This is a genomic window from Candidatus Pelagibacter sp. IMCC9063 (assembly GCF_000195085.1).
Taxonomy (GTDB): Bacteria; Pseudomonadota; Alphaproteobacteria; order Pelagibacterales; family Pelagibacteraceae; genus IMCC9063.
Window position 1 is genome coordinate 622723 of sequence record NC_015380.1, and the last position, 115343, is coordinate 738065.

The 115343-nt window shown below is 31.8% G+C and carries 116 protein-coding genes, 2 tRNA genes, 1 other RNA gene, 2 pseudogenes and 1 riboswitch (2 of these 122 only partly in view); of the genes and pseudogenes, 68 read left to right on the top strand and 53 right to left on the bottom strand.

Going from position 1 to position 115343, the window contains the following annotated elements; genetic code table 11:
* The 3 genes and pseudogenes from SAR11G3_RS07890 to SAR11G3_RS03300 form a co-directional block, all read right to left on the bottom strand.
* A pseudogene (locus tag SAR11G3_RS07890) lies at positions 1-130 on the bottom strand (site-specific DNA-methyltransferase); it reaches 955 nt to the left of the window's first position.
* A 74-nt stretch (positions 131-204) separates the two neighbouring features.
* Complete coding sequence (locus SAR11G3_RS03295) at positions 205-804, bottom strand: ribonuclease HII (RefSeq protein ID WP_013695346.1); 600 nt, start codon at positions 802-804, stop codon at positions 205-207.
* Positions 797-1480, bottom strand: a complete 684-nt coding sequence (locus tag SAR11G3_RS03300; RefSeq protein ID WP_013695347.1) for a uracil-DNA glycosylase — start codon at positions 1478-1480, stop codon at positions 797-799. The genes SAR11G3_RS03295 and SAR11G3_RS03300 overlap by 8 nt, the downstream gene beginning before the upstream one ends.
* 142 nt (positions 1481-1622) lie before the next feature.
* Between SAR11G3_RS03300 and SAR11G3_RS03305 the strand changes: the two genes are divergently transcribed.
* From SAR11G3_RS03305 to SAR11G3_RS07155, 4 genes are all read left to right on the top strand, one after another.
* Positions 1623-3188, top strand: coding sequence for a tetratricopeptide repeat protein (locus tag SAR11G3_RS03305; protein ID WP_013695348.1), 1566 nt, complete (start codon positions 1623-1625; stop codon positions 3186-3188).
* Positions 3175-4053, top strand: a complete 879-nt coding sequence (locus SAR11G3_RS03310; RefSeq protein WP_013695349.1) for a 4-(cytidine 5'-diphospho)-2-C-methyl-D-erythritol kinase — start codon at positions 3175-3177, stop codon at positions 4051-4053. The genes SAR11G3_RS03305 and SAR11G3_RS03310 overlap by 14 nt, the downstream gene beginning before the upstream one ends.
* 10 nt (positions 4054-4063) lie before the next feature.
* Positions 4064-4137 (top strand) — tRNA-Gln (locus tag SAR11G3_RS03315).
* A 6-nt stretch (positions 4138-4143) separates the two neighbouring features.
* Complete coding sequence (locus tag SAR11G3_RS07155) at positions 4144-4902, top strand: CCA tRNA nucleotidyltransferase (protein ID WP_013695350.1); 759 nt, start codon at positions 4144-4146, stop codon at positions 4900-4902.
* 27 nt (positions 4903-4929) lie between these two features.
* Here SAR11G3_RS07155 and greA read toward each other — a convergent pair whose 3' ends face one another.
* From greA to SAR11G3_RS03335, 3 genes are read right to left on the bottom strand one after another with little or no spacing between them, the layout of a single operon-like run.
* The gene (greA, locus tag SAR11G3_RS03325; RefSeq protein WP_013695351.1) at positions 4930-5406 is read right to left on the bottom strand and encodes a transcription elongation factor GreA; all 477 of its coding nucleotides are present in this window, start codon (positions 5404-5406) and stop codon (positions 4930-4932) included.
* A gap of 12 nt (positions 5407-5418) precedes the next feature.
* Entirely contained in the window at positions 5419-6258 is an 840-nt protein-coding gene (gene hemF / locus SAR11G3_RS03330) for an oxygen-dependent coproporphyrinogen oxidase (RefSeq protein ID WP_013695352.1), read from the bottom strand.
* A gap of 2 nt (positions 6259-6260) precedes the next feature.
* Entirely contained in the window at positions 6261-6707 is a 447-nt protein-coding gene (locus SAR11G3_RS03335; RefSeq protein ID WP_013695353.1) for a tRNA (cytidine(34)-2'-O)-methyltransferase, read from the bottom strand.
* Between the two features lie 81 nt (positions 6708-6788).
* Between SAR11G3_RS03335 and petA the strand changes: the two genes are divergently transcribed.
* From petA to SAR11G3_RS03350, 3 genes are read left to right on the top strand one after another with little or no spacing between them, the layout of a single operon-like run.
* On the top strand, positions 6789-7310 hold the full coding sequence (gene petA, locus SAR11G3_RS03340) for a ubiquinol-cytochrome c reductase iron-sulfur subunit (protein WP_013695354.1): 522 nt from the start codon (positions 6789-6791) through the stop codon (positions 7308-7310).
* Between the two features lie 10 nt (positions 7311-7320).
* A complete protein-coding gene (locus tag SAR11G3_RS03345; RefSeq protein WP_013695355.1) occupies positions 7321-8619 on the top strand; it encodes a cytochrome b in 1299 nt (432 codons plus the stop codon).
* 3 nt (positions 8620-8622) lie between these two features.
* A complete protein-coding gene (locus tag SAR11G3_RS03350) occupies positions 8623-9417 on the top strand; it encodes a cytochrome c1 (protein WP_013695356.1) in 795 nt (264 codons plus the stop codon).
* On the opposite strand, the gene ychF is transcribed toward SAR11G3_RS03350, so the two are convergent.
* From ychF to SAR11G3_RS03405, 11 genes are all read right to left on the bottom strand, one after another.
* On the bottom strand, positions 9394-10470 hold the full coding sequence (gene ychF, locus SAR11G3_RS03355; RefSeq protein WP_041862352.1) for a redox-regulated ATPase YchF: 1077 nt from the start codon (positions 10468-10470) through the stop codon (positions 9394-9396). The two genes, SAR11G3_RS03350 and ychF, sit on opposite strands and share 24 nt — an antisense overlap.
* Complete coding sequence (pth, locus tag SAR11G3_RS03360) at positions 10470-11027, bottom strand: aminoacyl-tRNA hydrolase (RefSeq protein WP_013695358.1); 558 nt, start codon at positions 11025-11027, stop codon at positions 10470-10472. Before pth ends, ychF begins: the two co-directional genes overlap by 1 nt.
* A 3-nt stretch (positions 11028-11030) precedes the next feature.
* Positions 11031-11744, bottom strand: coding sequence for a 50S ribosomal protein L25/general stress protein Ctc (locus SAR11G3_RS03365; protein ID WP_013695359.1), 714 nt, complete (start codon positions 11742-11744; stop codon positions 11031-11033).
* 69 nt (positions 11745-11813) lie between these two features.
* Positions 11814-12743, bottom strand: a complete 930-nt coding sequence (locus SAR11G3_RS03370) for a ribose-phosphate pyrophosphokinase (protein ID WP_013695360.1) — start codon at positions 12741-12743, stop codon at positions 11814-11816.
* A 33-nt stretch (positions 12744-12776) separates the two neighbouring features.
* Positions 12777-13082, bottom strand: coding sequence for a laccase domain-containing protein (locus SAR11G3_RS07680; protein WP_013695361.1), 306 nt, complete (start codon positions 13080-13082; stop codon positions 12777-12779).
* Positions 13083-13099: 17 nt separating this feature from the next.
* Complete coding sequence (locus tag SAR11G3_RS07685) at positions 13100-13546, bottom strand: laccase domain-containing protein (RefSeq protein ID WP_013695362.1); 447 nt, start codon at positions 13544-13546, stop codon at positions 13100-13102.
* Entirely contained in the window at positions 13536-14438 is a 903-nt protein-coding gene (locus tag SAR11G3_RS03385) for an SAM-dependent methyltransferase (RefSeq protein WP_013695363.1), read from the bottom strand. The genes SAR11G3_RS07685 and SAR11G3_RS03385 overlap by 11 nt, the downstream gene beginning before the upstream one ends.
* A 146-nt stretch (positions 14439-14584) precedes the next feature.
* Positions 14585-15373, bottom strand: coding sequence for a prolipoprotein diacylglyceryl transferase (lgt, locus tag SAR11G3_RS03390; RefSeq protein ID WP_013695364.1), 789 nt, complete (start codon positions 15371-15373; stop codon positions 14585-14587).
* Entirely contained in the window at positions 15373-16677 is a 1305-nt protein-coding gene (locus SAR11G3_RS03395) for a sensor histidine kinase (RefSeq protein WP_013695365.1), read from the bottom strand. Before SAR11G3_RS03395 ends, lgt begins: the two co-directional genes overlap by 1 nt.
* A 2-nt stretch (positions 16678-16679) precedes the next feature.
* On the bottom strand, positions 16680-17363 hold the full coding sequence (locus SAR11G3_RS03400) for a response regulator transcription factor (protein WP_013695366.1): 684 nt from the start codon (positions 17361-17363) through the stop codon (positions 16680-16682).
* Positions 17364-17801, bottom strand: a complete 438-nt coding sequence (locus SAR11G3_RS03405) for a MarR family winged helix-turn-helix transcriptional regulator (RefSeq protein WP_041862493.1) — start codon at positions 17799-17801, stop codon at positions 17364-17366.
* Positions 17802-17874: 73 nt separating this feature from the next.
* Between SAR11G3_RS03405 and SAR11G3_RS03410 the strand changes: the two genes are divergently transcribed.
* Complete coding sequence (locus tag SAR11G3_RS03410; protein WP_013695368.1) at positions 17875-18765, top strand: branched-chain amino acid aminotransferase; 891 nt, start codon at positions 17875-17877, stop codon at positions 18763-18765.
* On the opposite strand, the gene pgsA is transcribed toward SAR11G3_RS03410, so the two are convergent.
* Genes pgsA through uvrB form a run of 6 tightly spaced genes read right to left on the bottom strand, consistent with a single transcriptional unit; the run spans position 18762 to position 24482 of the window.
* A complete protein-coding gene (gene pgsA, locus SAR11G3_RS03415) occupies positions 18762-19322 on the bottom strand; it encodes a CDP-diacylglycerol--glycerol-3-phosphate 3-phosphatidyltransferase (protein ID WP_013695369.1) in 561 nt (186 codons plus the stop codon). The two genes, SAR11G3_RS03410 and pgsA, sit on opposite strands and share 4 nt — an antisense overlap.
* Complete coding sequence (locus tag SAR11G3_RS07510; RefSeq protein ID WP_013695370.1) at positions 19319-20098, bottom strand: helix-hairpin-helix domain-containing protein; 780 nt, start codon at positions 20096-20098, stop codon at positions 19319-19321. The genes pgsA and SAR11G3_RS07510 overlap by 4 nt, the downstream gene beginning before the upstream one ends.
* Before the next feature lie 44 nt (positions 20099-20142).
* Complete coding sequence (gene uvrC, locus SAR11G3_RS07515) at positions 20143-21168, bottom strand: excinuclease ABC subunit UvrC (protein WP_013695371.1); 1026 nt, start codon at positions 21166-21168, stop codon at positions 20143-20145.
* Positions 21168-21581 (bottom strand): dihydroneopterin aldolase, encoded by a 414-nt coding sequence (locus SAR11G3_RS03425; protein WP_013695372.1) that lies wholly within the window; start codon positions 21579-21581, stop codon positions 21168-21170. The genes uvrC and SAR11G3_RS03425 overlap by 1 nt, the downstream gene beginning before the upstream one ends.
* A 3-nt stretch (positions 21582-21584) precedes the next feature.
* Complete coding sequence (locus tag SAR11G3_RS03430) at positions 21585-22337, bottom strand: SDR family oxidoreductase (protein WP_013695373.1); 753 nt, start codon at positions 22335-22337, stop codon at positions 21585-21587.
* Positions 22338-24482 (bottom strand): excinuclease ABC subunit UvrB, encoded by a 2145-nt coding sequence (uvrB, locus tag SAR11G3_RS03435; RefSeq protein WP_013695374.1) that lies wholly within the window; start codon positions 24480-24482, stop codon positions 22338-22340.
* Positions 24483-24499: 17 nt separating this feature from the next.
* Here uvrB and SAR11G3_RS03440 point away from each other — a divergent pair, with 17 nt between their 5' ends.
* Positions 24500-25699, top strand: a complete 1200-nt coding sequence (locus SAR11G3_RS03440) for a pyridoxal phosphate-dependent aminotransferase (RefSeq protein WP_013695375.1) — start codon at positions 24500-24502, stop codon at positions 25697-25699.
* Here SAR11G3_RS03440 and trxB read toward each other — a convergent pair.
* Complete coding sequence (trxB, locus tag SAR11G3_RS03445; protein WP_013695376.1) at positions 25696-26646, bottom strand: thioredoxin-disulfide reductase; 951 nt, start codon at positions 26644-26646, stop codon at positions 25696-25698. The two genes, SAR11G3_RS03440 and trxB, sit on opposite strands and share 4 nt — an antisense overlap.
* Positions 26647-26693: 47 nt before the next feature.
* Here trxB and SAR11G3_RS03450 point away from each other — a divergent pair, with 47 nt between their 5' ends.
* Together SAR11G3_RS03450 and SAR11G3_RS03455 are read left to right on the top strand one after the other, a co-directional pair.
* The gene (locus tag SAR11G3_RS03450; RefSeq protein WP_013695377.1) at positions 26694-27662 is read left to right on the top strand and encodes a mitochondrial fission ELM1 family protein; all 969 of its coding nucleotides are present in this window, start codon (positions 26694-26696) and stop codon (positions 27660-27662) included.
* Positions 27659-28321, top strand: coding sequence for a hypothetical protein (locus tag SAR11G3_RS03455; protein WP_013695378.1), 663 nt, complete (start codon positions 27659-27661; stop codon positions 28319-28321). The genes SAR11G3_RS03450 and SAR11G3_RS03455 overlap by 4 nt, the downstream gene beginning before the upstream one ends.
* A gap of 2 nt (positions 28322-28323) precedes the next feature.
* Here the strand turns inward: SAR11G3_RS03455 and carB are convergent, their stop codons facing one another.
* Positions 28324-31539, bottom strand: a complete 3216-nt coding sequence (carB, locus tag SAR11G3_RS03460; RefSeq protein ID WP_013695379.1) for a carbamoyl-phosphate synthase large subunit — start codon at positions 31537-31539, stop codon at positions 28324-28326.
* Positions 31523-32716, bottom strand: coding sequence for a glutamine-hydrolyzing carbamoyl-phosphate synthase small subunit (gene carA / locus SAR11G3_RS03465; RefSeq protein ID WP_013695380.1), 1194 nt, complete (start codon positions 32714-32716; stop codon positions 31523-31525). The genes carB and carA overlap by 17 nt, the downstream gene beginning before the upstream one ends.
* Before the next feature lie 116 nt (positions 32717-32832).
* On the opposite strand from carA, the gene SAR11G3_RS03470 reads away from it, so the two are divergent.
* The 5 genes from SAR11G3_RS03470 (at position 32833) to SAR11G3_RS03490 (ending at position 37995) form a co-directional block, all read left to right on the top strand.
* Positions 32833-33294 (top strand): GatB/YqeY domain-containing protein, encoded by a 462-nt coding sequence (locus SAR11G3_RS03470; protein WP_013695381.1) that lies wholly within the window; start codon positions 32833-32835, stop codon positions 33292-33294.
* Entirely contained in the window at positions 33294-35051 is a 1758-nt protein-coding gene (gene dnaG / locus SAR11G3_RS03475) for a DNA primase (protein WP_013695382.1), read from the top strand. Before SAR11G3_RS03470 ends, dnaG begins: the two co-directional genes overlap by 1 nt.
* Positions 35052-35102: 51 nt before the next feature.
* On the top strand, positions 35103-36968 hold the full coding sequence (gene rpoD, locus SAR11G3_RS03480; protein ID WP_013695383.1) for an RNA polymerase sigma factor RpoD: 1866 nt from the start codon (positions 35103-35105) through the stop codon (positions 36966-36968).
* Between the two features lie 41 nt (positions 36969-37009).
* Positions 37010-37086: transfer RNA gene (locus SAR11G3_RS03485), tRNA-Ile, on the top strand.
* A gap of 6 nt (positions 37087-37092) precedes the next feature.
* The gene (locus SAR11G3_RS03490; RefSeq protein ID WP_013695384.1) at positions 37093-37995 is read left to right on the top strand and encodes a DMT family transporter; all 903 of its coding nucleotides are present in this window, start codon (positions 37093-37095) and stop codon (positions 37993-37995) included.
* On the opposite strand, the gene SAR11G3_RS03495 is transcribed toward SAR11G3_RS03490, so the two are convergent.
* Together SAR11G3_RS03495 and SAR11G3_RS03500 are read right to left on the bottom strand one after the other, a co-directional pair.
* Entirely contained in the window at positions 37992-38582 is a 591-nt protein-coding gene (locus tag SAR11G3_RS03495) for an MlaC/ttg2D family ABC transporter substrate-binding protein (RefSeq protein ID WP_013695385.1), read from the bottom strand. The two genes, SAR11G3_RS03490 and SAR11G3_RS03495, sit on opposite strands and share 4 nt — an antisense overlap.
* Before the next feature lie 18 nt (positions 38583-38600).
* A complete protein-coding gene (locus SAR11G3_RS03500; protein WP_013695386.1) occupies positions 38601-39335 on the bottom strand; it encodes an MlaA family lipoprotein in 735 nt (244 codons plus the stop codon).
* A gap of 63 nt (positions 39336-39398) precedes the next feature.
* Between SAR11G3_RS03500 and SAR11G3_RS03505 the strand changes: the two genes are divergently transcribed.
* The 23 genes from SAR11G3_RS03505 to ligA all read left to right on the top strand — a co-directional run bounded on the left by SAR11G3_RS03505 (position 39399) and on the right by ligA (position 61608).
* Entirely contained in the window at positions 39399-39872 is a 474-nt protein-coding gene (locus tag SAR11G3_RS03505) for an N-acetylmuramoyl-L-alanine amidase (protein WP_013695387.1), read from the top strand.
* A gap of 32 nt (positions 39873-39904) precedes the next feature.
* Positions 39905-40263, top strand: an RNA gene (rnpB, locus tag SAR11G3_RS07055) — RNase P RNA component class A.
* 130 nt (positions 40264-40393) lie between these two features.
* Positions 40394-40843: a division/cell wall cluster transcriptional repressor MraZ gene (mraZ, locus tag SAR11G3_RS03510; protein ID WP_013695388.1), complete on the top strand. Its 450-nt coding sequence runs from the start codon at positions 40394-40396 to the stop codon at positions 40841-40843.
* 17 nt (positions 40844-40860) lie between these two features.
* Positions 40861-42381: a cell division protein FtsZ gene (gene ftsZ, locus SAR11G3_RS03515; RefSeq protein WP_013695389.1), complete on the top strand. Its 1521-nt coding sequence runs from the start codon at positions 40861-40863 to the stop codon at positions 42379-42381.
* 49 nt (positions 42382-42430) lie between these two features.
* Positions 42431-43411 (top strand): 16S rRNA (cytosine(1402)-N(4))-methyltransferase RsmH, encoded by a 981-nt coding sequence (gene rsmH / locus SAR11G3_RS03520; protein ID WP_237697313.1) that lies wholly within the window; start codon positions 42431-42433, stop codon positions 43409-43411.
* Positions 43404-43673 (top strand): hypothetical protein, encoded by a 270-nt coding sequence (locus SAR11G3_RS03525; RefSeq protein ID WP_013695391.1) that lies wholly within the window; start codon positions 43404-43406, stop codon positions 43671-43673. The genes rsmH and SAR11G3_RS03525 overlap by 8 nt, the downstream gene beginning before the upstream one ends.
* Complete coding sequence (locus tag SAR11G3_RS03530; protein WP_013695392.1) at positions 43660-45342, top strand: peptidoglycan D,D-transpeptidase FtsI family protein; 1683 nt, start codon at positions 43660-43662, stop codon at positions 45340-45342. Before SAR11G3_RS03525 ends, SAR11G3_RS03530 begins: the two co-directional genes overlap by 14 nt.
* A complete protein-coding gene (locus SAR11G3_RS03535) occupies positions 45317-46711 on the top strand; it encodes a UDP-N-acetylmuramoyl-L-alanyl-D-glutamate--2,6-diaminopimelate ligase (protein WP_013695393.1) in 1395 nt (464 codons plus the stop codon). Before SAR11G3_RS03530 ends, SAR11G3_RS03535 begins: the two co-directional genes overlap by 26 nt.
* The gene (locus tag SAR11G3_RS06970) at positions 46712-47509 is read left to right on the top strand and encodes a Mur ligase family protein (protein ID WP_013695394.1); all 798 of its coding nucleotides are present in this window, start codon (positions 46712-46714) and stop codon (positions 47507-47509) included.
* 109 nt (positions 47510-47618) lie between these two features.
* Entirely contained in the window at positions 47619-48086 is a 468-nt protein-coding gene (locus SAR11G3_RS06975) for a glutamate ligase domain-containing protein (RefSeq protein WP_013695395.1), read from the top strand.
* A 4-nt stretch (positions 48087-48090) separates the two neighbouring features.
* The gene (mraY, locus tag SAR11G3_RS03545) at positions 48091-49179 is read left to right on the top strand and encodes a phospho-N-acetylmuramoyl-pentapeptide-transferase (RefSeq protein WP_013695396.1); all 1089 of its coding nucleotides are present in this window, start codon (positions 48091-48093) and stop codon (positions 49177-49179) included.
* Positions 49179-50465, top strand: a complete 1287-nt coding sequence (murD, locus tag SAR11G3_RS03550) for a UDP-N-acetylmuramoyl-L-alanine--D-glutamate ligase (RefSeq protein WP_013695397.1) — start codon at positions 49179-49181, stop codon at positions 50463-50465. The genes mraY and murD overlap by 1 nt, the downstream gene beginning before the upstream one ends.
* Positions 50458-51126, top strand: coding sequence for an FtsW/RodA/SpoVE family cell cycle protein (locus tag SAR11G3_RS07690; protein WP_013695398.1), 669 nt, complete (start codon positions 50458-50460; stop codon positions 51124-51126). The genes murD and SAR11G3_RS07690 overlap by 8 nt, the downstream gene beginning before the upstream one ends.
* A gap of 5 nt (positions 51127-51131) precedes the next feature.
* Positions 51132-51569, top strand: a complete 438-nt coding sequence (locus tag SAR11G3_RS07695; RefSeq protein ID WP_013695399.1) for an FtsW/RodA/SpoVE family cell cycle protein — start codon at positions 51132-51134, stop codon at positions 51567-51569.
* Complete coding sequence (locus SAR11G3_RS03560; protein ID WP_013695400.1) at positions 51566-52639, top strand: UDP-N-acetylglucosamine--N-acetylmuramyl-(pentapeptide) pyrophosphoryl-undecaprenol N-acetylglucosamine transferase; 1074 nt, start codon at positions 51566-51568, stop codon at positions 52637-52639. Before SAR11G3_RS07695 ends, SAR11G3_RS03560 begins: the two co-directional genes overlap by 4 nt.
* 2 nt (positions 52640-52641) lie before the next feature.
* A complete protein-coding gene (gene murC, locus SAR11G3_RS03565) occupies positions 52642-54045 on the top strand; it encodes a UDP-N-acetylmuramate--L-alanine ligase (protein WP_013695401.1) in 1404 nt (467 codons plus the stop codon).
* Positions 54032-54931 (top strand): UDP-N-acetylmuramate dehydrogenase, encoded by a 900-nt coding sequence (gene murB, locus SAR11G3_RS03570; protein ID WP_013695402.1) that lies wholly within the window; start codon positions 54032-54034, stop codon positions 54929-54931. The genes murC and murB overlap by 14 nt, the downstream gene beginning before the upstream one ends.
* The gene (locus SAR11G3_RS03575; protein WP_013695403.1) at positions 54928-55836 is read left to right on the top strand and encodes a D-alanine--D-alanine ligase; all 909 of its coding nucleotides are present in this window, start codon (positions 54928-54930) and stop codon (positions 55834-55836) included. The genes murB and SAR11G3_RS03575 overlap by 4 nt, the downstream gene beginning before the upstream one ends.
* A 127-nt stretch (positions 55837-55963) precedes the next feature.
* A complete protein-coding gene (locus tag SAR11G3_RS03580; protein ID WP_158304709.1) occupies positions 55964-56497 on the top strand; it encodes a cell division protein FtsQ/DivIB in 534 nt (177 codons plus the stop codon).
* The gene (ftsA, locus tag SAR11G3_RS03585; protein ID WP_013695405.1) at positions 56490-57707 is read left to right on the top strand and encodes a cell division protein FtsA; all 1218 of its coding nucleotides are present in this window, start codon (positions 56490-56492) and stop codon (positions 57705-57707) included. Before SAR11G3_RS03580 ends, ftsA begins: the two co-directional genes overlap by 8 nt.
* Before the next feature lie 69 nt (positions 57708-57776).
* Positions 57777-58700 carry a UDP-3-O-acyl-N-acetylglucosamine deacetylase gene (gene lpxC, locus SAR11G3_RS03590; protein WP_041862498.1) on the top strand — a complete coding sequence of 308 codons (924 nt, stop codon included), beginning with the start codon at positions 57777-57779 and terminating at the stop codon, positions 58698-58700.
* Between the two features lie 43 nt (positions 58701-58743).
* Entirely contained in the window at positions 58744-59583 is an 840-nt protein-coding gene (locus SAR11G3_RS03595; protein ID WP_013695407.1) for an outer membrane protein assembly factor BamD, read from the top strand.
* A 6-nt stretch (positions 59584-59589) separates the two neighbouring features.
* Positions 59590-61608, top strand: coding sequence for an NAD-dependent DNA ligase LigA (ligA, locus tag SAR11G3_RS03600; RefSeq protein ID WP_013695408.1), 2019 nt, complete (start codon positions 59590-59592; stop codon positions 61606-61608).
* Here the strand turns inward: ligA and SAR11G3_RS07165 are convergent.
* Genes SAR11G3_RS07165 through SAR11G3_RS03610 form a run of 4 tightly spaced genes read right to left on the bottom strand, consistent with a single transcriptional unit; the run spans position 61597 to position 65549 of the window.
* Positions 61597-61761 (bottom strand): M24 family metallopeptidase C-terminal domain-containing protein, encoded by a 165-nt coding sequence (locus SAR11G3_RS07165; RefSeq protein ID WP_013695409.1) that lies wholly within the window; start codon positions 61759-61761, stop codon positions 61597-61599. The two genes, ligA and SAR11G3_RS07165, sit on opposite strands and share 12 nt — an antisense overlap.
* Entirely contained in the window at positions 61758-63080 is a 1323-nt protein-coding gene (locus SAR11G3_RS06990) for a M24 family metallopeptidase (protein ID WP_315861713.1), read from the bottom strand. The genes SAR11G3_RS07165 and SAR11G3_RS06990 overlap by 4 nt, the downstream gene beginning before the upstream one ends.
* Before the next feature lie 50 nt (positions 63081-63130).
* A complete protein-coding gene (locus tag SAR11G3_RS06995) occupies positions 63131-63328 on the bottom strand; it encodes an aminopeptidase P family N-terminal domain-containing protein (protein WP_049775418.1) in 198 nt (65 codons plus the stop codon).
* Entirely contained in the window at positions 63321-65549 is a 2229-nt protein-coding gene (locus tag SAR11G3_RS03610; RefSeq protein WP_041862356.1) for an ATP-dependent helicase, read from the bottom strand. The genes SAR11G3_RS06995 and SAR11G3_RS03610 overlap by 8 nt, the downstream gene beginning before the upstream one ends.
* Before the next feature lie 43 nt (positions 65550-65592).
* Between SAR11G3_RS03610 and SAR11G3_RS03615 the strand changes: the two genes are divergently transcribed.
* On the top strand, positions 65593-66966 hold the full coding sequence (locus tag SAR11G3_RS03615; protein ID WP_013695414.1) for an AsmA family protein: 1374 nt from the start codon (positions 65593-65595) through the stop codon (positions 66964-66966).
* Here the strand turns inward: SAR11G3_RS03615 and fumC are convergent, their stop codons facing one another.
* Positions 66967-68355 (bottom strand): class II fumarate hydratase, encoded by a 1389-nt coding sequence (gene fumC, locus SAR11G3_RS03620; protein ID WP_013695415.1) that lies wholly within the window; start codon positions 68353-68355, stop codon positions 66967-66969.
* A 46-nt stretch (positions 68356-68401) separates the two neighbouring features.
* On the opposite strand from fumC, the gene SAR11G3_RS03625 reads away from it, so the two are divergent.
* On the top strand, positions 68402-69151 hold the full coding sequence (locus SAR11G3_RS03625) for an SDR family NAD(P)-dependent oxidoreductase (protein WP_013695416.1): 750 nt from the start codon (positions 68402-68404) through the stop codon (positions 69149-69151).
* On the opposite strand, the gene SAR11G3_RS07275 is transcribed toward SAR11G3_RS03625, so the two are convergent.
* The 7 genes and pseudogenes from SAR11G3_RS07275 to SAR11G3_RS03655 all read right to left on the bottom strand — a co-directional run bounded on the left by SAR11G3_RS07275 (position 69148) and on the right by SAR11G3_RS03655 (position 74924).
* Positions 69148-69288 carry a hypothetical protein gene (locus SAR11G3_RS07275; RefSeq protein ID WP_013695417.1) on the bottom strand — a complete coding sequence of 47 codons (141 nt, stop codon included), beginning with the start codon at positions 69286-69288 and terminating at the stop codon, positions 69148-69150. The genes SAR11G3_RS03625 and SAR11G3_RS07275 overlap by 4 nt on opposite strands.
* A 78-nt stretch (positions 69289-69366) precedes the next feature.
* Positions 69367-70539 (bottom strand): O-succinylhomoserine sulfhydrylase, encoded by a 1173-nt coding sequence (gene metZ, locus SAR11G3_RS03630; RefSeq protein ID WP_013695418.1) that lies wholly within the window; start codon positions 70537-70539, stop codon positions 69367-69369.
* Between the two features lie 37 nt (positions 70540-70576).
* Positions 70577-71665: a hypothetical protein gene (locus SAR11G3_RS03635; protein ID WP_013695419.1), complete on the bottom strand. Its 1089-nt coding sequence runs from the start codon at positions 71663-71665 to the stop codon at positions 70577-70579.
* A 61-nt stretch (positions 71666-71726) separates the two neighbouring features.
* Positions 71727-71791, bottom strand: a riboswitch (SAM riboswitch).
* A 145-nt stretch (positions 71792-71936) separates the two neighbouring features.
* On the bottom strand, positions 71937-72110 hold the full coding sequence (locus SAR11G3_RS03640; RefSeq protein WP_013695420.1) for a hypothetical protein: 174 nt from the start codon (positions 72108-72110) through the stop codon (positions 71937-71939).
* A pseudogene (locus SAR11G3_RS07895) lies at positions 72110-73272 on the bottom strand (YeeE/YedE family protein). Before SAR11G3_RS07895 ends, SAR11G3_RS03640 begins: the two are co-directional and overlap by 1 nt.
* 66 nt (positions 73273-73338) lie before the next feature.
* Positions 73339-74244 (bottom strand): sulfurtransferase, encoded by a 906-nt coding sequence (locus tag SAR11G3_RS03650; RefSeq protein ID WP_013695423.1) that lies wholly within the window; start codon positions 74242-74244, stop codon positions 73339-73341.
* Between the two features lie 11 nt (positions 74245-74255).
* Complete coding sequence (locus SAR11G3_RS03655) at positions 74256-74924, bottom strand: peroxiredoxin (RefSeq protein WP_013695424.1); 669 nt, start codon at positions 74922-74924, stop codon at positions 74256-74258.
* A gap of 184 nt (positions 74925-75108) precedes the next feature.
* On the opposite strand from SAR11G3_RS03655, the gene SAR11G3_RS03660 reads away from it, so the two are divergent.
* Both SAR11G3_RS03660 and SAR11G3_RS03665 read left to right on the top strand, forming a co-directional pair.
* Positions 75109-75585 (top strand): Lrp/AsnC family transcriptional regulator, encoded by a 477-nt coding sequence (locus SAR11G3_RS03660; protein ID WP_013695425.1) that lies wholly within the window; start codon positions 75109-75111, stop codon positions 75583-75585.
* Positions 75585-76193 carry a LysE family translocator gene (locus SAR11G3_RS03665; RefSeq protein WP_013695426.1) on the top strand — a complete coding sequence of 203 codons (609 nt, stop codon included), beginning with the start codon at positions 75585-75587 and terminating at the stop codon, positions 76191-76193. Before SAR11G3_RS03660 ends, SAR11G3_RS03665 begins: the two co-directional genes overlap by 1 nt.
* On the opposite strand, the gene SAR11G3_RS03670 is transcribed toward SAR11G3_RS03665, so the two are convergent.
* The gene (locus tag SAR11G3_RS03670; RefSeq protein ID WP_158304710.1) at positions 76190-76663 is read right to left on the bottom strand and encodes a MarR family winged helix-turn-helix transcriptional regulator; all 474 of its coding nucleotides are present in this window, start codon (positions 76661-76663) and stop codon (positions 76190-76192) included. The two genes, SAR11G3_RS03665 and SAR11G3_RS03670, sit on opposite strands and share 4 nt — an antisense overlap.
* Before the next feature lie 146 nt (positions 76664-76809).
* On the opposite strand from SAR11G3_RS03670, the gene SAR11G3_RS03675 reads away from it, so the two are divergent.
* From SAR11G3_RS03675 to glaH, 8 genes are read left to right on the top strand one after another with little or no spacing between them, the layout of a single operon-like run.
* Positions 76810-78045, top strand: a complete 1236-nt coding sequence (locus SAR11G3_RS03675; RefSeq protein WP_013695428.1) for an amino acid ABC transporter substrate-binding protein — start codon at positions 76810-76812, stop codon at positions 78043-78045.
* A 56-nt stretch (positions 78046-78101) separates the two neighbouring features.
* Positions 78102-78995, top strand: coding sequence for a branched-chain amino acid ABC transporter permease (locus tag SAR11G3_RS03680; RefSeq protein WP_013695429.1), 894 nt, complete (start codon positions 78102-78104; stop codon positions 78993-78995).
* Positions 78995-80062, top strand: coding sequence for a branched-chain amino acid ABC transporter permease (locus tag SAR11G3_RS03685; RefSeq protein WP_013695430.1), 1068 nt, complete (start codon positions 78995-78997; stop codon positions 80060-80062). Before SAR11G3_RS03680 ends, SAR11G3_RS03685 begins: the two co-directional genes overlap by 1 nt.
* Positions 80062-80802: an ABC transporter ATP-binding protein gene (locus SAR11G3_RS03690; RefSeq protein ID WP_013695431.1), complete on the top strand. Its 741-nt coding sequence runs from the start codon at positions 80062-80064 to the stop codon at positions 80800-80802. The genes SAR11G3_RS03685 and SAR11G3_RS03690 overlap by 1 nt, the downstream gene beginning before the upstream one ends.
* Positions 80802-81587 (top strand): ABC transporter ATP-binding protein, encoded by a 786-nt coding sequence (locus tag SAR11G3_RS03695; RefSeq protein WP_013695432.1) that lies wholly within the window; start codon positions 80802-80804, stop codon positions 81585-81587. Before SAR11G3_RS03690 ends, SAR11G3_RS03695 begins: the two co-directional genes overlap by 1 nt.
* Before the next feature lie 11 nt (positions 81588-81598).
* Complete coding sequence (locus tag SAR11G3_RS03700) at positions 81599-82303, top strand: AzlC family ABC transporter permease (protein ID WP_013695433.1); 705 nt, start codon at positions 81599-81601, stop codon at positions 82301-82303.
* A complete protein-coding gene (locus SAR11G3_RS03705) occupies positions 82293-82619 on the top strand; it encodes an AzlD domain-containing protein (protein ID WP_013695434.1) in 327 nt (108 codons plus the stop codon). The genes SAR11G3_RS03700 and SAR11G3_RS03705 overlap by 11 nt, the downstream gene beginning before the upstream one ends.
* Positions 82620-82621: 2 nt before the next feature.
* A complete protein-coding gene (gene glaH, locus SAR11G3_RS03710; protein WP_013695435.1) occupies positions 82622-83530 on the top strand; it encodes a glutarate dioxygenase GlaH in 909 nt (302 codons plus the stop codon).
* Between the two features lie 4 nt (positions 83531-83534).
* Here the strand turns inward: glaH and SAR11G3_RS03715 are convergent, their stop codons facing one another.
* From SAR11G3_RS03715 to SAR11G3_RS03725, 3 genes are all read right to left on the bottom strand, one after another.
* Complete coding sequence (locus tag SAR11G3_RS03715) at positions 83535-84593, bottom strand: AbrB family transcriptional regulator (RefSeq protein WP_013695436.1); 1059 nt, start codon at positions 84591-84593, stop codon at positions 83535-83537.
* Positions 84593-85384, bottom strand: a complete 792-nt coding sequence (locus SAR11G3_RS03720; protein WP_013695437.1) for an isocitrate lyase/PEP mutase family protein — start codon at positions 85382-85384, stop codon at positions 84593-84595. The genes SAR11G3_RS03715 and SAR11G3_RS03720 overlap by 1 nt, the downstream gene beginning before the upstream one ends.
* Before the next feature lie 109 nt (positions 85385-85493).
* On the bottom strand, positions 85494-86174 hold the full coding sequence (locus SAR11G3_RS03725; RefSeq protein WP_041862358.1) for an IclR family transcriptional regulator: 681 nt from the start codon (positions 86172-86174) through the stop codon (positions 85494-85496).
* A gap of 118 nt (positions 86175-86292) precedes the next feature.
* Between SAR11G3_RS03725 and SAR11G3_RS03730 the strand changes: the two genes are divergently transcribed.
* Both SAR11G3_RS03730 and SAR11G3_RS03735 read left to right on the top strand, forming a co-directional pair.
* Positions 86293-87717 carry an MmgE/PrpD family protein gene (locus tag SAR11G3_RS03730; protein WP_013695439.1) on the top strand — a complete coding sequence of 475 codons (1425 nt, stop codon included), beginning with the start codon at positions 86293-86295 and terminating at the stop codon, positions 87715-87717.
* An 8-nt stretch (positions 87718-87725) separates the two neighbouring features.
* Positions 87726-88673, top strand: coding sequence for a D-2-hydroxyacid dehydrogenase family protein (locus SAR11G3_RS03735; RefSeq protein ID WP_013695440.1), 948 nt, complete (start codon positions 87726-87728; stop codon positions 88671-88673).
* A gap of 37 nt (positions 88674-88710) precedes the next feature.
* Here the strand turns inward: SAR11G3_RS03735 and SAR11G3_RS03740 are convergent, their stop codons facing one another.
* The 4 genes from SAR11G3_RS03740 to msrB are packed head-to-tail and all read right to left on the bottom strand — an operon-like array spanning position 88711 to position 90851.
* Positions 88711-89934, bottom strand: a complete 1224-nt coding sequence (locus tag SAR11G3_RS03740) for an MmgE/PrpD family protein (RefSeq protein ID WP_237697280.1) — start codon at positions 89932-89934, stop codon at positions 88711-88713.
* On the bottom strand, positions 89921-90073 hold the full coding sequence (locus tag SAR11G3_RS07280; protein ID WP_013695442.1) for a hypothetical protein: 153 nt from the start codon (positions 90071-90073) through the stop codon (positions 89921-89923). Before SAR11G3_RS07280 ends, SAR11G3_RS03740 begins: the two co-directional genes overlap by 14 nt.
* 4 nt (positions 90074-90077) lie before the next feature.
* On the bottom strand, positions 90078-90464 hold the full coding sequence (locus tag SAR11G3_RS03745) for a PaaI family thioesterase (RefSeq protein WP_013695443.1): 387 nt from the start codon (positions 90462-90464) through the stop codon (positions 90078-90080).
* 3 nt (positions 90465-90467) lie between these two features.
* Entirely contained in the window at positions 90468-90851 is a 384-nt protein-coding gene (msrB, locus tag SAR11G3_RS03750) for a peptide-methionine (R)-S-oxide reductase MsrB (RefSeq protein WP_013695444.1), read from the bottom strand.
* 40 nt (positions 90852-90891) lie between these two features.
* Between msrB and SAR11G3_RS03755 the strand changes: the two genes are divergently transcribed.
* Together SAR11G3_RS03755 and tcuA are read left to right on the top strand one after the other, a co-directional pair.
* Positions 90892-91128: a hypothetical protein gene (locus tag SAR11G3_RS03755; RefSeq protein ID WP_013695445.1), complete on the top strand. Its 237-nt coding sequence runs from the start codon at positions 90892-90894 to the stop codon at positions 91126-91128.
* 93 nt (positions 91129-91221) lie between these two features.
* Entirely contained in the window at positions 91222-92691 is a 1470-nt protein-coding gene (gene tcuA / locus SAR11G3_RS03760) for an FAD-dependent tricarballylate dehydrogenase TcuA (protein ID WP_013695446.1), read from the top strand.
* Here the strand turns inward: tcuA and SAR11G3_RS03765 are convergent.
* Together SAR11G3_RS03765 and SAR11G3_RS03770 are read right to left on the bottom strand one after the other, a co-directional pair.
* A complete protein-coding gene (locus SAR11G3_RS03765) occupies positions 92688-93752 on the bottom strand; it encodes an Ldh family oxidoreductase (RefSeq protein ID WP_013695447.1) in 1065 nt (354 codons plus the stop codon). The genes tcuA and SAR11G3_RS03765 overlap by 4 nt on opposite strands.
* Positions 93730-94140 carry a cupin domain-containing protein gene (locus SAR11G3_RS03770; protein WP_013695448.1) on the bottom strand — a complete coding sequence of 137 codons (411 nt, stop codon included), beginning with the start codon at positions 94138-94140 and terminating at the stop codon, positions 93730-93732. Before SAR11G3_RS03770 ends, SAR11G3_RS03765 begins: the two co-directional genes overlap by 23 nt.
* Positions 94141-94183: 43 nt before the next feature.
* On the opposite strand from SAR11G3_RS03770, the gene SAR11G3_RS03775 reads away from it, so the two are divergent.
* From SAR11G3_RS03775 to SAR11G3_RS03820, 10 genes are all read left to right on the top strand, one after another.
* Positions 94184-95254, top strand: a complete 1071-nt coding sequence (locus SAR11G3_RS03775; protein ID WP_013695449.1) for an isocitrate/isopropylmalate dehydrogenase family protein — start codon at positions 94184-94186, stop codon at positions 95252-95254.
* Positions 95255-95267: 13 nt separating this feature from the next.
* Positions 95268-96296 carry a TauD/TfdA family dioxygenase gene (locus SAR11G3_RS03780; protein ID WP_013695450.1) on the top strand — a complete coding sequence of 343 codons (1029 nt, stop codon included), beginning with the start codon at positions 95268-95270 and terminating at the stop codon, positions 96294-96296.
* Positions 96297-96298: 2 nt separating this feature from the next.
* A complete protein-coding gene (locus SAR11G3_RS03785; protein ID WP_013695451.1) occupies positions 96299-97447 on the top strand; it encodes an alpha/beta hydrolase in 1149 nt (382 codons plus the stop codon).
* A 151-nt stretch (positions 97448-97598) separates the two neighbouring features.
* The gene (locus tag SAR11G3_RS03790) at positions 97599-98663 is read left to right on the top strand and encodes a Bug family tripartite tricarboxylate transporter substrate binding protein (RefSeq protein WP_013695452.1); all 1065 of its coding nucleotides are present in this window, start codon (positions 97599-97601) and stop codon (positions 98661-98663) included.
* Between the two features lie 79 nt (positions 98664-98742).
* Positions 98743-100746 (top strand): tripartite tricarboxylate transporter permease, encoded by a 2004-nt coding sequence (locus tag SAR11G3_RS03795; protein WP_013695453.1) that lies wholly within the window; start codon positions 98743-98745, stop codon positions 100744-100746.
* A gap of 18 nt (positions 100747-100764) precedes the next feature.
* The gene (locus tag SAR11G3_RS03800) at positions 100765-101850 is read left to right on the top strand and encodes a 4-oxalomesaconate tautomerase (RefSeq protein WP_013695454.1); all 1086 of its coding nucleotides are present in this window, start codon (positions 100765-100767) and stop codon (positions 101848-101850) included.
* Entirely contained in the window at positions 101850-102608 is a 759-nt protein-coding gene (locus SAR11G3_RS03805) for an SDR family NAD(P)-dependent oxidoreductase (protein WP_013695455.1), read from the top strand. Before SAR11G3_RS03800 ends, SAR11G3_RS03805 begins: the two co-directional genes overlap by 1 nt.
* Before the next feature lie 102 nt (positions 102609-102710).
* Positions 102711-105374 (top strand): aconitate hydratase AcnA, encoded by a 2664-nt coding sequence (acnA, locus tag SAR11G3_RS03810; RefSeq protein WP_013695456.1) that lies wholly within the window; start codon positions 102711-102713, stop codon positions 105372-105374.
* A 20-nt stretch (positions 105375-105394) separates the two neighbouring features.
* Complete coding sequence (gene acnA / locus SAR11G3_RS03815; RefSeq protein WP_013695457.1) at positions 105395-108016, top strand: aconitate hydratase AcnA; 2622 nt, start codon at positions 105395-105397, stop codon at positions 108014-108016.
* Between the two features lie 18 nt (positions 108017-108034).
* On the top strand, positions 108035-109168 hold the full coding sequence (locus SAR11G3_RS03820; RefSeq protein ID WP_013695458.1) for a 2-methylaconitate cis-trans isomerase PrpF family protein: 1134 nt from the start codon (positions 108035-108037) through the stop codon (positions 109166-109168).
* Between the two features lie 2 nt (positions 109169-109170).
* Here the strand turns inward: SAR11G3_RS03820 and SAR11G3_RS03825 are convergent, their stop codons facing one another.
* Genes SAR11G3_RS03825 through SAR11G3_RS03835 form a run of 3 tightly spaced genes read right to left on the bottom strand, consistent with a single transcriptional unit; the run spans position 109171 to position 112932 of the window.
* Positions 109171-110022, bottom strand: a complete 852-nt coding sequence (locus tag SAR11G3_RS03825; protein ID WP_013695459.1) for a TauD/TfdA dioxygenase family protein — start codon at positions 110020-110022, stop codon at positions 109171-109173.
* A gap of 49 nt (positions 110023-110071) precedes the next feature.
* Entirely contained in the window at positions 110072-111418 is a 1347-nt protein-coding gene (locus SAR11G3_RS03830; protein ID WP_013695460.1) for an MmgE/PrpD family protein, read from the bottom strand.
* Positions 111418-112932: an MmgE/PrpD family protein gene (locus SAR11G3_RS03835; RefSeq protein WP_013695461.1), complete on the bottom strand. Its 1515-nt coding sequence runs from the start codon at positions 112930-112932 to the stop codon at positions 111418-111420. The genes SAR11G3_RS03830 and SAR11G3_RS03835 overlap by 1 nt, the downstream gene beginning before the upstream one ends.
* Positions 112933-113098: 166 nt before the next feature.
* Between SAR11G3_RS03835 and SAR11G3_RS03840 the strand changes: the two genes are divergently transcribed.
* The 3 genes in view from SAR11G3_RS03840 to SAR11G3_RS03850 are tightly spaced (at most 21 nt apart) and all read left to right on the top strand, a layout consistent with a single transcriptional unit that may run on beyond the window.
* Positions 113099-114103 carry a tripartite tricarboxylate transporter substrate binding protein gene (locus SAR11G3_RS03840; RefSeq protein ID WP_013695462.1) on the top strand — a complete coding sequence of 335 codons (1005 nt, stop codon included), beginning with the start codon at positions 113099-113101 and terminating at the stop codon, positions 114101-114103.
* A 21-nt stretch (positions 114104-114124) separates the two neighbouring features.
* Complete coding sequence (locus SAR11G3_RS03845) at positions 114125-114652, top strand: tripartite tricarboxylate transporter TctB family protein (protein ID WP_013695463.1); 528 nt, start codon at positions 114125-114127, stop codon at positions 114650-114652.
* 20 nt (positions 114653-114672) lie between these two features.
* On the top strand, positions 114673-115343 hold the start of the coding sequence (locus tag SAR11G3_RS03850; protein ID WP_013695464.1) for a tripartite tricarboxylate transporter permease. The gene runs 805 nt beyond the window's last position; 671 of the gene's 1476 nt are visible here — the first part of the coding sequence; it begins with the start codon at positions 114673-114675; its stop codon lies beyond the right edge, outside the window.

The following is a 115343-nucleotide window of genomic DNA, read 5'->3' on the forward strand; positions in this document are numbered from 1 at the left end:
TATCTAACTGGAGATTGTACGGAGGGTCTGCAAAAACTAAATCAAAAGTTTCATCTGGAATTTTTTTGAGGATTTCAATAGAATTTCCTTGAAGAATCTTGTTTTTGTATGGATTTTTAGAGTTTTTCATATTCAACTATAAGTAGAATAGACTCCAAAGTCCAAATAAAGTCAATTTGCTAATGGGTACAATTAGTGTCTTTTTTATTTATTTAACAACATCTTGTGGACAGGTGCAAAATTTTTTCTATGAAGTGGTGTAAGACCAAATTTTTTCATGGCCCCCATGTGTTCTGAAGTTCCGTATCCTGAGTTTTTTTCCCATCCATACCCTTTGTATTTTTTTGCAAGAATGCACATATAGTTATCTCTGAGCACTTTTGCCAAAATTGATGCTGCTGCAATAGATGGAAATTGCTCATCTCCTTTTACAAATGTTAGAATTTTTTTATTTTTCTTATCAAAGCTATGAATACCATCTACCAATATAGTTGATTTCAATGTACCCAAACTAGTCACAGCTCTTTTCATTGCCGTTAAAGATGCTTGTAAAATGTTATATTTTTCAATTTCTTCAACACTAGAAAACCCTATCGCAAATTTTGAATGATTTATTATTTTAAAAAATACATTATTTCTTTTTTTCTTTGAAATTTTTTTTGAATCGTTAATTTCTTTTAAGCAAATATCTGGGTTAAGTATTACAGCTGCGGCAACCACAGGACCAGCCAATGGACCTCTCCCAACTTCATCTACTCCTATAATATTGTTAGAAATTTGAAGCTCTCTTTTAAAATTAAGCATTATTTAATTTTTTTTGAAGCTTCTGCAAATCTTCCCAGGATTTTTTCTTTTGACTTGGTTGTTTAAGTAAAAAAGTAGGATGAAACGAAGGAATGATGTTAATAGAATTATTTGCAGCAGAGTAAGAAAGCCACTGGCCACGATTTTTTGCAATAGAATACTCTTCTCCAAATAAAGTTTGTAGAGCGAATGAGCCAAGCAACAATATCGTTCCAGGGTTAATGGTAGAAATATGCTCATGTACAATTTTTCTCAAAAGAGAATTATATTTTTTTATATTTTTACCTTCTTCTTTTGTTAAGTAAAAAGGAATGATATTTGCTAAATATACTTGACTGGAATCAATAGAAATTGCACCTAACATTTTTGTAAGAAGTTCTCCAGAATCGTCAGAAAATAATTCATTATTATCTATATCTTTCTGGCTAGGCATGTCCCCCAAAACCATGATTTTAGATTTGTAATTTTTATTTGATAAAATAATTTTTTTATTAGTTCCAGTAACTTTATTAGAAAGCTTTTTATTTTTGAGTAGAAGGCTTTCAATTACCTCCTCTTTTGATAGGTTTTGATTGGTTGTATTTTTTTTATAAATTATACTGTCATACAGTCCTGTTGAGTGGTAATATTCTTTAACACTTTCGTTAGAGTAGTTTTTTGAATTTTTGGTAGACATGACTTATAGATTAAATAATTTATTCATATTTTTAATAATTTGTATTGTATTTAACCCTACTTCTCTTAATGCATCAATATATTCTGCTACAAGTGGGTATATAACGAATGATAAAATTTCGTCCTACTTAAAAGGATCGATAATGCTAAATAGTGACAAATTTAGCGAGGCTAATAAACACTTTTCTAAAGCTCAATCACTTTCTGCAGTGCATGCAGACTATAATTCACAATACATCTTTTCTCTGGTTGCTGATGGAAAAATAGACAGCGCCAATAAATTGATTGCTAGACTCGATCCTTCTCAAAAAGAAACTTTTTTATTTCAATTTATAGAAGGTGTTCATTTAATTAATAATAGAAATTATTTTCTCGCTAAAAAAAAATTTAAATCAATTAAAACAAATAATGTTTTATTTAAAGAGCTGAAGAACTATGTCCAGTTATGGCTTAATGTGTCACTATCCAATGAAACTGATCAAGAAAAAAAAATTAATAGTTTTGAGACATCATTTCCAAATATAAAGCTAATTCAAAGCTTACTTCTGTATGGGCATGTTCAAAACAATGACTTGTATTTAAAAGCAAGTAAAGAAATTCTAAGCAAAAACCAGTTAGGCCGTTATCATTTTTTTCATGTCATTTATCTTGTAGAAAAAAATAAAATTGATGAAGCTAAGCGAGTAATTGAAAATCAATTAAAAATTAATCCCAATAATTTATTAACCAAGCAGAGTTATATGGCCTTAACAGACAACAATTTGTCTTTTTTCAAAGGTTTTTATGAATCGGTAAATATTAACCATGGAATTTCTGAACTTTTGTATTTATTTTCAAATTTATTTCAACAGCAGGATCGAACAAACCTGTCTAAATTATTTTTTTCTTTATCTAATTATTTAAACCCATCTTTTATTTCAAACAAATTGTTAATTTTTGAAAATCAGCTTATTTCAAAGCAGAGCTTAGGCTTTGATGAAAAGCTTTCTCAAAGCATTTCTAATTTGGGTGGAGAATTTTATTGGTATGTAAATTTTAATAAATTATCCTTTGATAAGAACAATTTGACAGAAAAAAATGAGCCTGTACTTAAAAATTTAATAAAATACTTGTCTGAAAATAAGTACTTTCATTTTTCTAAGTTAATGAATATGGGAGACTACTACCGATCAATCAAGGATTATAACCAAGCCATTAGTTATTACGATCAAGCAGAAAAGTATGCAAGTCAAAAAGATTTGGATTGGAGGTTTTATTACTCAAGAGGTATTTGCAAGGAACGCTTGAAGCAATGGTCTCTTGCAGATAAGGATTTTATCTTAGCTTTAAAGCAGTCACCAAAAGAATATCGTGTAATGAATTATATGGCATACAGCTGGCTGGAAAGAGGTATTTATTATAACAAGGCGCTTCAACTATTAGAAGAAGCTGTTGATGTAAGTAAATGGGAGCATGGATATGTAATAGACTCTTTGGGTTGGGCTCATTATTTACTAAATAATTTTGAAAAAGCAGAGTCGTTATTGGAATTGGCTTATACGAAAGCCCCCAATGAAGCCGAAGTTTATGATCATTATGGAGATGTACTCTGGAAGAATAATAAAAAAATACAAGCAAAGTATGTCTGGAGCAATGCCCTTAAATTGCAGTCTCTTGAAAAAGACAGAAAGGTTAAAATAAAAGAAAAAATATTAAATGGCATTAATTAAAAAAACCACACTAAAATCTCCTGCTAAAATAAATCTTCATCTCAGAGTTCTTAAAAAAGTGCCAAATAAATACCATTTAATTGAAAGCCTTATTTCATTGATTGGTCTATATGACGAAATTACTATTAACGAAACCTTGGCTAAAAAAACAAAAATAACTTTTTTGGGAAAATTTTCTAAAACAATAACTTCACATGATAATTCAATAGTTACCGCCTTATCATCATTGCAAAATATTAATGAAAAAATAAGAAATAAAAATTTTATTATTAAGGTGAAAAAAAATATTCCCGTAGGATCTGGACTGGGCGGGGGGTCGTCCAATGCTGTTACTGTACTATTATTTCTGATAAAAAAATTTAATTTAAATGTTAAAAAAAAAAATTTATTAGAAATTCTAAATAAAATAGGATTCGATTCTAGTATATTTTTAAATAAATATCCTAAATTTATTTCACATTATGGTGAGAGAATAAATATTTTTAAACACAAATTTAGGTTGAACGTTTTATTGATCTATCCAAATAAACCTAATTTTACAAAAATTATTTATCAAAAAAATAAATCATTTAGCAAAACATTTAGTATTAAAAAAACTCAACAAACAATTAAAAAAAATATTCATGAATATTTTCATACTGCAAACAATGATCTTGTGCATACTGCCAAAAAAATTAATCCTAGAATAGGATATATAATTGAATATTTAAAAAAACAAAAAATATGTGATTTTGTGCAAATGACAGGTAGCGGGTCTTGTTGTTTTGCTATTTTCAAGAGTAAAAAAACCCTTTTAAAATGTGAAAAATTGGTTAAAACCCATTACAGAAGTTATTGGACAGCAAAGACGAAAACAATTACATAACTAGATATATTGGGGCTTAGCCAAGCGGTAAGGCAGCGGTTTTTGATACCGCCATCCCAGGTTCGATCCCTGGAGCCCCAGCCATTTTGTATGCTAAATATTATAAGCAACATTCCAGAAGCAGTTAAAATTTACAAACTCCTAAATCCATTGGGTAGCGAAGAAAATACTCCCACAAAGTTTGTCGGTGGATGTGTGCGCGATTTAATTTTAGGTCATAAAATAAAAGACATAGACTTAGCAACCAGTTTCCCACCTCAAAAAATTGTTAAGATATTAGAAAATGAAAACATTAAAATTAATATTAAAGCAATTAATTTTGGAGTTGTAACTGCCTATATTAATAATTATTTATTTGAAATTACGACTCTTAGAAAAGATTTCTTGCAGGATGGAAGATATGCTAAAATAGAATTTACCAAAGATTGGAAGCTGGATTCTCAACGAAGAGATTTCACAATAAATGCTATTTATTGTGAATTAAATACAAAAAGCAACGAAAGTTTCCAATTATTCGATCCACATAATGGGAAAGAAGATTTAATAAATGGTAAAATTAAATTTATAAAAAATGCCAAAACTAGTATTAATGAAGATTATGTCAGGGCCTTAAGATATTTGAGGTTTTTTTATTCCTACTCTAATTACGAACATGATCCTTATGTCTTGGAGCAGATTTTTGAAAATAAAAATAATATTAAAAATTTATCCCAAAATAGATTAAAAACTGAATTAAAAAAAATAATTATAATCAATCCAAAGTTAAAAATTGAAAAAAACTTACTGATTAAGGATTTTTTTTCATACATTTATCCAGACTTTAACAGCATTGCGAATTTAAATGGTTAAGAGTGGAATAAAAAATTCTCAAAATAATTAAATATATTTAACATCCAAAATTTCAAAGTTTTTCTCACCAGAAGGGGTTTCTATAACAACAAAATCTTCTTTATTTTTTCCTATAAAGCCACGACCAAGAGGAGACTTGTAATAGATTAGACCATTTTTTACATCGGCCTCATCTCTACCAACTATCTTGTAGGTATTTTTTTTATCACCATCTAAATCTTTGACTATGATTGTACTGGAAAAAATAACCTTATTATCATTTGGAATTTTTCTAATATCTATGACTTCAGCCATAGCAATCGAAGTTTCTAATTCTTGAATTCTTTTTTCATTTAAACCTTGCTCTTCTTTTGCAGCATGATACTCAGCATTTTCTTTTAAATCTCCGTGAGATCTTGCTTCTGAAATTGCCATAACTATTTTAGATCTAGTCGTGTGCTTTCTGTCATCAAGTTCAGACTTAATCTTTTCAAGTCCTTGTATGGTAATAGGTTCTTTTTCCATTGTATCTAATTATTACCACGAAGCTAGAGGCGGTAAAGACATAAATATAGCCTCAATGTTTCCACCCGTAGACAAACCAAATTTTGTGCCACGGTCGTGCAACAAATTAAATTCTGCGTATCTTGCTCTTTTTACAAGCTGTTTTTTCCTGTCTTTCTTTGTCCATTTTTGTTTCATTTTCTTTTTAATAATATTCTTGGCTATTTTTAAAAAAACCTCACCTACATCTTTTGTATATAGAAAATCTTTTTCCCAGTCAGAATTTAGATAATCGTAAAAAATTCCACCGTCACCTCTAGGCTCATTTCTGTGAGGTAAAAAAAAGTATTTGTCACAATTTAGTTTATGAAGTTTGTAATAATTCTTATTATGATTGGAGCACATTTTTTTTAATTCTTGATGAAAATATTTTTTTTGCTTATCGTCTTTTATGCATGGTGTAACATCCATACCTCCCCCAAACCATTCTTTAGATGTAATAATGTAACGAGTATTAAAATGTAAAGAAGGTATTTTGGGATTTTGAAAATGGGCAACAACCGAAATTCCCGACGCCCAAAATTTAGAACTTTTTTTAGTTCCTGGAATTCTGTTTTTAAAATTTTTATCAAAGCGACCATTAACTGCAGAAATATTAACACCCACTTTTTCAAAAATTTTTCCATTTCTGAGTATTGATATTTCCCCCCCACCCTCGGATTTGGTCTTAGATTTATTCCATTTAGACCTAGTAAATTTCACTTTCTTTTTTGAATTGTTATTTTCAAAATATTCAAAATCTTTGCAAATTAAATTTCTCAAGTCCCTAAACCATTTGGAGGTATTTTTTTTTCTTAAATGAATAGAGTTCATTTTTATAAATTAATTTGCCTTAAAGCTTCTGAGGCTACAATTGCAACAGATGACGCTATATTAAATGATCTTGTTTTTTTATTCATTTTTATTGTAAGTTTATTTTGAATACTATTATGTATTTCCTCTGGAACTCCAGCACTTTCTTTTCCAAAAACCAACGTATCGTTTTTTTTATATAAAAATTTTGTATAATTGCTATCAGATTTGGTTGTTAATAAAATTAACCTAGTATCCTTTTTTTTTGAAAAAAAATCATCATACGATTCATAAAATCGTAGGTTGCAAATATCCAAATAATCTAAATAAATTCTATCTAGTTTTTTTTTGTCAAAAAAATAGCCACACGGTTTTATAATTTCTAGATTGATATCAAAACAAGCGCAGATTCGGATGATCGCAGCAGTATTTTGTGGTATATCTGGTTGATAAAGAGCAATATTAATCATTATTTTTGTTATTATGCGTCATCGTGGCTGTAGAACTATATTGTTAATTTTTCATATATACATGAATTATACTATTTAAAAATGAGCAATAATAACAATAAAGATAAGTCTACAAGAAGAGATTTTTTAACAACTGTAACCGCAACTGTTGGGGCGGTGGGAGTAGGGGCTGCTGTGCTGCCTATTATATCTCAAATGAATCCGGACTCTTCTGTGAAGGCACTCGCCTCTATAGAAGTTGATATTTCAAATATACAAGAGGGTAAAGAAATAACAGTCCTTTGGAGAGGAAAGCCAGTATTTATTAAGAGAAGAACCAAAGAGGAAATTCAAAAAGCTGAACAAACAAGTATGAAGGATTTAATGGATCCTCAAGAAGATAAAGATAGAGTTAAAAAGTCAGAGTGGTTAGTTGTTGTTGGGGTGTGCACGCACCTTGGGTGTGTTCCTATTGGAGGCAAAGGAGAGTATGATGGATGGTTCTGTCCATGCCATGGATCGCATTACGATACCTCAGGAAGAATTAGAAAAGGCCCCGCTCCGACCAATTTAGAAATTCCTAAATACGAATTTGTTAGTAACAATAAGATAAAAATAGGTTAATACTTTTTTAATGAGCTCTGAAAAACCGAATCAACAATACAAGCCGGTTCATACGAACAAAGTTGGTGGTTCACCCTATACTGGTGTTACAGGCTGGATAGACAATAGACTTCCTATCATTAGAATGTTTAAACACGAATATTTAGATTTCCAAGTTCCAAAATCCTTGAGTTATTTTTGGAGTTTCGGTGGCATTCTAACGATTTGTTTAATACTTTTGATAGTGACGGGTTTAAGTTTGGGAATGCATTATAAGCCCGATGCAAAATATGCCTTTGATTCTGTAGAAAAGATAATGAGAGATGTAAATTTCGGATGGCTAATTCGTTATGCCCACATGAACCTAGCTTCCTTTGTCTTTATCGCTTTGTATCTTCATATTTTTAGAGGATTGTACTACGGATCTTATAAAGAGCCACGCCAGCTAATGTGGTTAATTGGAATTGTCATATTTTTTTTAATGATGGCGACAGCTTTTCTTGGATATACTTTGCCGTGGGGACAAATGAGTTATTGGGGGGCTACCGTTATAACAAACCTTTTCTCCGCAATTCCTCTGGTAGGTGAGTCAGTAGTCACGTGGTTATGGGGAGACTACTCTGTTGGAGACGCTGCATTAAATAGATTTTATGTGCTACATTGGTTAATCGCATTTTTAATAGTTGGTATAGTTGTCTTTCATGTAATTGCTCTTCACATTGTTGGTTCTAACAATCCATCAGGAATAGAACCGAAGGACACAAGAGATACCGTTTCTTTTTCTCCATTTACGACGAGCAAGGATCTAGTTGGAATGCTAGTGTTTTTATTAATATTTGTTGCAGTCATGATGTACGCACCAAATTATTTAGGCCATCCAGATAATTATATACCCGCCAATCCATTGGTGACTCCAGCCCACATTGTACCAGAATGGTATTTTCTACCTTTTTATGCAATTTTAAGAAGTATACCTGACAAGCTGATGGGAGTTATTGCGATGGTGAGTAGCATTGCAATACTAGGATTATTACCATGGTTAGATTTTAGCAAAGTTAGATCTAGTGTTTTTAGACCCATATGGAAACAGTGTGTATTTTTGTTTGTTCTAGATTTTTTTGTCCTTATGTATATTGGGGGAGCGCCAGCAGATGGAATTTATTTAGTTATAGGAAGAATAGGAACTGCTTTTTGGTTTGCATTCTTTTTAATATTAGCACCCCTTGTTTCCCTAATTGAAAAACCGTTGCCAATGCCAGACAGTATTCATGAGTTTGAAGAGTGGAAGAGGCAGGGAAAGATAAAGACTATTAAATTATTCAATAAATAGGTTATGAAATTATTTTACTTAAAATTTAAGTCAATTGCTTTTATTGCAATTTTCGTTTTAACTACAGATGTTTCTTTTTCTAAAGAATCTAACGTTCAGCTTTTAAAGCCTAACTGGTCGTTCGATGGTTTTTTTGGTAAATTTGATAGAGCTTCCCTTCAAAGAGGTTATCAAGTCTACAAAGAAGTCTGTGCCTCTTGTCACTCAATGAGTCTGTTGAGCTATAGAAATTTGGCAGAAGAAGGTGGTCCAGAGTTTACAGTAGAAGAGGTAAAAGCTGTTGCCTCACAATTTGAAGTTACAGACGGCCCAAACAATGATGGAGAAATGTTCCAAAGATCTGGAAAGCCATCTGATAGGTTCGTAAGTCCTTATCCTAATCAGAATGCTTCCCGAGCTGCTAATGGCGGCGCATATCCACCGGACATGTCTGTTTTAGTAAAAGCTAGACCAGGAGGGTCTGATTATATCTACTCTGTATTAATGGGCTATGAAGAAATAACTCCAGAAAATATCAAGCTAGAAGAGGGTGTGTATTATAATAAATACATGACAGGTAACAAAATACGAATGGCAAGCCCCTTAAGCGAGGGAGTTATTGAATATACTGATGGGACCAAAGCTAGCCAAGAACAAATGGCAAAAGATGTTGTTAGTTTTCTTACTTGGGCAGCCGAACCCCATTTGGAAGCAAGAAAAGAATTGGGATTTAAATCTGTAATTTATTTATTAATTTTAACTATTTTAGTATATTTAATTAAAAAGAAGATTTGGTTACGTATTGAACCTAAAGTGTAAAACATCTCCATCTTTGACCAAGTAGTCTTTTCCTTCAATTCTTAATTTACCTTTATCTCTAGCCCCAGATTCTCCTTTACATTGTATAAAGTCTTCATAGGCAATAGTTTCTACTTTAATAAAACCCTTTTTAAAATCGGTATGTATAACTTCAGCAGCATCAGGAGCTTTGCAGACAGTAGGAATGGTCCACGCACGAGTTTCTTCTGGTCCCGCAGTAAAATAGGTACTTAGGTCGAGAGCTTTATAGCTTGATCTAATTACTCGATCCAATCCTGTTTCTTGAATATTCAAATCTCTCATAAATTCTGATGCTTCCGAATCTCCAAGCTCCGTGATTTGCTGTTCAATCTCTGCAGATATATTCACAATCTGCTCTCCTTTAAAATGTTCTTCAATTAATTTTGTATATTGATTTCCACTTTCAATGCTTTCTTCTCCAGTGTTACAAACAATTATTTTTGGTTTTAGGGTTAAGATAGAAGCGCTATTAATAATTTTAGAGTCAAAATCATTCCTTAGGCTATAGGGATTTTTTCCGTCTTTTAGTAATGCATAAGCTTGTTCAAGCAATTTATTAAGATCTTCATTTTCAACAACGTTTTTATTTTTCTTTCCAATCCTTTTTTCTAAAGATTCTAAATCTGCCAACATTAATTCTGTTTCAATAATTTCAAAATCTCTAACAGGATCTACTGTTTTGTTAACATTTTGAATTTCATCTGATTCAAAGCAGCGTAGAAGATGAACTATGGCATCCACCTCTCTAATGTGAGATAAAAATTTGTTACCTAGGCCCTCGCCTTTAGAGGCGCCAGCTACTAACCCTGCAATATCAACAAAGGTAATAAGTGTTGGTATAGTTTTTTTAGAGATTGCAATTTTGCTTATTTTTTCAATACGCTCATCAGGGACAGAAACCACTCCAACATTTGGTTCTATTGTACAAAAAGGAAAGTTTGCAGCCTCTGCATTTTTTGATTTAGTAAGAGCATTAAACATGGTTGACTTACCAACATTTGGAAGACCTACGATGCCAACTTTAAAACTCATTAAATATTACTTTTGCTCGAAAAGTTATCTAGATCTCTTTCAATTAAGAGATGCACATTATCTAAAAGTTTTTGAACAGATATGTCAATAACTTCAGTTTCTTCATCAGTAAAATCGTTAAGAACATGACTATCCACTAATTTTTTTTCACCTGGATGTCCAATGCCCACTCTAATTCTATAAAAATTAGGACCTATGGCATCTTCAATAGATTTAATGCCATTGTGCCCACCACTCGAACCTCCAACTTTGCATCTTATTTTTCCAATTTCTAAATCTAAATCGTCATGAAATACAAAAACATTTTTTGGAATAATTTTGTAGTAATCTTGAATTTCTCGGATGCAGGTTCCTGAATTGTTCATAAAAGTTAATGGCTTTACTAAAATTAATTTTTGATTATTTATTTCACCATTTGTTAGCAGGCCTTTAAACTTTGGTTTTTGTTTAGAGAGATTGAATCTTTTGTTTAAGCTGTCTATAATTATAAAGCCAATATTGTGACGATTGTTTTTATGTTTGGGATCCGGATTTCCTAGACCTACAAATAAGAACATCTACTACTTCTTTTTGTCGGCAGGAGCTTTTGCTTTGTCTTCTTCTGGTTTTGCATCTTTATTTTCATCAGTACCTTCAGCCGCCGCTGCCTCACCTTCAGTCGCTGCCTCATCTGCTGCTGTTGCTCCTGGTTCAGGTTCTTTAACAACCGTAGGAGCGGCTACAGTTGCAATAGTGAAATCTCTATCTAAGATTGTTGGCTTTACATTTTCTGGTAGTTTGATGGATGAGATATGAATACTTTCATTAAGTTGTTTTTCCCCAAGATCGCAAACTAGTTCTGCAGGAATCTGATCTGCTGGACAATTTAATTCAACTTTTCTTCTTACTATATTTAGAACACCACCCATTTTTAAACCTGGGCAAATACTCTCATTTATAAATTTTACTGGTATCCAAACAACAACTTTTGTTCCAGCAGATATTTTTTGAAAATCTACATGAATAGGCTGATTGGTCAATTTATTAAATTCTATGTCCCTCGGCAAAACTTTGTATTCCTTACCAGCTACTTTAATGTCAATAACTGTGCTCATAAAGTTACCTATTTTTAATAACTTTTCTAAAGCATTTTTTTTAACCGCTAATTTAAAATTTGTTTCAACATCCCCATAAAGAACTCCAGGTACAAAGCCATCAATTCTTAGTTTTTTTATATCAGATTTTGTTTTTGTTTCTCTGATATTAGCTTCGAGACTGGTTAAATTGTTTTCCATAAGAAAACAGGTTGTATAACAATGGGGGAATAAACTCAAGATTTGTTTATTCAAATATTGTCTTTTATATTATTTAAATAACTTAGAAACAGACTTGGATTCAGATATTCTGTTGATAGCCTCTCCTAACAGTGAGGCAACACTTATAATCTTGATTTTAGAGCCCTTTGTTTTTTGCTTATTATCAATAGAATTTGTAACTACAAATTGCTTTATTTTTGATTTTTGTATTTTTTTAACCGCATCCCCACTTAAAACTGCATGAACAACATAGGCATATACTTCTTTTGCGCCCTTTTCCATCAGAGCCGCAGCTGCATTACAAATTGTACCTCCGCTATCGACAAGATCATCTATGATAATGCAAGTTTTGCCTTTTACTTCTCCTATGACATTCATAACTTGAGACTTTCCTGGTCCAGACCTTCTTTTATCTATAATTGCAAGTTCTGCATTCAGTCTTTTACCCAAAGCCCTTGCTCTCTCTACTCCTCCAACATCTGGAGCTACACACACTAGGCTTTTAGATTTAATATTTTTTTTAATATCTTTAACAAAAATAGGAGCCGCAAAAAGATTATCTACCGGGATATCAAAAAAACCTTGTATTTGATTTGCGTGAAGATCAAGAGTTAAAACTCTATTGGCTCCTGCATTTGTAATTAAGTTTGCAACAAGTTTTGCACTAATAGGTGATCGTGGTGTTACTTTTCGGTCTTGTCTTGCGTATCCAAAGTAGGGCAGGACAGCAGTTATGTTTTTTGCAGAAGCTCTTCTTAGCGCATCTATACAAACCAGCAGTTCCATGATGTTGTCATTCGCTGGATAAGAAGTTCCTTGAATCACAAACACTTCAGAACCTCTCATATTTTCATTGATTTCAATATAGACTTCTGAATCGGCAAACCTTCTAATATTAGTATTAACAAGTTTAGTCTTAAGGTGTTTTGAAATTTCTTTGCTTAAAATAGGGTTGTTAGTTCCTGATACAATTTTCATCAGATTTTTTTATACACTTATTGTTCAGCTCGTTCAATCAGATTTTGTGATTATGGATAAGTTTCTACCATAGTCCTTCTCTAATTTTGCAACAGATCTTCTGTGGCTAAAAAATAAAGATTTATTTGCGAAGGTATCCTTCATAATATGAGAAATATTTGATTTTGGTATTCTGGCTTTTAATATTTGGTCAATTATAAAAGATCTTAAATCAAAAAAAATTTTGTTTCTTTTGAAGGAAAAATGATCGTGGTATTTTTTGTTATTAGAAATAAATTTATTATAAAAATCTAACTTAACTTCATATTTCTCTTTAGAAATGCAAGGACCTACGCACACCCTAATATCTTTTGCTTTTATTTTTTTTTTTTAAATAATGTCGAGGCATTTTTAATAATACCGCTAAAAGCTCCTTTCCACCCAGCATGGACGCAACAAATGTACTTATTTGTTTTTTCTGTCAATAGAATAGGAGCACAATCAGCTGTAAGAATTCCTATCGCAACTTTTTTAAGATCAGTAAATATGCCATCGGCATATCCAATTTTTATTTTATTTTTTGATGGTATTTTTTTAAGAGTTATTATTTTATTGCCATGCTGTTGGTGAAGTAAGAATAAAAACTTTGTTTTAATTTTTTTTTTGACAATTTCAATATTTTGATAAACGTATTTTTTTTTATCTTTAGATCCCAATCCACAATTTAATGTTCCATAAATTCCTTTGGAAGCTCCATTCTTTCTAGAAAAAAAAGCATGATGAACATTGTTGTTTTTGGAAAATAATTTTGATTTAAATATCATATTTAAAGTCAGTATTGTATTGGTTGGATATTATCAAAACTTTAAATAGACTTCCCATCTCTAAGGGGTGCAAAAGTCTTTTTAATGCAGTGTCTAAAAGCAACTGTTGATTTTTTTTTAGGTTCTTTTTTGCGTTGATAGCCCTCTCTTTAATCCCTAGTTTTTGCAAGAAGTTTGATTGGGTGGTAAATTCAACTAGATGCAATTTGTTTTTTTTAAATAATTTTATTAAGTGAAAAAAGTTTACCTGGTATGTAATATCACTTTCGCCTACATTTTGTAAAATATTAGATTTATTATTCTTATAAATAGCCTGAACGGTATCATTGCAAATTCTAGAGTCTTCTCCGTAGTCAATGGTTAAAAAAATAGAATTTTTATTTTTTAAAAGATCGGAAATCCTCTTTATAAGCTTTTCTAAAATTAGAGGATATTCAATAAATTTATTTATTTTTAAATTATAAATTTTTTCAATTTTTTTAATAGATTTTAACTTTGCTTTTTTAAATACGAAACTAAGCTGCTTTTTATCATTGAAAAACACATATTTTTCAAACCAAGAATCTCCACTTTTGCTAAATTGTTTAACGGGCAGAGCATCAAAAAACTCATTGCCAAGAATAATCAAATTATCTTTTTTTTTAAAGTCTTTAAGATTATCAATCCAGTAAATATTTTTTTCATTTTTAAGGTTTTTCTTTTGAATTTTTTTTAAACTTTTACTCTTTTCTAAAAAATAGTAATTAACCTTAGATTTAAAGAAATTTATTTTACCTAAACTTGAAATTATATCCTTTCCCATGGTTCCGTCTCCAGGGCCTAGCTCTAAGATATTGAGAGTTTTTGGTTTCTTAATTTTATTCCAAAAAAGAACAATCCAAATAGCTATCATTTCAGAAAATATGCTAGATACTTGTGGGGAAGTTACAAAATCTCCACCATGTCCGAATTTGGTTTTTTTTTGATAATAGCTATCTTTAAATTTGTAGAGACAAAAATCTATATATTGATCTAGAGGAAGAATTTTTTTTTTTAATTTTATCTAAAATCATTTTTTGACTTCCATATTATAAAAAAGATTCCGAAAAAAATTGTTATAAGACTCAGTAGTGTTCCCATGCTAAGTCCAAAGTACAAATAGCCTAAATGCTGATCTGGTTCTCGGAAAATTTCCGCAATGATTCTAAAAAAAGAATAGCTCATTAAAAAAACAATAGATAGGTAACCATTTTTTTTACTTAACCTCTTAACCAAAGAATTCATAATAAAAAACAATAATAGCCCCTCTAGTAATGCCTCATATAGTTGAGATGGGTGTCTTGCTATCTGATCGTAATTTGGAAAAATAAATGACCAGGAAACATCCGTTGCCTTTCCTACCAACTCACCATTAATAAAATTTGAAATTCTTCCTAAGAAAATCCCAATGGGAGATATGCATGCCAAAACATCTGTTAATGACCAAAATGAGATTTTATTTTTTTTAGAAAAAATAAAAGATGATATTACTATACCCATCAAACCTCCATGGAATGACATTCCGCCATTCCAGACTTTTGCTATCTCCGCCAAATTCGACAAATAAAAATTAAAATCATAAAAGAAAACATATCCAAGCCTACCACCAAAGATGATTCCCAAGACCGCCCACACGACGTAATCATCAAGATTTTGTGCAGATAAATTCGCATTTGAAAAGTTTTTTTTAATTAAGTATTTTCCCCAATAAACACCAAAAAAAATTCCAAAAATATATGCTAGTGAATACCATCGTATAGAAAGAAACCCCAAGTTTATTAAGACAGGATCAAAATTATGAACTATCATTAGGCAGGAAATGTTAGGGTCGCTCTTAGACCTGATTTATTTTTGCCTTCGGTAAATTTAATAGTTCCACCATGAGAGTTAACTATATCTTGGACTATTGATAAGCCCAAGCCAACACTGCCTTCAGACATATGTCTGCTTTTATCCAATCTATAGAAAGGTCTTAATACTCTTTCTCTTTCATTTTCAGGTATACCTGGTCCCTTATCTTCAACTGTAATTTCTATTTGTGATTTTGTTTTTTTTATTCCAACATCAGCATTGCCAGCATATTTTAAAGAGTTATCGATCAGATTGTATATACATCTCTTTATTAAGTGTTGTCTTCCAGTCATAAATATCTTTTCATTACACTGCAGAGTAAGAGATTTGTTGGAATATTTGTGAATGATTTCAGTTATTAAGTTTGAAAGATTAAATTGTATAGAATTGACAGATTCTTGCGTAGTCGAAAAGTCTAAATATTCAGAGATCATTTTTTCCATTTCTAGAATATCATCTTTAATTTTGTCTAAAGAATTATTTTTATTTAAAATTTCAATTTGTAATTTTAATCTAGTCAAGGGTGTTTTTAGGTCATGACTAATACCTGAAAGCATGGCTGTTCTTTGACTGATGTGTCGTAAAATTCTTCTTTTCATTTTTTCAAATTCAATGATTGCTTTTCTGACCTCCACTGCCCCAGTTGGTTTTAATTCTGCAACATATTGGCCTTTACCAAATTTTTCAGCAGAATCTGCAAGGATAGAAAAAGGTCTCACTTGGTTTCTTAAAAACAAAATAGATATTAGGAGCAAAAAGAAAGATGGAATGGTGATCCATAAAATAAAAATTCTTGCAGAAGAGTTTCTAATTCTAGACTTTAAAACAATAAATTGAATTACGTCTTTGTTAGTACTAATTCTAATATCAACGACATCTTTTTTGCTTTTGGTGTCATACCAAAATGGTACTCGCAGATCTTTACTTAACCGTTCTTCCAAAAGCTGATCATGCAAGCTATATGTAAATACATCTTTAAATTTAGGAAGCTTATGATTTTTTTTAACATTAATTTTTAAAATCAATTTTTTTTCTAAAACTTTTTTAATGAAATTAAAATCTTTTCTTGTTTCTGGATCTATATAAACCTCCGTTACTGCATTGATTTCGCCAGCCAAAGTTCTTACTAGCTCTTTATTAGTTTTAATCCATAGACTGTCAAAAAAAACCACAATTAGAATCAGCTGCAATAGTGCAATGGGAGTGATTATAATAAATAAATATCGAAAAAAAATAGTTTTAGGTAAAATTTTTTTTAACATGTTTAATCAGTCCAAAGAATATAACCATTGCCCCGAACAGTTTGTAAATACTTTGGATTTTTTGGATCTGGCTCTATTTTTTGTCTTAATCTTGTAATCATAACATCGACAGCTCTTTCTTTAGTTAAATGAACTATTCTAGATATTTGTTCTCTATGAAAAATCTGTCCCACTGACAAAATCATATTTTCTAAAAGAGATTTTTCTGCAGCATTTAGTTTTGCCTCACCAGATTTTGATTTGATAGACATTTTTTCTAAATCAACTCTTATATCTCCAAACTTTAGTATGGGATTTAAATGTTTATTTTTTTGAACTCTCTTGAGTATATTTTTTATTCTTAAAAGAAGCTCTTTGGGCTCAAATGGTTTGGGTAGGTAATCATCAGCACCTGTCTCTAGTCCGTAAATCCTATCAGAAGTGCCTCCCATTGCAGTAAGTAGGATGATAGGCTGATCACTGCTTGTTTTGATTTCTTTTGTTAGCTCTAGCCCGCTTTGACCTGGCATCATAATATCCAAAATAATTAAATCAAATTTGATTAATTTTATTTTATTTTTTGCATCGTCAGAATTTTTGGCAGTAGTCGTATAAAAATTGTTACCTTGAAGATATTCTTTTGTAAGTTCTCTTATCCTGTCATCATCATCTACAATTAAAATATGTTTTTTTTCTTCTATTTTCATTTAATTATTAACAATTTTCTTTAATACCTTTTTAAAGTTAAGTACCTCTTGAGAATCACACTCTTTAAACGCTTCGAGTATCCTCTTTTTTTGAATATTAAATATTTCTTCACTAATTCTCCCTCCCTTTTCTGTAAGATGAAGCAATCTTTGTCTACCATCAATATCACCTTTGGACTGTGAAATAATCTTATCTTTAATCAACTCTTGTAACACACGACTTAAGCTTTGTTTTGTAATTTTTAATTTTTTGATTAAATCAGCAACTTTTATTCCAGGATTTGCATTCACAGTACAAATGAGCCTATGGTGGGCCCTACCAAAAGAATTTTTTTTCAAAATTTCATAAGGATCCGAGTAAGATTCAGTGTAAGCCTCAAGCATTAATTCAATAATTTCCTTGATGTTGTTTTCTCTTAAATATAAAAAATCATTCATAAATTTATTTATGTAGTCAGTATTGCTGACATATATTATATTAAAATTAAAATTAATTGAAAACAATTTATACATGAGCAGCATACCCTACGATCAAATGACTGGAAAAATATGGCTTGATGGCAGTCTTGTAGATTGGAATCAGGCAAAGCTGCACGTCCTAACGCATGGCCTTCACTATGCTAGCTCAGTTTTTGAAGGAGAGCGCGTATATGATGGTGAGATATTTAAATTAACAGAACATACTGAAAGACTCATTTATTCTGCAAGCAGACTCGGTTTTGAAATACCTTATTCAATTGAGGAAATTAATTCTTTTTGTAGAGAAGTTGTTAAAGTTCAAAAAATTGAAAATGGATATGTAAGACCCGTTGCATGGAGAGGTAGTGAGATGATGGCAGTGTCGGCACAAAATAGCACTATTCATTTTGCAATAGCTGCTTGGGTATGGGGATCTTATTTTGATCCAAAAATTAAATTGAACGGCATTAAATTGGATATTTCTAAATGGAAAAAGCCAGCTCCCGATTCCATACCATGGGATGCTAAAGCTGCAGGAAATTATATGATTAACACACTATCTAAACATGAGGCTGAAAAAAATGGATTTAACGATTCTATGATGCTTGATTATCAGGGAAATATTGCCGAAGCTACTGGAGCAAATGTTTTTTTTATTAATCAGGAACAAACAGAAATATACACACCTATTGCTGATAGCTTTTTAGATGGGATTACAAGAAGAACGGTTATTGAAATAGCAAAAAAATTAAAATTAAAAATTACTGAAAAAAAAATTAAGCCAGATGATTTAAAAAGTTATACAGGATGTTTTCTAACTGGATCTGCAGCAGAGGTAACGCCTGTATCGCAAATTGGAATTTATTCCTTTAAGGTGTTGGACATAATTGGAAAATTGTCAGAGGAGTATCAGTTGCTAGTAAGAAAAAAAATAGTTACTTAATCAATTGCGTGATTTATTCCTTTTTTAATATACGAATATCCAGTAATTAAAGTTAAAAAAGCTGAAAACCAAAGCAACGCAATTCCTATTTCAGATCCATAGTTAAAAAGCAATTTATCTCCTGAGGATCCGGTAAGCAAAACAGAAATAGCGAACATTTGAAAAAAAGTTTTTATTTTTGCCATATTGGATACTGGCATTTTCAATCTGAATTTCGCTAAGTATTCTCTTAAACCAGATACTAAAATTTCTCTAGAAACTATAATTATTGCAGCAATTACTTCTTGTCCTTCTATCTGTTTGCTTGAAACCAGAAGCACAAGGGCAGTAACAACAATAATTTTATCTGCAATAGGATCTAGCAATTCTCCAAGTTTAGATTGTTGCTTTAGTAATCTTGCAAAAAAGCCATCTAAAAAATCGGTAAAACTTGCAATTACAAAAATTGAAAAAGATAGCCAATTGCCCAAACTTCCAGGAAGAAAAAATGCAAATACTAGAAAAGGAACTAAAATTAACCGTCCAATCGTTAGAATATTAGGTATTTTAAAAATCATAAAAAATTCTTATTAAGATGAAAATAATTATATATTTTTTTTGCAATTAATTCACTAATTCCGTCCACTTTCTTTAAATCTTCAAGACTAGCTCCTTCGATAGTTTTTGCCGAACCAAAATGATTTAGTAATGTTTTTTTTCTATTACGTCCGATTCCGGGTATCTCATCCAATGGAGATACTAAAAAAGATTTTTTCCTTTTTTTTCTATGAGTGAATATTGCAAATCTATGAGCCTCATCCCTGAGTCTTTGCATAAAAAAAAGTAGTGGATTGTTTTTTTCTAATTTAATTATTTTATTATTGTAGATGAATGTTTCATTTCCATCATTTCTATTTTTTCCTTTAGCGATAGCAATAATTGGCAACTGGTGAAAACCTAATTGATCTAGTTTGCTTCTTACCACGGAATATTGACCCTTACCCCCATCAATAAGAAGAAGGTCAGGGACATTGTCACCTTCAGATTGCTTTACTAGTTTAGAAAATCTTCTTTCTATTACTTCATTCATCATGCCGTAGTCATCACCAGGATTAATATTTTTATTTTTTATATCAAATTTTCTATATCTATTTTTTAAAAATCCTTCTTTGCCAAAGCTTACAAAACTTCCGATAGCATTTGTTCCTTGAGTATGGCTGTTGTCATAAATTTCAATTAGAGTTGGCACAAAGCCTAAGTTAAACTTTTCTCTAAGCAGTGTTAACGAATTATTATTTTGGTCTGAGTCAAATATTTTTCTTTGCAAACTCTCTTTAGCATTTTTAACTGCCATATTGATAATGGCTAGCTCACTTTTCTTTTTTGGTATTTTAAAACTTATTTTTTTTTATTTTTTCTCTCTAGGGCTTTTTGCAAAAGGTCTAAATTCTTAGGCTTGATATTTAATACAATTTGCCTTGGTGGAATTTTATTTTCATAAAATTGAGCTAAAAAAGCATCCATAACTTCAGATTCGCTATTTTCCGAATCGTGTTTGGGAAAAAAACATTGATTACCCCAGTTTTGTTTTGATCTATAAAAAAAAACTACAATACATGAAATATTAGAACTTCTATAAGAAACCACTACATCAGCATCTATAAAATTATCTTTATTAATTTGTTGGGAGGATTGAATGTAGGTTAAGGATTTAATTCTATCTCTAAATATCGCTGCTTTTTCAAAATCAAGATTTTTACTAGCCACTTCCATCTCTTTTGAAAATTTTTGTTGTATAGACCTTGATTTTCCATTTAAAAAATCAATACAGTTTTGAACAGATATTTTGTAATTTATTTTTTCAATTTCATTCGTGCAGGGAGCTGAGCATCTTTTAATTTGATATAGCATGCAGGGGCGTGTCCTGTTTTTAAAAGTGTGATCATCACAAACTCTTATTTGAAAAACCTTTTGAAGCATTTTAATAGTCCAATTGGCCGAAGCAACAGAAGCAAAGGGACCAAAATATAAATCTTGGTCGTTATGCTTACCTCTAAATTTTGTCAGCTGTGGCCAGGAGTCACTCATGCGTATTTGTATATAGGGAAAGGATTTGTCATCCTTTAGTAGGACATTATATCTTGGTTTAAATTTTTTAATTAAGTTAGCTTCGAGGAGCAAAGCCTCCGACTCATTGCTAGTAGTTATTATTTCTAACTCTTTAATAGAGGAAATAAGCCGTTGAGTTCTAACCGCTAATCCAGAACTAGATGTATAGTTTTGAAGTCTCTTTGGCAGATTTTTTGCTTTACCAATATAAATAATTTTATTTTTATTATCTAAAAATTTATAGATACCTGGACTATTAGGAATATTTTTGATCTTTGATTTAACTAATAATTTACCACTTTCTAGTAGATCCATCACTTTTTACGCTTACTGATTTGAAATCCTACTGAAGCTCCTTTTTTTAAAATATCTAATTTTTCTATTTCCAGCTCAATAGCAGTAATTTTTTTATTTTTTAAAATATCTTTGACTACCAATTCTCCTAAAATTTCTAAAAAATTAATTTTTTTATCTAAAATGTTATTTATAATTCTCATGATGTCATCGTAGTCCACTATTGTATTTAGATTGTTATCATTAAATTTTATTTTGCGATCAATCTCTAGCTTAATATTAAATTTCAATTTTTGTTTTCGGACTTTTTCTTTAGGGTAGTATCCAAAAATTGTATTTATAATAAGATTTTTAATAAGAATTTTTTTGACAAGTTTTGAAGAAACAGGCTTTTCAATAATTTGCATTAGAGTATTATCTTTGAGATTTTTCATTTTCTATTCTTTTACATTGATAAGGTCTGGAGTTTTCCAGGCGAGATTTTGACCGCTATCTACTGGAATGGTTAATCCAGTAATAGAATCATTTCCCAAAATAAATTCTATTGTTTTGCAAATATTTATGACTTTTGTTTGTTTTTTTAAAATTGTATTTTTAAATTGTTTTTCAAAATGTTTTTGGGATTGTCTTTTATTTTTCATCACTGGGCCCGGGGCTATTGCATTGACTCTAATTTTTGGAGCAAATTTCATAGCAAGCGTCTTGGTTAGTGTTTCCAAGCCAGCTTTACTAAGAGTATAAGATAAAAAATAGGGAGTTAGCTTGAAGACTCTTTGATCTATAATATTAATAATATTGCCCTGAATATCTTTTTTTTGCTTCGCGAATTCACCAGAAAGTATAGCGGGTGCTTTTAAGTTAACATCAAAGTGTGACTGCCACTTTTGATTGTTAAAATCTAAGATATCGTCATTTTCAAAAATTGAAGCACAATTGACAAGGCAATCTATTGCTCCCATTTTTTTCTTTGCTACTTTTAATATGGATCTTGTCTCATTGGGCTTTGAAAGGTCTCCCTTCACAATAACACACAATACCCCCATAGAAATAATTTTCTTTTTAAGAGCAGTTGCCTCCTTTTTAGATTTGTGAAAATGAATTACTATATTCCATCCTTTTTTTGCAAAAAAAATAGAGATTTCCTTCCCAATTCTTTGTGCCCCTCCAGTAATTAAAATATTTTTTTTCATTTATCTTTTTTTCTTTACTTTTGAACCTGCTTTGCCCTGAGTTGACCTTCCATATAATGAGTTATTGGGTCCATATTTTTTTATACTTGAGTTAATAGCCAATCCTAAATCCGAATTTTCTAATTTTTTTATTTCATCTCTTATTTTTGCAGCCTTTTCAAATTCTAGATTGTCTGCTGAAATATGCATGTCTTTTTTCAGAGATTTTAAGTGCTTTTTTAAATTGCCACCAATTTCTATATTTTTTTCAGCATTCAAGTAATCTTTTTCATAGACGCTTTCAAGAATATCTCCAATATTCTTCTGAATGCTCTGAGGTGTAATATTGTTTTTTTTATTAAAAAGTTCCTGCCTAGATCTTCTTCTGTCAGTTTCTTCAATCGCTTTTTTTATGCTTTTGGTTTCTTTATCGGCATATAAAATGACTTTTCCTTCCACATTTCTTGCTGCCCTACCAATTGTTTGTATTAACGATGTTTCCGATCTCAGAAAGCCTTCTTTATCAGCATCTAGAATTGCTACTAATGCGCATTCAGGAATATCTAAGCCTTCTCGTAAAAGATTTATACCTACCAGAACATCAAAAACCCCTAGTCTTAGGTCTCTAATAATCTCAATTCTTTCCAGAGTGTCAATTTCTGAGTGCATGTATCTTACCTTAATTCCATTTTCATCTAAATATTCAGTAAGATCTTCAGCCATTTTTTTAGTTAATGTAGTTGCTAAAACTCTTTGTTTTTTTTTAACAATTTTTAAACATTCTGAAAGTAAGTCATCTACTTGATTTTTTGCAGGACGAATAAGAATATCTGGGTCTGTTAATCCTGTAGGTCTTATAACTTGTTCTGCAAATACACCCTTAGACTGATCTAGCTCCCAGTTTCCAGGAGTGGCTGAAACAAATATAGTTTCAGACCTCATCATGTCCCATTCTTCAAATTTCAAAGGCCTGTTATCCATGCAGGAAGGCAATCTAAATCCATAGTCAGAAAGAGTTTTTTTTCTTGTATGGTCGCCTTTATACATTCCGTTCAGTTGAGGTACGGTTACATGACTTTCATCTACAAAAATAATTGCATTGTCAGGCAAATATTCAAATAATGTTGGTGGGGGTTCACCAGGACTTCTACCTGATAGAAATCTTGAATAATTTTCAATTCCTGCACATGTTCCAGTAGCCTCAATCATCTCTAAATCGAATCTTGTTCTTTCGTCTATTCTTTGTGCTTCGAGTAATTTATTTTCTTTTCTGAATTTTTTTAAAGTTGTAACGAGTTCTGCTTTAATTTCTTTTATGGCTTGCTGTACGGTTGGTCGGGGAGTGATATAATGGCTATTAGCATAAATCTTTATAATATTTAAATCTTCCGTCTTGTCTCCTGTCAAAGGATCAAACTCTTTTAAGCTTACTATCTTTTCATCATCCAATGAAATTCGCCATGCTCTATCTTCTAAATGAGATGGAAAAATTTCTATATTTTCTCCACGCACTCTAAACGATCCTCTGTAAAAATTTTGATCATTTCTTTTGTATTGCAACTCAACAAGACCTTTAATTATTTTTTCTCTATTATAAGAATTGTTTTTTTCAAACGTAAATGTCATTTTTGAGTAAGAATCGGGAGATCCTAAACCATAGATACAAGAAACACTTGCTACAATTATAACATCATCTTTTTCAAATAAAGATCTTGTAGCTGAATGTCTCATTCTATCTATTTGTTCATTGATAGCAGATTCTTTTTCAATAAATGTATCAGATCTTGGTACATATGCTTCGGGAGTATAATAATCATAATAAGAGACGAAATATTCAACTGCATTCTCATTAAAAAAACTTTTCATCTCACCATACAGTTGAGCAGCTAACGTTTTGTTGGGAGCCAAAATTATTGCAGGTCTATTTAGTTCTTCAATAATCTTTGCCATAGTGAAGGTTTTTCCAGATCCAGTCACTCCAAGCAAAACCTGATCTTTTTGGTTAGTGAGCAAACCTTCACGAAGTTGTTTTATTGCGGTGGGTTGATCACCAGCGGGGGTGAACGATGAAGTTAGTTTGAATTTTTTTCCACCTTCTAATTTTTTTAAAAAATTTTCTTTTTTGTTGTTCGCTTCTGGAGTATTAACAATTGATAATTTAGACATTTATATAAAATATTTTAATGAGCATACTATCAGAATCTTTATCTAGAATAAAACCATCTCCTACTATGGCTGTGGTTAAAAAAGCCACAGAGTTAAGATCTGCTGGAAAAGACATAATATCATTAGGAGCAGGAGAGCCAGATTTTGATACTCCTGAAAATATTAAGCAGGCTGCTATTGAGGCCATCAAAGATGGAAAAACAAAATACACAGTAGTAGATGGCACTATCGAGCTCAAGAGAGCTGTAATTGGAAAATTTAAAAGAGAAAATAACTTAATTTACAATGAAAAGCAGGTGACTGTAGGCGTTGGTGGGAAACATGTTATTTTTAACGCAATTTTAGCAACTATCAATCCAGGAGATGAGGTTTTGATACCGGCTCCTTACTGGGTGTCCTATCCCGATATTGTATTGTTGGCCGGAGGCACTCCTGTAATAGTTGAGTGTGAGGAAAGTGCTGACTTTAAGATTCTACCAGAACAAATAGAAAAGAATGTTACCAAAAATACAAAATGGATTATTTTAAACTCGCCTTCTAATCCAACCGGTTCTGTTTATTCGGAACAAGAGCTAAAAGATATTGGAGAAGTTTTAAAAAAATTTCCAAATGTTCATATTATGTCTGATGATATCTATGAGCATGTTCTTTATACGAAAAATAAATTCTTCACCATTGCCCAAATTCCAGAATTGTTTTCTAGAACGCTTACCATTAATGGATTGAGCAAATCATATGCTATGACAGGATGGAGAGTTGGCTATGCAGGTGGACCAGAAAATATCATTCAAGGTATCGCAAAGATTCAATCTCAATCTACAACCAATACCTCATCCATTAGCCAAGCAGCTGCAGAAGAAGCTTTGAATGGAACGCAGGATTTTATAAAAAAACGATCAGATGCATTTAAAGAGAGGAGGGATTTTGTTGTAAAAAAACTTAATTCCATAGAAGGTCTTTCTTGCAAAAATCCAGAAGGTGCATTTTATGTTTTTCCTAATTGCAAAGACTGCATTGGAAAAAAAGACATTAATAAAAAAGAAATTGTAAATGATGCAGATTTTGTCACTTCGTTGTTGGAAAACACAGGCGTGGCTGTTGTTCAAGGATCTGCTTTTGGAAAGGAGGGGTATTTTAGAATTTCTTATGCGACTTCTATGAAGAACCTTTCTGAGGCTTTAGATAAAATAGAAGAGTATTGTAAGCAACTATCTTAGTTTTTTTCAGATAGTAATTTTTCAGCTTCCAAGGCTGCCATGCATCCCATACCTGCTGCAGTCACCGCCTGTCGAAACGTTTTATCTTTTACATCCCCAGCTGCAAAAATTCCCTTTATATTTGTTTTGGTAGAGTCGGGATCTGTGAGAATATATCCTTCGGTATCCATTTTAATTTGATCTTTAAAAATTTTAGTTGCTGGATCATGACCAATTGCCACAAAAACACCATGAGTATTTAATTGTTTGGTAGTTTTGTCTTTTGTGTTTTCTAACAATACTCCGGTAACTCCCTTTGGGTTATCAGTTCCAATTATTTCTTTTACTGCACTATCCCAAATAATATTAATTTTCGGATGGGAAAGAATCTTTTGTTGTAAAAGCTTTTCTGCCCTTAGGGTGTCTCGTCGATGAACTAGCGTTACCTTCGATGCAAATTTAGTTAAAAATAAAGCCTCTTCAACTGCTGCATTACCACCACCCACAACCATTACTTCTTTATCTTTGTAAAAAAAACCATCGCAAGTAGCACACGCGGAAACTCCAAATCCTCTAAACTTAGTTTCACTTTCTAAATTAAGCCAGCGAGCTTGTGCCCCTGTAGATATGATAACAGAATCGGCTGTATAGGTAGTTCCACTTTCTCCAATTAATATAAATGGATTGCTGGTAAAATTTACCTCTTTGATCATATCATTTTCAAAAATCGTACCCACAGCTTCTGCTTGTTTTTGCATTTCCTCCATTAACCAAGGACCTTGTATTACATCAGAAAATCCAGGATAGTTTTCTACATCAGTAGTAGTAGTTAGCTGACCTCCGGGCTCCATTCCAGAAATAAGAGTTGGTTTAAGCATGGCTCTAGCAGCATATATTGCAGCAGTATATCCAGCTGGACCCGACCCTATGATTAATACTTTTGAATGTGATTCTTTATTTTGACTCATTTATTAAGTTTATTATCAGTAAAATTAATTTAGGTATATATATCTTGATGAAAAATATTAATGCTTGGTTATTAACAGAGGGTGCCCATGGCATGATCAGTCAAGTTGAAGGATTGGCAAAAGCGCTCAACGTAAATTTTATTCATAAAAAAATAGTTTACAACTCTTTCTGGAGTTTGATCCCACCTTCAATATCCCCCACAAGCAGGAATACTTTTAATTTTTCTAATATTATTGAGTACAATTCAGCAAACAAAAGGCCAACCCTTTTGATTTCATGCGGAAGAAAAAGTGTTATTCCATCTATAGTCCTTAAAAATTATTTACATACAAAAAATAATATGGAAGTTTATAATATTCATATTCAAGATCCAAAAGTACAAATTAACAATTTTAATTTTATTGTTGTTCCTGAACACGATCGATTAGAAGGAGAGAATGTTATTAAATCTAAGGGAGCTATTCATTATATTACAGACGAAGAAATTCAGGGCGCTAAAGCTCTGGCCTTAAGTAAAAATGTTTTAACCGTAATTCTTGGTGGCCCAACTAAACATTATTCTTTTTCATTAGGAGAATTAAAACAATTGTTTCATAAAATAGAACTACTTTTCCTTCACAAGGTTGAAGAAGTTAAAATTGTTTCCTCAAGACGTACACCGGAACTAGTAGTGAGTTTTTTACAAGATAGGTATAAGGATAATGCAAGAGTCGTTGTAGATTCTTCACTTTCCAGAAAAAACTATATTGAGGCCCTTGCCCAGGCTAAAAAAATTATTGTCACTTCCGATTCTATTTCCATGCTATCCGAGGCAGCCACTACAGGAGTGCCAATCTATTTAGCTAAATTAAAATCTTATAAAAATGATCATCGTTTTGATAGTTTTTTAAAATCATTTAAAAAACTTAATATAATTAAAGATTTAGAAACAAATGAAGATAGCTGGACTTATGATAAGCTTTATGAGACTAAAAGAATTGCTGAATTGTTAAAAAATAAAATTATATTGTCATGAGCTTTTTAAATTCTGTTAAAAATCAATCAAATAAATTAAGCGATCCTTTTGTTCACTGGGAATTTAATAACCCTCTTACAGAAAAGATGATTGATGAAATTTATAATACCGAAATAGACGATCCTACTAGATATGAAATTAACTATGATGGAACCAGAGCTATAGATGGAGGAGACGGAAATTTTAGGGAAGGAATTTCTGATGGTGGAAAGGCATTAAAATTTAGATGTTTTTTAGAAAAACATAACACCCAAGAATTTCCGGAGTTGTTCAGCCTAGTTCAGGAGCTACAATCAAAAAAAACACACGAGCATATCGGTTCTTTAATTGGTAAGGATTTGTCAAAATCCTATGTAAGACTTGAGGTAATTTGTGATCGAAAAGGTTTTTGGCTAAAACCTCATTGTGATATTAAGGAAAAATTGCTTTCTTGCCTCCTGTTTGTAAATCGTTTTGGAGAGTCTGAAGATCTTGGAACAGACTTTTATAGTTCCAAATTAAAATTGGTAAAAACAGTTCCTTACAAAAATAACTATGGTTACTTTTTTAGTAGTGACAAAAATAGTTGGCATGGCATGGAAAAAAAAGTGATTCAAAAAGACAGAAGATGTATACAAATAAATTACGTTACTTTTAAAACTGATTGGCCCGTTTTGTAGGACTATAAATCCTGAATGGGCATAACTCCCATTTTTTTATTTTTCATTGATATAATCGCTTCAGTGCAAGCAATCGCTCCTGCTAATGTGGTGAAGTAAGGAATACCATTATTCAGTGCTGACCTTCTCAAAGACTTTGAATCCTCTATAGATTTTTTCCCAGAAGTTGTATTGATCACAATTGATATTTTTTTATCATCCAAATATTCTACTACGTGAGGGGACCCTTGAGTGGCTTTGTTGATTTTTTTACAAATAATGCTTTCAGAATTTAAAATCTCAGCAGTGCTATTGGTTGCCAGTAGGTTGAATCCAAGATCTAATAATTTTTTTGCAAAATTTTTAATGTGAGGTTTGTCTTTGTCATTTACAGATATAAACACCGTCCCTTCTTTTGGTAGTGTATTACCTGCAGAGATCTGGCTTTTGGCATAAGCCATACCAAAGTCAGTGTCTATTCCCATAGATTCTCCTGTTGATTTCATTTCAGGACCCAGGATTGTGTCAACCTCTGGAAATTTATTAAAAGGGAAGACTGCTTCTTTTACAGAAAAGGTTTTCAATTGTTTATTTGGTATGTTTAGGTCCTTAAGCTGCAAACCTGACATTACTTTAGTTGCTATTTTTGCTACGGAAATATTAGAAGCTTTCGAAACAAAAGGAACGGTTCTACTAGCTCTTGGGTTTACTTCTAAAACATAAATATTCTTATCCTGTATGGCAAATTGTATGTTGATTAACCCCACAACTCCAATGCTAGTAGCTAATTTTTTAGTTTGTTTTTTTACTTCATTAATTATTTCTTCAGAGAGAGAGTAGGGCGGTATACAGCAAGCAGAATCTCCAGAATGAATACCTGCTTCTTCTATATGCTCCATGACACCTGAAACAAAAACATTCTCTCCATCGCAAATAGCATCCACATCCACTTCAATTGCATCATTCAAAAAACGGTCTAATAAAACTGGATTATTTCCAGAAACTTTCACGGCTTCTTGTATGTATCTTGTGAGCTGTTCATCGTCATGAATAATTTCCATAGCTCTACCGCCAAGAACGTATGAGGGCCTAATAACGAGAGGATATTTAATTTTTTTTGCAATCTCAAAAGCTTCCTCCTTAGATCTAGCCAAACCATTCTCAGCTTGTTTTAAGCCAAGCTCGTTTATTAAATTACTAAATCTTTCCCTATCCTCAGTTAGATCAATAGAATCTAGAGGGGTTCCAAGGATTGGATAGCCATTATCATGAATAGCTTTTGCCAACTTTAAAGGTGTCTGGCCGCCAAACTGAACAATTACTCCTTTTAATTTTCCCTTTAAACTTTCTTTCTTTAAGATTTCTAAAACAAACTCTTCAATCAATGGCTCAAAATAAAGCCTGTCACTTGTATCATAATCTGTAGATACAGTTTCGGGATTACAATTGATCATAATGGTTTCGTAATCTAATTCACTCAATGCATAACTTGCCTGACAACAACAGTAATCAAATTCAATTCCTTGCCCTATTCTGTTAGGACCGCCTCCAATAATTACTACTTTTTCTTTTGTAGTAGGATTAGATTCACAATCGTTGGCATCATCAATTCCAGTGTCGTATGTTGAATACATATAGGGAGTTTGAGAATCAAATTCAGCAGCGCACGTATCAACTTTTTTATAGACAGGAACAATTCCCAACACATTCCTTTTTAAAGTAATTTCAGATAGTGGCTTATTCGTTAATGTAGATATTTGCTTATCACTAAATCCAGATGATTTAATAAATTTAAAAAAACCCCTATTTTCTAAAGCATCGGCTTTGACTATTTCTTTTTCAATACCAGTGATTTCCTTAACCTGCTTTAAAAACCAAGGATCAATTTTAGTTATTTCGTATAACTCTTCTAATGAAAAATTCATTCTAAAAGCTTCTGCTACATAAAGTATTTTTTGAGGGATGTTTTCACTAAGTTTTTTTTTCAACTCCTCTTTATTGATAGAAATTGAATCTAGGCCATCCAACCCAACCTCCAGAGAGACTAATGCTTTTTGTAAAGATTCTTTAAAATTCCTTCCAATAGCCATTGTTTCACCAACTGACTTCATGGCAGTGCCAAGCACTGCTTTTGATTTTTGAAATTTTTCAAAAGCAAATCTTGGTATTTTGGTTACAACATAATCAATAGTTGGCTCAAATGATGCAGGAGTATTTCCAGTAATATCATTTGTAATTTCATCTAGCGTATAACCTATGGCTAGCTTTGCGGCCACTTTTGCTATTGGAAAACCAGTAGCTTTAGATGCTAATGCGGAAGATCGAGATACTCTTGGGTTCATTTCAATAACAATCATTCTTCCGTCCTTAGGATTGATTGCAAACTGAACATTAGAACCACCTGTCTCAACACCTATTTTTCTCAGGCAATCAATAGATGCGTTTCGCATAACCTGGTACTCTTTGTCGGTTAAAGTTAAAGCGGGAGCGACTGTCATGGAGTCCCCAGTGTGAATGCCCATCGGGTCTATATTTTCAATACTACAAATAATAATACAATTATCTTTTTTATCTCGAACCACTTCCATCTCAAACTCTTTCCAACCCACTAAAGACTCTTCTACGAGGACTTCGTGTGTAGGGGATAAAGACAGGCCATTTTTTAATATTTTTAAATATTCCTCCTCTGTATTTGCAACTCCTCCGCCAGTCCCACCCAAAGTAAATGAAGGTCTGATAATTACGGGGAGATTTATTTCTTCTAATATTTTTTTGGCCTGATCAATAGAGGTGCAAATCAAAGATCTTGCAGATTCCAAGCCTATTTCATTCATGTGTTTTTTAAATTTTTGTCTATCCTCTGCTTTATCAATTGCCTCTGCATTGGCTCCAATGAGCTCTATATTGTATTTTTTTAATATGCCGTTTTTGTGAAGCAGCATGGCTGCATTCAAACCTGTCTGACCACCCATAGTTGGCAGAATTGCATCTGGCTTTTCTATCTTGATAATCTCTTCTAAAATTTCAGATGTAATTGGCTCAATATAGGTTTTATCAGCAACATTAGGGTCGGTCATAATAGTTGCTGGATTAGAATTAATTAAAATAACTTTATAACCCTCTTTCTTCAGCGCTTTACAGGCTTGAGTTCCAGAGTAATCAAATTCGCAAGCCTGCCCAATAACAATAGGACCAGCACCAATAATTAATATAGTTTTAATGTCAGTTCTTTTTGGCATTGGATTTTATTATTTCTATAAATTGTTTAAATAAATAATTGCTATCGTGAGGACCTGGGCTTGCTTCTGGATGATATTGCACAGAGAAAGCAGATTTGTCGCTAGAAGAAATCCCTTCAATACTACCGTCAAATAAAGATACGTGAGTTATGTCGATGTCTTTAGGTAAGGTAGATTTGTCAATTTCAAAACCATGGTTTTGAGAAGTGATTTCTACTTTTTCAGTAAGTAAATTTTTGACTGGATGATTTGCACCTCGATGTCCTTGATGCATTTTTTTAGTCGTGCAGCCTAGTGCGTGACCAAGCAACTGATGTCCCAAGCATATTCCAAAAAGAGGAATCTTTTTCTCTAATATTTTTTGTATGCAAATTTTTGCAAAATTAGATGTTGCAGCAGGGTCACCTGGACCATTTGATAAAAAAATACCATCTGGGCTAAGTTCTAAAATTGTCTCAAAAGAACTATCAGCAGGAACAACTGTTACTTTACATTCTAAATTAGAAAAATTTCTTAAGATGTTTTTTTTAATTCCATAATCAATGGCTACAATATGAATCGAATGCTGGTTATTTTTTTTGTATCCTAATTTTTTATCCCAAAGAGCCACATCTTCCCATTGATAGGTTTTTTTACAGCAAACCTTCAGCGTTAAATCCAAACCTTTTAGACCCCCCCATTGCTTACATTGTTCTAAATAAAAATCTTTAGTTTTGGTATTGGCTTTGTCATGTACAATAGTTCCTTTTAAGGAGCCTTTTTTTCTAATCAAATTAGTTAATGCTCTAGTATCTATTCCTGAAATTCCAACAGTATTATTTTTTTTAAGCCATTCATTTAAATTTTCTAAAGAGCGGTAGTTAGACGGATCGGTAACTTCTTTTCCAAAAATTACGCCCTTTAACCATATTTTATTAGACTCAGTATCTTCCAAGTTGGTGCCAACATTACCAATATGAGGGAAGGTAAAATTAATAATTTGATCTGAATAAGAGGGGTCTGTAATAATTTCTTGGTAGCCTGTCATGGAGGTGTTAAAACAAACCTCACCCACAGCATACGACTCCGTACCCAGTCCAAAACCTTGAAAAGAGGTTCCGTCTTCTAAAATTAAAATACCTGTAGATTGCTGATTATATAAATATTCTGATTCTGCCGTTATTTCTTTATTTAACAAAAATACAACTCATAGGTTAAAGAATCATTCGTATAAAAAAAACTTGGGCGGAACATATGAAAAAGACTTAAACTCGTCAAGCAAGTAAAGTAGAATAGTGTATAAAAAAAATTCCAATGTCAGAAATATTTAAAAAAATAAACCTATCTCTCAACGATGCAATTAAAGCAAAAAATTCTGATCGAGTTTTAACATTAAGATCCATAGTGTCTCAAAAAAAAGACAAAGAAATTGAGCTTAGAACAGAAGATCAAAAAGAAGTTTCAGATGCAGATATAACAAATATTCTAAATAAGATGATGAAGCAAAGAAAAGAATCTATTGAAATGTATGAAAAGGGAGCAAGGAAGGATCTAATAGAAAAAGAAAAATCAGAAATTGCAATTATAGAAGAATTTTTACCTGAGCAAATGGGTGATGACGAAGTTATAAAAGTTTGCAAAGAAGCCATTGCAGAATCTTCCGCTCAAAGCATAAGAGACATGGGAAAAGTAATGCAGGTTTTGAAAAGTAAGTATTTAGGAAAAATGGACTTTGCAAAAGCAGGAAAGATTTTAAAAGAACAGCTACAAGGATAATGAAGTATCCAAAATCATATCTTGAAGAAATTAGACAAAGACTAAAAGTATCAGATGTTGTTGGGTCTACAGTTAAGCTCACGAAGAGAGGCAAGGAATTTGTAGGATTGTCTCCGTTCACCAATGAAAAAACACCTTCCTTCACAGTTAATGATGAAAAAGGTTTTTATCATTGTTTCAGCAGTGGTGAACATGGAGGTATTTTTGATTTTTTAACAAAAATTGAAAAACTTACTTTTGGTGACGCAGTCAGAAGATTGGCTTCCAAAGCAGGAATGTCAGAATATAAATTTTCAAAATTAGATGTGGAAACTGAAAAAAAAGTAAAACGATCTGAAAAAATTTTTCAATTATTTTTCAATTATTGCCACAAAAATATTTTTACAGAAGAAAACAAAAATCATTTAGATTATCTATTAAATAGATCTTTAAAAAAAGCTACTATAGAAAATTTTCAATTAGGTTTTTGTGATGATGGCAGTCGTGCAAGTAATCATTTTTTAAAACTTGGATATCACGAAAAGGAATTGATTGAGACAGGGTTATTTTATTTACACGAGCAAAAAAATATTTTAATTCCAAGGTTTAAAAATAGAATTATTTTTCCTATCAAGAATTTATTTGGAGAGTTTATTGGTTGCGGTGGAAGAACAGTGCTGTCTTCAGTTCCAGCAAAATATATCAATTCTCCAGAAACTATTTTTTTTAAAAAAGGAAATAACCTATACAATTTTAATAATGCTAAAAGTGAAAATAAAAATACAGATTATCTTTTAATCGTCGAAGGATATATGGATGTAGTTAGTCTATACAATCATGATATCAAAAATGTTTGTGCATCCTTGGGAACTGCCATTACTGACAACCAGATAAACCTAGCATGGAGAAACTTTAAAAATATAATTATTTGCTTTGATGGAGATAAGAGTGGTTTTGCTGCTGCTTACCGCGCAGCAGAAAAGCTTATCAAAATATCAAAAGCAAATCATACGGTTTCATTTATGATCATGCCCCAAGGTCTAGATCCAGATGACTATGTTGGTAAGTTTGGAAAAGATGGCTTTACCAGTTTAGTTAAGAAAAAAAAAGACATTACAGAATTTGTATTTGAATATGCCACTAAACAACTACAAGATTACAGCGCCTCCTCACTTGCGGATTTAGAAAAAAGACTAATGGATATTGCAGATACAATTGAAGATGTGATTATCAAAAAGTACTATAAAGGCTTTTTCAAAAATAAAATTTTTGAAAATCTAATTAAAAAAAATAAAAACAAGCTCAATAAGTTTCAGCTCTCTAGTAAGTTTGATATTGATAGATTGGAAATGTCGGAGTTAGAAGTGAAGGAATTTTCTTTATGCCAGCTATTAATTAAATTTCCAGAAATGTCGGAAAAAAATATAGAAAGAATATCAGAAATAGATCTCAGTCTAGAGCTTACTAAAAAAATCCGTACCGCTCTTCTGGATATTTCTCTCAATGGAGATAATTGCAATTATGAAAAAATAAAAGAAATTTTGCTTGGTGCTAATATTCAAAATATAGACACTTTTTTGAAATTTGTGGATGCAAATTCTTTTATGACCAATGTTGATTCTGATACATTTGTAAGCCTAATTGAAGACTATGAGCTACAATTGAAAAAAATTCAAAAAGATAAGAAAATAGAGGAATTGGAAAAATCATTTTCTTCCAATATGAGCGAACAGGCTTTGAATGAGCTAATTTCACTTAAAAACAGCAATAATTTATAGATTTATCTTTTCAAATTTTGAAAAAAAAATATAAGTTCCCAAAGGAAAAACGTGGAAAAATTAATATCCAAATCATTTGAACGACTAATGGAAAAAGGCCTTAGCAGGGGCTTTATTACCTATGAGGAATTGCAAAAATCTTTAGGTAAAAGAAATGCAAATGTTGAAAGTTTAGAAAAATCTGTTTTACATATATTTGATCAAGCAATTTGTTTTGTTAAGAAAAAATCGGATTTTAAAGTTAAAAAACTAGAATCTGAGACATCTAAGCAGCCAAAAAATCAAGATAGAAGTGACGACCCTATTAGAATGTATCTTCGTGAAATGGGTGGAGTGGAATTATTATCGAGAGAAGGTGAGATTGCAATTGCAAAAAGAATAGAGTCTGGAAAATATGTAATGGTGAGCTCTTTGTCAGAAAGTCCGGTTACAGCTAAAAAAATATTTGAGTGGGAAGAAAGACTAATCAATAACGAGATGTTAGTCAGGGATATTATTGATCTTGACACCAATTTTCTAGATGATGATAAATTAAAAAAATCAATTAAAGAAAAAAAAGAAAAAGAAGAGAAATTAAAGAAAAAAGAATCTAAGGAAAAAGGTGAAGAAACCAATACTACGACCGCTGATATTGTAGATGATGATGATGAGTTCAATATTTCTTTAGCTTCTTTAGAAATTGAACTAAAACCAAAGATTTTAAAAACTTTTGAAAATATCTCAAAAAATTATAGAAAATTAATAGCCTATCAAGAAGAGAGCTTGCAATGCATATTAAGCAGTCAAAAATTTTCCGACAGCAAGAAGAAAAATTACGAAAAAATTAAAAAAGAAATTATGGAAGAGATGCTTGGTTTGCAATTCAATCAAGTAACCCAAGAAGATCTCGTCGCTTTAAATTATAATGAAAACAAAAAAGCAATCAATTTAGACGGGGATTTAATGCGTGCGGCTCTTAAATATGGAATTTCAAGAGATGATTTTATTAAATTTTATGTTGGCAACGAACTAAATCCTAATTTTGAATCTTTTTTAAGTGGAGATAAAAATTGGTCTAAATTTTTTAAGAACGAACAAAAATTATTTAAGATTTCAAGAGAAAAACTCACCGACTTAAGTAAAAATATTGGAATTTCTATTTCAGATTTTAAAATTTTAGTAAATAAAATTAAAAAAGGTGAAAGAGAGTCGAGAATTGCAAAGAAAGAAATGATCGAAGCCAATTTGAGATTGGTAATTTCTATTGCAAAAAAATATACTAATCGAGGACTTCAATTTCTAGACTTAATTCAAGAAGGAAATATTGGTTTAATGAAAGCCGTTGATAAATTTGAGTATAGAAGGGGTTATAAATTTTCAACTTATGCAACTTGGTGGATTAGACAGGCAATAACTAGATCCATTGCTGATCAAGCACGAACGATCAGGATTCCAGTTCACATGATAGAAACAATTAATAAAATTGTAAGAACTTCTAGACAAATGATGAGCGAATATGGAAGAGAGCCTACACCAGAAGAGCTATCTAAAAAATTAGCAATGCCTTTGGAAAAAGTTAGAAAAGTTCTTAAAATTGCAAAAGAGCCAATTTCACTAGAAACTCCAGTAGGAGATGAGGATGATAGTAGTTTAGGAGATTTTATTGAGGATACCAATGCCTTGATTCCTGTAGACGCAGCAATTCAAACAGGATTAAAAAATTCAACCACAAAAGTTTTGGCATCTCTTACTCCAAGAGAAGAGAGGGTATTGAGGATGAGATTTGGTATTGGAATGAATACTGACCACACCTTGGAAGAAGTTGGGCAACAATTCTCTGTTACCCGAGAGCGAATTAGACAAATCGAAGCTAAGGCTCTTAGAAAGCTTAAGCATCCAAGCAGATCAAGACAGCTAAAAAGTTTTTTAGATAATTAATCTGTTTTTCTTTTTTTTAAGAGGTGGTATAAAAAATTTAAGGGCCTGTAGCTCAGTTGGTTAGAGCCCCCCGCTCATAACGGGGTTGTCCGGGGTTCAAATCCCTGCGGGCCCACCAAAGTTCATGAAGAAACCTAATTTTCAAAGCTATTTATTACTTTTCATTCTTGCTGCCATATGGGGGTCAGCTTTTTTTAACTACAAAATCGTCCTAAGAAGTTTTGATATTTTTATTTTAGCTTCCGGAAGGTTGTTTTTTGCAAGTATATTTTCCATTGCTATTTCAGTATTTTTTTTAAGTTCTGTAAAATTAAAAGATTTTTATTCCAGAGATTTTTATTGGTTTTTGTTAATTGGATTAATAAATTACGCTATTCCTTTTGTGTTCATTGCGATCGGTATTGATAAAATGAGCAGTGGGTTGGCTGCATTGCTTATGTCGGCCGGACCTTTTTATGCGATAATCCTGTCCCATTTTCTTACTGATGATAAGTTTAATAGATTTAAATTTATAGGAACTTGTATTGGTTTTTTGAGTGTTTCAATTTTAGTCTACGACCAAATATATATTACTGAAAATACTAATTTAATTTCTGTTTTGTTTGTGATGGGGGCGTCATTTTTTTATATTATTGGAGGCCTGATCATAAAAAAAATTACTACCAGATATAACAATGAAACCATAACTTGCTTTTCTATGATATGGGCAACTTTATTATTAGCTCCGCTTACTTTTTATTTTAACCCCAATCTAATTGGAATGACATTTCATATAGAAAGTTTTTATAGCCTAATTTATCTGGGAATTGTTTCAACTGCGATTGCTTTTTACATAAGAGCAAAACTAATTATTAATAATGGATTAGTGTTTATGTCCCAAGTTTCACTACTTCTACCAATTTTCGGTGTTTTTTTTAGCTATCTTTTTTTAAAAGAAGCATTTTACCCAAGCATGGCAATCTCATTGGTATTTTTGATTATGGGCCTATTTATTTTGCAAAAAGGATATAAAAAAACTAAGCCTTAGTTATTCGTAATATATTCATTTAGACTTTGAATCAGTCCTTCAAACTTTTTATTAGCAATAATGGAAGCAAATTCTTCTCTTTGGGTTCTGGCCAAGCTCAATCCTTCCACAACTAAGTCTCGTATAATTAAATTACCATCCACTAAAAAAACTCTCCAATTAACAGCAATTTCCTGCTTATCTTTTAAAGATACAATTTTAGAGTTAACCAGAACGTAATTATCGCTAATTTTTTTAGAACCCGTTACTTTCACTTCTTGGTCTGAGTAATCCTTAAGTTTATTGGATAGGTTTTTGGAAAAAAAAACTTTAAAAGTAGAGACAAATTCAGAAATTTGCTTATCAGAAAGATTTTTTCTCTCCTGCCCAAGCGTGTATTTTGCTAGACCTGCCACATCAACTGCATTGAGGGCTAATTTTTCTAACTGTTCTCTCTTATCTTTATCGCTAATAGCATTATTAAGAATGATTTTTTTTGCATTTTGGGTTGTTTCTAAAATAAAATTTTCAGCATTCTTTTCAAAAGCAAAACTGATATTTGAAAAAAATAAAATTAATGTAAATGATAATGCTATTTTTTTTATCATATATTGAAATTAGTTTTTTTATTTAAAATTTTTCCACTCATCTTCTGATCCGGATGAATTGGAAATAAGATTTTCTCTTTTTTGTAAATATAAACTTCTAACAGTAGAATACAAATCTACAGAATTTTTTTCTAAGCTTTCGAAATTTTTTAAATTTTTCGCTCTAAAATCTACGTTATCAAATCCTCTTTCCACGTAATAAGTGCTATCTCCAAAATTCTCATCTAAAACTGTCTGGTCCCCAACTGTTGTTAAGTAAAAAGGATCAAGTAATGAATTGGCAACTTTTCCCATGGCATCTCTAGTTGTGCTTGGCCCAAAAAGAGGAAGCATTAGATAGCAACCACTTCCTACGCCCCAAAAGCCCAAGGTTTGTCCATAGTCTTCTTGGTCAATTTTTTTAAATCCTAATTTTTCAGCCGGGTCAAATATTCCTAAAATTCCAACCGTTGTATTTATTAAAAACCGCCCACTATCATTGTAGAAATTTTTATAATTTCCTTGCAATAAGTGATTTGGAATAGTTACAGTATGCGAAACATTAGACGTTACGTTTCTTACTCCCTTTTGAATTACATTCGGAAGGTAGGAGTATCCTTTCGCAACTGGTTTAAATATAGTTCTATCTAGTCCCTGATTAAGAGAAAAAACAGCCCTATTGATTTTTTCAAAACAATCCTTAGTTTCTGCAAATGAATCATTTGCAGATGTTAGAATAAAAGCTGACAATAGTATTTTAGTTAATAATTTCATTTTTTCTTATGTTTTTTTTAACTATATAGGTATTTATAAATTAATTTAAACATATAAATTATAATGAAATTTGTAAAAATTCCATCTTTTAACTTTGATAAAATGCAGGCAAGGCCCTTGAAGTATATAATTATTCATTATACTGGAATGAAATCTCAAAAAGTAGCTATAAAAAGATTACAATCAAAGGTTGCAAAAGTCAGCACTCATTATTTAATATCCAAAAGAGGAGTTACTTACCAAATGGTTAGGGACCAACACGTAGCTTGGCATGCTGGAAAATCAAAATGGGGGAATGATAAAAATTTAAATTTAAACTCCATAGGAATTGAGTTGGTCAATAAGGGAGATGAAAAATTCCCATTTTTGCAGATAAAAAGTTTATGCATGCTCATAAAATACCTAAAAAATAAGCATAAAATTCACAAAAAATACGTTCTTGGACATTCCCACATTGCCCCAGGAAGAAAGGCCGATCCAGGCATTCATTTTCCTTGGAAAAAATTAGCTAATCAAAAATTATCTAACAACCATTGAATTTATTAATTTTTTTGACTATATAACAATTGCTAGTTGGTTGAATGATAGCTTTTAACTTAGGTTAAAAGAGGAAAGTCTGGGCTCCATAGGAAAAAGTACCAGGTAATTCCTGGCAAGAGTGATCTTAGGGATAGTGCCACAGAAAATAAACCGCCTAATCAAGGCAAGGGTGAAAAGGTGAGGTAAGAGCTTACCGGTTTTTTAGCAATAAAAAACGCATGGAAAACCCTACTTGGAGCAAGACCAAATAGGAGTAGCGTAGTTAATTTATTAACTAAATTTCCTAAATTAGCTACTCGGGTTGGTTGCTTGAGCTACTTGGTGACAAGTAGCCTAGAGAAATTATCATTTTAAATGACAAAACCCAGCTTACAGGCCAACTAGCAAAAAACTCAATATTTTTTCAAAATAAGAACAAAAATAGAACAACTTGCAATTGAATTAATCCAATTGACTATTTTTAAAAATACCATACAAACCCATAATATCCCATATGGGAATAAAAATGAAATTTAAAAATGTTTATTTCTACATTCGAAAACAGATTAGACAAAAAAGGAAGGGTATCCGTGCCTGCAACATTTAGATCTCATTTATCAAGCCTGGGTTATAACGGTGTGGTTTGCTACCCATCTTTTACAAACTCTTCAATTGAATTTTGTCCGCAGAGTAGAATCGAAAAGATTATGGAAACTATCGACAATCTGAATCCTTTTGAAGAAAATAGAGATGTTTTTTCAACTTCTATTTTGGCAAACAGTCACCAATTAAATTTTGATACTGAAGGAAGAGTTACGTTAACAGAAAAATTAATCAAACATACAGGTGTGAAGGAAAAAGTTTTATTTGTAGGTCAGGGAAAAACTTTTCAGATGTGGGAACCTTTGCAATTTAGAAAGTTTAGCGATGAAGCTAGAAAAAAAGCAAAATCTGAAAGATCTAGCTTGAAATGGAATCAAAACAATTAAACCAAGGGAGATAAAACATGACAATTAATATAACAGCGCCAGAATTAAGAGAGTTAAAGCCAAGAATCGTAGTGTTGGGGGTTGGTGGAGCAGGAGGAAATGCAATTAACAATATGCTTGATGCTCAAATCGAGGGTGTAGAATTTTTTGCAGCCAACACAGATGCCCAGGCTTTAAAAAGTAATTTTGCAGAATGTAAAATTCAACTTGGAGCAAATTTAACTCGTGGTTTAGGTGCTGGCGCTAAGGCAGATATTGGACAAGCTGCAGCAGATGAATCAATGAATGAAATTATAAATTTATTACAAGGTGCAAATATGGTTTTTGTAACTGCTGGCATGGGAGGTGGAACAGGAACTGGAGCCGCTCCTGTGATTGCTAAAGCTGCAAAAGATTTAAATATTTTGACAGTTGGAGTTGTTACAAAACCTTTTATGTTCGAAGGACCCGGAAGAATTAGAGTTGCAGAGAGAGGCTTGGAAGAACTAAGAAAATATTGTGATACTATGATTGTAATTCCAAATCAAAATCTTTTTAAAGTTGCAAATGAAAAAACGACTTTTCCAGATGCTTTCAAAATGGCAGACAATGTTTTGATGCAAGGCGTAAAAGGAATAACAGACTTAATTGTAAAACCAGGTCTAATTAATTTAGATTTTGCTGATATCGAAACAGTAATGAGCGGCATGGGTAAAGCAATGATGGGAATGGGAGAGGCAGAAGGAGAAAAAAGAGCAGTAGAAGCTGCGGAAGCTGCAGTCGCAAATCCATTAATTGATGAGTATTCTCTTAAAGGAGCCAGAGGACTATTAATTAATATAACTGGAGGCAACGACATCACTTTATTTGAAGTTGATGAAGCTGCTAACAAAATTAGAGCTGAAGTTGATCCGTCAGCTGAGATTTTAGTTGGAACAACTTTTGATGAAAATCTTGCAGGCAAATTAAGAGTGTCTATTGTTGCAACTGGTCTTAATGGAGAGGTAGCTTCAGGAAAGCCAGTAGTTAGTATGATCAGACACATACAAAATAGAAATAATGGCTATTCAAGACCGTCTACTTTTTCCGGAAGTTATTCTTCACTCCAAACTTCCTCACTACAACCAACAACAAACGGACCTACTGCTCACATGGCAACAGAAGGTGCGACTGCATTAGACATGAATAGCTATTCAAATCAAGAGATGCAGGAAACCACCGATTCTCAAATAAACAATCAACAAGTAATTCATGAAGATGCTCAAACTGAAATTACCCCCCAAGAAAATCAGCCTGAGCATTCAGAAATGAACATAGGCGAAGATTCTCTTTTTAATGAAGAGGCTCCTACTGATTTTGTGGAAGAAAGTTTTGAAAAAGTGGAGGAAGAAACTCAGCTTTTTACAAGCGACCAAGAAGTAAACAATTCAATTTCGATAGAAGAATCGTCGAATTCAGAATCTCCAGAACAATCAATGAATGAAAATTTTTCTGAATTAAATTCTGAAGATAAAAATGATTTAGAAATACCTGCTTTTTTAAGAAGACAGACAAACTAATCATTATTGAAAATTAATGTCACTGGATATGAATCCCCACTATCCAGTGATGTTAAACGAAGTCATCACCTCACTAGAGCCAAGAAGCAAAACAACCATTGTAGATTGTACCTTTGGTTGCGGTGGGTATAGCCAAAAAATATTAGAGACCTTTCCTGACTGCAAGGTCGTTGGAATTGATAGAGATCCATCTGTACAAGAATTTGCGACCATCTTAGAAAAAAAATTTAAAAATAGATTTTTTTTTATTAACGATAAGTTTAGCAACCTTGAAGAAATTATTAACAAACATAAAGATGAGATTGGGTCTTTTGTGTTTGATTTTGGAATATCTTCCTTTCAATTGGATAATCATGATAGAGGATTTTCTTTTAATTCTAACATAAAGTTAGATATGAGAATGGGTAAAAACAAAATTAGTGCTTATGAGCTTTTAAATGAAGCTTCCCTAGAAGATCTTAATAGTATCATTAAGATATTTGGAGAGGATAAAGATCACAAAAAAATTGCAAAAGAAATTGTTAGGACAAGAGATATAAAGCCAATTCATTCAACCCAAGATTTATGCAATGCAATTTTAAAAGCCAAAGGAAATAAGTATTTCAAAAAAAACCCATCTACCAAAACATTTCAGGCTATTAGAATGATTGTTAATCAGGAGCTTTCAGAAATATTTAATTCATTAACGAGAGTTATTAAAATTTGCAATCCAGACACTATAGTAACTGCGGTAACCTTCCATTCTCTTGAAGACCGAATTGTAAAAAAAATTTTTAATATCAGTAAAGATTCAGATCAAAATCCTTCTCGATACATTCCAACTACTCATCAGGAAAAAAAAGAAACATTCATTCAAAGAGTTAACAATAGGGCCTTAAAACCATCTGAGCAAGAAATCGTATCTAACCCAAGATCAAGGTCTGCCAAGTTAAGGTCTGCTACTAAAATTGGCAAGGGTACTATAAGTATGGATAGAAAGGCATTAAAAATGGAAAGACTTTTTCAATTAGAGGAAAAATACAATGCCTAAAAAATATGTAGCTAGTTTATTTTTCCTATTTCTGGGCCTCATAAGTATTCATTTTTTGAAAAATGAAACTAGAGAAATGGAGGTAAAAATAGAAAAGCTTTCTAAAAATATTTCTTATTTAAAGCAAGATTTGGAAGTGGAAAAGTTAGAGTTTTATTATCTGTCCAACCCGGAAAGAGTATCTAAATTAGCCCAAGAGTATTTACCGAAAGATTATATCTCCTTATTCCCCAATCAATTAACTATTAATGAAAAAAAATAAACAACTAAATTTGTATTTTAGTGAGCAGCCCGAGCTTGCAAAAAAAAAGAATGACGATGGCAGAAATAATATTATTATTTCTTTTTTTATTATTTTTTTTCTTATCATTTGTCTTAGATTAGTTTTTTTAGGATTTGAAAGAAAAGCTTTTGCAGGAACAAAAAATTACGAAGGCTTATTTTATGAACGCAGAGACATTGTTGATAACCAGGGGTCTATATTAGCAAAAAATATCAATACTTTTGACCTTGTTTTGAGAAAAAATAAAGTAAAAAATTTTGATAATGTCTTATTAAAAGTAAAATTAAATTTTCCAGAAGTTAATATCAAATACATAAAATCAAATTACAAAGAGAAAAATACTTTAGTTTTAAAAAAAAATCTTTCTCCATCAGATTATAATAAAATAATAAACCTAGGGGAACCCTCTTTGGAGTTATTTAAGAGAGAAATAAGAATCTACCCTCATAAAAATTTATTTGCGCATATTTTGGGAAAAACAGACTCTGATAACTATGGAATTTCCGGAATAGAAATGCATATGGATGAGCGATTAAGAGATAAATCAAAAGTAAATGTTCCTGTCGAATTGTCGTTAAATGCCAATATTCAGTATTCAATTCATGAGGAATTAACGAAAGGGGTAAATAATTTTTCAGCTATTGGCGCAGCAGCTATTTTGATGGATGCGAATACTGGAAAGATAATTTCTATAGTCTCCCTACCAGATGCAGATAACAATTTAAGAAATAGCAATGAGTTAAAAAATAATTTAAGTAGAGCCACCAAGGGTTTATATGAGCTGGGTTCTGTTTTTAAAACTTTTGCTATAGCAAGTGCATTAGAAAATAAAGCAATTGGTAAAGACACGATTTTTTTAAATCTCAGAAACAGAGTATATTGTGGTAAATTTCCCATTGATGAATATCGATGGGATAAGTCTAAGAAAGAACTTACAGTTCAACAAATATTAGTAAAGTCATCTAATATTGGAACAATCGAAATTGTAAAAAAGAATGGATTAGAAAATCAACAAAATTTTTTAGAAAATTTAGAAATTTTTGACATGCCCAGACTCGAGATACCGGAGTTATCCAAATCTAATAAAAATAGATGGGGTAAATGTAACACTTTAACCTCAGCCTATGGTCATGGGGTAAGTACAACATTATTACAATTAACAAGAGCTTATGCAGCAATTGTAAATGGAGGGGTGCTTCTAGATTCATCAATACTTTTAAATAGCAAATTAAATAAGAAAAGAGTGATTAGTAAAGAAACAAGTGTAATTATGAATCAAATGCTAAGGGCAAACGTCGATAGAAAGAACAAAACATCAGGGAGTGGGAGAAAAGCAGATATCGTCGGATATGATGTGTTGGGTAAAACTGGAACTGCACAGAAGCCATCCAAAAAAGAAAAAGGATATTCAAAAGAAATTTTAAATGTATTTGCATCAGCTTTTCCAAGCAAAAAACCCAAATACGTATTAACTGTATTGATAGATGAGCCAAAGGGGGCACCTCAAATTTGGAAGCATTCTAGAAGAGAGGCTGGATGGAACGCAGTTTATATAGCAGGTAAAATTATTCAAAAAATTGGCCCCAGTTTAGCCATAAACGATCTAGATTTACTTAACAATTATGCAAGTCATACAAAAAATAATTAATTCCAATAATTGCTCCGCAGATACCAGGACTCTGAGAAAAAGTGAAATTTTTTTTGATTTAGGAAGTAAAAGCAATAAAGACGGAGATTATTTTTTTAAAGCCTTAAAAAAAAAGCCATTATTTATTATAACTCAAAATCAAAAACGAAACCTATCTGGTAAAAATTTTATTATTGTAAAAAATATTTACTCTTTTTACGTTAAAAGCATTAGTCTGAAATTTAAAAAAAAGCCTAAGTATAAAATTGCAGTCACAGGTACTAATGGAAAAACGTCAGTAGCATTTTTTTATTATAAAATACTTAATCTACTTGGAATAAAAGTTGGTTCCATAGGAACTTTAGGAGTATTTGAGAACACAAAAAAAAGTAAAGGAAATTTAACCACTCCAGATTTTTTTTCTAATCACAAAAATCTAAATCATTTCTACAAAAAGAGAATTAACCATTCAATAATTGAAGCTTCCAGTCACGGCTTAAAACAAAATAGGTTAGAAAAGATTAATTTTGACTGTGGTATTTTCACAAATTTAACACACGATCATTTGGACTACCATCGGACTATGAAAGATTATCTAAATTCTAAATTAATCCTTTTTAAAAAACTAATTAAAAAAAATGGATTTTTAGTAACAGGGAGTGAAGTATTGGAATTTTCCCTATTGAATAAAATTTCAAAAAATAAAAAATTAAATTTATTATCTTACGGTAGAAAAGGAAATATTATAAAAATAATATCTAGTAAGCCTAATGGTCAATTTACAAAATTAAAAATAAATATTTTGGGAAAAGTCCATACCTTGAAATTAAAGTTGATTGGAAATTTTCAAATTGAAAATTTTTTAGCTGCCACACTTGCTTGCTATTCATCTGGTATTAGTTTTGAAAAAATATTTAGAATATGCTCTAGAATTGACAATCCTCCCGGCAGATTGCAGTTATTTAAAAAACAAAACAAAACTGTTATTATTGATTATGCACACACACCAGATGCCTTAGAAAAAACAATTATTGAAATTCAAAAATTTTTTAACAAAAAAATAAATATTGTCTTTGGTTGTGGTGGGGACAGGGATCATCAAAAAAGAAAAGCAATGGGAAAAATTGCATACAAATTATGTAACAAAATATATATAACCGATGATAATCCGAGGTATGAAAATGCAAGAAAAATAAGAATGCAAATTAAAGCAGGGTGCCCCAACGCAATTGTAGTTCCATCTAGAAAGCAGGCAATTAAAAGCTCTATCTCTATGCTAAATGAAGAAATCTTATTAATTGCTGGAAAAGGACACGAGGAGTTTCAGTTAATTAAGAACAAAAAAATAGCTTTTTCTGACCATCATTGCGTAACAAGATACTTAAAGTAAATGAATATTAACAGTATAGATCTTCAAAAAATTTTTAATAAAGAAATTCTTAATAAAAAAATAAATATAAATAATGTTACTATTAATAGCAAGGAGGTAACTGCCAAGTCTATTTTTTTTGCGATTAAGGGAAAAAATACTGATGGCCATTATTTTGTAAAAGAAGTAATAAAAAAAAGATCCAAAGTCATTGTTGTAAAAAATAATTTTAAAGTACCTAAAAATAATTTACATAAATTTATAAAGGTACGATCACCAATTAGATCTCTAGAAAATTTTGCAAAGTATCAAAGGCTAACATCACAAGGTAAGTTTGTGGGTATTACAGGAAGTTTTGGAAAAACAACTTTAAAATATATGCTGTCTTTTTTTCTAGAGCAATATGGGAAAACTTTCAGTTCTCCAAAATCTTTTAATAATCACTTTGGATTACCACTTTCTCTTTCCAATACTCCAAAAAATAGTCAATTTAATATTTTTGAACTAGGTATGAGCAGTTCAAGAGAAATTGATAAATTATCTCAGATATTAAGACCAGACATTGGAGTTATTACCAACATCGGTCCAGCTCATTTAAAAAATTTTAAAAACTTGAAAGCAGTTTGCTTGGCAAAAGCAGAAATTATGAATCATATCCAAGAAAATGGATACATTGTTTTAAATAAAGATGATTTTTATTTCAATACACTTTTTAAAATTGCTAATAATAAAAAATTGAAAATTATAACATTTTCTAAATCAAAAAAAGCTAATGTTCAATTATTAAAGATAATTAAAAAAAAAATAGTTATCAAATAACAGTAAAAGTTCTGAAAAAAAAATAACAATTCAAACCAACACTATTAACGATAGTTTCGTTGTAAATTTTTTAGCAACTTTATGTGTTTGCTCATATTTTAATTGTAGTTTGGAAAAAATTAAAAAAAGAGCTATTTTTTTTTTATTACCATCTGGTAGAGGAAATAAAATTATTAAAATAATTAAAGGAAAAAAAGTTCACATTATTGACGAGAGTTATAATGCCAATCCAATTTCGATGAAGAATGCTATTGAAAATTTTTCTTTATTCAATTCCCACAAAAAGAAAAAAATAGCAATAATTGGTGATATGCTTGAATTGGGTCAAAAATCTAAATTTTATCATCTTGAAGTGGCAAAGATTTTAAATAAAGCTGAAATTGATGAGATTTATTTAGTAGGTAAGGAGGTGGTTCACATTTATAATCAGCTTAAAAAAACTAAAACATGTTTCATTTCTAAAGATATTGTGCATTTTAAAAGCCTATTCCTAAAAATAGCAAATGAAAAATCTATTTTTTTGATAAAAGGATCTAATGGAATTGGATTAAATAAATTAGTAAATCAGCAAATTTAAAACTATGTTAAATTATTTTTTTTCTTATCTATCCGTTGACTATAGCTTCCTAAATGTTTTTAAATATATTACATTTAGAACTGGCGTTGCTATATTTACCTCATTAAGTGTGGTTCTTATTTTGGGTGGACCATTTATTAATTATCTAAAATCTTCAAAGCATTTTGATCAGCCCATTAGAAATGATGGTCCAATCTCACACATTATAAAAAAAGCAGGCACACCCACATTTGGAGGTGTTTTAATTATTTTTGCTGCAATATTAAGTTCTGTTCTATGGGCTGATATAAAAAATATCTATGTTCTTATCTGTCTTTTTTCAATTTTAAGCTTTTCATTAATTGGTTTTTTTGATGATTATTTAAAAATCAAAAAAAAAAATTCACAAGGTATTAAGGCAACATACAAATTCTTATTGCAAATCATTTTTGGCTTAATGATTGTTTATTTAATCAATATCTCAACCGCTGAGGATATAAGAGATATATTACACCTTCCTTTTTACAAAAATTTGGTTTTTGATCTTGGAATTTTTTATATTTTCTTTGGTGTGGTGGTAATAGTAGGCTCTTCTAATGCAGTTAATTTGACGGATGGCCTTGATGGACTGGCAACAGTACCTGTGATTCTAGTTTCATTAACCTTTATTCTTATTACCTATCTTGTTGGAAATGTTATTTTTTCTGATTATCTAAAATTAACATATATAAAAAATATAGCAGAAGTTTGTGTAGTACTGGGATCAATTGTTGGGGCAAGTTTAGGCTTTTTGTGGTTCAATGCCCCGCCAGCAAAAATTTTCATGGGTGATACTGGTTCTCTTGCATTAGGTGCTTTTTTGGGAACAGTTAGTTTAGTTTCAAAGCATGAGATAGCATTACTAATAGCCGGAGGACTTTTTGTTTTAGAGGCATCGTCAGTGATAATACAAGTGATATCTTTCAAATTGTTTGGAAAGAGAGTTTTTAGAATGGCACCTTTGCATCATCACTTTGAAAAAAAAGGCTGGGAGGAATCTACTATAGTTATACGTTTTTGGATTATTTCTGTAATTTTAGTTTTGATAGCCCTATCTAGCTTAAAACTAAGATAATGGTTTCTATTAGTAGTTTAAAAAATAAAAAAATACTTGTGTTTGGAATTGGAATTTCTGGCCAAGCCACAATTAGAAAATTACAAAAGAAAGTTAAAGATTTATCTGTGTGGGATGACAATGTAGTTCATCGCAATAGATTAAAAAAAATAACGAATATCAACCTAAATAGCAAATATTTTAAAGATTCTTTTGATTTTATAGTAATGAGTCCCGGAATTGATATTTACCAGCATTTACGTAGTTCATTTTTTATTAAAAATTTTAGTAAAATAATTACAGATGTCGACATTTTTATTAACTCAATTGATACTAATAAAAACAAAATTATTGCAATCACAGGAACAAATGGAAAATCAACTTTTTGTAAGCTCCTGTACCACGCCATCAAAGGAAAAGATAAAAACACTTTCTTGCTAGGTAATTATGGAAAGCCTGCATTAAGCTACAATTCAAAATCAATTAAGAACATATATATTCTTGAATTGTCTTCCTATCAAATTGAGTATTCTAAATTTTTAAAATTTCATGCTTGCGCAGTACTAAATATTTCACCAGATCATCTTGAGAGGCACAAAACCTTTTCAAATTATATTAATATTAAATTGAAAATATTTGACCACTTGTTACCAGGCGGTAAAGGCTTTGTTAATGAAAATTTCTCTTATAATAATCGAATTCAACCAAAAAAAAATGTAAGAAAAGTTTCTAATATAAAAACTTCTAATATTCAAAATAAATTTTTATTAAAAGAAAATTTTTTACCTAGTGTAAGTATAGTTTTTGCAGTACTGAAATTTTTAAAAATTTCAAATAAATTAATAATTAAAAGCTTTAACTCTTTTGTCCCGCTACCTCATAGACAAGAACTAATAAAAAAAATTAAAAACATTTCTTTTATTAATGATTCCAAGGCAACCAATTTTGATTCTGCAAATTTTTCTTTAAAGCATTACCAAAATATTTATTGGATTGCAGGTGGACTCGCTAAAAAAAATGATAAAGCAAAAATTGATATTGCTACCAAAAAAAAAATTGTTGGAACATATCTTATTGGAAAGAACATATCTCTATTTAAACAGGGCCTAAATATGAAAGAAAATTATCTTGTTTGCAAAACACTACCAGTCGCTATTCACAGTGCATTCAAAGATGCAAAGAGAAATAATTTTAAAAATAGCACTATATTGTTAAGTCCAGCCGCAGCTTCTTTTGATCAATTCAGAAACTTTAAAGATCGTGGGAATTTATTTAAAAAAATAGTAAAAAAAATAAAAAATGTTTAATCGACATGATAGTGGAATATTAGCTCAATGGTGGAGAAGTATAGACAAGACTTTGCTTTTTCTTGGATTGGCATTGCTCGTAGGAGGTAATCTTTTTAATTTTCTTTCCACTTCTACAATTGCTTCTGAAAAATTGTACGATAGTCGATATTTTTTATTTTATAAGCATATTTTTTTTTCATTTGTTGGACTTTCTATTTTAATTTTTTTTTCTTTTGTTAATAAAGATAAAATAAAATTATATGGAATAGCTGGATTTATTTTTTTTGTTATTTTATTAATTTTTGTTTATTTTTTTGGCGTTGAGGTCAAAGGCTCCAAAAGATGGTTGAATTTATTTTTTTTTCGAATTCAGCCTGTAGAGTTTGTGAAGCCATTTTTAATATTAGGTCTTTCATTAATTTTATCCTCCTCAAAATACTCATTAAATACAAGGTTTTTTTTAACGTTCCCTTTAGTTTTCTTTTTAGTAGCCCTTTTACTGATGCAGCCTGATTATAGTCAAAGTTTATTAATAATAACAATTTGGATGATTGTAGTTTTTACTTCTGGAATTAGTTTTTTATTTATTTCTTCGATTAGTACAATTGTAGCTGTAGTAATGATCTCAATTTTATTTTTTTTAAAGATAAATTTTTTTATATATTTGATAGGGTTGTAAGTTGGGTGGGTGAAGCAGAAGTGTCTTATCAATCAGAACAAGCCTTGAATGCGATAATCTCTGGTGGATTTTTTGGCAGAGGTATAGGAGAGGGGGTCTTAAAAGAAAGTGTGCCGGAAGCGCATACAGATTATGTTATGTCTGTTATAGCTGAAGAATATGGAATTATAATTGTTCTATTGATTATTTCTATAACTATGTTTCTGGTTATAAGAATATTTGCACTAGCTAATAATTCTTCTAATAATTTTTTCAAACTTTCACTAATTGGAATTTCTTCTTTGTTGGCGTTACAATCTTTTGTTAATCTAGGAGTTACTATTAACATTCTGCCATCAACAGGTATGCCTTTTCCATTTATAAGCTATGGAGGCTCGTCAGTTATGGGATCTTCTATTGCATTGGGACTTGCTCTTCTCCTCAGTAAGGATGAGCAAGAATGAGCAAGAAAATCGTCTTGTCTACCGGTGGAACAGGGGGACATATTTTTCCAATGATTGCTTTATATGATTATTTAATATCTAAAAATTATGATGTAAGTTTTGTAACCGATCAGAGAGGAGAAAAATATTTTACTGATGATGTAAAACAGAAAATTAAAATTTTTAATATTAACAGTCCTTTTAGTCAAAAAGGTTTATTTAAAATTATTTCTATATTTCAACTATTTGCGTCTACTGTTCATTCATTTTTTTTTTTAATCAAAAGCAAACCCAAGGTAATTATTGGTTCAGGAGGGTATGCCTCATTTCCAATATTAATGGCAGGTTATATTTTAAATATCAATATACTTACCTACGAAACAAATACAATTTTAGGTAGGACTAATAAATTTTTTTACCCTCTTGCTAAAAAATTGCTTTTAGGTTTTGATATCCTGAATAAGCTTCAGAACAAATATCAATCAAAAGCATGTCATGTGGGGCAGCTTATAAGAACTTCTTTTAATAGAAATGCTATCAAAATAGAAAAAAATAATTTATTTACAATTTTAATACTTGGGGGAAGCCAGGCAGCAGAATTTTTTGGGGAGGATTTTGCAAAATTATTGTCAGAATTGGATAATAATTTTTTTAAAATAAAAATATTTCATCAGTGTAAAAAAGATCAAATTGATAAATTAAAACTTGCATATGGCAATTCTGTTAATTGCGAATTGTTTGATTTTAAAGCAAATATAGCTCAATTAATGATAGAAGCTGATATTGCAATTACAAGGTCTGGTTCGTCAGCCATCTGCGAGATGGTTTCATTAAATCTTCCATTTATAGCTATACCACTGCCAACTTCTTTAGATAATCACCAGTATTACAACGCTAAATATTTTGAGGAAAAGGGTTTTTGCTGGCTGTTAGAGCAAAAGTTTTTTAACATTCAGAAATTTCAAAAAATGATTATTGATATTGTAGCTAACGATAGAGAGCAGTTAAAAATAAAACTTGAGAATATGAAGACTGCCAGCAAGGAAAATGTATTAATTAAGTTTGAAAATGAAATTAAAGAATATTTCTAATTATGGAATTAAGTATTAATAAAAAAGATAAAATTCATTTAATAGGAATTGGTGGAATTGGTATGAGTGGTATCGCATTAATTTTAAAAAAAATGGGATATGATGTCCAAGGAAGCGATATATCCAAAAAAAGCAAAAGTTTAGATTTTTTAAAAAAAAATAAAATAAAAATATTTAATAATCACAAGTCACAAAATATAAAAAATGCAAAAATAGTTATCATTTCAACTGCTATAAATAAAAAGAATATTGAATTTCAAGCAGCTATAAAAAAAAAGATACTGATTATTCGAAGAGCCGATATGCTTGCGCATATTATTTCTTTAAAAAAGAACATAGTAATTTCGGGATCACATGGAAAAACAACCATCACTTCTTTGGTGTCTACAATTTTAAAAGACGCAAATTTTAAGCCAACTATAGTAAATGGTGGTATTATTAATTCCCTAAAGACCAATGCAAGATTGGGCGATGGGGATTGGTCCGTTATAGAAGCCGATGAATCAGATGGAAGTTTTTTAAAGTTTAGCAATACGATTGCAGTAGTAAGTAATATAGATCATGAACATATGGATTATTACAAAAGCTTTAGTAATTTGACTAATCAATTCGCTTTGTTTTTAGACAAGACCCCTCTTTTTGGGAAGAATGTTGTCTGCTTGGATGATCCATCAATTGCAAAATTAATAAAAAAATCAACTAAACAAAATTTTTTAACTTATGGTTTCAGCAGTAAGGCAGATTTTATTCCGTCAAACCTGGTCTATAAAAATATGAAAATTTATTTTGATTTAAAAGTAAACCTCAAAAAAAAATTTACTATTAAGAATGTTACTTTAAATTTAATGGGGCAGCATAATGTTTTAAATGCAACGGCTGCAATCATAGTTTCTATTACACTCGGTATTTCTGTTGAAAAAATTAAAAGAACTCTTGAAAATTTTTTAGGTGTTCAAAGAAGACTTACAAAGTTATATGAAAAAAAAAATAGAATAATTTTTGATGATTACGCTCATCATCCAACTGAAATAGCAGCCGTTTTAAATGCCTGTAAAAAAAACTTCAAAAAACATAAGATTGTTTCCGTATTCCAACCACACAGATTTTCGAGAGTACAATCTCTTTATAGTGAATTTTCAAATTGTTTTTTAGATTCTGATTTGGTGGTTTTGTGCCCCGTTTATGCCGCTGGAGAAAAAAGTATTAATTTTGACCTTGAAAAGTTTGGAAAAAAAATTGTTAAAAATTCTAACACAGAAGTTGTTATTGCAAAGGATGAAAAAAATCTTGAGATTTTTTTACAAAAAAATCACTCTAGTAAAGAAGTCGTTATTGCGATGGGTGCAGGAAACGTCAGTCAATGGATCAGATCTATCTCAAATAAAATAAAAAATGCAAAAAATTAATAATGACAAAACAACTGATAAATTAAAAGATCGTATTAAAAATAACTATTTATTAAATAAAAACTCATGGTTTGGAATTGGTGGTTGCGCAAATATATTTTTTCAACCTAACAATAAAGAAGAGTTAATTTTATTTTTAAAAAATATTAATTTTAAAAATTTCATTATTATAGGCTCTGGGTCAAATATTTTATTCAAAGATTCTGATTTTGATGGTGTGGTGATTAAGCTCGGTAAAGAATTCTGCAAAATAGAAGAAGTTAATTCACAAATCGTCGCTGGAGCTGGCGCATTAAAGTCAAGAGTTTCGGAGTTTGCCAAGAATAATGAATATGCAAATTTTGAATTTTTATCATCAATTCCAGGTACGGTTGGAGGGGGTGTGTCTATGAATGCCGGATGCTTTGGTAGCGATATGTCAGATATAGTTAGCCAAATATCCGTCATTGATTTGCGCGGAGAAGAGAAAATAATAACACTTAAGAATATTGGGTTTGATTATCGAAAAACTGAATTGCTTAGTAGCTATATAATTATAGAAGTTTTATTTAAAAAAACTAAAAAGATTCAATCATCAGTAATTGAAAATAAAATTAACTTGTTAAAAAAAAAGAAAAATGAAAATCAGCCCTCTGGAATTAGAACTGGAGGCAGTACTTTTAAGAATCCAATTGGTAGTTCTAAAAAAGCTTGGGAGTTAATCAGGGAAGCTGGCTGTGATAAGTTGTCTTATGGAAATGCTAAATTTTCATCTCATCATTGTAATTTTGTAGATAACAGCAATCTTGCTTCATCTTCTGATATTGAAAAATTAATTAGCGAAACACAGAAAAAAATAAAAAAAAATTATGGAATTGATTTAGAGCTAGAGATTAAAATTATATGAGTAAAAAAAAAATTCTTTTACTGGTAGGTGGGCCGTCCAAGGAAAGAAAGGTTAGCTTATCAACTGGAAGGGCAGTATATTTGGCCCTAAGGAAACTAGGGTATGAAGTTGTAAAGGTTGACCCAAAAATTGGATCTAAAAATTTTTCGCAGCATAACTGTGACCTAGCCTTTAATGCATTGCATGGACAGTTTGGAGAGGATGGAACTATTCAGTCTCTATTAGAAAGGCAAAAAATTCCTTACACGCATTCAGGTGTAAAATCTTCCGCTATAGCAATGGATAAGCTAAAATCTAAAAAGAAATTTATAAAAGCTAAAATAAAAACACCAAAATTTAAAGTGATTAAAAAACTATCAGATCTTAATAATATTATTTCTAAAAAAAAGTTTGTTTTAAAACCTATTAACGAAGGCTCTAGCGTAGGGGTTGTTATTTGCAAAAATTTAAGCTCACTAAATAAAGTAAAAATTAAAATGTATTTAAAAAAATATGGCAAGCTACTTCAGGAGGAGTTTATAGAAGGTAAAGAGGTGCAGGCTGCGATTATGGGTAGCAAAGCATTGGGAGCGATAGAAATAAAACCTTCCAGAAATTTTTACGATTACAATGCAAAATACAGTCATAATGCCAAAACTAAGCATATCATGCCTGCAAATTTAGAAAAAAAAATTTACAACAAGGTTTTGCAAATAGCACTTAGGGCTCATAAATGTCTATCATGTAAGGGTGTCACAAGATCTGACTTTAGAGTGACCAGAGATAATGAAATTTACATATTAGAAACTAACACCCAGCCAGGAATGACCCCCTTGTCATTAGTCCCAGAAATTGCAGAATATTCTGGAATAGCCTTTGTAGAGTTAATTAAGTGGATGGTTTTAGATGTTTCAACAAATCGATAAAAAATACAAATGGATAGGAATCTCATTCCTTTTTATAGTTTTAACTACATTTAATTTAGCAAGCTCAAATTTTATTAATATTTTCTTTCCTATAAAAGTTATTGAATACAGCAAAACATTTTTTTTAATGGAAAGCACAAAGTCCAAGGCAAATAATTTATTGAAAAATAAAAGTTTACTTTGGATAAATACAAAACATGCCAACAATCTATTTAATAAGAATGTTTGGGTTAAAACTGTAATGTTTACTAAAAAGTTTCCCAATACCTTGCAAATATCTGTCTTGGAATATTCCGCAATTGCGTATTTCAAAAAAAATAAATTAATTTATTTAATTAATGATAATTTTAAAAATTCGTTAATTGATGAAAATGCAAACCTTGAAAATTTGATTGAAGTTAAAAATATGAAAAATATGAAGGATTTTAAAACATTTTTTTTAAAAATTATAAATGAGGATGTTTTTTTTTCAAAAATTAAAGTAATTAATTATATTCATGATGGTAGATGGAATGTTGTTTTAAAAGACGGTCAATTAATTAAGCTGGGTAATTACAATTTGAAAAAACAAATAAAGTACCTTAATCTTATTCTAAATAACCAGACAGCAAAAATAATCGATCTTAGATATGATGGAAGAGTTATTTTAGCTAATGAATAGTAATTTTGAAATCATCGGCGTTCTAGATATTGGTTCCTACCAGTTAAAATTTATAATATTTAAAATACATAATTTTAAATTTGAGATTTTATCAAAATCTATTTCCTATACGAATGGAATAAAAAAAGGTTCGATTTCTGATTTAGGTCAGCTTTCAGAATCTATAAAAAACATTATAGGCAAAGCCGAAGAGGACATTAAAATAAAAATAAAAAATATTTATGTATGTCCGAGCCCCTCAAATAGTTCTTTTGTAAATTTTTGCCAATCAAAAAATATTGGTGGTTATGAAGTGGACCATGAAAAAGATATACAGTTTTTGATTAATAGTGGTGTAGCTCTTTTTAAAGATCAAAATAAGAATTGTAATATTTTGCATCTTTTTAATCTTAATTCAAAAATAGATAAAGATGTTGTATGCGAAAATCCCACAGGAATGATTGCAGATACCTTGGAAAATGAAATGAATATTATCTATTCAAAAACCAACACTATAAAAAATTTTGAAAAAGTCATTTCCAAAACTTACCTAAAATCTGAAAAAATTATCTACGCGCCGTATGCATTAGCCTTATTATCTTATACAGATAATCCGCTTGCAGATATGAGCATGACTATAGATTTTGGGCATGAAAAAACATCTGTGAGTATTTTTAGGAATGATAGTTTTGTTTACTCCTCCTCTATTCCAGTAGGTTCTTGGCATATTACAAATGACATATCAAAAGCATTAAATCTAAGTTTTGAAATTTCTGAAAACTTAAAAAAAGATCATAGTTCTTGCTTGATTGTAAATAGTGATAAAATACAAGAATTTGTTGAAATGGAAGAATCTGGATTCAAGTCATATAAAAAAATCTCTAATAATATTTTAAATAGAGTTGTGAATGCGAGGGTTGAAGAGATTATTGATTTAATTAATAAAGATTTAATATTTTTAAGATCAAAAAATATAAATTTTAATAAAATTTTAATTACGGGTGAAGGATCCAAAATAGATGGATTTCAAACTGTTCTTAAGGAAAAATTATGTTGTAAAAGTCTTTCAATTGAAAAATTTCAACCTAAAATTAAGAAAGATATCTCAGACAATTTTGATGTATGTATATCTGTAATTAATTTGATTATTAACCCATATCCCAAGGAAATTCCTTTTTTTTCTAATAAAAAAAAAGGTTTTTTTGAAAAAATATATTCACTGTTAAATTAATAATCAGTAGATTTGAACTGTAATATTTCTTGAATCGATCTTATATTTTTTTAAACATATTAGTTGTTTGTGGACCTACATCAAAAAACAATAAAAAAAAAATTAGTATTAGAGGGAATTGCCTTACATTCAGGTGCTTTAGTTAAAATTGCTCTTATTCCAAGTGAGGAAAATACCGGAATTATATTCTTAAGAACAGATCTTAAAAAAAATTCAGTCATCAAAGCGTGCTGGAAAAATATTGTTCCATCCAGTCTATGCACAAAAATTTCTAATCAATATGGAGTAAGTGTAAGCACTATTGAGCATTTAATGTTTTCATTTTATGCGCTTGGAATTACCAATTTGTTAATTGAAATAAATGGACCGGAAATTCCTATAATGGATGGAAGTTCAAAAATTTTTATTGATGAAATTTTAAATAAAGGTCTCTTGAATCAGAAGAGTAAAGTCTCTCATTTAATTATAAAAAAAACTTTTGAAGTAGGCGATAAAGATAGATTTATCAGGTATGAACCTTCTCAAACCAATTCTTTAGAAATAGATTATACACTCGAATACAAAGACCACTTTATTAAAAAGCAAAATTTTAGGTCTAAGGATGTTAGAAAAAATGTTCTAGATATTGCTCATACCAGAACTTTTTGCCATCAGGAAGATTTAGAAAAAATTTTTGCTATGGGTTTGGCCAAGGGAGGTTCTTTGGATAATGCTATTATTATCTCTGGAAATAAAATTTTGAATCAGGGTGGGCTTAGATGCAAAAATGAATTTGTAAAACACAAAACTTTAGACTGCCTTGGAGATCTGTATTTATCAAATCAGTTTATTAATGGTAAAATAACATGCAATCAAGGCGGTCATGAATTGACAGGTATTTTGTTAAAAAAAATATTTAAAGATAAAAAAAATTATACAATTGAAAGTTCAGACTTATCAGTAAATTTTAAAGAAAAATCATTTAATTCGGAAGAAATTCAAGTAGTAGTCTAGTATTAGAATTTAGTATAAATTATAGGCTATTCTTAAATCTATTATGTTTCAAAATTTTTTTTACAAATACCTTTTAATTTTCAGTTTAATTTTTGCATATGGCTGTTCATCAAAAAATAAAACTATCTTTGTAGAACCCAAAACTACTATCCCATTAGAGCGGTTATATACCGAAGCTCTTCTAAATTATAAAAATAATAAATACCAAGATGCCGTAGAGCTTTTCGAAGAAGTTGAGAAAAATTACTCCTTCAACACAGAATGGGCATCTAAATCATTATTAATGAGAGGATATATTTATTATGAAGTCTCTAGATATGTTGAGTCTTTAGAAATATTAAAAAAATTTAAAATGCGTTATGCAGGAAATAAAAATATGGATTATGTTGAGTATTTGATTGCCATGTGTCTTTTTGAGCAAATAAATATCATCGCTTTATCCCAAGAAAATACATTATTGACAGAGAGACAATTTAAAAAAATTATATTAAATTATCCAAATTCTAGGTATGCAGAAGATTCGAAATTTAAATTAGATTTAATACAGGATCAGCTAGCAGGTAAAGAAATGTATATAGCGAGATATTATACCGAAAGAGAAAAATGGGGTCCAGCATTAGTAAGATTAAATAAAGTTCTAAAATACCACGAAACAACAGTTTATATTGAAGAAGCTTTACATAGGCTGGTTGAAATTCATTATAAACTTGGAAATATTCCGGCTGCTAGAAAATATGCTTCGATTTTAGGATATAATTATAATGATAGTGATTGGTACAAAAAATCTTACAATATTGTTGAAAATAAAAACCTTCCCACCATAAGAGAAAAGCAAAAAAAAAGTTTAAAAGAAAAATTGAAAAAAATAATAAAACTGCAATAATATTATATGATTAGCAGTATAGATGATTACAAAAAAAAATTAAAATTATTGAACCAGTATGACCATAATTATTACGAAACTGATTCTCCAAAGATAACAGATGGAGAATACGATGAAATTAAAAAAAAACTACTAGAGTTTGAAAAAAAAAATTCTCAATATAAATTTGTCAGTAACAAGGTAGGGTTTGCTCCATCAAAAAAATTTTCAAAAGTTAAGCATACGGAAAAAATGCTTTCTTTAGGAAATGCATTTAGCATTGAGGATATGAATGGCTTTTATAAAAAAATTAAAAATTATCTAAATTATGAAGCAGGCCAAGATATTATTTTAGTTGCCGAACCCAAAATTGATGGAATTTCAGCCTCTTTATTGTATCAAAATGGTATTTTAGTTCAGGGACTTTCCAGAGGTGATGGTGAATATGGCGAAGAAATAACTGAAAATTTAATGACCATTCCAGATATTCCAAAAAAAATTATCTATAAAAATTTTCCTAAACTAATGGAAATACGCGGAGAGGTGTACATAGGAAAAAAAGATTTTAAAAATATCGAAAATAATTTTGCCAATCCTAGAAATGCAGCTGGAGGATCCTTAAGACAAAAAGATTTCAAAAAAACTGCAGCCATTCCGTTAAAATTTTTTGCATATTCCACAATTCAATCAAATTACTCACATTTTCAATCTCAATATGAATTTTTGGAATTTTTGAAATATTCTAATTTTAAAACTAATCCATTATCTAGAATTATTAAAAATATTAAAGAATTGGAAAAAAATTACAATGATCTTGAGCAATTAAGATCAGGTCTGGATTATGATATTGATGGAATTGTTTACAAAATTAATGATCTCAACTTACAAAAAAGGTTAGGAAACTTATCCAATAGTCCGAGATGGGCCATTGCTCACAAATTTTCTGCTGAAAAAGCCTTTACGAAAATCAATGATATTGAAATTCAAGTCGGAAGGACAGGAGCCTTGACTCCCGTAGCTAAAGTAGATCCCATCAATGTGGGTGGGGTGATGGTTTCTAATGCAACTTTGCATAATGAAGATGAAATTATTAGAAAAGATATACGAATTGGTGACACCGTTTGCATTCAAAGAGCGGGCGATGTTATCCCGCAGGTAGTCTATGTTGATTTATCTAAGCGAGGAAGAAAAACAGAAGCATATAATTTTCCTGCAAAATGTCCATGTGGTAACGATACAATCAAAGAGTATAACGAGATTAGCAAAAAAATAGATGCAGTAAGAAGGTGTCCTGATGTTGGCTACGAGTGTTCTTACATGGCCAAAGAAAAACTAAAACATCTTATTTCCAAAGACGCGCTCAATATTGATGGTTTTGGAAAAAAGGTAGTAGATAATTTTTGGAATTTAAAATTAATTAAAGTCCCGTCAGATATCTTTAAACTAGACTATAAAGCCATTAAAGAATTGGAAGGTTGGGGAGAGTTATCGTGTAACAACTTGATCAAATCAATAGAAAAAAGCAAAACATTAAGCTTAACAAAGTTTATATATGCAATTGGAATTCGACATATAGGGCAAGAGAATGCTAAAATTTTAGCCAGTTACTTCAAAAGCATTACAAAATTTAAAAAACTATTTGCCCCAAGTTTAATAAAAGCAGAGCTAAACAATCTAATAGAGATTGACGGGATAGGAGAAACGCAAATCAAAGCTCTTGAAATTTTTTTTTCTAATAAAAAAAACATAAAAGTAATTAATGACTTAGTCGAATGTTTGCAAATAAGTAATTTTGAAAATATAACTTCAGGAATATTTACAAATAAAACTTTAATGTTCACAGGTGGCTTTTCCAAAATGAGTAGATCTGAGGCAAAGACTTTAGCTGAATCTCAAGGTGGTAAGGTACTAGGTAGCATTAGTAAAAAACTAAATTATTTAGTAGTAGGAGACTCCAAACCTACTAATAATAAAGTACAAAAAGCAAAAGATCTGCAGGTAGAAATTATTTCTGAAAAAAAATGGCATGAGCTACTAAAGAGGTGAGCATATTTTTTTTAAAAAACTTAATTCTTTTAACTTAAAAAAAGAATTAAGTTTTTCAAATACTTCTTTGTGATAACTATTTAAATACTCAATTTCTACTTTTGAAAGTAAGTTTTTATTAATTAAATTTTTATCGTATGGAACTAAAGTCAAATCTTCAAATAATAATTTTTTTTTATTTTGTTAACATAAATCAAATTTTCAATCCTCATTCCAAACTGTCTTTCTAGGTAGTATCCTGGCTCGTTAGACACAACTTGACCCACAGTGAATTTTTCCATGCTCTTCTTAGATATAGAGGGGGGATTTTCATGTACGTTGAGATAATAGCCAACACCATGACCGGTACTGTGTGAGTAATCCAATCCTACCTGCTTTAAATATTTTCTAGCAGCTCGATCAAGTTGTGCACCAGTGGTGTTATTTTTTAATTGAAAATTTTTTAATGCTAAATGTCCTTTTAATACCCTCGTATAGATATTTTTTTTATATAAGCTTGGTTTTCCTATGGAAATTGTTCTTGTTACATCAGTAGTTCCCCACAGGTATTGTCCACCTGTATCAAGAAGATAAATTCCAGTTCCTGTTAACGATAGGTTTGTTTTGTTAGTTGCATTGTAATGGATAATTGCAGCATTTTTATTAAAACCTGAAATTGGTGGAAAGCTTGGTCCCAAATAAAAAGAATTTTCTTTTCTAAAATTTTCAAGTTGTTTCTGAGAGCTAATTTCATTTATTTCTTTTTTGTTTTTAAATTGATTTATCCAGAAAAACAATTTTACTAATGCTACCCCATCAAACATATGTGCAATTTTTAGATTTTGTATTTCAATTTTATTTTTTTTAGATTTTAGACGAAAAATAGGATCTTGAATAAATTTACATTTAATCTTGCTGGATTGTAAAAATTTGATTAATCCATAGGAGGTTATAGTGGGGTCAATCTTAACTGATAAAATTTTAGTTTTCATTAACCTTTCTTTCAATGATTTTATGTCAGAAAATTGAACGTCTTTTTTGAAACTCTTAATTAATTTATTCCTTACTTTTTTTAAATTGCAAAAAACTGTAATTTTATTTTTCTGAATTAATGCAAATGCATTCAGAAGAGGTGAATAAAAAGAATCCTCACCTCGAATATTTAAAAGCCAACACACATTTTCATTAGAGGAAATAAAAAAAGAGTTCTTTTCATTTATATCTAGTAAGTTTTTAAGATTTTTAATTTTGTTTATGTGGCTTATGCCGGAATATTGATTTTCAAGGATGAAAGCATTTTTGTAAATTTCTTTTTTTTTAGCCTTCCAGACCTGATCAATTAAATTTTTTTCAATAGAAACTAAATTTATTTTTTCTTTCAGAATATTTTTAATTACTTGAAATTTAAAAAGGTTTGGATCGAAGCCTATTTTAATATTAGCATGATTTTTTTTAAGAAAGTTTAAGATATTTACTTTACTTATATCTACAATATTGAAAAGATGACCACTCTCCTGCTTTGCCTGAAGAGTGTATCTTCCATCTACAAAAAGATAATTTTTTTTTTGAAAATAAGGGCGGTTCCTGCAGACCCAGTAAAATTGCTAACATATCCTAATCTGTCATTACTAGTTTTTATAAACTCATTAAAAAAACAATCATTTTTAGGAACTAAATAGGCATCAATATTTTTTTTGATCAATAGGTTTTTAAGTTTATTCAGGTTATCCAGGCTATTCATTTTCAATTTTTCTTAAGTACTTATCAATTACTTTTTTTTCTCCAGAGTCTTTAAAGTTTATTAATAATTTATTTCCATCTATGTGAATAATTTTCCCATTTCCAAATGTTTCATGATGAACGCTTTGTCCTATTTTAAAGTCTGTTAAATTATTAGTGAAGTTAATAGTTTTGGTTTTTTCCTTAGTTTTTGTATACCGATCCCAGCCAGGACTTTTGGGTATTGTTGAAAAACCAGTATCTTGGCTAAATTCAAAATCCTGATGCGGATCTTCTGCAATTTCATTTATTTTTAAATATTTTTTATCTAACTCATCAATAAATCTGGAGGGCATAGAAGGCATCCAGTCGTTATTATCATTTTTGTTACCAAAAAATTTCCTATTATTAGCAAAGGAAATGAACAATCTTTGTTTGGCCCTAGTTATTGCAACATAAGCCAACCTTCTTTCCTCTTGAACTGCCACATCTCCCTTTTCTTCAATGGACTTTTGATGTGGAAACATACCTTCCTCCCAGCCTGGCAAAAAAATACATTCAAATTCAAGACCTTTTGCAGCATGAATTGTCATAAGATTTATTTTTTCTCCATCCCACTCCTCATCGATAGCAGTTTGTAGTGAGATATTTTCTAAAAATTCTATGAGATTAGAATAGTTTTTCATAGAAGATCTTAATTCTTTTAAATTTTCTAATCTTGCTTCAGCCTCGGGGCTTTTTTCATCAATCAGCATTTTAGTATAACCAGATTCATCCAAAACTCTTTCTAGCAACTCTACATGATCCAATTTTTCAGAAAGTTTTGTCCATTGGTTTAAATTTTTTATTAGTAATTTTAAGCTTTCTTTAGTCTTCGGCTTTAGCTCATCCCCATCCAAAAGAGAAACTGAAGTGTCAAAAAGATTTTGATTAGAATTTCTAGAAAATTCATGAATTTTCTTTAATGTAGTATCTCCAATAGATCTTTTCGGTGTGTTTACAATTCTTTCAAAAGCTAAATCGTCATTTTTTTGATGAATTAGTCTTAGATAGCAGAGTGCGTCTTTAATCTCTGCTCTTTCATAAAATTTTACTCCTCCAATAACACGATATGGAAGTCCTATTCTAATAAATCTTTCTTCAAATTCTCTAGTTTGAAAAGATGCTCTGACTAAAATAGAAATATTATTCAATGAAAACTGTTTTGCAAGTTCTTTTTCAATTATATCAGAAGTGCCACTTGCTTCATCACGACCATCACTATAGGAATTAATCCATACTTTTTCACCATCGCTAAAATCAGACCAAATTTTCTTTCCTAGTCTATCATCATTGTTGGATATTAAAGAGGAGGCAGTATTTAGAATATTTTTAGTTGATCTATAGTTCTGCTCAAGTTTAATTGTTTTAGTATTGGAAAAATTTTTTTCAAAATCTAATATATTTTTAACCTCCGCACCCCTCCAACTGTAAATGGATTGATCATCATCTCCCACTACACAAATATTTTTAGTATCTCCAGTTATATAATTAAGCCATAGGTTCTGTATAAAATTAGTATCTTGAAACTCATCAACCAGAATGTATTTAAAGTTTCTTTTAAAGGACTCACGTATTTCTTTAAAATTTTTAAAAATAGTAACGCAGTGTAGAATAAGATCTCCAAAATCAACACAGTTCATCATCTTAAGACGCTCTTGATAAATCCTATAAATTTTTAAAGCATTAATTTTAGAGTAGTCTGATGGACTGGTTTTTATTTCAGAAGGAGTAAGAGCCTTATTTTTCCAATGATCAATTAAGTGAGCAATAAGTTTAGGAGGGTTTTTTTTGATATCAATGTTTTCTGCAGCTAAAATATTTTTAATTAGTTTTAATTGGTCCAGAGTATCTAAAATAGTAAAACTTGGCTTTAACCCAACGGCTTCTGCATGTTTTCTAAGAATTTTGTTACTAATAGAGTGAAAAGTTCCGAGCCATGGTACTGAATTAGTATTACCTACCACCAAACCCTGAACTCTTTCTCTCATTTCGTTTGCTGCTTTATTGGTAAAGGTTACGCAGAGTATTTGATTACTGAAACATTTTTTACTTTGAATTAAATGAGTTACTCTCGTAGTCAGTACTTTTGTTTTACCAGAGCCAGCACCTGCAAGAATAAGCAGAGGCCCATCAGTATGTAAAACAGCCTCTTTTTGTTGATTATTTAAAGTATTTAAGTAATTTGGACCTGTGGCACTCATGTTCATTAATTAAATTATTAAAAATTAAATACAACAAGAAAAAATGAAAAAATATTTTTCAGCTAGTAAATTTTTTTTAAAAGTAGCGACTCTAATTGTTATATTTTTAGTTGTAATTTTTGCTGCTCCGTTAGCCCTCAATATAAATGATTACAAAAGTGACCTTGAGAATAAATTATCTACAGCGCTTAATACAAATATTAGAATTGAAGGCGACATTGCGTATACATTTACTCTAGGGCCCAAATTAAGACTTAAAAATATTAGTTTCGATGCAGGGGAAGGCAATACTTTAGATGGCAATATAGAAAATCTCTACTTAAATGTTAATCCTTTTGAATTATTCAAAAAAAAATTTTCATTTAAAAAATTTTCTATAGCAAATGGATCCCTTTCTGTATCTGATGATTTTTTTAAATCTTACATTCAAAATAAATTACAATTTAAAAAAATCACTTTTAAAAATATGGATATTAAGATTGTTAATAACCTGTCAGAAATAAAATTCGATAGTAATGATGGGGTATTTTTATTTAATTCTCAAAATTTAGTTACTGCCAAACTGCATGGGACATTCTCCAATCTTCTATATGATTTGAAGTATAAAAATAATAAATTAGAGATTTCCATCCCGGAAATAAAGCTATCTTTAGAGCATGTAAGACGAGACTTAACTAATAATAATGGTTTTGTTAAAATTAAGTTTTCTGAGAAATTGTTATTTCCCGGCTTTCGCAACACTTACATTAAGTCAGATATATTACTCGCTAATAGTAAGTTAGAATTGAATAATGCCAAAATATCATCTGCCATTTACAATGGTATAGGAAAAGTAAGTTTGCAGAAAAATAATGGCTTGGCATTTATTAACGCGGATTTAAAATTTGGAAGATCTAATTTTTCAAGGGCATCCGAATCGGATTGGGTTTCTTTTTTTAATAAAGAAATATTTCAGATAGCATCATTAATGAATGGTAATTTTAAAATTAATTTTCAAAATGTATTTTTGGATCGAAATTATTTTGACAAGGTAGATTTAGACATTTCTTTAAACGGAGGAGATATTGTTTTGAATCAAATTCAATTCAGCTCTGACAAAAATTCTTTAGTTTTGTCTGGTAGATTTGTTCAAGAAAACAAAGATCTTCTTTTATTTTTTGACAGTGCCTTTAAAACTAAACAGCTTAAAAAATTCTGTTTCCAAACATGCGAATCCAAACCGACTACTAACAGTTATTCCATGAAAGCCAAGGGTGCCCTTAGTTTGAAAAATTCTAAATTTACTATAGAAAGTTTTTTTTCTGACAAGGAGTATAGCCAGCCTCAAATTGTGGATCTAAATCAAAGATTAAAGACTATTTTTTTTGGTGATCTTGCAAAAACGTTTGTACTTAAGAATTACTTTAAATTATATTAATTATTTAGGGTGAGTCATCTTTTTAGGATTCATAATTTTCATATAATCTTTTTCATTTATCAATCCAGTTTTTAAGGTTTCTTCTTTTAAATTAGTTCCATTTTTATGAGCTGTTTTGGCAATCTTACTTGCGTTGTCGTATCCAATTTTAGGGGCCAGAGCCGTTACTAACATTAATGATTCATTCAACAATTGTTCAATCCTTTTTTTATTTGGCTTAATTCCTTTGACGCAAAAACTAACAAAGCATTGAACAGAATCTGCGATGAGGTCAATAGACTGAAGAATGTTGTGTGCAATTAATGGTTTAAAAACATTTAATTCAAAATGACCATGTGATCCTGCCATAGTAATTCCATTGTGATTTCCAATCACCTTTACGCAAACCATGGTAACTGCCTCACATTGAGTAGGATTAATTTTACCTGGCATGATAGAAGAGCCCGGTTCGTTTTCAGGAAGAGACAATTCTCCATATCCTGCTCTTGGACCTGATCCCAAAAATCGTATGTCATTTGCAATCTTCATTAATGCAACGGCTGTTGTATTGAGAGTTCCTGAAAAATTTACAATTGAATCATGTGCTGCCAATGCTTCAAATTTGTTTTTGGCAGTATGGAAAGGAAGTTTAGTTATCTTTTTAATTTCTGCAGCTATTGTTTTGTCCCAACCTTTTCTTGAATTAATACCAGTTCCAACAGCAGTACCTCCTTGTGCTAAAGGATAAATTTCAAGTAATGCTCTTTTAATTCTAGTTAATGATTTTGAAACTTGCATATGATAGCCAGAAAATTCCTGGCCCAGTGTTAAAGGAGTAGCGTCTTGTAAATGGGTTCTTCCTATTTTGACTATATCTTTAAATTCTTTAGTTTTTTTAGCCAAAGCTTTTTCCAACAAGCTAATAGCTGGTATAAGTTTTTTGTTAGCTTGAATCGCAATCGCGATGTGCATGGCAGTAGGAAAGGTATCATTGGTAGATTGAGCTTTATTAACATGATCATTAGGATGAACTGGTTTTTTACTTCCCATTTTTCCACCAAGCATTTCAATTGCTCGGTTAGCAATAACCTCATTAACATTCATATTAGTTTGTGTTCCGGAACCAGTTTGCCAGACCCTAAGTGGAAAATTATCATCTAATTTTCCAGAAATAACTTCTTCAGAGGCTTTAATAATAGCTTTGGAAACTTGCGGAGTAATATCTTTATATTTTGCGTTGACGATTGCTGCAGCTTTTTTAACTATGGCAATAGAGTGAATTAACTCAATGGGAACGTTGACTTTACCTATTTTAAAAAATTGTAATGATCTTTGAGTTCCAGCTCCCCAATACTTGTCACCAGGAACTTTAATTTTACCAAAACTATCTGATTCAATTCTTGATGCCATAAGAGATATTTTATATCACTATATTACTTACTTTTTAATAAATATTATGAATGTTTTAATAATAGGAGCAACTTTTGGTATTGGCTACGAACTAGCTAAAAAATATCTTAATACCTGTGATAATCTCATTTTACTAGGAAGAACGCAGAGCAAGTTAGAAGAAATTAAGCAGGAATTTTTTAGCGGCAAAGCCAAAGTATATACCGAAAATTTAGACGTAACTATTCTGGATGATTGTAAGAACAAATTGTCCAATATTATAAAAAACAATTCAACAATAGATAAGGTTATTTACTGTTCGGGGTATTATGAGCCACATGACACTTTTAAAATTGATGTGAGTCTTTTTCAAAAAACTATGGACGTAAACTTTATGGGCATGATTAACGTTTTTTCAATTTTACTTCCTCATTTAAAAAATCAAAATCATGGACAGCTTGGAATTGTTGCTTCTCTTGCGGGCTTTGGCGGATTGCCCAATTCTTCTTCTTATGGACCAAGTAAAGCAGCCATGATGAATTATGCAGAATCTATCAAAATTGATTGCGATAAACACAATATCAAAGTTAGCATTATTAACCCTGGATTTGTTCAGTCTAGATTAACGGAGAAAAATACCTTTGATATGCCGTTTCTAATGACGAGTGAGAAAGCTGCTAATATTATTTATGAAGGCTTGCAAAAAGAAAAGTATGAAATTACCTTTCCTTTGCCTATGATGATTTTATTTAAAGCCTTAAGAATTTTACCACGTTCTATTTATTTTTGGGTAGTAAAAATTATAACCAAATCTTAATTATTGTAGATAGTAAAATAAATCATTCCTAAGACTAGCAAGTTAGCAGTCACTATAAATGAAACAGTTCTTGAAAAAAAAGATTTTTCTTTTTTAATTTCTACGGTGTTAATTTTTGCTGGTTGTATTAGATTCATATTGTTCCTCTTGTTGTTTGATACTTAATTAATATTAAATTAAGGCAAACTCGGATTGAAAATGTGACTAATATAAGACTACTTTAAAGAATTAGCCAAATCTTCTTTAAGATCATTAATATCTTCCAGTCCAATAGATAACCTAATTAGGTTAGGGGTAATACCTAGGGATAATCTTGCCTCTTCTCCAAGAACTTTATGTGTTGTGGTAGTTGGATGAGTTACAAGAGATTTTGAGTCTCCTAAATTGTTAGAGATATCAAAAATATTTAATTTGTTGATAATTTTAAAAGCATCTTTCTTCCCGCCCTTAACTTTAAAGGCAATCATGGTTCCCCCGGCACTTTGTTGTTTTTTTGCCAGAGCGTATTGAGGAAAAGACTTAAGACCAGGATAGTACACTTGCTTAATTTTTTTATGTTTTTCTAAAAATCTCGCAATTTGTAATGCATTGTCGGATTGAGAAAGGACACGTATTTTTATTGTTTCTAAACTCTTAAGAAGAACCCATGCATTAAAAGGACTAATACAAGGACCGGTATGTCTCAAGAAAGGTTTTAGAATATTTTCTTTAAATTCATTTGTTGAACAGACAGCCCCACCCATAGCTCTTCCCTGTCCATCAATATGCTTGGTGCCAGAATAAATAACAACATCTGCACCAAATTTGACTGGTTGTTGTAACACTGGTGATGCAAAAATATTATCTACAATAGTTGTTATTTTATTTTTTTTAGCAAGGTTACAAACTTGTTTAATATCAATAATTTCCAAGCATGGGTTAGAAGGAGATTCAAAGAAGAAAATCTTAGTATTTTTTTGAATACTTTTGTTCCATTCTTTAATATTTTTTCCATCAATAAAAGATACTTCAATCCCAAATTTAGGAAGTATGTCATTTAGTATATATCTACAGGAACCAAATAATGCTGAAGCAGAAACTACATGATCCCCAGCTTTTAATTGACACATCATCGAGCCGAATACAGCAGCCATTCCACTTGCTGTTGCAAAGCATGCCTCTGAACCATCTAATAAAGCCAACCTTTTTTCAAACATTTCTACTGTTGGATTGGCGTACCTAGAGTATTGAAATCCTTTTTTCTTTCCTAGAAAAATAGCTTCTGCTTGCTCGGCTGAATCATAGACAAATCCCGAATTGAGAAAAATAGCTTCAGATGTTTCTTTAAAGTTAGATCTAGTTAGGCCACCCCTAACTAGATTGGTATCTAACTTAAATTTTTTTTTCATTATGATGTAGCCCCAGTAAAGGGGCTACTATATTTAATTATAATCCTAATTGTTGAGCTGCCAACTTCGCGCCTTCAGTTCTTGTTTTGATTTTTTCAAATGCCCATTCTCGAGTAGTTGTTAAATCATTACAGAAAGGTGAATATCCACAACATTCAGAAACACCAGGAATAAATCCTAGGTGCTCTTTTGCAAGAACTATTCTTTCAGCTATTCTTTTTGGTGTTTCAACATCTTTGGCAAGATGAGAAACAAATCCTAAATAAACAAACTTTCCATTTAAGTTATCCTTAATACATTTAAGAACTTCCTCAAACTTACCCTCTCCTAAACTTGCAAAAGGTAAATGAAAGTTTTTTATTTTAGATTTCAAAAGAGCAGGATAGACATCCTGAAAGTTTGAATAGTTGTGGTTTGTGAAGTTGTCTGCACCAAAACAAGTGTGTAAAGTAACTTTATTAAGCTCTTCTTGGCTTAATTTTTCACAGACAGCATCAATTAGACCAACCATACTTTTTAAGACACCACCTGTTGGATCCACTTTGATTGCATAAGTTGCTTCTGTCATATCCATACCAACTTCAGCAGCTCCAGACGCAATACACTTCTTAACATCTGTTACGCACTCATTAACAAGATCATTGACGAATTGCTCCTTACTGTATCCATCAATTTCATCTTTATAAATTAATGATACAGCTGAAGGTGCAATTACAGTTGCCTTAAAAGGTTTATTTGAATATTTTTTTAAAGTTGATATCCATTCATCACCATAATGAGCAAACTTAAAAGGAGTTTGTTCTTTTTGAAGAACAGCCATCTCTCTCGCATGATGACCTTCAAATTCGATAGTGAAACCTTTTCTACCTTCTTGATTTGGCTTTCCAAGTTTGATGAAACCTTTTTCTAAAAAATACGTAAGAAAATTAGGTTTTTCAACTTCGCCAGTCGTTATAATCGGGTTACCATCAATTTTTTCATAATTAGTAACCACGTCTTTTATTTCAGAATCAATAATTTTATCTAATTCTACTTTTTTTAAATTACCTTCATCAAAAGCTGCATATGCAGATTGTAATTCAGGTGATCTTGGTAAGCTCCCAACGGGGGTTTGTTTTATTGTCATTGTCTTCTCCTTTTTCGGAGGGGTATTGAACAAAATATTAAAGGGAAAAAAATTTGTTCAACATCTCCTTTTTAGTGCTTTGACTTATGTCGGGCGCACAATACGGTTCAAATACCCGGCTTTAAGAAGGAAAATATTGTCCAAAAAAAAACCACCAAAGAAAGCGGTGGTTTAATATCGCTTTAGCTGGATTTTTAAAGCGCCCGCAATTTGAAGAAATCGGCGCTGTAACAATCTTATATAACTTATATAATTTTATGTCAATTGATTTTTAGTGCTTATGATTTTGAGATCCACCCAAACCGCACGGCATCGCATTGATGGATCCAGAGGTTTCACCTTCTTTATGAAACAGAGGATTGTAAGCCACACCGCTATAATTGTGGTCATAGAGTATGACTACAAAAAAAATAGACAAAATGATGAGATATAAAATATTTTTCATTAGTAAAAAAACTTTCTGACTTTAACTCCAAAGTAAGAACCCATAAACGCAAACAAGAACCATACCCAACCGTGCATACTCCCTGAAGCTATACCGCTAAACAATGCTCCAATATTACAACCAAATGCAAGTCTTGCTCCATAGCCCATAAAAAATCCACCAATCATGGCAGCTAAAAATAACTTCTTATCAATTTTAATTTGATTAGAAAAATTACCCGATAAAGCGGAAGCTATTAAAGCTCCCAAAATAATTCCTAAGTTAGAAACGGTTGTAGGATCTGCTAACAAACTATTTTCTAGAGCAACAGCAGGGTAGGATAGTTGCCAATAGTCCCAAGAAGAAACATCCACACCAATTAGGGTTACTAATTTTGCACCCCACAACCCAAAAGAAAATGTGACAGACCACGGATGACCTGCAGCATGCAACATTAAAAAGTTAAACAATACCAAAAGTATAGAACCCAAAAATAAAGGCCACGGTCCCCTAAGAAGATTAGAAGAAGTAAATCTAAAAATATTATTATGATCTATTATTTTATTTTTTTTCTTGTCTAGAATAAAAACAGTTAAATAAAGAGCAGCGATAAGACCTAATTGAAAAGTTAAAGTTTCAGCTAGAGTATAGTTGTCTAGTAAAGAAATCCCTCCCAAAGAAGGAAGGGATGACCAAAAAGTAAAGTGATATGTTCCCACTACAGAGCCAATAATAAAAAAAATAAAGTAATAACCATTTTAGTATTACCGCTTCCAGCAGTAAATAAAGTTCCAGAGCCACAGCCCCCACCCAATTGCATGGCAAGACCAAATATAAAAGATCCAATAACCACAGATAAACTAACTGGAGCAATTGCCCCTACGATAGTGCCATCATACACAAAACTTTTAGAACCAATGACAAAAGAAAAAACTATAGCTGCCAAGGCCAACATTAAAAATTGAGCTCGAAGCGCACTACTATCTCTTTGTTCAATAAAATTTCTCCAACCACCCGTAAAACCAAATGCAGCTTTATATAAAGTGAAGCCCAAACCAATACCGATAGCAAAAACTAAAAAATGACGAAGACCAATCGTGGAGTAAGTAATGTAAGAAAATAATATAGTAAAAATAACCCCAAACAAAACAATGGGCATCTCAATTTTTTTAATTACAATCATGAGGGGGTTGTACTCTAATTAAATATGCGGGTAAATCTTACTACCCGCATATAGTAGTTTTTAAAATTATCCGGAAATAACTTTGTTTTTAGGGTTGCTTTCCCAATGAGCCCAAGATCCATCATACATTCTTACCTGTGGAATATTTGCCACTTCACTTAGCGCAAACCAAACAGTAGCAGCCCAGTGTCCAGTGTTACAATAAGTAATGTATCCTTTAAAATCCTTGATTTGAGCATCGTCATAGAGCTTTAAAATTTCAGCTTTAGACTTGATAAAACCATCATTTCCAACTGTTTTTTGTTGCTCTACATTAACCGCATTGGGTATTCTTCCAACTACTTTTAAAGCAGGGTGTTTTTTTACTCCTTTAAAAAAATCATTAGGTCTAGCATCAATTAAACAAATACCATTTGTTTCTTTCTTGGCATTTCTTACTTCTTTATAAGAAGCGCTGTACTTTTTGTTGATTGAAGCCTTAAATACTTTTGGAGCTAACACACTCGCACCAGCCGCCACTTTATAGCCAGCATCTTTCCATGACTTAAAACCACCATTTAAAATAGAAACATTTTCATGTCCTAAAGTTTTAAAAGTCCAATAAATTCTAGCAGCACTTCCAAAGTCAGTAGAATTCACTCCAGCATATATAACAACAACATGCTTTGAATTATCAATTCCAAGACTTCCTACTAATTGTTCCAGTGGTTTTTTTCCTGGAAATTGTCCAATTACACCATTAACTTTTGCTCTCCATCCATCTTTTAGATAGTCAGAGTGCACTGCTCCTGGAATATGAGCTTGTTTAAATGTTTCGTAAGATCCACCATCAATTTTGTTTCTAACATCTAATACAAATACATTTTGGTTGTTTAAATTTTTATTTAACCATTTCACATCCACTAACGGTTCTGCTGAAAACACGGATGTTGAAATAAAAATAAAAAGTACTGCTGTTATTATTTTTTTCATTTTTTCCTTTTCTAATTTAATATTTTGGGTTGTTTAACAATTCTAAGGTAGGGCTTTACTGTATTCCAACCACTTGGAAACAACGTTTTAGCTTCTTCTTCTTTTACTGCAGGAACAATAATTACATCTTCACCTTGCTTCCAATTAGCAGGAGTTGCAACTTTGTGTTTTGCAGTTAACTGAAGTGAGTCAATGACTCTTAGAATTTCTGGAAAGTTTCTTCCGGTAGCCATTGGATACGATAAAATAAGCTTAATTTTTTTATCAGGACCAATCACAAATACATTTCGAACCGTTGCATTATCAGCCGCTGTTCTCTCGTCAGAAAATCCTTCAGTGCTAGCAGGAAGCATTCCATAGGCTTTTGCAATTGTTAGATCCTTATCTCCAATGAGTGGATACTCAGGTTTGAAACCAGTAACATCCTTGATGTCCTCACTCCATTTTCCATGATCTTCTACTGGATCAACACTTAATCCTAAAATTTTAACATTTCTTTTATCAAACTCACCCTTGTGGCTTTGAAGCGCCCCAAGTTCAGTTGTACAAACTGGAGTAAAATTTTTTGGATGGGAAAAAAGTACAATCCAGCTATCTTTAGCCCAATCATATAAATTAATTTTTCCTTGAGTTGTCTCTGCTTCAAAATCTGGAGCTGTATCATTTATTTTTAATGTCATTTGTTTCTTTCTGTTTTTTTGACTAACCTAGTCCTTGGGTTATTAAAAGGGACAAACCTAAGGACTAGTTATTGGAAGTTTATCTAGACTTTTTTCTAATTTATTCAAGTTTAGTAGATAAATAAGTTAATAATTAGATAAAAAACTAGAATTAATAGAAAAATATGCTACTTAATTTGAAATAATGAAAAAAAATAATGCATTAAATGATATAGATAAGAAAATTCTATCTGTCCTTCAGGAAAATGCAGACCTTCCTATTTCGGAGCTTTCTAAAAAAGTGAATTTATCTCCAACTCCTTGTTGGGCTCGAATTAACAAACTTTATAAACAAGGATTTATCACTAAGAAAGTGGCAGTAGTAGACAGGCTAAAACTAAACTTAAATGTAGTCGCTTTTGTTCAGATAAAAACTAGTAATCACAATATGGAGTGGGCAAGAAAATTTGTTAAAGCTATTAGTGACATGCCAGAAGTAATAGAATTTTACAGACTGAGTGGTTCTATAGATTATTTATTAAAAGTATTGGTTCCTAGTATTGAAAAGTATGATGAGTTTTATAAAAAATTAACAGACAAAGTAGACCTAACGGATGTGAGTAGTAGTTTTTCTATGGAAGAAATTAAACAAACATCTTCTCTACCACTAGACTACGCATAATGATTCCAGAAAACTATTTAATCTTTTTACAAATTATTCTTTTTATGTTTATCACTCCAGGTGCACCTAGAGTTTTGATTATGTCCCAATCTCTCAATTATGGATTTGGAAAAAGTTTGTGGACTGCATTTGGCGATATATCTGCCAATAGTCTACAAATGATTTTGGTGCTTTTTGGATTTGCTGCATTGATAAAATTATTTCCTGATGTTGTTATTTACTTTAAATGGAGTGGAATACTTTATCTTCTTTATATTGCCTACGGTTACATAAAATCAAAATCTAATATAAATATTTCCAATAAAGTAAAACAAAAATCCATTAGTGCTTTATATATAGACGGGTTTCTTATTGCCTTTCTGAGTCCTAAGGCAACTGTTTTTTTTGCAACAGTGTTTCCGACTTTTTTAATTGCTGGACCTAATTACTATGAGCACTTTTTTATTTTATTACTTACTTATATTTCTTTGGATTTTTTAACACTCGCTATCTATTCAGGCATAGCCAGGGCTATTGCAAGTAAGTTAAAAAATAATTTAAGTTTAGTTAATTATATTTCCGCAGGAGCTCTAGTTATTATTGCAATTGTTATTGCGATTAAAGTTTAATTAAATATTAAATACTTTTGACTTGATATTAAAAGCTTATCTAATAGTTTCTGCATGTGGTTAATTTCTTCATTGCTAAAATCTTTTAATAATTTTTTATTTCGATCTGTTTGTTTTTTTAATAGTTCTTTATGAAGTTTTTTTCCTTCATCAGTTACTTGTAGCAAAGTGTATCTAAGATCATCTTCATTTGCTCTTTTGTAAATGAGACCGAGTTTAATGAGCTTTTGAACACCGCGGCTAATTTCTGCCTGGTCTGCCCAATGTACAGAGGAAATATATTTGATAGTTATCTCTTTTTTATTTTCACCTACTACATTTAATGTAAACAATTCTGGAATACCTAAAGATGGGTAGTCTTGAATAATTTTGGAAGAATATCTTTTTAGCTCTTTAGAAAGCTTATTGATTTTAAAACCCAATGAGTTTTGAAAGTATTTAAAATCTCTTATATTGCTATTACTCCTCATAGTAGAATACATGATAAATCATATATATTATGAAGCAATATAATAATTGTATAAGTCTATTTTTTTAACAGATTTTTAAAGCTTGTTTGTTACTAGCCATCTGATTAAGTTCTTTATGTTAATTAACTAATATAAGGGGAGACAAAATGAAAAAACTATTAAATAGACTAGTTGCTATTTTCTCTATCTTTTCATTACTTTTAGGTTTCAGTTCTGCTCAAGCTAGAGTTGATGGCGATACCATCACTTTAGGTGCTGCAGTTTCTTTAACTGGAAAGTATTCTACTAACGGCGAACATACCAAAAATGGTTATAATTTAGCTGTTAAGAGAATCAATGACATGGGTGGAGTTAAAGTAGGTGGTAAAAGCTACAAATTCGCTGTCAAATATTATGATGACGAATCTAACTCTAAGAGAGCTGCTCAATTAGCTGAACGATTAATCAAACAGGATGGCGTTAAGTATATGCTTGGCCCATACAGTTCTGGTTTAACTAAAGCAATGGCTCCAGTAACTGAGGAAAACAAAATTCCTATGGTTGAAGCAAATGGTGCTTCTAGATCTTTGTTTACTAAAGGATACAAATATTTGTTTGCAGTATTATCTCCTGCTAACCAATACCTTGAAGTAGCAATTGATTTGGCTGTTGAAAAAAATGGTGGCAAGCCAGTGAAAATCGCTATGGCATTTGAACAAGATGCTTTTTCACAGGATGTTAGATTAGGAATTTTAGATGCAGCAAAAAGAACTAAATCTAAAATCATAATTGATGACAAACTTCCAAAAGAACTAAATGATATGGCAGCAACTTTAGCTAAAGTTAAAGCTGTGAAGCCAGACGTTCTTGTGGTGTCAGGGCACTCAAAAGGTGCACTAACTGCGATCAGACAAATTTCAGAAATGAAAGTGGATGTTCCAATGTTAGCAATGACACATTGTGATGCTTCTAAATTAGCAAAACAACATGGAAAAAAAGCTGAGTACGCATTATGTGCATCTCAGTGGCACAAATCTTTATCTTACAAAGATAATTATTTTGGTGGTGGTTTAAAGTATGACAAAGACTTTACAGCTGCTTACAAATATGCGCCTCCATATCAGGCAGCAGAATCTTCTGCAGCATTATTAGTTTACAAAGATGCATTTGAAAGAGCGAACTCTTTCGATACTAAGAAAGTAAGAGATGCATTGGCAAAAACTAATATGCAAACCTTTTATGGAAATGTAAAATTTGGTTCTGGTGGTCAAAATACTGCTAAGCCAATGGTGCTTTTCCAAGTTAGATGTACTGGTGATAAGTGTGAAAACAAAGTTGTGGCTCCTACAAAATGGGCTTCAGCTAAGTTAGTACACCCAATACCAAGTTGGTCTAAAAGATAAATACAATTAACTAAATGCCCCCTTTTACGAGGGGGCATTTTTTATAAGAAAAAAAAATGGATCTTCTAATATTCGAACACCCAATTTTAATCATTCAAGCTTTGATGGATGGAGTATTGCTTGGAATATTATTTGCATTGATCGCTTATGGAATGGCACTTCAGTGGGGAGTGATGAATATTATTAACATTGCACAAGGGGAACTTGTGATTATGGGAGGATATGTTGCATACTTTTTATATATGTATGGAATACACCCTGCTTATGGAGTGATTGTTTCTCCAATCGTTATGTATTTTGTGGGTATCGGAATTTATAAGCTAGTTATTAATAAAGTCGTTGATAAAGATTTATTTACATCAATTTTAGCAACATTTGGAATAAGTATTTTAATGATGCAATTAATGAACTTCGTTTTTGGTGCGGATGTTGTTGTTGCTCAATCAAATTTTGGAACAACCATGTTATTTGATAATTCAGTAACACTTCCCAATTCTAAAATTTTTGCTTCAGCGGTCAGTGTACTTGCTGCAATAGTTTTGGTCTTGTACATGAAAAAATCTAAATTAGGTCGAGCTATCAGAGCTACTGCCCAAAACGCTAGAGCAGCAAAGATATTAGGAGTGGATACAGAAAAAGTTTATGCATCTACATTTGGGATTAATGCAGCCCTTTGCGGTGTTGCGGGAGCACTTATTGCTATCACGTTTACTTTGCACCCCTATGTTGGCTTACCTTACACAGTTAGATCTTTCATGATCGTTATTGTTGCAGGACTGGGAAATCTTCCAGGTGTCGCACTATCGGGTATGGGATTAGGAGTCTTTGAAGAATTTGCTGATTATCTATTAGGAACTGAATTTAGAATTGCTGCAGTATTTTTATTGTTAGTTTTGATTTTAGTGTACAGACGCTTTAAATTAGCAAGAAGCAGGGAGTATTTGAAATAATGTTAAGCAATATAAAGAAAAAAGATCTTTTTATTTATTTAGGAGTTTTAGCTTTTGCATTGATAGCTCCAAATGTTTTTTCAGACTATAGAATTCAGTTTACGTTTTGGTTGGTGCTTATCATTCTAGCGATTACTTGGAACATTCAAGGAGGTGAAATGGGATACAACACCTTTGGTAATATTATGTTCTTTGGAGTCGGAATGTATGTTTGTTCCGGCATTCAAATAGGTCTATTTTTCGATTTGGCTGAATGGACTGTTAGTGGTGGAGAGAAAACTTTTATTCATACACCTGATCAATATTTTCAAGGTCTTTGGATAGGCTTACTTGCAGCTGCAATCATTCCTGCGATTATTGCGTTAATTATTGGTTATGGAGTTTTAGGATTGCGTGGACATTACTTTGCAATTTGTACACTAGGTATTGGAATAGCTTCAGGAGAAATTGCTGGTGGAATAGAGCTTATTGGAGCAGGTCAGGGAATGACCGCACCACCTTGGCCTAAAGATATTGGTGGAACAGAATATAGAAATGAATTTTTTTATTATTTAACACTTGCTCTTTTTGTTATGACATTTGTGTTTATCAAATGGTTATATTCAACAAGGTTTAGATTAGTTCTTAATGCCATCAGAGACAATGAGGATAAAGCAGAAGCGATGGGTATAGAGACTATGCGATATAAAATTACAGGATGGGTTATCTCAGCATTTTTTGTTGGACTAGCTGGAGGTCTTGTAGGAAATATCGTTGGTTACATCGAGCCAGTGGAAGTCGCATTTGATGGAAGAGAAATGGGAGTCTTTATGGTTCTTATGTGTATTTTAGGAGGCAAGGGGACTTTATGGGGACCGGTTATTGGGGCCTCAGTGTTTCATATATTTAAAGAAAGTTTTTGGTCTTTCTTTTTAGGATGGCAGTATGTTGCCTTAGGAGTTTTAATCATTGTTATTGTTGTTTATCTTCCGGAAGGAATTATGGGTTTTCTTCGTGAAAAAAAACCAGAATGGTTTGGTGAGATTATGGACGAAGAAGATAGAAAGGCACAGGTTACTTTAGACTAATGGCACTTTTAGAAGTTAGTAGCGTTTCGAAATCTTTTGGTGGAGTAAAGGCCAATGTAGATATTTCATTGCAAGTAGAGCAAGGGTCTATCGTTGGGTTGATTGGGCCAAACGGATCTGGTAAAACAACTTTATTCAATTCTATTGTAGGTACTCATCCTATTGACAAAGGTTCCATTAAATTTGATGGAAAAGAAATTTCTTCACTTCCTATTCCAGAAGTTGCTAAGTTAGGATTGTTAAGAACATTTCAGCAAACAAGAATTTATGGAAAGTTAAACTGTGTGCAAAATATGCTTATTAGTCATAAGCCTAGAAATGAAACTTTGCTTACTGTTTTTGCAGGTATACCCAAAGAACTGACCTCAAAAGCAGAAGATATTTTAAAATTTGTGGGTCTGTATCAAAAAAGAAACTTAAGAGCAGGTGATTTGTCTTTTGGTCAGCAAAAATTGTTAGAACTTGCGATGGCACTAATGAGTGAGCCTAAAATGCTTTTATTAGACGAGCCGACCGCTGGAATTAATCCTACATTAATTAATGGAATCATTACTCGTTTAATCCAGGTTAACAAAGAGTACGGTATTACATTGTTTGTAATTGAACATAATATGAAAGTAGTTATGCAACTTGCACAAAAAATATTTTGTGTAGCTCACGGACAGCTTCTTGCCGAAGGTGGACCCGATGAAATTAAAAATGATAAGCGCGTTGTTGATGCTTATTTAGGAGCACAATAATGTCAGATCAATATTCAGTTTTAGGATCCGCACCCACAAGAGAAGATTTGCAAAAACTTTCTCCAGATAATGTTCATGTACAAATTGAAGGACTAACCGCAGGATATGGTAAAATGGAAATTTTACATGATTTTGATTTAATGGTTAGTAAGGCCCAATCTCTTTGCTTAATCGGACCTAATGGAGCAGGAAAATCTACAATTCTCCATTCTATTTATGGTTTTACAAATATTTTTTCTGGAAAAATTAGCATCGATGGAAAAGATATTACTAATCTAACACCAGCAGAAAAATTAACGTCTGTTGGAATTGCTTATATATTGCAAGACAACTCAGTCTTTCCAGATATGACTGTTGAAGAAAATTTATTAATGGGTGGTTATGCAAAAGATAAAGTGGAAGAATCTTATGAAGAAGCACAAAGAGTTTTAGATAAGTACGAAAGATTAAAAAATAGAAGAAATCAGCCTGCAAAAGTTTTGTCTGGTGGGGAGAGAAGATTGTTAGAAATTTCAAGAGCATTAGTTATGAAGCCCAGTGTTTTGCTAGTAGATGAACCATCGATTGGTTTAGAACCTAGATATATTGATATGGTTTTTGAAATATTGAGAGACCTTCAGCAAAATGAAAAAAAAACTATTATCTTAGTTGAACAAAATGCAAAAAAAGGTTTGGAATTTGCAGACAATGGTTACGTTTTGGTTTCAGGTCAAACAGCTATCGTTGGTAAGGGTGACGAGTTGTTAGAAAATCCTGATGTTGGTAGGTTATTCCTCGGAGGATAGTTTACTACAATTTGTTTTCATTAATTTCTTTTAGACAAGGCGTTAGCCATGCTTTTGGCGTTCCAGCTTTAGGGTTGGGCTCAAGTATGTTTGCATTTGGAGCTTATTTAAAAAGCTCTGGATTTGATTTGTTTCAAAGCTTTGCCTCTTCCTTCTTTACCTTCGCACTCCCAGGTCAATTTGTGATGGCAGAAACTATGTTAGCGGGAGGAACATTTTTAAACATTTTTTTAGCTGTCTTTTTAACTAACGCAAGATTATTTCCGATGACCGTTAATTTAATTCCTATTATTAGACACTCCTCTCATTCCAAGTGGAAATACTATTTTCTAGCACATTTTATTGCCGTTACATCTTGGTTTAATATGCTTGCAGTTCATAAACAGCTACAACAACAAGACAAGTTTGATTACTTCTTGGGCCTTGGTGGTTTTTTATGGTTCAATGCTGTGATCTGTACGATGTTAGGATTTTCTATTTCCCATCTCGTTTCTCATGAATTTTTAATAGGATTAGTCTTTATTAATCCTATTTATTTTTTAATTATGACAGTGAGTAATTTGAATGAAAAAAAACTTACCACATCTGTTATTTTCGGAGCACTTTTTAGTGTTGTTTTGTATCAATACATCCCTGAATGGTCCGTATTGATAGCGGGTATCGCATCTGGAACTTTAGGTTTTTTTATTTTTAAAAAGGAAAGTAATGACAGCTAATACCATCTACATAGCCATCTTTCTTGCAACATGTGCAACCTACTTATGTAGAGCCATGGGTGTATTTAGTGCAAAAAACATAAATACAAATAGCCCAGTTTTTAATTGGATCAAATGTGTTTCTATTGGAATTATTTCTGCAGTAATATCAAAAATTATTTTATTTCCAGCTGGAATCCTTTCCGAAACTGAATCTGAGAGCAGAATTGTTGCAACAATTGTAACATTGCTAGCGTATTTTCTGTTTAAAAAGAATGTTATCTTTGGTATTTTCGCAGGTGTTACAACTTTTTTACTAATGAACTTTTATTTTTAGATATGCAAATACCAGGCCTCTTTATTGAAAACCATCCTACAAGCGATCGTTTATATGATGTTAAAATTGAAAATAAATATCTAGATAAAATCAAAGATCAATTTGATGTATTTGATTTGTTGGACATTGAATACAAGCCATTTCTTCGTTTTCATATTACGGATATTTTTAATAAAATTTTTGATAGCAAAATACAAAACTTTGTTAAAGAAACGATACAAGATCGTCAAAGAGGCGCTTTTATTATTGGTCCAGAAACAATGGATTCAAAAAAATATGATGCAGATTTTTTAGTCAAAGTATCTACAGCCTTAACTCATTTAATCGGAACCCCTAATTTTGATTCTATGGCAGGAAATTATTATGCACGTTTTGAAGTGAAACATACGGACAACAGCGATTCTTATCTAAGAAAAGCTTATAAAAAATTAGATCTGCATACAGATGGAACTTTTGTTAAAGAAAAAACAGACTGGTTGTTAATGATGAAAATGAAAGAAGAAAATGCCAATGGAGGAGAAAGTGTTCTGTTACATTTGGATGACTGGGAAGATTTGAAAGATTTTATAAAAGACCCTGTTGCAAAACAGAATTTTATTTGGGGCTCTCCCAAAAGTAAAAATATAGACTATAAATTAGAACATCCTGTTTTTTCAAAAGATATGAACGGCAAACCTACGATCTCGTATATTGATCAATTCCCAGAACCAAGCTCATTAGAGCAAGGTCTTTTTTTAAACCGTCTTTCTGAATCTTTGGAAAATAGCAAGAGACACATGGCTTTCAAACTACCTCCTGGGTATTCTATTTTTTCCAATAATCATTTTTTACTTCATGGAAGAAAAGCCTTCCAGCCAAGTCCTAATATGACACGAGAGCTCTTGAGGCAAAGAGGTATATTTTATTCTTAAAAAGTTATTTTTTTTTCTTAAAAAATTTTACAATAAAAGGTATTGCAAAAATAATAAAAAATACTCTTAGAAAATGATGATATGAGACAAACAATGGATCAATATTATATGCAGCACTTATTATAACCATTTCATGCAACCCTCCAGGCGCAAAACTTAACAAAGTTGCTATAAAATCAAAACCAAACCAAATATTTAAAAAATATGCAAATATTGCAGCTATACCTAGAAGTAAAATAGAAATAACTGCTCCATGAAAACTGTAAAAAATTATTTCTTTAATACCCAAACCGTTTAACCGACAACCTATTGCAGAGCCCAAAAACACAAATGCAATATTAATAAATAAAGGAGGAAATTTAGCTGTAGTAATTTCCAATGTATAAAAAAAACCTGCAGCTAACATTGCTGCCAGAATAGGAGCGGATGGAATTGTAAATCTTTCCAATAAAATTGACAGTAAGTGCGAAATACCTAATAAAAAAACCAATTCAGAAAAATACCTTAAATTATAAGTAGCTTTATAGTCATTAGCACCGATCTCTTGATAGCCTTCGCTAGCCAAAAATATGAAAGGTACAAATAAAACAATAAACAAAACTCTTGTAGCCTGTGGAATTATTACTCGAGCTCTATCTTTTTTGTTGTCAGCTAAATCTTCAAGAGCACCAGCTATAACCACAAAAGCTCCTGGTAGGCCTGCTAAAATAGCTACCACTTTCTTAAATTTGCAAATTTTATATAAATAAAATGCAGTCACTATACTTCCTATTATTGTACATATTATCATTGCTATTGATGAGAAAATCCAAAGATGAATTTTGTATAGCAGTGAAATATTAAAGCTTCCTGCAAGAATCACTCCTATCACTAACAACACTGGAAGAAAAATTTTCTTATCAAATTTAATTTCAAATTTAGTAAATGAAAAAACTAAATTTGCTATCAACGCACCAAGAAGCCAAGGTAATGGTAGCAATGTATAACTAGCTGCATATCCACCAACACATCCAATTAGTATACTTTTGTAGCTAACCTTAAAAGCTGCTAGATATTCTTTCATTAATTTTTTTCTATTTTTAAAACTTTTTGAAAATCTAAAATATTCAATGTGTCGTTTGATAAGTTTTTTGATCTTGGAATTAATTCTTGCTTAATGGTTTTGAGTATAGTTTTAGTGGTATCTACATATCCGTTTAAAATACTTTGGGAATATATTGCAAATCTAATACCACACTTTTTTAAATCTTTAATAGAAAATTCTACATTTTGAGTAATATTTAGCATTAAGTTTAAATTTTTATATTTGCTAATTGCCTCCAAATCTTTTTTTGTATCAATTCCTGTAGCAAAAATTACATCCGCTCCAAGAGATTTAAATGCCTTAATTCTTTTAATGGTTTCTTTAATTCCTAAAACTGGATAAGCATCCGTTCTAGCAACAATGCCAATATCTTGCTTTTTATTTTCTTTTGCAGCTTTCACGGCGGCTTTTATTCTTTCACAAGATTCTTGAAAATTAAGTATCTTTACTTTTTCAGTTAAGGCACATTTTTTTGGAAATTCTTGATCTTCAATAATTAATGCAGCAACTCCAACATCTGCTAAATCTCTAACGGTTCGGTGAATATTGATAGTACCACCAAATCCTGTGTCCGCATCAACAATACATGGAAGGCTTGTTGATCGTTGAATTTTTCTCGTTGAATTGACTAGCTCACTCAAAGTAATGATACCAGCATCAGGATATCCATACTGTCCTGAGGATAAAGCAAACCCACCAATAAAAATAAAATTAAATTTCTCTTTTTCTATTAGCTTTGCACTCAATGGATCATGACAACCAGGAGTCAAAAAGAGCTTTTTGCTACTTAAAGCCTTTTTGTAATTTAGGTAATGATTCTTAGATATTTTGTCCAAGTGTGATTATTATTTTAAATTTTTATAATTTTCTATCTTTATTTTATCGTAACAACAATTTTTTTATTGAATTCTGCTTGTTTTGTAAAATTTTAGCAAAGTGGGTCAATGTTTTAGAATTAAAAAATTGTTTCCATCCAGAAACATTGATTGCTCCCTCAAATTCATTTTTTATATTAAATATAGGCACAGCCACACTGGCAATACTTCCCACTCTTTCTTCTGAAGTGAATGTGAATCCTTTTTTGATAATTTCATTCATTTCTTTTTCATTTTTATCTCCAAAGGCTAATAAAATTTTACCTGTAGCGCTCACTAAAGGAAAATTAGTTCCTTCTGTTAAATGGTGTGTTAGCTCAGACTCCGTATTATTAGACCTATACAAACAAACTTTTTTGTTTCCCGATCGTATCCAATAACCAGCTGACTGACCGCTTTCTTTACAAATGTCTTTTAATATTTCTCTAATTTCATTCCCAATATCAAAATTAGCATTATAAATTTGACCCATTTTCCATGTACCTGGTCCTAACTGGTAATTGCCAGTAGATTCGTTTTTAATTAAAAAATTATGTTTTATCAGTGACCTACAAATCCTAATAATAGTCGACTTATTTTGTGAGGTAACTTTTGCAATTTGTTTTAGAGACAGATTATTTTGAGCCTCACTAAAAGAATTTAGTATTTGAAACGCTTTATCGATAACTTTAATTTCTGTAGTCATAGTTTTACAATGTGAAACACAATTTTATAATATAAAATTTGTTGACAATCTACCTTTATTTTGATGAATCAGCATCTTCTAGATTAAACAAACTAATTAAAAAAAGGGAGTTCTACTTATGGCAAAAGCATTCACACCAAATATAAAGTCCGACAAAGGTAAAGGATTAACTAAGTACGTAGCTGAATTTGTTTACAAAAACAAATTTACTTCTATTCCTAAAAAAGTAGTAGAGCTTGGGAAAAAACATATTTTAGATGGTTTTGGTTTAGCTTTAGCAGGATCGGTTGCTAGAACTGGAGTGTATTTATTCAAACATATCAATCAAAACTCTGCCAAAGGAAGAGCTACTGTTATTGGCTCTAAAATGAAAGTTACATCAAGATTTGCTGCTTTGGCAAATGGAGTTGGAATTCATTCTGATGATTATGATGACACTCAACTAGCAGTATTAAAAGATAGAGTATACGGTTTGCTAACTCACCCAACAGCCCCTTGTTTGCCAAGTGCTTTTGCGGAAGGTGAACTAAACAAAATTAATGGTAAGGATTTTTTAAATGCTTACTTAATTGGAGTGGACGTTGAGTGCAAAGCTTCAGAAGCAATGTCTCCAAGACATTATCAGCATGGTTTTCATTCTACGGCAACTTGTGGAACTTTAGCATCAGCTGCTGCTGCTGCAAAAATTAGAGGATATAAAGTACCTCAAATTCAACAAAGTTTATCAATAGCTGCATCATTAAGCGCAGGTTTAAGAGAAAATTTTGGAACTATGACAAAACCATTGCATGCAGGACGTGCTGCTGAGAGTGGTGTCGTGGCTTGTGACTTAGTTGGTTTTGGCTGGTCTGCTGCAGATAAAATTTTAGAATCTCCTAGAGGATTTTTTCAAGCTCATGGTGGTGGATATGATTTAGGTTCTATCAAAGGAAAACTTGGTAAACCTTGGACCTTCGATAAGCCAGGTATCTCTATCAAGCCGCATCCTTGTGGATCTTTGACTCACCCTGGAATGACAAAAATGTTAGAATTAATTTTAAAGCATGACATCAAACCTCAAGACGTAGTGAAGGTAGATGTTGGTACCAACCATAATATGCAAAATGCTTTAATTCACCATAGACCCACCAATGAATTCCAAGCTAAATTTAGTATGGAATATTCAATGGCGATTCTATTGGTTCAAAGAAGAGCATACATTCCTGAATACCAAGACAAAAGAGTTAATAAACCTGACGTGCAAAACATGTTAAGAAAAATTAATTTTTACAAAAATGCTATCGCTGAAAAAGCAGGATATGATAAAATGACTACTATCATTGATATTTATTTGAAAAATGGAAAGAAAATATCTGGTAGAGGTGATTTTGGAAAAGGTAGCCCAATGATACCTATGAGCTATGATGAAGTAGCTGATAAGTTTATGGGATGTGCTGAATTTGCAAAATGGCCATTAGCCAAATCTAAAGCAATCGTAGAAACAGTAAGGAATTTAGAAAAACAAAAAGACCTTTCTAAGTTAAGTAAACTGTTAACTAAGTAAGCAAAAATATGAAAGTCGCAATACTGGATGACTATCAAGGTGTTGCGCAAGAATTTGCTGATTGGAGTAAGCTAAATCAAAGTTGCGAAATTAAAGTATTTCGTGAACCATTTGATGACGAGACTCACGCAATTGAGAACTTAAAAGACTTCGAGGCTTTTTTAATCATGAGAGAGCGAACTCCAATCACAGCAAGTTTAATGGATGGCTGTCCCAATTTAAAATTTATTGCCACTAGTGGAATGAGAAATCTTTCCATTAATTTTGACCACGCCAAAAGTAAAGGAATTATTGTTTCGGGCACAGAAGGAAATAAAAATCCTACTGCAGAACTAACGTGGGGAATTCTTTTAAACCTAGCTAGAAATTTAAGGCAAGAATCTGAAAACATGTATCAGGGATACTGGCAAACAACGGTAGGAGTGGAGCTAAAAGGAAAAACCTTAGGTATCATTGGACTTGGAAAATTAGGATGCCAAATTGCAAAAATAGCAAAAGCATTTGAAATGAATGTGATTGCTTGGAGTGAAAATTTAAAAATTGCTCATGCTACAGAAAACGGAGTTCTTGCAGTTACAAAAGAAGAACTATTAGAACAATCTGATTTTGTTTCTATTCATTATGTTCTTAGCGAAAGAAGTAAAGATCTTCTGAAATATGAAGATATCTGCAAAATGAAAACATCTGCCTTTTTAATCAATACTTCTAGAGGTCCTATTATCAATGAGGAAGACTTGGTTCGAGCGCTTCAAGAAGAAAAAATTGCAGGTGCCGGTATAGATGTTTATGAGCATGAGCCTCTTCCTGAAAGTCATAAATTACGATTTTTACCCAATGCTTTTCTAACGCCACACATTGGTTATGTGACCCAAGAAAACTATATTAAGTTTTACTCCCAAATGGCAGAAGATCTTCAGGCCTTCATAGATGGAGAGCCAATAAGAATTTTAAGCTAGATCTATACATTCTTGGTCCAGTACTCTGAAACAAACTTTAATTTAAAAAATTTTCTACACTATTTAAATTTTCTATTTTTTCTATTTTTTCTTTAAAATTGTCTATTTCTTTTTGATCGTACGAAAATTTTGCCAAATTGTTAAATTTTGTTAAAATTTCATTTTTCGGCACAGGGTTTTCAGGGGATCCTTTTCTAAATTTTTCGGTATGTGTAAATTTTTTATTATCATTGGTGATCACTTCTATAGATGCCATATGTCTAAATTCATGACCAAGTTTTTCAATTTCTGGATCTACTTCTGCACTTATTTTTTTCATATAATCTAAAATTTTAGGATTTGATATTTTATCTGGACTAAATTGATCCACAAACAATTCTCCTTCAAGAGCCATTAATGCCAACCCGTAATAAATGTTCATTTGGGCAGAAGTTACATTTTGATTATCGTAAGCCCAAGCACAATGGACATAGGTAGGATGGCTAATTTTTGCTTTAATTTTTTTAATATTATTTGGATAAATTTTATTATCTTTCATAATTGCTTTAAGACAATCTAAAGCTGCATGAATACTGGTAACAGACGAGTAGGGTTTAATTCCTGTGTTAGCACATTCCCAAACTTCTCCCAATTGATCTGTAGCTCTTGTAAAATTATTTTTCCCGGAAAAACTTGAAAGATAGCCTCCATAATCAGCTTCAATAATATTAGAAATTCCTGTAAATTTTTTTGCAGCAAGTTCAGCTGCCAATACTCCAGCCTCAGCTGCTCTTCCTGAATGTAATCGTTTTACCATGGCCCCTTCTTGAGCTGCCATCAAACCAGCACCTAATGATCCTGCAATTCCCATTGCATGTAAAGTTTGTTCTTTATTCAAATTCATTAATTTTGCCGCCGTAACAGCCGAAGCTATTGTTCCATGAGTTCCTTGCGGATGAAATCCTCTTAGCAGAAGCTCAGTTCCAGCTGCCGAACCTACGCGAGTAGCAACTTCATATCCAGCAACAACAGCTGTTAAAAAATGTTTGCCACTTATGTTTTTAATTTTCTCAGAAACATTAATAGACACAGGCACTATGATAGAGTTGGGATGTAAAATAGACTCCCTATGAATATCATCAGACTCAAAACCATGTCCTGCTGTTGAATTGATTAAAGTAGCATTTAATAGGGAGGTTTTGGTGTTAGTCCCTATGATTGTACACTCTTGAATATCAGTATTATTTAGCACAACTTCCATTAATGTCTTAGTCCACGGCAATGTATTTCCATGGATGCAGCAACCTACTCCATCTAAAAAAAAGAAGCTTAATATGCTCTAAGACTTTTTTGGGTATGTCTTCAAAGGTTAAGTTTGCAGAAAATTTAGAAAGAATTTCAGTAGTATTACTTCCTTTCATCTAATTAAAGAATTTTCCAAATTCCCTCAGATGTTGCTAAAGTCTTTCCATTTGATTTTAACTCACCCTGCATAAAAATAAGAGATCTAGTTTTACGTTTAATTTTAGCATAACCAATAATCTCTTCACCCGCTTTAGATCCAGAAATAAATTTTATATCCAATGTAATTGTAACAGCAATTCCATCTATTACTTGATGAGCGGCAGTTCCCATTCCAGAATCTAATACAGACATTATGTAGCCACCATGTGTAACTCCTGCTGCATTCATGTGAAAATCTTTTAACGTAGTTTTGTATTCATACTCATCATCTGAAATTTTTTTAAAATCCAGCCCACCATTATGGAGCATGAATCCTACTTTACTAATATTTTTAAATTCTTTTGTCATATCTTATGTTCCTTCTTTAAATGTTAGCGCTTTACCATTATTGCAAAATCTTTTTCCCGTCGGTTTTGGTCCATCATCAAAAATATGTCCATGATGGCCTCCACACTTGCTACAATGATATTCTATTCTTGGGTAGCCTAACAAGTGATCTGTTTTAGTTTCAAAAACATTTTTAAAACTTTCAAAAAAAGAAGGCCATCCACTTCCGCTGTCATACTTCATATCTGAGCTAAAAAGTTTTTGATCACAACCCACACAATGATAAAATCCTTTTCTTTTTTCATCATTTAGATTACTGCTTCCAGGCATTTCGGTGCCTTCTTCTCTCATAATTAAAAATTGCTCTGGTTCTAGTGTCTTAGCCCATTCACTATTTGTTTTTTTCATAGATTGATAATACAGTAATATTAATTAAAATTAATCAATTATGTTTAAATATTTTTTACTATTTTTTTTATTCTGCACTTTTTCCAATGCCACGTCTCACAACGTTGAATTGATTAAAAAAAAAACAAAAGCCACTATAGAAAAAGTCAAAGAAACATCAAAAGAAGAGATCGAGCAAATTAAGGAATTTCAAAAACAAAAGAATCAAGAAGGTAAAGAGCAAAACAAAAGAAACCTTGAAAAACTAAAATCTTTTTTTAAAATTAAAAAAAACTAAGCCTACCTAACTACAAAGCGTTTCATATTGTAAAATAGAATATTACATATTGTAATATGTATTACTGTAGCTATAAGATTTGAAATATATTTTATGAAAAATTTTTACGATGTCATAGTAATTGGAACTGGAAATGCAGCTTTATCTGCTGCTTTGTCAGCTTCAGACAATGGAGCTAAGAAAATTTTAGTGATTGAGAAGGCTTCTAAAAAAGAAAGGGGTGGAAATAGCAGATATACGAATGGAGCTTTTCGTTTTGCTTACAAGGGCTACTCTGATTTAAAAAAAATTATACCTACCTTAAAAAATTCAAATAGTATTGATTATGGAAAATACACCACGGCAGATTTCATGAAAGATATGAAAAAAGTTACGAATGGAAAGACAGACAAATCTTTATCTAAAATTTTAACAGGTAATAGCTTTGAAACAATTCATTGGCTTAGCAAAAAAGGTTTAAAATTTACTCCAATTGAAGGAAGACAATCTTTTGTAGTAGATGGTAAAATGAAATATTGGGGAGGCTTGACATTAGAGGTTGCTGGACAAGGGGAAACATTGGTTGATTCATTGTTAAGAATTGTTGAAAAGCATAAAATTAAAATTCAATATGATACTGCTGCAGTCGATTTGGTTTATGAAAAAAACTCAGTGTCTGGAGTGGAGGTAATGAACAAAAACAAAGTTGAAAAAATTTATGCCAAGTCTGTTGTTTTGGCATGTGGAGGATTTGAATCTAATCCTGAGATGAGAACAAGATATTTGGGACCAGGGTGGGATATGGCAAAAGTTAGAGGAACCAAGCATAATACTGGAGATGGACTAAACATGGCATTCAAAGTTGGAGCTTCGGCTTTTGGAAACTGGTCTGGTTGTCACGCAGTTTTTCATGACTTGAACGGTCCAGAATTTAGTGATTTAAAAATCAGTAATAAATATCGTAAAATTAGTTACCCATGGGGAATTGTTCTTAATGCTGAAGGAGAAAGATTTGTTGATGAGGGGGAAGATTTTAGAAATTTCACATACGCAAAATTTGGAAAAGAGGTAATCAAGCAACCTAATCAATTAGCTTGGCAAATTTTTGACAAAAAAGTTAGACCCATGCTGTACAGCGAGTATGATGTAAAATCTGCGACCATGGTTAAGGCAAACACTCTTGAAGAATTAGTAAAAAAACTAACAGGAGTTAATAGTCAGAAGGCCTTGGACACTATTAAAGAATACAACAACTCCATCAATGATGTAAAATTCAACCCGACTATTAAAGATGGAAAAAGCACAACTGGCTTAAAAGTAAATAAAACTAATTGGGCAAACAAAATAGATACAGCTCCTTTTTACGCATACGGGGTTACATGCGGTATCACATTCACTTTTGGTGGTTTAAGAATTAACAATAAAGGACAAGTTTTAAATAAAGTTATGAAGCCTATTAAGGGATTGTATGCCGCTGGTGAAATGGTTGGTGGGATATTCTATTTTAACTATCCGGGTGGAAGCGGACTAACGTCCGGAGCAGTATTTGGAAAACTTGCTGGAAAATTTGCAGCGAAACATTAAAAAGGAGACTTTACTCCCAAGGAATGTCCTAATTCATTAAGATCATTCACTATATCAGCAGAAAGTATAATTCCCCGCTTTTTAATTTCCTGTTCTTTTTTGTACTCTGGCTCTCCGGGATGTAAGATTTCTTTAAAACTTTTAGCCAATTTTAATTTTTTTACTTTATTAATTCCATATTCCATTTTTTTTAAAAATTGATTTTTATTTTGGAAAAGATCCGCTTTTAAACAGATCATAAAATGTCCAACATTAGCAGGGCCTGAAAAGTTATTACCAAATTGGTTTTTTACATTTCCACTATGATTAGCTCCTGTAAAAATACCTCCTATGATATCCATCATCCAGGATATACCTGCACCTTTCATTCCACCAAAAGGTAACATAATTCCGTCAAAGGCTTTTGCGCCATCGTTAGTAGGCTTTCCAAATTTATCAAGCGCCAGTCCAAAAGGTATTTTCTTGCCACTTTTGGCAGCAAATTTTAATTTTCCCCTAGCAACAGCTGAACATGCCATATCTAATATAAAAGGTTTATTTTTATTCGCAGTTGGACTTCCAAATGCAAATGGAGCCGTTCCAAAATGAGCAGCCATTGCACCGTGTGGAGGTAATGCAGGAGAGGATGCGGTAAATACCCAAGCTATACAATTATTTCTCGTTGCAATTTCTAAATAGTTTGCAGCCATTCCAAAGTGGTTACTATTGTAAATACCTGCTATTCCTACACCATATTTTTTTGCAACTTTAACACATTCATTCATTGCAATATCTGAAGTTACAAAGCCCAACCCATTGTTTCCATCTACATGAAGAATATTTCTTTGAATTTTTTTAATTTTAATTTTTGGTTTAGGATTGGCAACTTTTTTTAAAATTCTTCGGCAGTAAATAGGAGCTCTCACTACTCCATGTGACCACACACCTCGTACATCTGCTCGAACCAGTCCTTTTGCTACAATAGAGGCGTGCTTTTTTGAAAATTTACACTTTTCATAAATAGTAGAAATAAATTTTTCTAACTTTTCAGGTTTTATTTTATAATTTTTTTTTATGCTCATCGAGTATTTTGTATGTTTTCTTTGTTAATACATCTGTACGTGTTGCATTAACATTTGCATATGTCCAATATATTTTTAAATTACTTTTATTATTATTAATAAATCGATGAGGGACCTTAGCCGGGATCCAACAAGCCTCACCTTCTTTAAGAGTGTATTTTTTTTTATTTATTTCAGCCAATGCAGTTCCCTTAAGAACTAATACAGCTTCTTCACAATTGTGGTAATGTAAATTAATTGATTTGTCTTTAGGTATAAGTGTCGTTCCACTAATCATAGACTTAGATCCGGAGTTTTTATTTACAAAAATTTTAGTAACTACTGTTCCAAATCTTTTTATAGATTTTATTTTTTTTTCTTTAAATATAGCTGGTTTGTTATTTAGCATTTGCTTTAAATTAATTTTAATTGTTATATATAATATATTTAAAATGAAGAATCTTAAATTTTTAGTATTAGAAGGAGATGGCATAGGTCCAGAAATAACAAAGTCAGCGATTGATGTTTTGGAGGCAGCATTAGCTATTTTTGATTTGAAGGTAGATTTAATTCACGAAGATATTGGCTTTACCTCTTTTAAAAAACATAAAACAACATTTAGAAATGAAATTTTACAAGTTGCAGAAAAGTGCGATGGCATTATACTTGGAACGTGCTCGCACAACGACTATCCTCCAACAAATGAGGGAGGATTAAATCCTTCTGGAGTTATTAGAAAGTATTTTGAGCTTTATGCCAATGTCAGACCAGCTAGAAATCGACTAGGAAAATCTACTAGATTTCCCATGGGAATAGATTGCATAGTGATGAGAGAAAATACAGAAGGTTTTTATTCAGATCGTAATATGTATCTCGGTGTAGGAGAGCTTATGCCAACCAAGGATGTTGCCATATCAATAAGAAACATTACTAGAAAAGGGTCCATGCGTATTGCAGAAACTGGATTTCAATATGCACAAGAAAGAAGAAAAAAACTAGTCGCAATTCATAAAGCGAATGTTTTGAGATATTCCGATGGTCTTTTTTTAGAATGTGCTCGAGAAGTGTCTAAGAAATACCCAGAAGTGGAATACAAAGAGCAAATTGTAGATTCCATGTCTGCATTAATAATAAGAGACCCTTCTGTATTCGATGTTATTTTAACCACCAATCTTTTTGGAGACAATCTATCAGACGCAGCATCTGAAATTGCGGGTGGTCTCGGTCTTGCTGAATCAATTAATGCAGGAGATAATTTTTGTATTGCACAAGCTCAACATGGTTCAGCGCCAGATATTGCTGGAAAAAATATTGCAAATCCAGTTTCATTAATTGGCTCTACAGCAATGCTATTAGATTGGTTAGGTAAAAAAAATAACAATAGTCAGCTCAAAGAAATAGCTGAATTGATAGAAAATGCGATTGATAAAATGATTATTAATCCTGAAACAAGAACACCTGATATTGGTGGTAAATTATCTACTACAGAATTTACTAAGAAACTAATTGAACAATTGAAATAAATTACTTACTAAAATGGAAATCTTAAAAAACCCCATCTTAGAGCCTTGTGTTTGGAAAGTTTCAGACTTTAAAAGCGAAAATGAATGGACATACACATTTTCTGAAAATCAAATTTTTGAATTGGAGGAGGCTGCAAAAAAAGTAATAAATAAAAAATTGGCACCAACTTCTTTTTCTAAGTGTGATTTTATTTTAGATTCTTTAACGAAAGTTTTAAACGAACAGTTAGATATATTACAAAAAGGTCGTGGCTTTATAAGACTACGAGGACTAGATGTAAAAAAATATGACTCTTTAACTATTCAAACTATCTATTGGGGTATTTGTAGTTATTTAGGGGTAGGTATTCCACAAAACTCTAAAGGAGAGTTGATGAGTGGAGTTAAAGACTATGGAGATAAAATTATCAGTGACAATCCGTATCGTGATGGAATTAGACTGCACAGGACAACAGCAAAGATTGACGCCCATACAGATAGTTGTGATCATGTTGCTTTATTATGTTTGCAAAGAGCAAAGCAAGGAGGTGAAAGTGGAGTGATAAGTGCTCTTTCTATTTATAATGAGATATTAAAAAATAAACCAGAATATTTAGATACTTTATGCAAAGGTTTTTATATTGATTTAATTGGTAAGGGAAAATCTGAAAAAGAGTTGAGCTCACATCCAATTCCAGTTTTTAGTTATTATGGTGGAAAAATGTGTTCAAGGTTTAACAAGAGTCAAATTGAGTTGGGAGCTGAAAAAAAATCAGGAGGTTTAGATTCTCCAAGCAAAGAAGCTGTGGAGTATGTTCAATTTTTAACGGTGCAGGAAGATTTTCATTTAAAAATGATGTTAGAAGAAGGCGATATACAAGTATTAAATAATAGAGTGATCTACCATACAAGAACCAAAGTTCTCGATCATGAAGATCCATCTAAAAAAAGGTTGCTGTACAGGGTCTGGTTAAATGCTCCTCAACCCAGGCCAATGGCCCCCGAATTTGCCAACCAATTGAACACCGGTGAACGTGGCGGTGTTACAAAAAGAATCTACTAGTTTTGACTAATTTACATCCAACAGATTTAAAAGAACTCAATATTAAAAATCACAAATGTTTTTTTGTTGGAGGAGTGAAAAAAAAAATCGACACTAAGGAGGTCATTAAAGGCACTATGTATGTAGAGCAATTTACTCCAAAAGATTTAAAACCTAATCACAAAATTATTCTTATTCACGGAGGAGGCCAGACAGGAGTTGGTTTTCTAGGGACTCCAGATGGAAGAAGAGGTTGGGCTCATGATTTTTTATTAGCTGGATTTGAAGTCTTTGTAGTTGACCAGCCAGGTCGAGGACGGTCCGGATATTCAAGCAAACTTTATGGAGAATATATTGATCGCGAGTTAGACTTGGATGATTGCGAAAGAAGATTTACCGCAATGAAAGATTTAGGAAATTGGCCTCAAGCCAAATTACACTCTCAGTGGCCAGAAAGTGGCAAAAGAGGGAATAAGATTTTTGATCAATATATGGCTTCCCAAGTTAATACCATGACCGATAGAATAGAAACTGAAACAATGTCTAGAATTGCTTTGGCAGAGTTGTTAGATCTTATTGGACCAGCTTTTGTTTTAGGACACAGTCAAGGTGGTCCATTTTGCTGGTTAGCTGGAGATGTTAGGCCAGAAAAAACTTTAGGTTTATTGGCAATTGAACCTAACGGACCTCCCTTTTTCAATGTTGCTTATGGTGGACACGTTCAATCACACATAAAAAACTCAAAAACTGATAAAAAAAGAGAAGGAGATAAAGATTGGTACATTACCGCGTCCAAACCAGACAGACCAGGAGGAATTACCTATTCATCTTTAACTTTCGATCCTCCTTTAAAAGAAAATGAAGTTTTAGTCTCTGAATTAGATCGGGATTTAACAAATGATAATTTAGTTCAATGTTATCTACAAAAGGAGCCAGCAAGAAAATTAACTAATCTTAAAAAAGTTCCTATTTTAATTTTATCTGCACAAGCCTCTTATCACTCACCTTATGATCATGGCACTAGCAATTTTTTAAATCAAGCGGGAGTGATGCATGATTTCTTGAGGCTAGAAGATAGAAATATAAAAGGAAATGGTCACATGATGATGTTAGAAAAAAATAATCATGAAATAGCAGACTGTTTGTTAAATTGGATGTATTCAAAAATTTAAAATTTGAAATAATTTTCAAAAAAAGTTTGAATTTAAGATCTATAGCGTTCAAGAGTAAATATAACTGTTATTTAACCGTAATTTAAAATTATTTACTTTTGGTTTAATATTTGATTAGCTAACTATTCTTAAATTTAATAGGGGAAAATAAATGTTAAAAAAAATGATAGCAGTTTTAACTGCTTTAGTATTTTCAGCATCTGCAGCATTTTCTGTAGATTACTCTGGAAAAACAATAACAATATGGGTACCATTTAAAGCGGGCGGAGGTACTGATGCAGTTGCAAGAGCTCTTACTGCTCCTTTGTCAGCAAACTTGCCTGGAAATCCAGCGGTTGTTGTGAAAAATATGACTGAAGGTGGTGGAATAGGATCAGTAAACACTTACGTAGCGAAACACGGTAAAGATAAAGATGGATTAGTTGTTTTAGCTACATCTGGATCAACTCAACTTCCGTTTCTTTTTAAAGACAAAAGAGTCAGATACGACTACAAAAATTTTGTTGCAGTTCACGGTGCTGGAACAGGTGGAGTAGTTTATGTGAGAAGTGATCTTGGCGTTAAAGATATCGTAAAGGATTTTGACAAATTAAAAGGTTCAAAACTATTTTACGGATCACAAGGAATTAGTTCATTAGATGCAGTTCCAGCTTTGGCTTTTGATATGCTAGGATTGCCTGTGAAACTTGTTTATGGAATGAAAGGTAGAAAAGGTGGTAGAGCTGCAATTATGCGTGGGGAAACTACTATTGACTATCAAACTAGTTCTTCTTACAACAAACACATCAAACCTTTAGTTGCTAAAGGAGAGATGGTTGCATTAATGTCTTGGGGAGTTCAAAAGGGAAATAAAATTGTTAGAGACCCAAACTATCCAAACCTACCATCATTTACAGAAGTTTATGAGAAGGTAACTGGAAAAAAACCTGGCGGAAAAGAATTCCAAGCTTGGTCTGCAATGTTTTCAGCAGGATTTACTACACAAAAGTTTTTAGTATTACCTAAGGGAACTAAAAAAAGTGTAATTAAAACTTGGCAAAAAGCAGCTGCAGGAATTGTTGCTAATCCAGCAACAATGAAAGTTCTTAATGGAAAACTGGGTAAGTACCCTCATTTCATTGGTGACAAAGATTTAAAAGTAGCTCTTAAGAAAGCCTCTTCAATGAAGGGAAGCACTTATAGCTTTTTAAAAGACTGGTTAGCTAGTAAAAAATAGAAATATTTTTTAGAAAAAATTGGGGAGTTATCTCCCCAATTTTAACAATCGAATTCTCTTAAAGTTTTATAATAATTAAATGATTGAATCCTTATTAAGTGCTTTTGTTACTATAGTTTCTGGATCTTCAATCTTCTATTTGATAGCAGGTGTTTTAATTGGTTTGGTAGTCGGTGTCATTCCTGGATTTGGAGGAACAGTAGGCTTATCTCTTTTATTACCGTTTGTATTTGGAATGGAGCCTATATCTGGAATTGCGATGATGATGGGCTTGCTGTCAGTTGTTGCAACTTCCGACACTTTTCCTGCAGTTTTAATAGGTGTTCCCGGGTCTGTTTCTGCTCAGGCTACGGTGATGGACGGTTTTCCACTTGCAAAAAAAGGACAGGCTGCCCGGGCTTTGTCAGCTGCTTTTTTTTCTTCACTATTTGGTGGTTTGTTTGGAGCTGTTTTACTTACAATGATCATACAAATTGCAAAGCCAATAATTTTAGCTTTTGGAACTGGAGAAATGTTTATGCTTGCAGTTTTTGGAATTACAATAGTTGGAACTTTAACTGGAGCTAGTATTTTTAAGGGATTAGTAGCTGCTTGTTTAGGTTTAATTATTGGTGCTATTGGAATTTCGCCAGGCTCATCTGAATATAGATTAGATTTAAGTAATTTTTTGGAGGTTCAAACTCCGATTGTGATGTATTTAGGCAATGGCCTTCCTTTGATGGTTATTGCAATTTCAATATTTGCATTACCAGAGATTGTAGAGTTGTTGAGATCAAATAAGGCAATTTCTGAAAAGGCAGAATTGGAAGCCTCTGGCTGGTTGAGGGGTTTTAAAGATTTCATGGCAAATAAATGGCTAGTGCTGAGATGTTCCTTTTTAGGAAGTTTTATTGGACTAATTCCGGGCATCGGTGGTTCTTGCATAGATTGGATTAGTTATAGTCATGCAAAGACTTCAGTTAAGAATAATGAGGAATTTGGAAAGGGAGATATAAGAGGAGTCATAGGACCCGAGTCTAGTTCAAACTCCAAAGAAGGAGGAGCTTTAATTCCGACATTACTTTTTGCAATACCAGGTTCTGGTGGAACTGCTGTTTTAATGGGTGGTTTAATATTACTAGGCGTAGATCCTGGAATACAATTAATCACTAATCGATTAGATTTGGTTTATACGATTATATGGTCGCTTGCGATTGCAAATATATTCGGTGCATTGATTTGTGTTGCTTTAGCTAAGCCAATTTCATCACTTACAACTATTAATTTTACAATTCTTGCGCCTTTCTTAATTTCATTGATACTTTTTGCTATTTACAACTCAACACGAGCTTGGGGTGATCTTGGTTTTGCAATGTTGATTGGAATCATAGCAATTTTTATGAAACGATTTGATTATTCTAGAGTCGCTTTGATGATTGGTTTTGTTTTGAGTGACGGTATCGAAACTAATCTTTATCAAACTATACAATTTTATTCTTTACAGGAGCTATTTTTGCGCCCCATATTTTTAGTTTTGATAGCGGTATGTATTTTGTCAATTTTGTCTGGTTTAAAAATAATAGATAAAGCTAAACAGTTAAATCAAGAAAAAAAAATTACAAATTATACAAAAAAACCACAGTTATACTTTTCAATTTTAATGCTTTTTATAGCATGCTATACAATCTGGGCCTGTAAAGACCTTGGCTTTCTTGGAAAAGTGTTCCCCCAAGGGGTTGGAATCGCAATGTTAATTTGCTCTTCAATATTAACTTATCAAATACTATTTAACCAAAAAGAGAGTATTGTTTTTCATGACTCTGAATCAAGTTTGGGAACTGATAAAGAATTAAAACCTTTCTGGTTACCAATTTTTTGGTTTATTTTACCTTTATTTATAGCAATGATCATAGGTTTTTACATTGCAATTGGTCTATATGTTTTCTGGTTTTTATACAAAATTGCAGAAGTGAAATTGTCATTGTGTATTGTGTCTTCAATTTCCATTTGGATTGTGCTTGGTATCATATCTCATTTTATGGTAATGGATTTTGCACCCGGAATTTTACAATCATACTTTGAATTACCGTGGCCTATTAATTAATTAAGAAAGGACAAAACTATGAGTGATCAAATAAAAATACCTTGCTTATTTATGAGAGGTGGAACTTCAAGAGGTCCTTATTTTTTAAAATCAGACCTACCTCAGGATGTGGAAAAAAGAGATAAAACTTTATTGGCTGTTATGGGCTCTCCAGATATAAGACAAATTGATGGGTTGGGAGGGGCAGATCCAGTCAAAAGTAAAGTAGCTATTGTTTCGAAGTCTGAAGAAGAAAATATAGATGTTAATTACTATTTTGCACAAGTTAAAATTGACGAGCCAATTATTGATACAAAACCTTCTTGTGGAAACATGCTCGTAGGTGTTGGACCTTTTGCTATTGAGCGAGGCTTAGTTAAAGCTGAAGATGGACAAACAAAAGTTATCATCCGAGATAAAAATACTGGAATGAAAATTGAAGAAATTGTTCAGACACCGGGAAAAGAAGTTTCTTACGATGGAGACTTTAAAATAGACGGGGTTCCAACACCTGGCACACCCGTTGAATTAAGATTTATGGATACAATTGGAGCAAAAACTAAAAAATTATTTCCTACAGGAAATTTAATAGATGAAGTTAACGGAATAAAATGTACGCTAGCAGATGCCGCTATGCCAGTTGTTTTTTGCAGAGCCAAAGATTTTGGACTTAGTGGAAATGAAGATTATTTAGAATTAAATAAAAATCAAAAATTAATTGATGATTTAAATAAAGTTAGAATTGAAATGGGAAAAAGAATTGGATTTGGAGATGTTAGTAAATCAGTTATTCCAAAAATAGCTATCATATCTAAGTCAGACAAAGGATCTATAAAATCAAGATATTTTATGCCCTGGAGTTGTCACAATGGTTATGCAATTACTGGCTCAATTTGTTTGGCCGCAGCATCTAAATCCAAGGGTACAATTTGTTCTGAATATTATGAGGATTATTCCAATAACGGAAATTTTGAAATAGAGCATCCAACAGGTATTTCTAAAATCAAGGTAGAAGTTGATTATAATGAAAAAAATGAAATTAAGAATTTAATTTGTAGCACCACCAGACATGCAAGATTAATTATGTCGGGAGATGTTTATATAAAAAAAAGTTTAGTTGAGTAATGAATTTACTTTTAAAAAACAAAAAGTGCATTGTTACCGGAGCCAGCCAAGGTTTAGGAAGGGCTATTGCTTTAATACTTGCATCAGAGGGATGTGATCTCATTCTAGTTTCTAGAAGAAAAAAACCACTACAAGAAGTGGAAAATAAAATTATAAAAAAATACAAAGCAAATGTTTCTATCCTTTCCATGGATGTAACATCCAAAGATGCGGATGCTAAAATTAAAGACTTTGCTTTAAAAAAAATGGGTTCCATCGACATTTTGATTAATTCTGCAGGAGGCTCAAGACCAACAACTTGGGATGCTCCCGAAACTTTTTGGGAAGAGGGTATGGCATTAAATTTTACAGCTTTGAGAAAATTAACTACTAAAATCATTCCTATTATGAAAAAAAATAAATGGGGAAGAGTTATCAATATCACAGGCTCTGTTGAGCCTAGAGAGGTTAATATAGCAAACGCGGCCAAGTCTGCTGTTCATGCCTGGTCCAAAGGTTTATCAAGAGTTGTCGCCAAAGACGGCGTAACAATTAATTGCATATCACCAGGAAGATTGAAAACTGAACAAATTTTAAAAAAAAGACATCCAAATTTAAAAGAAAGAAAAAAATTCATCAAAGAAAATATTCCTGTGGGATATTTCGGAGAACCGGAAGATTTAGCATATATTGTTGTTTTTCTTTCATCTCCTTTAGCTAGATATGTGACAGGAGAGATTGTTCATGTTGACGGGGGAATGAAAAAATTTGCTCATTAATTAAGAATTATTATCAATTAAATTAAGCTACTAGGTAAAAATTGTTAAAAAAATCTATTAAATCTTGCAATCATTCTAATTAATCTTTATTCATCTTCTTCAATGAAAAGTAAAAATTCTTTTAATTCTCTTTCAAAACTTACCACGGGTAATAAAGAGTATAATTATTATAGTTTAGCAGAGGCTGAAAAAAATGGTCTTGAGGGAATTAGTAAACTTCCAAAATCTTTAAAAGTTTTATTAGAAAATCTTCTTCGATATGAGGATGATGTCTCGGTTGGTAAAAACCAGATTCTAGCCATGAAAGAATGGCTAAATACCAAAACCTCTAATACCGAAATTGCATATAGACCAGCACGAGTTTTGCTACAAGATTATACAGGGATTCCAGCTGTTGCAGATCTTGCAGCAATGAGGGATCTGTTTAAGAAAAAAAATAAAGATCCCAATAAAGTCAATCCTTTATCCGCAGTTGACTTGGTAATTGATCACTCTGTTCAAGTAGATACGAATGCAACTAAAGATTCATTAGAAAAAAACGTTAAAAGAGAATTTGAACGAAATGGAGAAAGATACGAATTTTTAAAATGGGGTGCACAAGCTTTTGATAATTTTAGACTTATTCCACCAGGAACGGGAATTTGTCATCAAGTAAATTTAGAATATTTATCCAAAGTAGCATGGACCACAACACACGACGGAGAAGAGTATGTCTATCCTGATACATGTGTTGGAACAGACAGTCACACAACTATGGTTAATGGTCTTTCTGTTCTAGCTTGGGGTGTTGGTGGAATTGAAGCTGAGGCAGGTATGTTAGGTGAGCCGGTATCTATGCTGATACCAGAAGTTATCGGATTTGAAGTCACAAATAAAATGCCAGAAGGAACCACAGCAACAGACTTAGTTTTAACCGTAGTAAAGCAATTAAGAGACAAAGGAGTAGTTGGAAAGTTTGTAGAATTTTACGGAGAAGGACTAAAAAATTTAACATTAGCAGATAGAGCTACCATAGGTAACATGGCGCCTGAGTATGGAGCTACTTGTGGTTTTTTCCCTGTTGATGAGGAAACATTAAAATATTTAAGATTTTCTGGAAGAGATGAAGAGACAATTAAGTTGGTAGAAGACTATGCAAAAGCACAAGGACTTTGGGCAAGTGATGATATTGTATTTACAGATACCGTTTCATTGGACATGTCTACGATAGTACCAACTATTTCAGGACCTAAAAGACCTCAAGATAAAGTGTTATTAACAGAAGCTTCTACAGATTTTAAAAAAGTTTCAAAAGAAATTAGCAAAAGAGAAGAGCCAAAAACTGTAGAGGTAAAAGGTGCTAACCATTCTTTGTCAGACGGTGATATTGTTATTGCAGCAATAACCTCATGTACAAACACTTCAAATCCAAAGGTTTTGATTGGAGCAGGACTTCTGGCAAAAAAAGCTGACGAACTCGGCCTTACTGTAAAACCTTGGGTTAAAACTTCATTGGCTCCAGGATCTCAAGTAGTTACAGATTATTTAAATAAAGCTGGACTAAGTCCTTACTTGGATAAACTAGGTTTTAATTTAGTAGGTTATGGTTGCACCACTTGCATTGGAAACTCTGGTCCATTAGCAGACAATATTAATAATGCTATCTTAGATAATGATCTTTTGGTTACTTCAGTTTTATCAGGAAATAGAAATTTTGAAGGAAGAATTAGCCCTGTTGTAAAAGCAAATTATCTTGCCTCGCCGCCATTAGTGGTTGCTTATGCAATAGCAGGAAATATGAATTTTGATATGTACAAAGATTCTTTGGGTAAAAGCAAAGACGGAGATGAAGTTTATTTAAAAGATATTTGGCCAACAAACAAAGAAATAGAAGATACTCTTCTTACTTCATTGAATGCGGATATGTTTAAAAGCAGATATGAAAATGTTGCCCAAGGTCCTAAAGAATGGCAGGATATCAATATTGAACCTGGAAGTATTTATGAGTGGGACGATGGTTCATCTTATGTAAAAAGGCCTCCTTTTTTTGATAACATGACCGACGATCCGGAAGGATTTAAAGAGATCAAGGACGCAAGACCGCTAGTAATTTTAGGTGATAGCATAACAACAGATCATATTTCTCCAGCAGGATCAATTCCAAAAGACAGTCCTACAGGAGATTATTTTATGAAATACCAAATTCAACCAAAAGACTTTAACTCTTATGGTGCCAGACGTGGAAATCATGAAGTAATGATGAGAGGTACTTTCGGTAACATAAGAGTAAAAAATGAGATGGCTCCTGGCACTGAAGGTGGATTTACAAAAATCTATCCTGAAGGAAAAGATGCAACAGTTTTTGATGCTGTTACGGAATATAAAAAAAGAGGAACGCCTCTTGTCGTATTTGGCGGCAAACTTTACGGATCTGGATCTTCTAGAGATTGGGCAGCAAAAGGTTCTCAACTGCTTGGAATTAAATTGGTAATTGTAGAAAGTTTTGAGAGAATTCATCGATCAAATTTAGTTGGAATGGGAATATTACCACTGGAATTTACACAAGGAATGGATCGTCACAAATTGAACTTAAAGGGATCTGAATTGGTAACTGTTTTAGGAATTGAAGAAGGAGTAAATCCAAAACAAATAGTCAAAGTAGAAATTAAATATGCAGATGGAACAGCCAAAACTATAGAAACTGTATGCAGAATAGATACCGCAAGTGAAATTGAGTACTATAAGAATGGTGGAATTTTACAATACGTTTTGAGAAATATGCTATAAGTCTTTTGAGTTAGAGACAAATGGAAAATAAATATACAAAGCTTAATATAGAAGATCATGAATTTGATATAGCAGACATTTCAGCTATTAAAGGAATTGAACAATTACCTTTTTCTTATAGAATTTTAATAGAAAATATCCTGAGGCAGCAGATAAATGGAAGTAATATAAATGCCCAAGAGCAGATTCAAAATATCTTAGACTTTAAAGTTGGCAAAGCCATTAACTTTATGCCAAATAGAATCCTAAGCCATGACATACTTGGAAAAGTTATGCTTGTAGATTTTCTAGCTTACAGAGAAGCTTTAGCAAAAAAAGGGATTGATCCCAAAGACATTCAACCAAAAGTCCCAATTGATTTAGTCATAGATCATTCGTCCCAAGTTGATTTTTTTGGAACAGAGCAATCTAGAATAGATAACTTAAAGAAAGAATATGAAAGAAATTCAGAAAGATTTTCCTTTTTAAGATGGTGTTCAAAAAATTTAAAAAATGTAAAAGTAGTTCCTCCTGGAGTTGGGATTTGCCATCAAGTCAATATTGAGTATTTAGCTAAAGTTGTTTGGTTAGACAAAAACACACTTCATCCAGACACATGTATAGGAACTGATAGTCATACACCCATGGTTAACGGAATTGGAGTGATGGGTTGGGGTGTTGGTGGAGTAGAAGCGGAAATTGCCATGTTTGGGAAATCTTTACCAATTACAATTCCTGAGGTTATTGGTGTTAATTTAAAAAATGAATTGAACGAAGGCATAACTTCAACGGATTTAGTTTTAAATATTACTGAACTTTTGAGAAAGAATAAAATAGTTGGTTGTTTTGTAGAGTTTTATGGAGAAGGAGTAGAAAAGCTTACGGTAGGTGAAAGAGCAACTATTTCAAATATGGCCCCAGAATATGGAGCAACTAATGTTTTATTTCCCGTCGACGAGTCAACTATTGATTATTTGGAAATGACAGGAAGAGAACCACAGCATATCAATATTATTCGGGAATATTCAAAGCACCAAAAATTATGGAGAAACATCACTGATACTCCAAATTATTCTAGAAATTTAGAGTTAGATTTAAGTTCAATAAAACCTTGTGTTGCCGGACCTAAGAATCCAGAGGACAAAGTTAATCTAGATATATTTTCTTCAAAAGCGAATAGTCACTCGCAAGAGCTTTATAAAAAAGATTTAAGAGAAGATAATTTCAAAGTTCCAAATTTAGGATTTGAAATAAAAGATGCAGATATTTTAATTGCCGCGATTACCAGTTGTACAAATACTGCAAATCCTAACAATGTAATTGCAGCAGCTCTTGTAGCTAAAAATCTTGTAAATTTAGGTCTGAAAAAAAATAAAAAAGTAAAAACTTCTTTTGCACCCGGTAGCCAAGTTACAGCAGAAATATTAAAAAAAAGTGGCTTACAGTCATACTTAGACCAGCTAGGTTTTAATGTAGTTGGCATTGCATGCACAACTTGCAATGGTAGCTCAGGACCATTACATCCTGATATTGCGGAAACTATCGAAGATAACAAAATTTTTTCCGTTGCTCTTCTATCTGGTAACAGAAATTTTCAAGGTAGAATTCATCCAAACATAAGAGCTTCTTATTTGGCCTCTCCAGCCCTGATAGTTCTATTTTCAATTCTGGGTTCTATAAAAAAAGACTTATTTAAAGATTCGCTTGGCTTAGATAAAAATAATAAAGAAATTTTTTTTAAGGACGTTTGGCCCACCAATAAAGAAATTAACGAAGTTGTTAAAAGCTTTTATAATCCAAAAATATTTATTGAGAAATATTCTGAAATTGATGATGGTGGCGAGCTATGGGAAAAGCTAAACGTTAGCAAAAGCGAAAACTACGAATGGTCAGAAAAAAGTACCTTTATAAAAAAACCTCCGTATCTTGAAATTGCCAATTATGCCAATATTGAACTAAAAAATATAAATTCTGCAAGACCAATTGCATTATTTGGAGACTCGGTAACAACAGATCATATATCACCATCAAGTGTAATTACCAAAGGCACTGCAGCTTGGGATTATCTAGAAGGGCTTGGTTTGGATAGTAAAGATTTTAGTAATTTTTTAACCAGAAGAGCTAATCATGAAATTGTAAGCAGGTCCTCATTTGCTAGTTTAAGATTAAGAAATTTAATGACTCCTAATTCAGAAGGTAGTTTTACTATTAAGTACCCAGAAGAAAAAGTGATGAGACTTTATGATGCTGCCATGAAATACAAGGAAGAAAATACAGAAATAATTGTGATAGCCGGAGAAAATTATGGATGTGGTTCGTCAAGAGACGTGGCTGCAAAAGGACCTTTGTTAATTGGCATTAAAGCTATCATTGCAAAAAGTTTTGAAAGAATACACAGGTCTAATCTTGTTGGAATGGGTATTTTGCCTTTGGAATTTGAAAAGAATTACGGAATAGAAGAATTGGGAATAGCGAAAACTGACAGATTTAGCGTCCTTGGAATAAAAGATATAAATGATGATAATAAAATTTTAGATTTGGTAATTGAAAAGCAAAATGGCGAAAAAATTAACACAAAGTTAAAAGCTAGATTGGATACTCCGGACGAAGTTATATTTTGGAAAAATGGAGGAATACTTCCTACGGCATGGAAAGAAGCTTAAAATAAGAAATTTTATTTTATGAAACAAAATTGGGTCACAGCAGCTTATTATCGTGGGGGAACAAGCAAAGGAGTTTTTTTTCAAGCAAAAGACTTGCCAACAGCTAGTGAAGATGAGTTAAGTAAAATTTTTTTAAAAGTAATTGGAAGTCCAGATCCAAATGGAAGACAGCTAAATGGAATGGGAGGTGGGGTTTCTTCCGTTTCTAAGTGTGTAATCATAAGCCCCTCTAAAAGAGAAGATGCTGATGTTGATTATAATTTTATTCAGTTAGCAGTAGAAGAACCAGTTGCAGAATGGAATAACAATTGTGGTAATCTATCTGGAGCAGTTGGGCCATATGCGGTTAATACTAGAATTATAAAACCTCAAGAAGGTGAAAATAAAATTAGAATTTATCAAGTAAATACAGATAAGATAATTCACTCTACTTTTGATGTTAAGGATGGAATTGCCCTTACTGAAGGAGATTATTCTATTGCTGGTGTTTCAGGAACAGCTTCTAAAGTTAGGTTAGACTACCTTTCTCCAGGCGGTTCCGGAACTGGAAAATTATTACCAACTGGAAATGTAATTGATGAAATAGATATTGAGGGTCACGGTAAAATTAAGGTAAGTATTATTGATGCGGCAACTCCACTTGTTTATATTTTAGCAAAAGATTTAAATCTTACCTGCGCTGAATCACCAGATGAATTAGATTCAAAAATAAAACAAATGGAAATAGTTCAAAAAATCAGAAGAAAGTGCGCATTTATAATTGGCTTATGTAAATCGGAAAATGAAGCTTCAATGAATACTCCAAGAATTGGAATAGTTTCTAGTCCAAAGGATTACCAAAGTTTGGATAAATCTAATGTAAAAGCTGACACCTACGATATTTGTACAAGAATGTTTTCAATGGGAAAGACTCATAAAGCTATAATGGGAACTGCATGTGTAAATATTGGAGTAGCAGCAGCAATCAAAGGAACCATACCATTTCAAGTCAAAAGAGAAGGTGCGGATGATTTGGCATTAAGAGTAGGAAATCCTTCTGGTATTATTGTTGCAGGTTCTGTAATTAATCAAGATAATAAGACTGCAGAAGCAGTATCGGCTGTGATGTACAGGACGTTCAGACCACTTATGATAGGTAAAGTTTTAGTTTAATTTTAAACAGCTATTTTTGTATCGCCGGTAATTTGAGTTCTATGCATAACTCTTCTTGTATTTGGATCAAAAGCATCTCTTTTATGAAGTACATAAAGATTTTTCCACATCAAAAGATCTCCCACATCCCATTTCTGGGTCCAAGTATATTTATCTTGTGTTGCATGGTCCCATAACTGATCAAGAATTGTTTCACTCTCTTCTAGTGACAAGCCAATTATGTACGCATGAGGTCTTCTACCAAGAAATAATATTTTTTTATTTGTTAAAGGGTCTGTTGCAATAATTGGATGTTTTGCACCTGGAGTTTTAGATGGATCACTAACCTCTTCGTATCCTTTTCGAAGCATTCCAGCACTATTGTGTGCACTATCATGAATCAATAATTTTCCTTCTATTTGCAATTTTAAATCACTAGGAAGTTCTTCATAAGCTTTCATCATATTTGCAAAATGAGTATGACCTTGATTTTCAGGCACTTCCAAAGAATATAAAATTCCTGCTTTAGGGGGCATTTCATTGTAAGTCATGTCGGCATGCCAAACAGCCTCACCATCTCCTAAATTTCCAATTGGTTTTCCTAAATTTTTAACATTGGATATGACGTTAATTTCAGGATGATCTGGAGAAAAATTAATTCCATAGGGATTTGGTGCTGGCAAATCCAAATTTCCAAAATTCTTACTATAATGAATTAAACGCTCATCTGATAAGTTCTGTTTTTTAAATACTAGAACTAAATTTTCTGACCAGGCTTGATTAATAAAATCCAATTCTTCTTTGGTTAGGTTTTTTTCAAGATTAACGTTTCTGATTTCAGCACCAAGAGAACGATTACTTTTTACAATTTCCATAAAAAAAAACTATTAGATAGGGTATGTAATTACAATAGTTAATTTTGAATTAAATTTTAAAATTTAACACTGCCATTAAATCTTTTATTTTAAAGTCTTCATGCAGAACCAGCTGAATCAATTGATGTACTTGGTCTTTTGGGTAGGCTTTTAATAACTCTTTTGCTTTATTGGAAATTTCTTCCTCATTCATAGGATTATCAGGAGTCCCACGTACAGCTTTTGCATGATGAGATAGTTCTGAATTATCGTTAAAAACAATTTTTACTTTTGCTTGCCTTTCTGGTCTTGCAATAGCCAATTCCTCACTAGGTACTGCTATTATCTTTTTTCTTACTTCTAAAACTTCCTTGTCAGTAAATAATTTTTCATCATGCACTTCATTATAACCAATAGTCTTTTTAACAATATAAAGGGCAGCCAGGTGTTGAGCGCAAATATTAGGAATGCTCCTATCGCTAACAATATCAAACCTGTCTGAAGGAATATCAATTTTAATTTCTTTTATTTCCTTATGATCAAATTGTTTTTGTTTTAAAATAGCTTCAATAGCATCCAAGATTGCTTGAATAGGAGATCCCACACACCATTTTTTTATCGAAGTGTTATCAATTTCAAAAACAGTTCCAAGATCTTTAATAATAATTTCAGGTTTAGGATTGTGAGCAAATGCTTCTAACAAACCTCTATGTCCTAAAAGAGGATCTTCAACGGACGTGAAGTTTTCTTTTGCTAGCAAAGCAGAGTAAATTCCATTTCTTGTAGTCATTCCTGAAAATACAAATGCTTTTTCAATATGCTCCTTATCTCTATTCCAACAGGCAAGTCCGGAAGTTTGTTGAATAGTATAAGATAATAAATAATTACACTGTTCTTGATTTAACTTTAATAAAGAACCTGCAGCCACAGCAGCTCCAAAAATAGTACCAATGCTGTGGGTTGCAAAAATAGTTGTCTTGGGTGTTTTGTAGCCCATGCTCATATTAATTCTAACTCCAACATCATAACCAAGAGCTATCGCTTTTAACAAATCGGAGTGAGAAGAATTTTCTTTTTCAGCTATAGCTAATGCAGCTGGCACAATGGCACAACCAGGATGAAATCTTCCATTAGTATGAGTATCATCGGTTTCATCGGCATGAGCTGCCATCCCATTTGATAAGCCTGCATGGATTGCGCTAACTTTTATATCATTTCCAATTAAAGTAGATTCTGGATTTCCACCTTGGGATTTTGCAAATTCAAAAGCTTTTTTTCCTGGCGGTAATAATCTTCCGGTGAGAATTGCAACCAAGGTATCCAATAAATGAAAGCGAGTATTTTTTTGAGTTACCTCCGGCAATTCATTGTGAATTGCTGAAGCAATGTATTTTGTAAGTTCTTGTTGAATGTCCATTAATTAAATATCCCTTCTATTTTATTTTTGCTTAAATCGACTGTATTTTGATCACAAGTAAGATTTAGATTTTGGATTTCATTTGAATCTAGGTTTTCGAGGTTATTTATAAGGCTAATAAACCTTAACTCTTCTTGTTGCGAAACGAACCCATTTATAAGAGGTTGCATCTTCTTTATATATTCATTTCTTCCAAAAGGCGTTTTTCCACCAGGATGAGCATTCGCAAAATTTAATTGTTCTGTAATTTTAGTCCCATCATTCATAATCACTTCAATTTTAGCACCCTGCACTTTTTTTAAAGGATCTTTTTCATTATAATATTTTTGATTAAAATCTGGATCTTCAAATGTTTCAACTTTTTTCCACAAATTAATAGTCTCTGGATTTTGCTTCCTCTCTTTACTATAGCTAGTTTCATGATGCCAAAACCCATCCTCTAAAGCAACAGCAAAAATGTACATTGCTGAATGATCGAGAGTTTCCCTGGAAGCTTCCGGACTATATTTTTCAGGATCATTACTTCCAGACCCCATAACAATATGAGTATATTTTTTAGAATAAATATTTATTTTTTTTATTTCTTTTAGGTCTTTAATTTTCTCTTTTAGAAGAAATGCCACATCAATAATAGAGTTTCCATGATAGCCGGCTGAATGTTCTTTGGTAAATGTAGAAAGAATTCCTGCGCGAGGTGCATTTTTTTCTGGAAGATTAATTTCAATATCTTCATTTTCTTTATGAAGCAAGATAGGAACGATTCCGTAATCTCCTTCCCAAACTGGGCTAGGTCCTTTTTCTCCTCGGATCGCCCGATCAATTGCATCAATCGCATTTCTTCCAACTAACCCTGGTGCAAATGCTTTCCAACTAGAAAGATTTCCTTTTCTTCCTTGTCTCGTAAAAATAGAAGTGTGAGCACTGTATTGTATGGCTTGATAAATAGTTTCTTCGTCAAGATTTAACATTGCACCTATACCTCCTGTAATTGCTGGACCCAAATGACCTACGTGATCAATTTTATTTGGGTTTAAAGCAATAGACATTGAGAGCCGTAATTGAATTTCGTAACTGGTTGCAACTCCTCGGATAAGATCTTTCCCATTTAATTTTTTTTGCTGAGCAACTGCTAAAATGGTTGGGATACAATCGCCTGGATGACAAGTTTCTTTAGCCATGATGTTGTCATGAAAATCTAATTCTCTAACCGCCACTGCATTAGCCCAAGCGGCCCACTCACAATTAAATTTTTCATCACTGCTTAATCCAAAAAGAGTAGATCCATTTTTATTTTTATGAAACATGGCTTGTGACCTTGCAACACAAACAGGATCTCTATTGATGGCTGCGATTGCAACACCTGCATTATCAATCAAACGATTTCCAACCATCTCATTAATTGATTCGTTGGATTCCCATGGTTGCGCCGCCATTGATGCTAAGAGCCACGCAAGTTGGTTTTTTTTTTCAATTCTTTTTCCTGGACTGGGGATGATTATTTTATTGGAAAGCATTTTCTTTTTTTAATTTAATTTTAAATTCATACTATTGCTAGTTTATTTCATTATTTGTTTGATGTTGCAAAATCATATTTCGCATTGTGAAACTATGTTTTGTATATTGATATAAATTTTTTTTATGATAGTTTTAATTTTATAAAAACAAACAATGGGGGAAATAATGACAAATAACTTTAAAAAACTTTTTGGTTTTTTTTCGGTTGCTGCTTTAATTCTTACTTCTTTAGTTGGAACAGCTGATGCTGGTTCTCACAAAAAGAAAAAAGGAAGCTACGCAACAAAAGGATGTGATCCGATTCAAGTCGTGATCCATGCTTCATACGGTGGTGGTACAGATACTACTGCAAGAATGATGTCAGTTAGAACTAGAAGAAACTTAAAAGCTGATATTCAAGTAGTTGGTAAAAGAGGTGGATCTGGAGCGAAAGCACAGAACTACACTTTAACTAGACCTAAAGATGGTTGTACTATTATGGCTCTTACAGAGTCTCATTTATATACAATGGCTAGAGGAAAATCTAACATGAAGATCGGTGATCTTGTTGGAGTTGCTAGAGCTATGGAAGAACCTACTTTCATTGTAGTAAATGCTAAAAATAAAAAACTAAGCACAATTAAAAAACTAGTTAAAGAAGCTAACAAAAAACCGATTACTGCAGGTATTGCATCTATCGGTGGAACAGAACACATTGGTATGTACCAAATTTCAAAAGCTGCGGGTATACCTTTTAAAGCCGTTTCTTTTGGTTCGGGCGCACAAAGTTTAGCTGCACTTGCTTCTGGAAAAATCGATGTTGCATTACTTAATCCAAGTGAAGCCGCAGGATTGATCCAAGACAAAAAAGTGAAAGCTGTTCTTTTATTGGCTGAAAAAAGAATGCCAGACTATAAAAAAGTGCCTTCATCTTATGAACTAGGTTGGAAAGTAAAAGTTTCAACTACTAGAGGTTATGCTGTTCTTAAAGGAACTCCACAGCCAATCATAAATGAGATCTCTAAAGCAATGGTTAAAGCGATGAAACACGAAATATTCGCTAACTATCTTAAAGGTGCTTCTTTAGACCCTGCTACTAGCCCTGCTGGTACAGAAGTTTGGGATAAGCAACTTAAACAAAACTTTGTAAATGCTCAAGACGCATTAAAAGGTTTAGGACTAATTAAATAATCTAGGAATTGATATTTAAACATGTCTGATAAAAAATTAAATCCCGCATCTAAATACACTTTAGGTGCGGGGTTAATTCACAAAGTTGATTTAATAGTAGCGAGTATTATTATTATTGGTGGAGGCTTCATGTATTATGAGGCAACTCTTTTCCCCGCTGCTCCAAATATTTTAGGTGATACGTTGAATGCAGATGTATTTCCAAAAATGCTAATTGTTCTTATGATTATCTTGGCAAGCATTATTCCTTTTGAAATAAGCTTTATGCCAGAAAAAATTGCAAAAATTGACAAGGGTAGATCTGTAAGCTTAGAACCAATTACCTGGAAAACTATTGTCTTACTTATAGCTTTAGTTTCGGTTGCAGAGTTTTTAGGCCCTGCAGTCACTATGTTTGTTACAGCTGTGTCTTTCCCACTTGTTTGGGGGGAAAAAAATTATCTAAGAATAGCAATTTATTCGGTTGCATTCCCAATATTTGTTTACTTAGTATTCAACAAGGTGCTTGGTCTATTCTTTGATCCAGGCGTATTAAAATATCTCAACTAACTAACTAAAGAATATAAATTATGGAACCAATTTTAAAAGGACTAGGACTATTATTAGAGTGGCAAAATGTTTTGCTAATTTTTGGAGGAGTGTTTATTGGGGTTTTGGTCGGTGCGTTACCCGGTTTAAGCTCTCCGATGGCCATCGCTCTTCTTATGCCTTTTACTATTAGTTTAGATCCAGTAGCATCTATTGCTATGATGGCAGCCCTTTATTGTGCTGGAACATTTGGTGGATCTATTACAGCCATATTAATTAATGCACCTGGTGCCCCTCCTGCAGTAGCAACTGCATTTGATGGATATCCAATGGCAAGAAACGGCGAGCCTGGAAGAGCTTTGGGACTTGCTGCAGTTTCAAGTGTATTTGGTGGTATTTTTAGTTTAGTTATTTTTATAGCTGCAACTCCTTTGTTAGCTGAAATTGCTTTAAGTTTTGGCCCAGTAGAATATTTTGGTTTGGCTATTTTTGCACTATCTATGTTAGCTTCCATGAGTGGAAAGTCTTCTATTAGAAATTTAATAGCAGGAGCAATTGGAGTTTTGATATCTACAGTGGGTGTTCACTTAGCAACTGGTGTAGAACGATTTGATTTTGGTGTTGCTGAATTAACAGAAGGTATTCATTTCGTGCCAGTATTAATTGGCCTATTTGCGATGTCTGAATTGTTAACGCAATCTTCAACACTACA

What these genes read in the sequence shown, in the direction of transcription:
- SAR11G3_RS03295 (WP_013695346.1), bottom strand. Translation starts at nt 804, where the DNA reads ATGCTTAATTTTAAAAGAGAGCTTCAAATTTCTAACAATATTATAGGA.
- SAR11G3_RS03300 (WP_013695347.1), bottom strand. Translation starts at nt 1,480, where the DNA reads ATGTCTACCAAAAATTCAAAAAACTACTCTAACGAAAGTGTTAAAGAA.
- SAR11G3_RS03305 (WP_013695348.1), top strand. Translation starts at nt 1,623, where the DNA reads ATGCTAAATAGTGACAAATTTAGCGAGGCTAATAAACACTTTTCTAAA.
- SAR11G3_RS03310 (WP_013695349.1), top strand. Translation starts at nt 3,175, where the DNA reads ATGGCATTAATTAAAAAAACCACACTAAAATCTCCTGCTAAAATAAAT.
- SAR11G3_RS07155 (WP_013695350.1), top strand. Translation starts at nt 4,144, where the DNA reads ATGCTAAATATTATAAGCAACATTCCAGAAGCAGTTAAAATTTACAAA.
- greA (WP_013695351.1), bottom strand. Translation starts at nt 5,406, where the DNA reads ATGGAAAAAGAACCTATTACCATACAAGGACTTGAAAAGATTAAGTCT.
- hemF (WP_013695352.1), bottom strand. Translation starts at nt 6,258, where the DNA reads ATGAACTCTATTCATTTAAGAAAAAAAAATACCTCCAAATGGTTTAGG.
- SAR11G3_RS03335 (WP_013695353.1), bottom strand. Translation starts at nt 6,707, where the DNA reads ATGATTAATATTGCTCTTTATCAACCAGATATACCACAAAATACTGCT.
- petA (WP_013695354.1), top strand. Translation starts at nt 6,789, where the DNA reads ATGAGCAATAATAACAATAAAGATAAGTCTACAAGAAGAGATTTTTTA.
- SAR11G3_RS03345 (WP_013695355.1), top strand. Translation starts at nt 7,321, where the DNA reads ATGAGCTCTGAAAAACCGAATCAACAATACAAGCCGGTTCATACGAAC.
- SAR11G3_RS03350 (WP_013695356.1), top strand. Translation starts at nt 8,623, where the DNA reads ATGAAATTATTTTACTTAAAATTTAAGTCAATTGCTTTTATTGCAATT.
- ychF (WP_041862352.1), bottom strand. Translation starts at nt 10,470, where the DNA reads ATGAGTTTTAAAGTTGGCATCGTAGGTCTTCCAAATGTTGGTAAGTCA.
- pth (WP_013695358.1), bottom strand. Translation starts at nt 11,027, where the DNA reads ATGTTCTTATTTGTAGGTCTAGGAAATCCGGATCCCAAACATAAAAAC.
- SAR11G3_RS03365 (WP_013695359.1), bottom strand. Translation starts at nt 11,744, where the DNA reads ATGGAAAACAATTTAACCAGTCTCGAAGCTAATATCAGAGAAACAAAA.
- SAR11G3_RS03370 (WP_013695360.1), bottom strand. Translation starts at nt 12,743, where the DNA reads ATGAAAATTGTATCAGGAACTAACAACCCTATTTTAAGCAAAGAAATT.
- SAR11G3_RS07685 (WP_013695362.1), bottom strand. Translation starts at nt 13,546, where the DNA reads ATGATATTTAAATCAAAATTATTTTCCAAAAACAACAATGTTCATCAT.
- SAR11G3_RS03385 (WP_013695363.1), bottom strand. Translation starts at nt 14,438, where the DNA reads ATGATAGCTATTTGGATTGTTCTTTTTTGGAATAAAATTAAGAAACCA.
- lgt (WP_013695364.1), bottom strand. Translation starts at nt 15,373, where the DNA reads ATGATAGTTCATAATTTTGATCCTGTCTTAATAAACTTGGGGTTTCTT.
- SAR11G3_RS03395 (WP_013695365.1), bottom strand. Translation starts at nt 16,677, where the DNA reads ATGTTAAAAAAAATTTTACCTAAAACTATTTTTTTTCGATATTTATTT.
- SAR11G3_RS03400 (WP_013695366.1), bottom strand. Translation starts at nt 17,363, where the DNA reads ATGAAAATAGAAGAAAAAAAACATATTTTAATTGTAGATGATGATGAC.
- SAR11G3_RS03405 (WP_041862493.1), bottom strand. Translation starts at nt 17,801, where the DNA reads ATGAATGATTTTTTATATTTAAGAGAAAACAACATCAAGGAAATTATT.
- SAR11G3_RS03410 (WP_013695368.1), top strand. Translation starts at nt 17,875, where the DNA reads ATGAGCAGCATACCCTACGATCAAATGACTGGAAAAATATGGCTTGAT.
- pgsA (WP_013695369.1), bottom strand. Translation starts at nt 19,322, where the DNA reads ATGATTTTTAAAATACCTAATATTCTAACGATTGGACGGTTAATTTTA.
- SAR11G3_RS07510 (WP_013695370.1), bottom strand. Translation starts at nt 20,098, where the DNA reads ATGGCAGTTAAAAATGCTAAAGAGAGTTTGCAAAGAAAAATATTTGAC.
- uvrC (WP_013695371.1), bottom strand. Translation starts at nt 21,168, where the DNA reads ATGGATCTACTAGAAAGTGGTAAATTATTAGTTAAATCAAAGATCAAA.
- SAR11G3_RS03425 (WP_013695372.1), bottom strand. Translation starts at nt 21,581, where the DNA reads ATGAAAAATCTCAAAGATAATACTCTAATGCAAATTATTGAAAAGCCT.
- SAR11G3_RS03430 (WP_013695373.1), bottom strand. Translation starts at nt 22,337, where the DNA reads ATGAAAAAAAATATTTTAATTACTGGAGGGGCACAAAGAATTGGGAAG.
- uvrB (WP_013695374.1), bottom strand. Translation starts at nt 24,482, where the DNA reads ATGTCTAAATTATCAATTGTTAATACTCCAGAAGCGAACAACAAAAAA.
- SAR11G3_RS03440 (WP_013695375.1), top strand. Translation starts at nt 24,500, where the DNA reads ATGAGCATACTATCAGAATCTTTATCTAGAATAAAACCATCTCCTACT.
- trxB (WP_013695376.1), bottom strand. Translation starts at nt 26,646, where the DNA reads ATGAGTCAAAATAAAGAATCACATTCAAAAGTATTAATCATAGGGTCG.
- SAR11G3_RS03450 (WP_013695377.1), top strand. Translation starts at nt 26,694, where the DNA reads ATGAAAAATATTAATGCTTGGTTATTAACAGAGGGTGCCCATGGCATG.
- SAR11G3_RS03455 (WP_013695378.1), top strand. Translation starts at nt 27,659, where the DNA reads ATGAGCTTTTTAAATTCTGTTAAAAATCAATCAAATAAATTAAGCGAT.
- carB (WP_013695379.1), bottom strand. Translation starts at nt 31,539, where the DNA reads ATGCCAAAAAGAACTGACATTAAAACTATATTAATTATTGGTGCTGGT.
- SAR11G3_RS03470 (WP_013695381.1), top strand. Translation starts at nt 32,833, where the DNA reads ATGTCAGAAATATTTAAAAAAATAAACCTATCTCTCAACGATGCAATT.
- dnaG (WP_013695382.1), top strand. Translation starts at nt 33,294, where the DNA reads ATGAAGTATCCAAAATCATATCTTGAAGAAATTAGACAAAGACTAAAA.
- SAR11G3_RS03490 (WP_013695384.1), top strand. Translation starts at nt 37,093, where the DNA reads ATGAAGAAACCTAATTTTCAAAGCTATTTATTACTTTTCATTCTTGCT.
- SAR11G3_RS03495 (WP_013695385.1), bottom strand. Translation starts at nt 38,582, where the DNA reads ATGATAAAAAAAATAGCATTATCATTTACATTAATTTTATTTTTTTCA.
- SAR11G3_RS03500 (WP_013695386.1), bottom strand. Translation starts at nt 39,335, where the DNA reads ATGAAATTATTAACTAAAATACTATTGTCAGCTTTTATTCTAACATCT.
- SAR11G3_RS03505 (WP_013695387.1), top strand. Translation starts at nt 39,399, where the DNA reads ATGAAATTTGTAAAAATTCCATCTTTTAACTTTGATAAAATGCAGGCA.
- mraZ (WP_013695388.1), top strand. Translation starts at nt 40,394, where the DNA reads ATGTTTATTTCTACATTCGAAAACAGATTAGACAAAAAAGGAAGGGTA.
- ftsZ (WP_013695389.1), top strand. Translation starts at nt 40,861, where the DNA reads ATGACAATTAATATAACAGCGCCAGAATTAAGAGAGTTAAAGCCAAGA.
- rsmH (WP_237697313.1), top strand. Translation starts at nt 42,431, where the DNA reads ATGTTAAACGAAGTCATCACCTCACTAGAGCCAAGAAGCAAAACAACC.
- SAR11G3_RS03525 (WP_013695391.1), top strand. Translation starts at nt 43,404, where the DNA reads ATGCCTAAAAAATATGTAGCTAGTTTATTTTTCCTATTTCTGGGCCTC.
- SAR11G3_RS03530 (WP_013695392.1), top strand. Translation starts at nt 43,660, where the DNA reads ATGAAAAAAAATAAACAACTAAATTTGTATTTTAGTGAGCAGCCCGAG.
- SAR11G3_RS03535 (WP_013695393.1), top strand. Translation starts at nt 45,317, where the DNA reads ATGCAAGTCATACAAAAAATAATTAATTCCAATAATTGCTCCGCAGAT.
- SAR11G3_RS06970 (WP_013695394.1), top strand. Translation starts at nt 46,712, where the DNA reads ATGAATATTAACAGTATAGATCTTCAAAAAATTTTTAATAAAGAAATT.
- mraY (WP_013695396.1), top strand. Translation starts at nt 48,091, where the DNA reads ATGTTAAATTATTTTTTTTCTTATCTATCCGTTGACTATAGCTTCCTA.
- murD (WP_013695397.1), top strand. Translation starts at nt 49,179, where the DNA reads ATGGTTTCTATTAGTAGTTTAAAAAATAAAAAAATACTTGTGTTTGGA.
- SAR11G3_RS07690 (WP_013695398.1), top strand. Translation starts at nt 50,458, where the DNA reads ATGTTTAATCGACATGATAGTGGAATATTAGCTCAATGGTGGAGAAGT.
- SAR11G3_RS03560 (WP_013695400.1), top strand. Translation starts at nt 51,566, where the DNA reads ATGAGCAAGAAAATCGTCTTGTCTACCGGTGGAACAGGGGGACATATT.
- murC (WP_013695401.1), top strand. Translation starts at nt 52,642, where the DNA reads ATGGAATTAAGTATTAATAAAAAAGATAAAATTCATTTAATAGGAATT.
- murB (WP_013695402.1), top strand. Translation starts at nt 54,032, where the DNA reads ATGCAAAAAATTAATAATGACAAAACAACTGATAAATTAAAAGATCGT.
- SAR11G3_RS03575 (WP_013695403.1), top strand. Translation starts at nt 54,928, where the DNA reads ATGAGTAAAAAAAAAATTCTTTTACTGGTAGGTGGGCCGTCCAAGGAA.
- SAR11G3_RS03580 (WP_158304709.1), top strand. Translation starts at nt 55,964, where the DNA reads ATGGAAAGCACAAAGTCCAAGGCAAATAATTTATTGAAAAATAAAAGT.
- ftsA (WP_013695405.1), top strand. Translation starts at nt 56,490, where the DNA reads ATGAATAGTAATTTTGAAATCATCGGCGTTCTAGATATTGGTTCCTAC.
- SAR11G3_RS03595 (WP_013695407.1), top strand. Translation starts at nt 58,744, where the DNA reads ATGTTTCAAAATTTTTTTTACAAATACCTTTTAATTTTCAGTTTAATT.
- ligA (WP_013695408.1), top strand. Translation starts at nt 59,590, where the DNA reads ATGATTAGCAGTATAGATGATTACAAAAAAAAATTAAAATTATTGAAC.
- SAR11G3_RS06995 (WP_049775418.1), bottom strand. Translation starts at nt 63,328, where the DNA reads ATGAATAGCCTGGATAACCTGAATAAACTTAAAAACCTATTGATCAAA.
- SAR11G3_RS03610 (WP_041862356.1), bottom strand. Translation starts at nt 65,549, where the DNA reads ATGAGTGCCACAGGTCCAAATTACTTAAATACTTTAAATAATCAACAA.
- SAR11G3_RS03615 (WP_013695414.1), top strand. Translation starts at nt 65,593, where the DNA reads ATGAAAAAATATTTTTCAGCTAGTAAATTTTTTTTAAAAGTAGCGACT.
- fumC (WP_013695415.1), bottom strand. Translation starts at nt 68,355, where the DNA reads ATGGCATCAAGAATTGAATCAGATAGTTTTGGTAAAATTAAAGTTCCT.
- SAR11G3_RS03625 (WP_013695416.1), top strand. Translation starts at nt 68,402, where the DNA reads ATGAATGTTTTAATAATAGGAGCAACTTTTGGTATTGGCTACGAACTA.
- SAR11G3_RS07275 (WP_013695417.1), bottom strand. Translation starts at nt 69,288, where the DNA reads ATGAATCTAATACAACCAGCAAAAATTAACACCGTAGAAATTAAAAAA.
- metZ (WP_013695418.1), bottom strand. Translation starts at nt 70,539, where the DNA reads ATGAAAAAAAAATTTAAGTTAGATACCAATCTAGTTAGGGGTGGCCTA.
- SAR11G3_RS03635 (WP_013695419.1), bottom strand. Translation starts at nt 71,665, where the DNA reads ATGACAATAAAACAAACCCCCGTTGGGAGCTTACCAAGATCACCTGAA.
- SAR11G3_RS03640 (WP_013695420.1), bottom strand. Translation starts at nt 72,110, where the DNA reads ATGAAAAATATTTTATATCTCATCATTTTGTCTATTTTTTTTGTAGTC.
- SAR11G3_RS03650 (WP_013695423.1), bottom strand. Translation starts at nt 74,244, where the DNA reads ATGAAAAAAATAATAACAGCAGTACTTTTTATTTTTATTTCAACATCC.
- SAR11G3_RS03655 (WP_013695424.1), bottom strand. Translation starts at nt 74,924, where the DNA reads ATGACATTAAAAATAAATGATACAGCTCCAGATTTTGAAGCAGAGACA.
- SAR11G3_RS03660 (WP_013695425.1), top strand. Translation starts at nt 75,109, where the DNA reads ATGAAAAAAAATAATGCATTAAATGATATAGATAAGAAAATTCTATCT.
- SAR11G3_RS03665 (WP_013695426.1), top strand. Translation starts at nt 75,585, where the DNA reads ATGATTCCAGAAAACTATTTAATCTTTTTACAAATTATTCTTTTTATG.
- SAR11G3_RS03670 (WP_158304710.1), bottom strand. Translation starts at nt 76,663, where the DNA reads ATGAGGAGTAATAGCAATATAAGAGATTTTAAATACTTTCAAAACTCA.
- SAR11G3_RS03675 (WP_013695428.1), top strand. Translation starts at nt 76,810, where the DNA reads ATGAAAAAACTATTAAATAGACTAGTTGCTATTTTCTCTATCTTTTCA.
- SAR11G3_RS03680 (WP_013695429.1), top strand. Translation starts at nt 78,102, where the DNA reads ATGGATCTTCTAATATTCGAACACCCAATTTTAATCATTCAAGCTTTG.
- SAR11G3_RS03685 (WP_013695430.1), top strand. Translation starts at nt 78,995, where the DNA reads ATGTTAAGCAATATAAAGAAAAAAGATCTTTTTATTTATTTAGGAGTT.
- SAR11G3_RS03690 (WP_013695431.1), top strand. Translation starts at nt 80,062, where the DNA reads ATGGCACTTTTAGAAGTTAGTAGCGTTTCGAAATCTTTTGGTGGAGTA.
- SAR11G3_RS03695 (WP_013695432.1), top strand. Translation starts at nt 80,802, where the DNA reads ATGTCAGATCAATATTCAGTTTTAGGATCCGCACCCACAAGAGAAGAT.
- SAR11G3_RS03705 (WP_013695434.1), top strand. Translation starts at nt 82,293, where the DNA reads ATGACAGCTAATACCATCTACATAGCCATCTTTCTTGCAACATGTGCA.
- glaH (WP_013695435.1), top strand. Translation starts at nt 82,622, where the DNA reads ATGCAAATACCAGGCCTCTTTATTGAAAACCATCCTACAAGCGATCGT.
- SAR11G3_RS03715 (WP_013695436.1), bottom strand. Translation starts at nt 84,593, where the DNA reads ATGAAAGAATATCTAGCAGCTTTTAAGGTTAGCTACAAAAGTATACTA.
- SAR11G3_RS03725 (WP_041862358.1), bottom strand. Translation starts at nt 86,174, where the DNA reads ATGACTACAGAAATTAAAGTTATCGATAAAGCGTTTCAAATACTAAAT.
- SAR11G3_RS03730 (WP_013695439.1), top strand. Translation starts at nt 86,293, where the DNA reads ATGGCAAAAGCATTCACACCAAATATAAAGTCCGACAAAGGTAAAGGA.
- SAR11G3_RS03735 (WP_013695440.1), top strand. Translation starts at nt 87,726, where the DNA reads ATGAAAGTCGCAATACTGGATGACTATCAAGGTGTTGCGCAAGAATTT.
- SAR11G3_RS07280 (WP_013695442.1), bottom strand. Translation starts at nt 90,073, where the DNA reads ATGAAAGGAAGTAATACTACTGAAATTCTTTCTAAATTTTCTGCAAAC.
- SAR11G3_RS03745 (WP_013695443.1), bottom strand. Translation starts at nt 90,464, where the DNA reads ATGACAAAAGAATTTAAAAATATTAGTAAAGTAGGATTCATGCTCCAT.
- msrB (WP_013695444.1), bottom strand. Translation starts at nt 90,851, where the DNA reads ATGAAAAAAACAAATAGTGAATGGGCTAAGACACTAGAACCAGAGCAA.
- SAR11G3_RS03755 (WP_013695445.1), top strand. Translation starts at nt 90,892, where the DNA reads ATGTTTAAATATTTTTTACTATTTTTTTTATTCTGCACTTTTTCCAAT.
- tcuA (WP_013695446.1), top strand. Translation starts at nt 91,222, where the DNA reads ATGAAAAATTTTTACGATGTCATAGTAATTGGAACTGGAAATGCAGCT.
- SAR11G3_RS03765 (WP_013695447.1), bottom strand. Translation starts at nt 93,752, where the DNA reads ATGAGCATAAAAAAAAATTATAAAATAAAACCTGAAAAGTTAGAAAAA.
- SAR11G3_RS03770 (WP_013695448.1), bottom strand. Translation starts at nt 94,140, where the DNA reads ATGCTAAATAACAAACCAGCTATATTTAAAGAAAAAAAAATAAAATCT.
- SAR11G3_RS03775 (WP_013695449.1), top strand. Translation starts at nt 94,184, where the DNA reads ATGAAGAATCTTAAATTTTTAGTATTAGAAGGAGATGGCATAGGTCCA.
- SAR11G3_RS03780 (WP_013695450.1), top strand. Translation starts at nt 95,268, where the DNA reads ATGGAAATCTTAAAAAACCCCATCTTAGAGCCTTGTGTTTGGAAAGTT.
- SAR11G3_RS03790 (WP_013695452.1), top strand. Translation starts at nt 97,599, where the DNA reads ATGTTAAAAAAAATGATAGCAGTTTTAACTGCTTTAGTATTTTCAGCA.
- SAR11G3_RS03795 (WP_013695453.1), top strand. Translation starts at nt 98,743, where the DNA reads ATGATTGAATCCTTATTAAGTGCTTTTGTTACTATAGTTTCTGGATCT.
- SAR11G3_RS03800 (WP_013695454.1), top strand. Translation starts at nt 100,765, where the DNA reads ATGAGTGATCAAATAAAAATACCTTGCTTATTTATGAGAGGTGGAACT.
- SAR11G3_RS03805 (WP_013695455.1), top strand. Translation starts at nt 101,850, where the DNA reads ATGAATTTACTTTTAAAAAACAAAAAGTGCATTGTTACCGGAGCCAGC.
- acnA (WP_013695456.1), top strand. Translation starts at nt 102,711, where the DNA reads ATGAAAAGTAAAAATTCTTTTAATTCTCTTTCAAAACTTACCACGGGT.
- acnA (WP_013695457.1), top strand. Translation starts at nt 105,395, where the DNA reads ATGGAAAATAAATATACAAAGCTTAATATAGAAGATCATGAATTTGAT.
- SAR11G3_RS03820 (WP_013695458.1), top strand. Translation starts at nt 108,035, where the DNA reads ATGAAACAAAATTGGGTCACAGCAGCTTATTATCGTGGGGGAACAAGC.
- SAR11G3_RS03825 (WP_013695459.1), bottom strand. Translation starts at nt 110,022, where the DNA reads ATGGAAATTGTAAAAAGTAATCGTTCTCTTGGTGCTGAAATCAGAAAC.
- SAR11G3_RS03830 (WP_013695460.1), bottom strand. Translation starts at nt 111,418, where the DNA reads ATGGACATTCAACAAGAACTTACAAAATACATTGCTTCAGCAATTCAC.
- SAR11G3_RS03835 (WP_013695461.1), bottom strand. Translation starts at nt 112,932, where the DNA reads ATGCTTTCCAATAAAATAATCATCCCCAGTCCAGGAAAAAGAATTGAA.
- SAR11G3_RS03840 (WP_013695462.1), top strand. Translation starts at nt 113,099, where the DNA reads ATGACAAATAACTTTAAAAAACTTTTTGGTTTTTTTTCGGTTGCTGCT.
- SAR11G3_RS03845 (WP_013695463.1), top strand. Translation starts at nt 114,125, where the DNA reads ATGTCTGATAAAAAATTAAATCCCGCATCTAAATACACTTTAGGTGCG.